This window comes from Vibrio sp. TRT 21S02, assembly GCF_050113675.1.
Taxonomy (GTDB): domain Bacteria; phylum Pseudomonadota; class Gammaproteobacteria; order Enterobacterales; family Vibrionaceae; genus Vibrio.
The window spans coordinates 1-115,343 of sequence record NZ_JBNJOI010000002.1 but is presented as its reverse complement, the minus strand read 5'-3'; the positions used below and the strand labels follow the sequence as shown (position 1 = coordinate 115,343).

Here is a 115,343-nt window from a genome sequence, read left to right as displayed (position 1 = left end):
GTCCTTTCCGTACTCGTCCCTCTTCTCCCAGTTGAACTAAACGAGTCTCAAGCTTCTCGCCATTCAACACTTTCACATAATCCAACTGCCCAACTTGATAAACAGCGTTGAGTGGAACGTAAAGTTCACGTTGTTCATCTAAAGGAATACTCACTTGGGCATAGGTTCCCGGATATAACGCGTCTTCACTCTGAAATGATAACTTGACCATGTAACTTCTGGAACCAGCATCGGCCGCAGGCGTAATCTCAATCACTTGCCCTTCTTTTTTATACTCATACGTGGGAAAGCCAATCATTACCCTCATTTCTAACTCCAGGTATGGCATAACAGATTCCGAGACGTTTACTTCAACTTGAAGTGATTGAGGATTATAAAGGCTGAGTAATTTGCTCCCGGGTGTTGCGGTATCACCTTCATTCACAGATTTATACGTGATGACACCGTCAAATGGTGCCGTAATAATGCTGTAGCCAAAAGTGGTTTCCGCCTCAGTTACCGCTGCTTGGGCTTTGTTAAAATTTGCCTGTGCGGTTTGTAGATCGCTTATCGCTTGATCAAATTGAGATTGAGGAACAAGCTTTTTCGCCACCAACTCTTTAACTCTTACAAACTCTTTACGAGCATTATTTAGCTGAGCCTGTACTGAAGCGACCGCTTGTTCTGTTTGGGTTACGCGTGCATCTAAATCACCACTATCAAGCCTAAGTAGCACACCACCTTTAGTGACACTGTCACCAATATTAACTAACACATCCGCTATATTCGCCGTTAATCTCGCAGAAATATTGGCTTGTTGATTGGCAACCACCACGCCAGGAAATGTTCGCTCTTGTTTTGTTAGCTGCTCTTTAAGGGTAATGATTTCATATTTTGAGTGATCATGACGAGTCACCTGGCGTTCCGTCGGCAGCTTTTCACTAAACCCATCCGCCATGTAGTAAAACAGCACCACTAACACCGCAAACAGCCCGACGCCTAGCCAGCGATTATTCAGTTTCATAATGCTTCCTCCTTGGTAGGCAATCCGTGCCCAAGCTGATTCTGGTATGCGAGGTTATACACCACAGGTACAACGAGTAAGGTAAAAACAGTTGATGCTGCGATTCCAAAGATGATCGCCCATGCAAGCCCGTTAAAGATTGGATCCAACGTAATGACAATGTTACCTAGCAAAGTGGTTCCCGCAGTCAAGAGAATTGGTCTCATACGTACTGCGCCAGATTGAACAAGTGCATCATGTAGACGTAGCCCTGCACGTAAAGATTGTTGAATAAACTCAATTAATACCAGCGAGTTACGCACCACAATACCAGCTAATGCGATCATCCCGATCATCGCTGTAGCCGTAAAAAATGCAGGATTAGGATACTGGTTGATATCGCTGCTTATTGCGTTCAACAACCAAAAACCGGGCATAATACCAATCACTGTCAAAGGTATTGCGAGCATGATGATGCCAGACACGGCAGGCAGGCCTGTTTGAATTAACATAACAATAAACACACCAAGTAGTGCTGCGGCGTAAGCAATACCTAAATCACGGAATACATCAACGGTAATTTTCCATTCCCCTTCACCACTCCATATCACTTCTACGTCCGGAGCAACCTGCCATTCATCCCCACCGCCATTATTCAGATAGGTACGGCTTTCCCAAGGTGTTGATGATTTGCTTTCTCCTTGATCAGCCAATACATCAGCGACGATCTCTCCCGGGACCCGCCCCACTGATTCGGCATACACGTAAACAACTGGCTTAAGGTTTTTGTGATAAATCGGCTTATCTACCGAACGCTTTATAAATTGGCCAACTTCACTGAGTTGAACCAAGGGCTGAGGCGCATCTATCACAGCGCCATTTATAAACTGTTTTACAACACCGGCTTGACCACGCACATACAGCTGTAACAATGCATCGAGTTTGTCTCTTTGCTCTGCAGGTAAGCGAACCTCAATTGGCAATGGCTCAACTTCTCGCTTCGTTTCTAAATATCCCAGCACCACACCATCATTCGCCGCCTTAATTGTGGCATTGATGTCCTGTATTGAGACACCAGAAAGCGCTGCTTTTTCTTGGTCTACAACAAATTGCCACAGCTCTAATGCCCCCGGAGAACTGGTATCTACTTCGGTCACGAATGGTTCTTTCTTTAATCGATTTGCGACAATATGCGCTTGCTGTTGTAGCGCTTCATAACTCATCGGTGGCGGTCCATAGACTTCAGCCGTAATAGTTGCAATCACCGGCGGTCCCGGTGGCACTTCGACAATTTGAATCTCAGCATCATAGCGCTTAGCGATCGTTTCTAAATCATTACGTAAGCGGGTAACAATCTCATGTGATTGCATTTGTCGATATGCCTTTTCAGCAAGTACGACTCTAAGCTCCCCTTGGTGTGGCTGGTTACGCATAAAGTAATGTCGAACCATACCGTTAAAGTCCATTGGGGATGCCACGCCCGAGAAACCTGATACCGATATAACCTCCGGCACATCAACTAAATAGTCAGAAAAGCCTCGAAGTGCATTTGAGGTATCAACAAAACTGCTGGATTCGGGCATATTGACTACGATCTGAAATTCATTTTTGTTGTCGTAAGGTAACAGTTTTAACGGCACCAAGCGCAGCGCAGGAAGCGATGCAGCAAGAACAAATAACAGCGCAACAACGCCAAGAAAAGACCACGCTTTGGCTCGGCTTTGTAATAATGGGAGCAATAGCTTGCGATAGAGTTTAAACAAAAGCGTCGATTCAATTTGATGATCACCACGCGCTTTAGCAGCAACCAAGATCTTGCTCGCGAGCCACGGTGTGATTAAAAATGCCACCAAGGTACTGAATATGACGCTCACAGGCACGTTGAATGCTAGCGGCCCCATATACGGTCCCATCATCCCGGTTATGAAGAACATGGGTAAGAACACAATGACAATCGCCACAGTCGACATAAGCAGTGCGCTACGAATTTCGACCATGGCATAGACAATTGCTTTTGTCCGAGAGAGATCTTTACGTTTTAGATAGCGTTCAATGTTGTCGATACTTGCGATGGGATCATCAACGATCAAACCCAAAGCCAGAATTAATGCAAATAATGTGACACGGTTAATTGAGTAGCCAAAGAGCAAGTCCATACCTAGCGCCGCGCCATAGCTAATAGGGATCGCAATCGCTACCACAAGTGCGCTACGCCAATTTAGGAACAACCCCACGAACACCACAACTGTGAGTATCGAGATACCAAGGCTCGAAATTAGGTTCGATACTTTGTCGTTAGCAGTTTGCCCATAATTTCGAATAATTTCGATGTCCACCACATCCGGAAATTGAGTGTTTTTTAGATGCGCCAGTTGCTTAAGGACATTGTCAGCAACATCAACAGCATTGGAACCTTTTTGTTTAGCGACAGAGATAAAAACCGCAGGATATTCCTGCCCGCTCTCAGCCTCGCGAAACCACGTGTCACTCGTCGCTTCTCTCGCCGTATCATTCACTGTTGCAACATCACGTAGATAGACAGGCTTCCCATTAATTACACTCACCACGAGGTTATTTAATTGAGTCACATTAGACAGCAACCCGCCTGATTCGATCTGGTAGTGCCTACCCTCGACTTGAATATGTCCTGCATTTTGTTTGGCGTGAGATAAGGTAAGAGCATGTTTTAAGTCGTCGATTGAGACATTGAAATTTGCCATCGCAACGGGATCAAGTTCGACATTGATAACGCGAGCTTCACCTCCAACAACCTGAACAGAATTGGTTTCTTTAAGGGATTTAATGCCAAGTGTCGCTTGGTCTGCAATTCGCTTTAACTGATGACGATCTACTTGATCACTGTTTGTGCTGTATAAAGCGGCAACAACGATCGGAACATCATCAATCTCGATGGGTTTTACCAACCAATTTGTCACCGCCGGCGGGATTTTATCTTGATTTGAATAGAGTTTGTTATACAGCTTGACCAGTGCCTGTTCTCGCTGCTCACCAACATAAAAGCGCACAATAACCTGAGCGGCACCTTCCATTGAAGACGAATACACATACTCAACGCCATCAATCTGGCTCAATAATTTCTCTAGGGGCTCGGTAACTTGCTTTTCCACTTGCGCCGCTCTTAATCCCGGAGCTGAAACTAAAACATCCGCCATGGGTACGACAATTTGTGGGTCTTCTTCTTTTGGTGTTAACCAAAGCGCTGCAACACCAATTACGACCATTAATACAATAAGTATCGGCGGAAAATAACTCACCATCACGCTATGAATAAAACGTCCCTGCTGTTGATGTAACTCCATGTTACCTCCATAAGGAATCGGCAAATATACTAAGTTGGTTTACTCATGCAACATTGAATCTCTTGTCCGTTTTTCCGAAAATAAGCCTTGCCATCAGTGACCCTGTAACCATAGAAATAACAAACAACACAATATTCGTGTTGCCTAATGCTAAACTGGTCACGGCTGGGCCCGGACAAATACCAACAAGTCCCCACCCAAGTCCAAAGAGTGCTGCACCTGAAATTAGTTTATTGTCAATGTTTGTCTTGGTTGGTATGCACAACTCATTGCCCAATAAACTGTGCTTTCTCGGTTTAATTACCATGAAATAACATGGTAGAAACACCGCTAATGCACCGCCCATAACAAATGCCAAACTTGGGTCCCAGCTGCCCATAACATCAAGGAAACCAATGACCCTCTCAGGGTCTATCATCCCTGATACCACCATTCCAGAGCCAAACAATACGCCTGACAATAGTGCAGAAAAACGGAAAATATTCTTATTCATTTCAAAATCTTCTCTTTTCATAACACTGGAAGTAGATGCAAACGAACGTAAACAGTCAGTCCAGCTACCAACATAAAAATGCATGTTGAAACAATGGAGCGCTTCGACAACCTGCCGATACCACAAATACCATGACCGCTTGTACAACCATTACCAATACGGGTTCCAAAGCCAACTAACATACCTGCAATGATGATCAAAGGCAGTGGGGTTTCTGACAATGTCGGCACTGTCGTTCCAAGCAACAACGCGCTAAACACACCGCCAACCATCATTCCACCGACAAACAGTAGCCGCCATGAGTAATCCCCCTTTTTAGAGATAAATAACCCGTTCACAATGCCGCTTATGCCGGCGATCTTTCCATTAACGAGTAACAAAATTGACGCTGAAATTCCCAGTAAAACTCCACCCAGCAGTGATTCCCAAGGAATGATTAATTCCATTTTCTACCTCTACTAATTACACTTCATGACCACAAAAAATTGAATGTAGGCTTTGAATTAGGGCCTCAACTCTTGGGTCAGCAAGTGAATAAAAGACTTGTTGTGATTCTTTGCGCGCACAGATCAAATTGTGCTTACGAAGTACCGTTAAATGCTGCGAAAACGCGGATTGGCTTAAATTGGAACCAGACTGCAATGCACCGACCCCAACCTCACCTTGTGTAAGCTGACACAACACCATAAGGCGATCAGGGTGTGCCATGATCCTTAGAAGATCGGCCGCTTCAGTAGCGTTACTTTGCATTTCTGCTATATCCATGACTTCTTACCATTATAAATTTCTAAAAGTTATTAATTTAGAGCTTACTAAATAACATTATTTAGTCAAGACTAATTTAGCCTAAGTGAAATTAGATAATTTAACATTAGACTTTTCTAATTTAAGAAATTATAGTTCTTATAGATTTTGAAATGAATGGTAAGGAGCAGAGTCATGTCACTAGAAAATGTCGTACGCGTGTTCGCAGGATTAATGGTTTTGATCTCGGTGTTATTGACACTCACCGTGCATAGTGGATTTATTTGGTTCACAGTGTTCATCGGCGTTAACCTGATACAAAGCGCCTTTACTGGTTTTTGCCCTGCTGCTCTTTTCTTCAAGAAATTAGGCTTTAAATAATTGGAGTTATCAATGACTAAAATCGTAATCGTAGGTGGTGTCGCCGGTGGTGCATCAGCGGCAGCACGCGCTCGACGCTTGAGTGAAGATGCTCAAATCATCATGTTTGAACGTGGCGAATTTGTTTCATTTGCTAACTGTGGTTTGCCTTACCACATTGGTGGCGATATTCAGGATCGTAGTAAGTTACTTCTACAAACCCCAGAAAGCTTCTTATCTCGCTTTAATGTCGACGTGCGTGTGATGAACGAAGTCCTTAGCATTGATCGCCAAAATAAAACCGTTCGTGTGAAAAACTTATTGGACGGTACAGAGTACCAAGAGTCTTATGATTTCTTGCTGCTAAGCCCCGGCGCTGGCCCAGTTATTCCGCCAATCGCTGGCATTAATAACCCACTCACCCATTCACTTCGTAATATTCCGGATATGGATCGTATCCTCCACACAATACAGATGAATAAACCCGAACATGCGACCATTGTCGGGGGTGGTTTTATCGGACTTGAAATGATGGAAGCATTCCACCAACTTGGCATCAAAACAACGCTGATTGAAATGGCTGACCAAGTTATGACTCCGGTTGATCGTGAAATGGCAGGCTTTGTTCACGCTGAAATACGCGAAAAAGGTATCCAACTCCAGCTTGGAGTCGCATTAGAGGCTGTAGAGTTCCTTCCTAACAAACATATTACGAGTATCGATTCTGGTGAGAACGAAGAACACCAGCACATAGAAGGCAAACTCAATTTAACTTTGAATAATGGCGAAACTCTGACCACCGATATTCTCATTATGGCGATAGGCGTGCGCCCAGAAACCAAGTTAGCTCAAGAAGCTGGCCTTAAAATTGGCTCGCTTGGTGGTATTTATACCAATGAGTTAATGCAGACAAGCGACCCATCCATTTATGCCGTAGGTGATGCTGTTGAAGACAAAGACTTTGTAACCCAGCGTCAAACCCTTGTTCCTCTTGCAGGACCAGCTAATCGTCAAGGCCGTATCGCCGCTGACAATATGCTCGGCAGACAAGAAACCTACCAAGGTACACAAGGCACTGCGATTTGTAAGATCTTCGATCTCGCCATCGCATCTACAGGGAAAAATGAAAAGCAATTAAAGGCCGAAGGTATCGACTACGAAAAAGTCTATGTCCATACCGCGAGCCACGCCAGCTATTACCCAGGTGCCGAAATTGTCTCATTCAAAATGCTGTTTGACCCAAAAACAGGCAAAATCTTAGGTGCTCAGGCTACAGGTAAAGGCGGTGTGGATAAGCGTATTGATGTGATGGCCGTTGCTCAGCGAGCAGGAATGACGGTAGAACAGTTACAGCACATAGAATTAACCTACGCTCCCCCATATGGCAGTGCAAAAGACGTAATTAACCAAGCCGCCTTTGTTGCAAGTAACATTATTAAGGGTGATTCAACCCCTATTCATTTTGACGAAATTGAGACCTTAAATGACAGCCAAGTTTTGCTTGATGTACGCAATCCTAGTGAACTAGAAAATGTCGGCTTTATAAAGGGTGCCATCAATATTCCTGTAGATCAGCTTCGTCATCGCATGAACGAGCTTCCGAAGGACAAGGAAATTGTGATTTATTGCCAAGTTGGGTTACGTGGTAACGTTGCGTACCGCCAGTTAATCAACAACGGCTTTAAAGCCAAGAATCTATTGGGTGGATATCGAACTTACAAGTTTGCACAAGAATAATTTCATTCTGAGTACGCCACTGCTCAACAATTTTGGGAGCCATATAGGCTCCCATTTTTTATTTGATTACACCACAGACAAGACGAGCTCCGCCACCACCAAGAGGTTTGGGATGATCGGAGTGGTTATCCCCACCAGCGTGAATCATTAAAGCGCGCCCTTTCAAATCGGCAAGTTTAACCCTGGGAGCTAAAACTGGTTGGTTAACGTCACCTTTTTCATCAGCAAACAGTGGCGGTAAATCCCCTAAATGGTTTGAGTCAGTCCAAGGGTGACCATGTTTACCCGTATTCTCTGGATCATAGTGACCACCAGCTGCGCCACCTAGCACAGTTGTGCCATTTTTTTCTGCACTATCACAGGAAGGGTTTTGATGTATATGAAAGCCATGTAGACCTGTAGATACATTCTTAAGCGACGGTGTAAACGTCGTGCCATATTCAGTTTGTCCAACCACAATATGGCCAACTGGCGTACCTGAGGCAAGGTCTATCATTTCTACGTTGAGCGCTGACGCTGAAACCGCAACTGAAGGAAGCATCAGTCCGGCGAGCAAGATTATCTTTTTCATTGTTATATCCTTGTTGGTTTAATCAACAATGAAGGGTATAGCACCTCACGTAATGATTACCAAGATCAATGAATGCGAAAGCGATAAAATAACCAACATAAAACGACATCCGTTCAAATTAAAATAGCCTCACAGTTTAAGGATCATTTTAAAATAAGGAATTTCGCCTTTGTAAAAACGCTCTCCTTCAACCGTTAACCCAAAGCGCTGGTAAAAGCCAATCGCACTTTCTCGAGCATCGCACCAAAACAACGCCACTCCACGTTGTTTAAATTGTGCTAATGCATGCTCTAAAACGACACTACCAAGCCCTTGTCCTCGAAACGTATCAAGGGTCGCGAATTTTCTTAACCTAACTTCATGATCAGAGAAATAAAATGATGCGACGCAAGACAATTGGCCATCAGAAAAACCACCGAGGTGCCAAGCGGTATCATCACCTGCTACCTTTAGCTCTGATAATGCTTTACTTGGCCAAAGGACTTGCTGACGAATAGCTAAGGTTTGCTCTGCTTGAATCTCTGCAACCGAAAGTTTCTTCATGACAGCGCCAACGCAATCGCTGCATCAGTATGAATTTTCGTTGTATCAAAAACGGGGATAGATGAATCTTGATCTGAAATAAGCATTCCAATTTCAGTACAACCTAAAATCACCCCTTGTGCGCCATCAGCGGACAGATCGTCGATGATCGTTTGGAAATCATGCTTAGAGCGACGAGTAACTGTTCCACGACAAAGTTCATTATAAATGACGTTGTGAACTAATTTACGCTGCACTCCATTTGGCACAAAAACTTCAATACCAAACTTATCAACCAACCTTTGCTTATAGAAATCCTGCTCCATCGTGAATGCAGTACCGAGTAATCCGACTTTGGTGATCCCTTGGCGTATCAGTGCTTCACCTGTTGCATCTGCAATGTGAAGTAAAGGGATAGAGACATTCGCTTCAATTTGAGGGGCAACTTTATGCATTGTATTTGTGCAAATCATTAAGAACTCAGCGCCAGCTTGCGCTACGGATTGAGCGGCCGCCGTTAGAATCGTGGCCGTTTCTTCCCAATGGCCTTGGTGCTGAAGTGCTTCAATCTCATGAAAATCAACACTATTTAGCAGGATCTTTGCAGAATGTAGGCCACCTAGCTGTTGATTGATCCCTTCATTGAGCAGCTTATAGTACGTTAAGGTGGACTCCCAGCTCATTCCCCCAAGTAAACCTATTGACTTCATTCGCACTCCCATATTTGCGTAAAGAAAGAGAGTCCCAGATTAAACAGTTCCAATAACAAAGTGCAAACACTCAACCGTTAGGAAGCCGTCAAAACTCTTAGTTAAGACACTTCCACACAATTTGAATCTTACACCTTGCATTGCATAGGCCTTATTTATGTATTGTCACTGACAAACATAGAAACACGTTAAGTTCCTAGTATTTGCAATGGTAACTGCAACAAAGTATCGCCTGTTCCTGCAAAGAACCAGATAATGCTAATCAAACCGCCCACTAACGAAACGTACCAAAGCGCAGCGACAATTTGTCCGTAGCGATCAAGCGGCAACAAATGACTTTGATGTCTCGAACGCCATTCAAGTACGATCTCTAATGTTCCCATCACAAGCAACAAACCAAACAGGGTTAACCCAAGCGAGTAGCTAAGAACAACACCACCCAACGCCGCTAATGTACATAATGTAATGCCGGTAACACTGTTCATTGAGAAACTGATGCTCTTGAGGATATGTCCCCCGTCTAGCGGTAATATCGGAAGCAAATTAAATAGGTTAAGAAAGGCATTGAAGGCAGCAAGCCCGGCAAAAAACATGTTTCCTGTGGCGAGATAAATACACAGTAAAAGTAGCGATAAGATGAAACCAAAACACGGCCCCATAATTGAAATCACCACATCTTGCCAACGAGTGTTTATCTTCTCGTCACTAAGAGCAAGGCCACCGAGGAAAGGAACTAAATAGATGCCTTTTGTTTTCATGCCAAAATACTTCATGGCTCTCACATGACCATATTCGTGAATAACCAAACAGGCAATTAACGATATCGCGAATTGGAATGAAAACAGCCACGAATAAGCGGCCAGACTGGCAGAAGCCAGCGCGACTTTAATTAGCTTAGCGCTTTTAAATGCCTTTAAGGCAAGTGATGCTAAACCGATGACGCTAAACTTTCTTTCCGCCTTAGGTGGATTGTAAGGCTTCTGACGTTCAATATCTTGAGTATCTCTATTTCCTTCAGTTACCACTTGGTCATTAAGCAACACTTGGTACGAAAAAGAAAAAGGTTGCCAACTAACCGTAGACTCTAACCGGCAATGTAGCTGTTGTTCTCCATCTGACAACGTAAATTCATGGACATCCTCATCCCCTCTGTCTGCATCTGCATCGAGCTGAGAAACCAACTGGTTGTTCCAAAAAAGCTGTTGCCATCCAGCCATCGAACCTTCTAACCGAAGGGGCTTACCCAAAAAATCAATTGAAAGCAGTTCCAAATCTTGTTCCTTACCTATTTAGAATCGGATGGGATTATGACCTCTATGAGAATGAGCGTAAAGTGAGTTGTGTTATGTGACAGTGTCATGTTTAACCTTTTTGGTACGCAGCTGTTTACAAGCTGCTGAACTTTAGTCAATTTAAAGTAAAAACCACTCGGTTAAACGCTTGCGTTCGGTAATAGCCCTTTCATTTAGGAGGATAAAGTGCATAATAGCCGCGTTATTAACACCTAATATATGTGAGTCCATTATGTCTTCTGAATCTACTATGCTAGAACGCTGCCAATCGAAATGTGAATTATGCGCTGCTGATGCGCCATTAACGGCATACGCTGTTCCTCCGCACAGCCACGTGACAGTAGATTACGGCATCATGGTCTGCGACAAATGTCTGGGTGAAATCGACGAACCTAAAGACATTAACCACTGGCGTTGTCTAAACGACAGCATGTGGAGCCAAGTACCGGCAGTACAAGTTACTGCTTGGCGCCAACTTACTCGCCTAAATACTGAAAGCTGGGCACAAGATGCGCTAGACATGATGTACATGGAAGAAGAGCAAATGAACTGGGCAATGCAAGGAATGTCTGCTGACGACAAACCATTCGATTGCAACGGCGTTGAACTTAAAAAAGGTGACGACGTAACGGTAATCAAAGACCTACCAGTGAAAGGCACTAACCAAGTGATCAAGCAAGGTACAGTTATCCGTGGCATCAGCATCGGTGACGACCCTAAACTTGTTTCTGGTAAAGCGAACGGCGGCCAATCTATGTACGTTATCGCAGAATACTGCCGTAAGAAGTAATTTTAATTCCATAGGTAGCAGCCCAGCACGATAACGTGTCATGCTCGTTACTTATCGAAAAGTGATATTTTAAAAGCTCTCAATATTTTTATTATTGAGAGCTTTTTATTTATCTCTATCAAATTTACTCACCCTATTCCCTATCCACTATAGATCTAAAGAATTTCCCTACCTTGTTTGAGTAATTGGCTCACAAAATGTGACGCCGTCACATAATATTTATTTGTTACTCATTAATCCCTTATTTAAGGCATAAAAAAACGCCGGCATGTGCGCCAGCGTTTTTCAATCGATTTATCAGAACTTAACGACTTAAGCCGATGTCTTTTTGCATGTGAACCGACAGATCATTCGCGTAGTGAGCACGCGGAGAGCTGTTGTCTGTAAACAAAATATCTAATAAATGTGCAATCAATCCTTTGAAGTTAACCGAGTAGGTTTTCTTATCCATAGAGGTTGGAGCAGCGATAGTATCAATGTGCATTGCTTGTGCCATGGTTGCCTCTCTATATAATCCGGTAACTTGTTTTGTTGTGCTAATATTAATCAAATATTCATTGAGCAAAAAATGACAAAAATTAGATTTTAGAATTAGATTTTCTAATGGAACAATACCTTAACATTTACCCTTTCACTTTATGCACAAAACCGCGATGAAAGTGCATTAAAAACCATTTGATTTATCTTTTAATTCAATAAAGAAAGAATAAGCCGCTTATCATTTACATTATTACTACATTTTAAAATAAAAAAATGCGGCTTACTTCTTGATTAATATTAGATTATCTATTCAAAGTTTCGATAGCTAATGCACGCTCTTTACGCTGCTTCATAATCGATGCAACAACTGCGATGGTCATCACAGACAACAAGACAGTAAGTGACCATAACGTTGGGATTTCCCACTTTGAACCCACTAACATCATTTTCACACCGATGAATACCATAATGAATGACAAGGCTGGTTTAAGATAAATAAACTTATCCATCATCCCCTGCAATACAAAGTAAAGAGAACGTAGTCCAAGCAATGCGAATACGTTTGCCGCTAACACTAAAAATGGCTCTCGCGTTACAGCAAAGATTGCTGGGATGGAGTCAAGTGCAAACATCACATCCATAAATGCAATGACACCAATAACAACCATCATTGGGGTCACCATGCGTTTTCCATTCTCCCTTACTACTAATGCGTTACCTCGATACCCATCAGTCACACTCGCAAAACGGCGAATGATCTTCTCTGGTAGCGGATTAATTTCTTCATCACCTTTATCACGAGCAAGTTGGATCCCTGTCCAAATCAAAAACAGTGCAAATAGATACAGTAGCCAGTGATACTGAGCCAGTAATTGAGCTCCGACACCGATCATGATGCCTCTTAAGACAAGTGCACCTATAACCCCCCACAGCAAGGCTCTTGGACGCAGATGTTCAGGGACAAGGTATTGATGAAAAATAATCGCGAAAACAAACAGGTTGTCGACACTAAGAGATTTCTCGAGCAAATAACCCGTTAGAAAAGAGATTGTCGCTTTTTCTGGCGTATAAACACTGTCTGGTGCATAGACATCCCAGAATAAATAGATACTGGCTGCAAATAAGAAAGCTAAAACAAACCAAAATACGCTCCATAGCGCGGCTTTTTTAACGGTAATTTTTCCGCCACGGGTTTGCCAAATATCGAGAACAACTAAAGATAGCGTTAATAGGCCAAAAGCCAGATAAGTCATTGGGGTCATGATTCCTCCAAACGCGGAGGGATCGGTTTTCTATATCGACGACCCCTACCGCAAACAAACGAAAACCTTCAGAAAAACCCTGAAAGTTGATTTGATTACGTTGGTCTCGTCGAAGTGATAACTCTGTTTCCAACAGTATTAGCACTTATACTTACCGGATAGGTCTGAGCCTAACGAGATGACGATAAGTAAACCAGAGGCGACTACTCCCCAAACAGCGCGATTCTACTCCTGAGGTTCCAATTTTGTCTATAGGAAAAATCAGATTAATTGCACCTTATAAGTAGCAAAAAGGCACATTCAAATGTGCCTTTTTATCTATGATGATTTAAACACCACCCATTGGTACAAAATAAACAAGTGCGGACCATATACCGATCCAACTTATGACGACAGCAATATCAACCCAGTCTTTACCCCACATGGTTCCCCCTAAATTGTCTGCTTTATTTATTCACAAACCTTATAGGTGTAGCCTGCAACGTTTATACCAATTATTTACCGAGTAATGCGGTACCCGTTGTTTCTAACGTCAGTTTTTCTGGATCTGAGCACAGCAAGGCAATAAAGCAATCTGCCATCGACTCATTGCTGATATAAGACTCTCCACTTAATTGCAGCAGTGCTTCATACCCTTCTTTCCCCTTCATTGTGTAGGCCGAAGAAGCGCCTGTGTAGACTTTATCCGCTATGACTTTCTGCCAACCTAACTCAGATGAATAGATTTCAAGATTGGCTATCCGTTGACCTTTCGGTGACGCTTTTAAATATCGAAAACGTAAGTTATGAGTATATGGATAGGAGCCTGATCCTGTGCCTTCAACGCCGTTATTTGTGGCATTGTTAATTGCCCCTTCTAGCGCAGCGGCAATCACCTGCCCTTTAACCTTATATACACCAATAGGAACGGCAAATGGCAACAGCTTACCTGCAATATCAGCTACGGTTATTTTGCCGGCATTGAGCGATGTTCTAACACCACCAGCGTTATGAATGGCAAAATCCACATTGTGACCAAGTGTATTCATCTGATAACAAAAAGATTCCGCCACTAAAGGGGCAACCTGGCTTGGCCCCTGCTCATCAGGGATCCTTACATGCCTTAATGGTTGCGAAGCATTAGCAATCACCTGCTTTTGCAATTTTCGAACTTCTGGAATGTACTTATCCACCAAAATACTCTGTACTTGCGGGTCTTTTTGACAAACCACCACATTTGGGTGTTGGTTTAGATAGTCACACGCTTGTTGATGAGGTTGATCAGTCGCGGCTTCATTCATACTTGCATCAATAAACAATCGGCGACCAAGCAACAATTCGTTTCTGCCATTAAAACGAATCACTTCACCATTGGCCGCAAAATCGACCTCACAATGACCAACACTTAATGCGTGATACCCCGCTTGGACAACATACGTTTGATTCACTTTTACGCCATAAGGATCGGACTTAGCCATTCCAATATCGCTAAAATCACCTTGTAACACATGACTATGGCCACCCACAATTAAGCTAATCCCAGAAACACTTTCTGCTAACTCCAGATCCGCTTCGTAGCCGAGGTGGCTCAACAGAATAATTTTATTGATGCCCTGACTATGCAGTGCCATCACGGTATTCTTTGCTGTTTCTAGTGCGTTTACAAACGGCGTATCCGCGTCTGGGTTTGCAATGTCGTCCATCTTATCGAGCGACAACCCAAACACAGCAACTGGTTCTCCATCAATTTGTTTGATGATCCAATTCGCTTTTTGTCCTTCAACATCGTAACTATGTACTTTGGTGTTTTCTGAAAGCTTTACGGCCTTTTCTTGGCATTCGTTTGATAAATCCCAGTTTCCTGCGAGCAAGGGAAACTCGATTCTCTGTGCAAAGCACGCTACAGGCTCGTTACCCATATCCAGTTCATGGTTACCAAGTGCCATTGCATCAATATTTAACGCATTCAACATATCTGCGTTTGCGACGCCTTTAAACAATGAAAAGTATAAGGTGCCTTGAAAGCAATCACCAGCGTGTAAGAAGAGGAAGCCTCGCTTCATCCGTGTTGCATCATCACGCAGTTGATGCACACGAGTTGCAATACGAGCGAAACCACCTGCACTGACGAAAGGCGTCAATTCACGTTCACCGTTTTTGATATACAGAGGCAGCGATGTGGGTTCGAAGTAAGAATGAGTGTCATTAATGTGTGCCAGCGTTAGAGAGACTGGCTTGTTGTTTTTATCTTGCATATTTTGTCTTCTCTATTTTTCATCTCCATCCTAGCGCAATGATCATGACAGAATCGTGACTTTTATGAAATAACTTTGAAAAGAAATCATAAAAGCGTTAGTGCGGTCATATAGTTATCGACATTGACCTAACAATATGTGAGCTAACATTCTGCTTATATTAGTTTTTTCTATTAAGCTTAAAGTATGCTTGGCCATATACCTAAACATCAATACTCTAGAAATACTGTTAAAAATCAGAGAGAAACAGCAATTGTATAAAACGGTGTGGTATGACGTTGTTGGCAGCTTACGGGAGTTAACTTATGCAGTTAGAAAGAATTGAGATTTCCGGCTTTCGAGGTATTAAAAGAATGTCGCTCGCATTCGATGAGTTGACAACATTAATTGGGGAAAACACATGGGGTAAGTCATCTTTACTTGATGCCCTATCCGTTGCGCTGCCTCCGGAAGGCGTCCCCTACGAATTCGAAATGACCGATTTTCATGTCGACTATTCCATTGCTCATCCTCAATCACAGCACCTGCAAATCGTGCTTAGCCTGATATCTAATGATAAGAATGAAATCAATGCCGGCCGCTATCGACGTATTAAACCCATCTGGGTGCAAGATGAGCAAGGCAAGTACCGTATTTTTTATCGATTAAGCGCAACTCGTGAACAATATGACATAAAAACCAAATACGCATTTCTTGACATCGAAGGCAACCCGCTGCCTCTTCACCATTCCGAGAAACTAGCGGCTGAATTAATGACATTACACCCTGTTATTCGCCTTAAAGACTCACGCCGATTCGAACGACCTTTTGATGCATCCAATGGATTCAACACCCGCGTCGAAAAACGGATCAATAACACTTGTCGCCGATTAATGGCGCTACCTGGTCATGTCAATAAAGGGGAAATGAAAAGTAGTTTAAATTCAATGAATACCTTGGTTGAGCACTACTTTAGCTTTAAAAGTAGTTCACGTAAGAATCCAAGAAAGCAACGAGATGGTTTGTTCTACAGTGCAACAACTAACGAAAAAAGCATCTCCCAAGTTGTCGAAGAAACCAAGAATAAACAAACTCGCTTACTTTTTATGGGCTTACTAAATGCTTATTTGCAAGCAAAAGGACCAACAGAGTTAAGGCGTTGTGCTCGACCTTTGTTGATCATTGAAGATCCCGAAGGACGCTTGCATCCTACACACCTAGCAAGAGCTTGGAGCTTGTTGCAACTACTCCCCATGCAAAAGATCTTAACCACCAACAGTGGTGATTTACTCGCACAAGTGCCAATCCACAGTATCCGACGTCTCGTGCGTCAATCAGACCGCACTGTGACTCGCTATCTATCTCAGCAAAGTTTGGGGAAAGATGATTTAAGGCGGATTGGCTTTCATATCCGGTTTCATCGGCCCGGTGCTTTATTCGCTCGCTGTTGGCTTCTTGTGGAAGGCGAAACCGAAGTATGGTTATTTAACGAACTCGCCAATCAATGTGGCTATAACTTAGCTGCAGAAGGCGTTCAGATCATCGAATTTGCCCAATCTGGGCTTCGCTCCTTGATTAAGATTGCCAAAGCATTTGGTATCGATTGGCATGTGGTTACAGATGGGGACGCAGCTGGGAAAAAGTATGCGACAGCGGTTCGCGCTCAGCTCGAGCACGATCAAGAACGGCACAGATTAACCGAATTACCTGATAGAGACATTGAGCATTTCTTGTATAACAACGGCTTTGAGTTCTTTTTCAAAGACATGATCAAAATCCCTCACGATCACCCTATTCCTGCCAAAAAAGTAGTTACCCGGGTATTGAAGAAGTTTGCTAAGCCCGATCTGGCTTTAGCTATCGTGTCACACTGTGAAGATAAAGGAATGGAATGTATCCCACTCTTATTGAGGTGGACATTGAAACGGTGTGTCACAATGGCGAATGGCAATACCTAGTTGATAGACAAATACGCAGAAAGAAAAAAGGCACCTGACCAGGTGCCTGTATTAAAAGGAAGACAAAACTTCGTAATACTAATCAATCGGGGGTAACCTAAAAGTAAGCATTAAGCTCGTGTAGAAAGCTTAGCGTCATTACTTGTTTTAGGTTGATTTGATTTCTGATGCAGCCACAAACCGCTTGCTTTCATTAAGTAGCCAAATATGCCACCTAAAATAAGAGACGGAACCACTAAGCTCCAATTCCCATCAGCGGCAAAGGTCGCACAAGAGCCTATAAAGGTGCCCGGTATATAACTCAGCCATTGTTGCTTCGCTTGAATACACATGAAAAATGCTACTACAGCAGTAATGACATAACCCATTATTTCAAGAGAAACAAAATTGGACAGATGGATAATAACCAGTGCCCAAAAAACGCCTGCCATATTCGTCAACAAACTTTGTAAAAGACCGACAACACCGCTCTTTGGGGATGCAAAATAACTGGTACAGCCTAAAAAGCCCGCCCAAGATAACAAACCCAAAGATACTGCCACCCATCCCCATACTCCGGACAAGATACCAGTAGTGAGTGAAATGGCGAATAAAGTGCTCATATGCCCTCGCTGTCGCTGCAGCTTGTCTACAGCATCATGAATCAAGAGGACATTCTACGTTCTACTGCATAGAAATTAAGGATACCGATCACATTTACAAGTAACGATGCGACAGTTAGTTTCCTTTAATTGTGACGCAAACGGTAAATCAACAGAATTGGAAAATATAGATTATAGAACTGATGGTTTTCCTTTCATCATTCGTAACCCTTCACGCTTGATGCACTCTGCTAAAGGGTTTTCAACCATATCTGCTCGCCATATGAAAGACAGTGTACGTTCCATGTTCAACTCAGGAACATTTAGTGCAACTAATTGCCCGCTCTCAATAAACTTTTCTACATCGAGGTACGGTAGACACGTTAGATATTGTCCGTGAGCAACCATACTTCTTAATACAGGCACATGTTCGTACTCACGCCAAACATCTAAATCTTCAATAAGATGGTGAATGGAGCTATCAAAAATCTTTCGAGTACCAGAACCATGCTCTCGTAAAACCCACTTTGCTTGTTCTAATTGCGCTAGACTCACACGCTCGGAACGCGCATAGGGATGGTGTGCAGCGGCAACGACAGTTAAATGATCTCGACACCATACTTCTTGGTGAATCCGATTATCATCACAACGCCCTTCTATAACGCCTAAGTCATATTTATAATCCAGCACCCCTTCAATTACGCTGTTGGTACTCTTCACTTTCAGTGATATACGCATTTCAGGGAAGTCATTATCAATAATGCTGATAAGATCTGGAACCAAATGTTCTGCTGGTGTTTGACTCGCACCGAGCCTTAATTCTCCGCTGAGTAAATGTTGTTCATAGAACCCCATTTGTATTTGCTTCGCATCTTGCAGTAAGCGTTTTGCTTTTGGCCTTAACCACATACCCCAATGGGTTAATGCCATTTGCTTGCCTTGCCTTTCAAACAAAGGACGACCTAGCATCTTCTCTAGTTGTGCGAGCGACATACTCGTCGCTGACTGTGTTAATGCAAGCTTTTCAGCCGCTAGGCTTACGCTGCCTGAATCTGCGACGGCATCAAATACCGCAAGTTGCTTTAATGAATAGCGCACTGAAGCTCCTGATCTCATTCCTTAATTTGTAATCCATGCCCGTTCATTGACCTCTCAGAATAGGCAAGCTGTTTCATTTTACTGGTGCATTTGTACATATCAATCTTTTTGATAAAGATTTTAAAAATTATCAATTTTACCTCTATACCCTACTTCTCTAATCTGAATTGGCAGTCAGGCAACAGGCCTTATAAACACCTTTAATTTTTCACGGAGGTCAACATGAACAACAGATTAGGGAGCAGAAATGTCAGCTGAAACTAATCATCAATACTTTTCTCCTGCAGAGATGATGGCAGAAGCCGAAAAGTTCGCTTTGAGCAAAGCAAAGAAAAGTGACGGGATGATCTTAAGCTTGTCAGTTATGGCGGGTGCTTTTATCGGATTAGCCTTTCTTTTCTACATCACAGTGACCACAGGCAGTGCTGATGCAGGATGGGGGTTAAGTCGACTCGCTGGCGGTCTAGCATTCAGTATGGGGTTAATACTGATTGTAATATGCGGCGGAGAACTGTTTACCAGCTCAGTGTTATCGAGCATTTCTTGGGCAAATAAACAGATCAGCTTCGGAAAAATGCTCTCAATTTGGGGCAAGGTGTATGTCGGTAACTTTATCGGCGCAATGTTTTTGCTCCTTTTAGTATCTGCAGCTGGTCTGTATCAATTGGATCACGGTCAATGGGGCTTAAACGCTCTAAATATTGCGCAGCACAAGCTTCACCATTCACCAATTCAAGCATTTTCTCTTGGTGTGTTGTGTAACTTACTCGTGTGCTTAGCAATTTGGCTAACGTTCAGTAGCGCAAATGCCATGACAAAAGCAGCGATGACCATTATGCCTGTCGCCATGTTTGTCTCTACTGGTTTTGAACACTGTGTTGCCAACATGTTCATGGTGCCACTAGGCATCGTCATTCAAAATTTTGCACCAAATAGTTTTTGGCTAGAAGCCGGCGTCAATGCCAGTCAATACGCTGATCTTAATATTTACCAATTTGTTACTGCCAACCTAATCCCAGTCACACTGGGCAACATTGTCGGTGGCGCCGTATTAGTTGGACTTGCCAACTGGTGTATCTACCGTCGTCCGCAACTTAAAGCGGCGAACGTATCAACCATTACAAATACAACTCAAATTACGACAGTTAAGGACATCATTATGAACAGCAACATCACCGTTAAAGAAATTATGAACACTCGCCCACTGACTCTTTCTGTAGAAATGCCAACAGCAGTCGCGATTGACACTCTACTCGCTAACCACCTTGATGGCGCGCCAGTGTGTGATGTTGAAGGTCGTTTGGTTGGTTTTTTCTCTGCTCACGATGTCATGGTTGATTTGTGGTGTCAGGATTACATTCCAAGTACGGAACAGAAAGTCGTGGATTTGATGTCACGTGATGTGATCGCAATAGATGCAGCAGATAAGCTGGTAGATGTTACTGAATTTCTATGTATTGACAAAGAGCAGCTATACCCAACAAGCGGAATGGGCATCGCAACACGTATGACGTCATTGTCTCTAGAAGAGCGCGCAAAGAGCATGAAGGTAAATAAACCACACATGTTACCTGTGCTTGAAAATGGACAACTCATTGGCGTTCTTTGCCGCGAACATGTTTTGAAAGCATTACGAGATGTTTACGGAGAACGTTTAACCGTGGTTAATCAACAAGAGCTTGAAACCGCGTAACAGTTTTGGTCAGGAAATAAGTCGCCTACAGACCAAAAAAAAGCCCCCTTTTGGGGGCTTTCTCTTTGAATCAAGGGTATTTATTTCTTAATACCTTCGACAAATAGTTCCATATCAACATAGCTTGATGCGCCCATGACCGCGATATTGAAATCTGCGAGTTCAAGTCGTGTCGTACCTTCAAAGCCAGCACGCTCGCCACCCCATGGGTCTTGGCCAGCTCCAATAAACTCGGCATCAATCGTGATTGTTTTCGTGACACCATGTAAATTCAGTTCACCAATCACATCTAACTTACCATCACCTTTGTCGACCACTTTTGTACTAGTAAATGTCGCCGTTGAAAACTTACCCGCATCGATAAAATCTGAGCTACGGATGTGTTTGTCACGTTCAGCATGATTAGAATCCAAGCTACGTGTATCAACATTTACAGTTACTTTTGATGCTTCAATGTTTTTTGGATCGTAAGAGAATTCACCATCAAATTTATTGAATCGACCTTTCGTGAAACTGTAACCCAGATGGCTTACTTTGAAGTTAATGGATGCGTGAGCACCCTTTGTATCGATAACGTAATCCGCTGCGCTGGCACCAAAAGGCAGTACCATGGCCATAGCTAGTCCTGTAGCAAATAACGTTTTTTTCATTTTGAAGCTCCTATCATTTTGCGTAGCGTGTTGTCTTTATTAATCACATGATGTTTTAGTGCAGCGATAGCGTGAAAACCAGCAAGTATCATCAAAGCCCAAGCTGCATAAAAGTGAATGGTTCCAGATAGGTCGGATTGCCCTTCAAAAAGTGCACCTAATCCCGGAACAGTAAACCAACCGAAAACATCGATACCTCGTCCGTCTTCCGTTGAAATGAGATAGCCCGATATAAACAAAGTTGCTAATAAACCATACATAGCGATATGAACCAGTTTGGCACCTAAGATCTCATAGGCATGACCTTCCACACTAGGTGACACCGTCACAAACTTCCAAATCAATCGAAAGAGCGTGACTGCCGCAAGAATGATACCTATAGATTTATGCCAATGAGGCGCAGTTTGATACCATTCGCTGTAATAGCTTAGATCTACCATCCACAAACCAACACCAAACATGCCTATTACTATGATTGCAGATAACCAATGAATGGTACGGGCTGTCAGGTTGTAGCTTTGTACATCAGAACTCATAACTAACTTTCTCTATCTTGCTTTTAAATGTAAATGAGAATACCTATCAGGCATAGTACATATACCTCACTCTTCGCAACATAGTATTTACCATTCTTTACATTCGTGAAATAGAGCACACCTGTTCAACTACATCAAAAATTTTGAATAAGAGTTTTTTGCTAATACTTGCTTATCTGTTCTATTTCATACAGCTCATCATCAATGTCTTGAAGCTTCCTGTGAATAACGGTCTGTGCATCGACAATCCCTTTGTTATAGAAAGCAGGCCCAAATGTGTCTACGATAAAATCAAACATAAACTCTGCATCAAACTGCCCGATTTCAACTTGAAGTTCGTCCATTAAGTACTTTTGCAAAGCTTCCGCCATATCGTGCTTTTGTTGTGATGTAAATTCAATCTTGGCCATATTTGTTTAAACCTTTTCGTATTCTTACCGTTAACGATTATACCCTAATGACCTTGGGGTTCTGGATATGGAGTGTATTACCTTAAGTTAAAAATCAAGTGATTCACACCAACCACACGACCTTGGCATGGCTTGACCATGTTTTATGAAAAGCCCATGATCTCAAAGAAAAAATCGTGTTCATGATCATGGTGTCAGTATTTTTGAGCAAGCGCTGTAACGAATTATGTTAATCTGAGCTTTTGCTCTGGTGCTCGTTTTCTAGGAGAGATGATTTGTTATTGGATGTGCTGATTCAAAGTGTTAACGAGTTTCAAACGGACTGCATGAAACTATGTGAAAAACACTATCCTACGATTCACAATCAGGGCATGAGCGAACACCATTTAGGTCTTGCGTTTGCTCGCCGCTTAGCTCGGACGCTGAATGAGTTCGGACATACTTGCGATTTTGCGCCAATGGAGTCTTTGAAGTCGACAGATTATCCCCATCACTTTCGTGTGAGCTCAGATGCAGGGACCGTCTGGGTTATTACCTCCCATTTAGTCAGTGCAGGACCGACTTGTCGCAAAAAATTATTCCGAGCTGTGGGGCAATGGCAACAGGAGTATGCGTATGCTATCCAACCAAATGATTTATTACTCCTTTTAACTGATCATTGGATTTCGCGAAGTAAGCAAAGCCGAGAGCTACTCCACTGGTGGACAGGACAGATCCCAGATGAAATTGACGAATATAATGCTCAAGGCATCAGCCTATACGAAAGTGACTCTCAGCTTGCTTATGACCTTGAGAAACACTTTAATGTTAGCCCCTATTACGTCAAATTTACACATCCATTAAAACGCTCGACGAACCAAAGTTTAGTTAGAAAGTATATTCAGCTCTATTCAGTTATCCAATTAAGTTGATGCTTTAGCAACATCTTTAATCCACCGTGTATTAGTCTTGTTTACAAGCCACACGAATAACAGATACAAACCTCAACAATTGGTCACCTTCCTCAACGCCATTACATACCGATCCCTGCATCAGAATCTTTCCCAGAGATGGTGTCAGCCACAACAAACGATTAGACAGAGCGATAGGTTCGTAAGAAACATTTTTCAATAAGATAGAATATTGAGAGATATATCTAGAATTTGGCGAATAATATCTGGTATCGCTTTATTAGCGGCTAAAACAAACTTAATGTCTAATACGTACAATTGACAAGGATAAACGACCAGACCAACACCAACAAACATCAAGTCAATCGAATTAACTATTTTATCTATTAACAATCACATAAACCATAAAGCACCGTTGTTTATGCGTTGACATATTAATGACATTATCAATAATGTGACGCGATATTTCATGATTTTTCACAAAATATGCGACAGATTTCATTCTTTATAGTGAGCTTGGTAACAACATGATTCTCTCCCTCCAGCAACAATTCCAAGCGTGTATAGAACTAAATAGCGCGTATCAGTTTGTTGCTAACTATAAAGAACTTACCCTTTCGAGCGTGTTTCAACCGATTTTCAATCGACAAGATGGCATTATTGGCGTTGAAGCTTTAGTCAGAATAAAAACGGCTCAAGGAATACAAATTAGACCGGATGCATACTTTCAATCGAATGCAATAAATTTAGAAGACAAGATCAACGTTGAACGGTTAAGTCGTGCAATACATATTCGTAACTTTTCACGTTCTAAATACGCACATCTAAAATTGTTTTTGAATGTCCTCCCTTCTGCTACTGAATACCTTACATACAACGGTCTTGATAATAGCTTATTAATTAAACGATTAAATGACTTAAACATCCAACACTCACAACTGGTTATGGAGCTCGTTGAATTAAAGTTTCATGACGATGATACACTGCGTGAAACAATGATGAAGTTAAGCGATCAAGGCTTTCATGTTGCTGTCGACGACTACGGAACAAAGGCGTCAACAAAAGAACGAGTTGAACTCATACAACCTGCTATCGTAAAGCTTGATCGCTCTATCATGTTAGACTTTTTAGATGCTAAACCAGAGAAATTATACGAAGGGTTACGTGTTGCGAAGTCGATCGGTGCTAAGGTTGTTGTTGAAGGTATAGAAACAAAACATCAATACGATACCATGAAGCAGCTCGATATCGACATGTTTCAAGGTTACTACCTCGCAATGCCAGAAGCCTTAAGTCCTTACGAGTCCATAACCTGCTTAAACTAAAAACAGCCTCACGTTCTAAGCCTAGTTCTTCAATTGTTCGTTAGCGCAGGCCGACTTAACATCTCCCAAACAACTCAATGACCTTACTGAACAACTAGCCCGATACATATCAAAAATTCTTCAGCGTTATAACCTTCGATTACACCCACTTTAAATTTGATCAATATTGATCAAGACCTTTCGAATTTGATCATAAAGCTCAAATTTAAACATTTTGTTGGTGAGTAATTACTGTTTCTGTAAAGCAAGTTTATTCGCAGCATTTTATGCTAGAACAAAAACAGCCTAACATCTTTTATGTAATTAAATTACACAATAAAACCAAACAAGATCAGCAGCAGTCGATCATTCCACTATAACCTATTGATTTAATTAAACAAAGGAGTAACACGAAGAGAAAATTAAAGATTTGCAAGGAAAGTTACTTTGACAGAAGAATATTCTACTGCTTAATTAAAGATAAAAGAAAAGGCAGATTACTCTGCCTTTTCTTTTGCTGCTTGGTCACGAATTTCTTGAGCGACTATTTTGATGGCTTGTGCAGTACTGATCCCTGATGCCATGAGTTGCTGTATTTTCTCAACGGCAACTTGTTGTTCTGAGTGGCTCAGAGGAGGAAGATCATCCAACATAAAAACTCCTAGCAATAAATAAGAGCCGATAGTAAACAGATTTTTGATTGGATGCCAGCATTACTCCATTCACTAGTAACTTGTCAGAAAGTTCACGTAAGCTCCCATCGAATTTTCATTAGTATAACTTGCACCTAAATCAAGCTGGAACAAATTCAAAGGTGAAAGTCCAATACCTGCTGTGAAGGTATCGTCAGTATCATCATAGGCGATATTCTTGTTCCAGCCAGCACGCAATTTTAGTTGGCGTAATATATCCAACTCCCCTCCTACCCTAACCATTTGAGTATTGTCGTTGAAATTGGTGTAGCGTTCATTTTCGTTCAATTCGTAATCAGCACTTAATGTAAAGTAATCTGAGACAATACCTGCTCCAACGGTATATTGAGGCCTGATTTGATAAGCATATGTTTGTGTGAGATCGCGACTTTGGCTCGGGTCAATGCTTGAAGTGACCGTTTGGTTCAGCGTCAATGTTTGAATATCTCGGCTAACAAGGTTAGTCGCCGAAAAACCGATTCTCAACGGGCCATAAAACCATAAGAATCCAGCATCCATGTTAAACATGGTTTCTCCTGTACCATTATCACGTACATCTTTAATATCGTAGCTATTCAAGTTTGCTGAATATACATAGGTATAAATTCTTTGTAATTTTGGCGTAATACCAAATGCAATGTGTTGTCCTAAGAAGGTTTGATATTTCGCCAGTGAGATGCCAACTTCCGTCACCCCAATAGAAACGGCGTTGACAGCACTTAACTCTGCATTCACCGCGGTGTCTATGGTTGAAATTCCGGTATTTGAGCCAGCATAGATATCAGTTTCGGCGAATGATTCGGTATATGCTTTACCAAACACATTTGCAGCAACATACTGATTTGGAATAGCGAATGCCACCACCCCACCCAGCTCTAGTTTTGCTTTGTCACCCTGTAACGAATCGAGTGTGGTTTGTAGTTCGGATACTTGGCTGAAATCACCATTTGCCGCTTTATCAATGATGCCAGCGGCCGTCTCTAGTTCATCGACCATCATGTATTCGTCGTTATAGGCTAATCCAAAGCTTGGCGTGATCATGCCAACATCATCATTACGACGATATATTGCTGTTAATGCTGGATTATAAAAAGGTGCAGTGAGAAAGTTTGCTGAGACAACACCGACACCACCCATGGCATCGCCTCGAGCCTCGATGGCATAGCTTGCGGCTTGTACAGAACCGGCTGCACAAGCAATTGAAAGAGTGAGAAGCTTTATTGGTTTTTGCATAACGATATAAACTCTTTAATTCCCTTACGTTTATATCGTCACACTGTTATGAAACTTTAGCTATTCCTCTTGGGAAACATCATAAGTTTTACTAATTATTTGTGATTGCTCTACAATTATTGGACCTTGCCAGCGCTGGTGTATCATCGAGACTGCGAGGATATACCGTCCTGCAGGAATACCCGTAGAATCCAAGCTTGTCGGGTAATCAGAATCTGAAACGTCTTTCCATACCTGATTATATGTGCCATCCACATAATCATAAACGGTCACGTTTTGTTTAGGCAACGGACAATGAGGATTCAAAAGCGCATTTTTTTCGATCGACCATTGATCTTTAGATTGCCAGCGAACGCTGATTTTTGCTCTTGGATCACCGATGACAAGCCAAGAGCTCCAAGATGTTTGATCTTTCGCTGTAATATCAATTCTATATAACCCCATAGGCACTCGACTATTTAAGTTATAACGTTTGATATAGTTTTTGACACCGTTTCCGTCAGGCTCAAAACCTGTTAATGAGTCATCGTTTGATAACGATTTCTGTACCCACTTCGACAATGTGATGTCGGCAATTTCTTTATAAGTAGAAACGCGAACTTCAGCACGATACGCATCCCTACCCGGGCTTTGAATTTCTGCTCTTTGAACCGTGACAGACTTTAGCCAATTCGGTAGTGATTTTGTATCTAGGCTTTTACCACAATCCACTTCTAGTGATTGGAGAAAAAGATCATTTAAGTGGGGAGCGTTAGTCTGCTTTTTTTCTTGTTGCCAAACTTCAACCAAAGACGAAAACATCGATGGCAGATCATCATTTAACAAGTGTTTATGCGCTTGTGTTAACGGCGTATTGTCTTCAAACCAGTCAACATTCGCAGCATATAAAGGCACGCTAATAAGCGTGCCAATCAAAAAAGCTGTAATCCGCATTAGGCTTTCATCTTATAACCAACACCACGCAAAGTTTCGATCTCTAAACCAGGCAACTTTTGGCGTAGCTGAAGAACGTGAGTATCTACCGTTCGTGTTGTTGGGAAATGATTATAACCCCATACATGATCAAGCAATTCATCACGCGTAAATACACGGCCTAAATTGCTCGCAAGGAAAAGCAACAAGTCAAATTCAGTTCGAGTTAAAGTGATCGATTCATCTTTGAAGAAGACTTCACGAGTCGCTTTATCGATCAACAAATGCTCAGTTTTCACTTTAGTATCATCGAGCGCATCCGCATCAGGAGCACGCAACTGTGCACGAATACGAGCAAATAATTCGGCTTCTGCAAATGGTTTTGTCAGGTAATCATTTGCACCTGCATCCAGCCCAGTTACTTTGTCTTTTACAGTAACTAAAGCAGTTAAAAGAATAACGGGAACATCTTTTATTTTCTTCCAATCGACTAAGTGCTCAACTGAGTCACCATCCGGTAACTGGCGATCCAGTATCACTAGATCCGCTTTGTCCCAGTATTGTTCTACATCAGCAATAGTCTCTGCATGGAAGCACTCGTATCCCGCTTGTTCCAAACTGACTAAAAGGCCGTCTGCTAGGTTTTTATCATCTTCAACGAGAAGCAGTGTCTGTTTCACAAGGTATCTCCAGAATAAATGTAGAAGGTGGGCCAATGAGGGACATCTTTCCTCCCATTCTCCCAACCATAGATTCAACAATGGTAAGGCCGAGGCCAAGGCCACTTTTGCTAACAAATGGCTTTCTTAATTGTCGCCAGTCTTTTTGTGTTAGCGATCCTTGGTCTATAACCTTAACTACTATTTTTGAACTCGACGTTTCCACATCAAGCATTACGGGCGCAACACCATATTTGACGGCATTGCGTATTAAATTATCGATACATGTACCAAGCCAATATACGTTTAACTTGGCAGCAACATCGTTGTTAATTCGAAACTCAATATCTCCAACAAACTCTTCTTCTACTTTATATTCAAGCCACTCTTGAACCGAAGGTACCCACTCCGTAGCAAGTGGTTTGTTGTCTGATTGAAGATAGTCTTTACTTGCTTCCGCTAGCTGCCTAAGTCGTCTTGAATCTTCACATAAACGTCTAAATTCGTCGTACACCGACTCTGGTAATTTTTCAAATTCTCGTCTAAAACCTTCAACCGTCAATGACAAGCTGGCTATCGGTGTTCTCAATTCATGAGTTAGAATTTGAAGGATCAACATACGACTCTTCATTTCTTGTCGCTTAGTATTCCAGCGATATACCGACCAGCCTAATACTAACAAGATGTTAGCAATCACCAGAACGACCATACTGATGCGTAATACATCAGAATGATCTTCTACATCCCAACACAGGTTACCACGTTGTACGAAACATGTACTTGTTTCATTCGACAACTTAAAACTAAGCCCCGCGATATCGATGTTCTTCTTCCATACATTTTGCGGGAAAATAAGGTAATTGTCGTTTTGTCGAAGCCAAAGGTTATCTTGCTCAAGGAACATACTTGAACCAGATATCAGTGCGAGAATGGTTTCTTCATTCATACGTTGCAGCCGTCCAAGCAATGTATCGTTTTCTGCTAGCGGACGTTCTTTAATGTGCATGTATTGTTGAAGTTTTTCCTGTTTGTCAGGGTGTAACGTTGCGTATCGGTTAGCATAGGTACCACCACCTGGATGGATTAGTGCACTTCTTGCAAACCATTTTGTGTTTAATTTGGTTCCTTTACACACCGCTCTAGTAAAAACTAACGGCTCAGTCACTAAAGGGCTTAGTGGAAGCTTCCCCGTACAAGTTTGAGCTAATTGATAGAGACGCTGTATGTCTTTAAGTGGATATGTCCATGTTTGAGGCAGCATGGATTCAGGTGTCAACAAGCGCGTTGGATAATCCGCTTGTAATACACGAATGTCGTACGTAACTGTTGCTTCTGACGGATCAAATAGGTCAACAAACTTGTCGATTCGCTCAGGTAAGGAATCAGCAAAAGCTTGTGTTGACGCTAATAAGAAGCATAAGGATAAAGACTTTAAAGTAGTTTTAATCAATGCAAAAATTCGTTAAATCAGTAAGTTACGTCTAAAGTAAAATATTATCGCAAAAATATAATTTTACAATGTGATATTGGTGTCAATAATGTTCTAACAAAAAACAAAGAAGCCAGCAAATTGCTGGCTTCTTTCTTAAGTATCCTTAGCTTACAAAGCTTTAGAAATCGCGTCCACACTTTCTTTAGCATCACCAAATAGCATTTGAGTGTTATCTTTAAAGAACAGTGGGTTTTGTACACCCGCATAACCCGTATTCATTGAACGCTTGAATACGATGACATTTTGCGCATTCCATACTTCTAGAACTGGCATACCTGCAATCGGGCTATTTGGATCTTCAAGTGCTGCTGGGTTTACTGTGTCATTTGCACCGATTACTAGGACAGTATCAGTGTCAGATAGATCATCATTGATCTCATCCATCTCCAATACGATGTCATAAGGTACTTTAGCTTCCGCTAGCAAGACATTCATGTGACCAGGTAAGCGACCTGCTACAGGGTGAATACCAAAACGGACTTCTACGCCTTGTGAACGAAGTTTTTCTGTAATTTCATGCACTGGGTACTGAGCTTGAGCAACCGCCATGCCGTATCCTGGAGTAATCACAACAGACTTTGAGTTTTTCAGCATTTCAGCAACTTCTTCAGCCGTTGTTTCACGGTGCTCACCGTGGTCAACATCGCCTGAGATAACAACTTCCTGACCAAAGCCACCAGCGATTACACTGATGAAAGAACGGTTCATTGCTTTACACATGATGTAAGACAGAATTGCACCAGAAGAACCCACTAGTGCACCAGTTACGATCAATAGATCATTTGCTAGCATGAAACCTGCTGCTGCTGCTGCCCAACCAGAGTACGAGTTAAGCATCGATACAACAACTGGCATATCTGCACCACCAATTGACGCAACCAAGTGGTAACCAAATGCAAAAGCAATCAGCGTCATCACAATCAATGCAAACATGCTGCCATCGGCTTTAACGAAGTAAAGCATCAACAAAGTAGAAACAACTATCGCTGCCAAGTTCATTTTGTGCTTGTGTGGAAGATTCAATGGCGATGAAGAAATAACACCACGAAGTTTGCCAAACGCAACAATTGAACCAGTAAATGTCACCGCACCAATGAAGACACCTAAGAATACTTCAACAAGGTGAATAACATGCTCCGCTTGAATTCCAGCTAAGTCAGTTGAAACAGGTGCTGGTGGCTCGATATAGCTGTTAAAGCCAACAAGAACTGCAGCCATACCAACAAAGCTATGTAAAATAGCTACCAACTCTGGCATTTCTGTCATTTCAACTTTCTTTGCGTAGTGGATACCAATACCACCACCAATAACCATGGCAATAATCACCCAAGCAAAACCTTGAGCATCTGGGCTGAATATCGTCGCCAACAGCGCAATAGTCATACCAGCGATGCCATAGTAGTTACCATTTCTAGCGGATTCTTGTTTAGACAAACCAGCTAAACTAAGAATAAAAAATAGCGCAGCAACAATATATGCCGCTTGTACTAATCCTGCAGACATTTGTTACTCCCTACTATTGATCTTTACGGAACATTTCAAGCATACGTTTGGTGACAGTAAAACCACCAAAGATGTTAATGCTTGCAATGAGCACGGCTATAAACGACAAGAAGGTAACCACTCCGCTACCCTGCCCAATCTGTAACAACGCTCCGACAACGATGATGCCCGAAATTGCGTTTGTTACCGACATAAGTGGCGTGTGTAAAGCATGTGTCACATTCCATACAACGTAATAACCCACCACACAGGCCAAAACGAATACGGTGAAGTGAGACAAAAATGCAGCAGGTGCAACAGATGCAACCCATGCAAACGCACCTACACCAATTGCTAGTGCAGCAAACTTCTTAACAGGTGATTTAGGTTCTTCAACCTTAACCTGAGCTTGCACTGGCTCTTCTACTTTTGCTTGAGGTTGTGCAGAAACTTGAATTGGCGGTGCAGGCCACGTTACTTCACCCTCTTTAACAACCGTTACACCACGAAGTACAACGTCTTCAAAATCGATGTCGATGTTGCCGTCTTTCTCTTTGCACAAAAGTTTTAGCAAGTTAACAAGGTTAGTTGCGTACAATTGAGAAGATTGTGTCGGTAGGCGTCCAACCATGTCGGTATAACCAACAATTTTTACGCCATTTTCTGTGGTGATGACTTGATCCGCAACGGTGTATTCGCAGTTACCACCATTTGCAGCCGCAAGGTCGACAATCACGCTTCCCGGCTTCATGCTATCAACCATTTCTTTGGTGATTAGCTTAGGAGCAGGACGGCCTGGTATCAGAGCTGTAGTTACAATAATGTCGACATCTTTTGCTTGTTCAGCATAAAGCTCTTCAGCTTTTTTGTTGAACTCTTCAGACATCTCTTTTGCGTAACCATCGCCTGAGCCTGAGTCTTCTTTGAAGTCTACTTCAAGAAACTCTGCGCCCATCGATTGCACTTGCTCTTTTACTTCAGGACGAACATCAAATGCTCTAACAATAGCGCCAAGGCTCCCTGCAGCACCGATCGCTGCTAAACCCGCTACGCCAGCACCTGCTACAAGTACTTTCGCTGGTGGAACTTTACCTGCAGCTGTGATTTGTCCTGTAAAGAAACGTCCGAACTCATGAGCAGCTTCAACAACTGCACGGTAACCTGCGATGTTTGCCATCGAAGAAAGTGCATCAAGTGCCTGAGCTCGTGAAATACGAGGAACAGAATCCATTGCTAATACATTAATGTTCTTGCTTGAAAGCTTTTCCATTAACTCAGGGTTTTGGGCTGGCCAGATAAAACTGATCAGAGTAGCGCCTTCTTTTAATAAGGCAATCTCGTCATGGGCTTCGTCGACTAGAGGGGCATTTACTTTGAGAATAAGGTCTGAGTTCCAAACTTCATCTTTACTTACAATCGCAGCACCTGCTGTTATGAAAGCATTGTCATCGAAGCTTGCGAGTTCACCCGCTTGAGACTCAACTGAGACTTCAAATCCCAGTTTTATTAGCTGCTCTACCGATTTAGGCGAAGCCGCTACTCGCCTTTCTCCAGCGAGTATTTCTTTTGGTACACCAATTTGCATAGCTATTCCTTGACTATTGGCACAATGATTATTCTTTTTTTATCTAACGGCTGTACGAGTTTCAAGTGTTTTGTAATTAAAATACAAAAAATCATTACATATAACGTTAAGTAATGGACTATTTTGCTTTATATGAAGGTAATCAAACAACACTTTTGAAGCTGAACAGAGGTCAAACCAGTATTTGTAATTACTTGTAAAAGTTAAAGATTAATCATCAATCCTAAAAAAAAGAGTCATCAGCATAACGGCTAATGACTCTCAAATTTATGACTCGTGTCAAGTTGGTGCATTTCTAATCAAAAATTTTACCGTTCATTTGATCAATGAACATTTGGGCTTTCTTTAGCATAAATTCATTGGCATCATTTTCGTTCGACAGCACATCAGACCGTATAAATCGATGAGTTTTTGTTTCATCATTGATTTGTTGTGTAATTCTACCAGCAATACGAAACTGACCATTTTCAGCCATTGCCTCGGCATAAATCAAAAAACCTTTATATTCTACAGGTTCTACTTCTTTTATTGTTTGTGGTTTTGAACCACCAAATAGACGAGAAAACAACCCCACGTCTTACTCCTTCTTGCCGTGTTTGGTTTGAATAAGTGGTTTCTCAAACCACTCCAATTCCGCATTATCATCATACCCAGGACGATAAAACACAACGGGAACTTCATCATTTCTCTTTAGGCGCCTATCATCAATAACCATCGACTTTGCAGACTCTATTGCATCAACTGCTGCCTGCTTTAAGGTTACCAAGCGTTTTTCAGGCAACGCAGATAAGAAGTCAATATCGTGACGTATGTATACAGGCCTTAACTGGTTGAGAGCCAAACACGCTAGGTCTGCCAACTGTTCATTATTAAATTGATCAACATATTCTTTCTTGGCGAGAACTTGCCCAACGAGAGTTTCCATATAGTTATGTACATCGACACTGATTTGCATACACCTAACTCCTACCTTTAATTCAAAATCCACACTATCAAGCATCTAGTATATGAATAAACTTGTTCAAGAAAGCAAAAATTCAAATACTTATTGTTCATTTATTCATTGTAGCTCATACTTGAAGCCGATTTTCCACTTTTAGTTTAGTAAAAAGCTTGGAAAATCATTAAATAGAAGTATGCTAAGTAATTTGTCATTATCTCATTCGGTTAGGCTCACTAGATGTCTTTTTCGTTAGTCACGTCGAACTGGTTTCGTTTGTCGTTTCCATTATTATTACTAACTTTGATCAGTTTAGGAATGAGTAACGTCATTTCAGTAACGAAAGCAAATATCGATTTTGCTTCAAACTTACCATTTGTATTGTTCGTTTCAGTTATTTTGTTAGGACACGCATTCAAACAAAGCCGTATTGCGATGGTGTCTACAGCAATGCTTACCGCGTACTGGATAATTATAAATTGGCTTCAAGTCCCTCTTTCTAGCGGCACAACACTGCTTGAGTTGTCTTTGTTGGCTTTTCTTTTACCTGTCGCCTGCCTACTTGTGTATCCACTTAGTGATTCTGGCGTCTTAAGCAAAACCTACCTAGGTTACACTGTAACCATTTCCTTATTTATTTCATGGTGCTACCTGATTTTGACCCACTATTATGATGGTGGATTTGAAAATATAGACGACACTTTTCTCTTCATTATCCCCGAGATCTCGCGCTTACCATTCATTTTGGTTCTTTATTTAGTGGGGTTAGTTTTATGTTGTGCCATTTTAGTTTTGCGTCAAAATCGAATTACAGACGCTGTAGTTTACAGCTCAATCATGTTTGCTAGTGTGACGTTCATTTTTTTCCATGTGCCCTACATCTCAAGCACCATGTTCACAATTGCTGGGCTACTGCTCCTTGTGTATGTCATTTCGGCCAGTTACGAGCTCGCCTTTAACGACAGATTAACCAGCATTCCTGGACGGCTTGCCCTAGAATCTGATCTTAAACTTCTGGGTCGCAAATACACAATTGCTATGTTAGATATCGACCACTTCAAATCTTTTAACGATACTTATGGTCATGACACAGGTGACGATGTGTTAAGGCTAGTAGCGAGTAAATTGCGAGACATTAGTGGTAAAGCGAAAGTTTATCGTTATGGCGGCGAGGAGTTCACGGTCCTATTTCGTGGAAAACATGTTGACGACACAGTACAACACCTAGAGTTATTAAGAGAATCCGTAGAGAGTTACGATATGGTGTTACGTAATTCTGACTCTCGACCTAAAAGTGACAAAAAGGGAAGCCAGAAACGGGGAGCTGCGGAAAAAGAGAATGAAGTGGTTAATGTAACCATCAGTATTGGTGTCTCGGATAACAGCGAACATCACTACGTTTCGCAAGTTATGAAAGCGGCAGATGAAGCATTATATAAGGCAAAAAAAGCAGGCCGAAATAAAGTAGTCACCAGCCGCAAGCTAGATTTAGACTCATTCTTGGTTAAAAAATAAAACGATACTGCCACCCATCAGGGCACTACCGTAGTTAAAATTTAAACCTATTCCGACATTATCAATCCAATCAAATTTAAACGGAGGAGTCATTAACCAACCAAATGACGTTTCGTAATAATGATTGGTTCCCATTGGTGTTTCAGTGTCTCCTCCTACATCAATACGGCGAAAGCTGGCATAAACAGACTGAACGCTTTCTTTCCAATGAGTGATATCGTAAAACGCTTCAACACCTGAAGCTAAATACCATCCCTCTGGGTTACCAACATCTCCGTAGTTTGCTTCACCCCAGCCATAACCGTAGAAATAGTGCGCAGCAGACGTTGCATTCCAACTTCCCCACTTTTCAGGAGAATCATATTTTAGTTCGATATGAGGTTCTGCTGATACAGCCCAAGCATCGGTATTAAAAACTACCCCATCTAGTTTAGGTTTTAATGCTTGAGAGTATTGGCTTTTATAATCGTGGTTATTCTTAAAGTATTGTAAATGTACGCCTAACCCAGGGGTCACAGTCCAGCTATCACCAAGTTTGTATTGATAGCGATATGCACTAAATGCACCCAAGATAAATTGCTCTTGATAATCTTGCTCATCACCTTGTCTTACTTCAACATCTTGAGCAGATGCTAAAACGGAGAGTCGGGTAACAACTCGGTGCTTATTGATAGCCTCACTGTCACTTAGCTCAAAAGTAAAAGGGAGAGTTGATACTGCAATTTGCTGTCTGAGCCGAATAGACTCCTCTGAACCAATTTTATCGTTTGAAAGATTAAACCAATCATTTGGATCAAAGTCATGCACTCCGAAAGTCAGAACTTCACTGTCGGTCATTACAATCGCAGCTGAGAAAGACTGCTCTAGATATCTTTGAATTGAGTCATTGCCTTTAGCAATGCAAAGTGCAGGAAAAGTGGCTACTAAAGTAACCAATATAGGACGTGTAGATTGAATTAACATCTTCTAAAAACAAGCATTCATCGGCATAAACGCACATTCGGTGTGGCGGTAAAGTACTCGGAAACCGCCGTTTAATCAATAAAAATCATCTTAAAGGTGAATTGCCATCAATGAACATATAATTGTTTTTCCCCTGTTTCTTCGCCTCATACAACGCGTTATCAGCAAGTTTATAAAGCTCATCAATAGACTCGAAACCTTTTGGTGTTAAACTCAACACCCCCTGTGACACCGTCACTACCTGCGCAGCGGCACTATATTCATGTTTTAGTTTTAAAGCATCCAAAGCTTTATGTATCCGTTTCGCTTCGATTAACGCTTGCTCCGCATCGGTATGGCCTAACAAAACAACAAATTCCTCGCCACCATAACGCCCAACAGTTTCATCACTGCGAGTAAATAGCTCTTGCAGCATGTCCGCTAGCGCGATTAAACACTTATCACCTTCAATATGACCGTAGTTATCGTTATAAAGCTTGAAGTTATCGACATCTAACAATATGAGACTCATTGGAAGTTGATGACGTCCATGAATCGAAATCAATTCACTGATCTTGTTATCTATAAATCTTCGATTCTTAATTTTAGTCAGTCCATCTTCACTGGCTAATAGTTCAAGCTCTTGATTTAGCTTTGCCAACTGAGCTGTTTTTGCGTCTAACTCTCTTCTCATAAACGCAATACGTTGCATCGCAATCAATTTAGAGTTCAGTACGAGCTTATCTACTGGTTTTGTTAGATAGTCGTCGCCACCGGCTTCTATCGCTTTCGCGATCATGGTGGGCTCGTCATGGCTACTCAGAAATATAATGGGTACCCAATCTGGGTATTGTGATCTAATCTCCCTAGATACTTGGAATCCATCCATTTCAGGCATCGAAATATCAAGTAAAACGAGTTCGGGTTGAAAGTTTGGGTATATCTTTAATGCTTCGCTCCCAGAGGCCGCCATTTCAACGCTATGACCTAATTGTTTAAGGCGTATTGCCAGTTGCATGCGCTCCATTTGCACGTCATCAACAAGCAATATCCGCATGGAAGAACCTGTTATCTCCACGATCACCCCTCATAAACATTGTATATTTGCTGACAATATCAGATAAATCAGCTGTTTAATCTTAAGGATACGCCAGAGTTCGGCAATCATCCAGCAAGGTTGACTTTTATCAGATTTTTTTTAGCATAGCGTTTTTAAGTAATGAGATTGAGACTATGTCTGACGTTAATCAAACTGAGCAAGAGAAAGTGGACTTAGAAGCCATTTCCCCAGAACTTCGTCAAGTAATTGAATTTGATGGTGTTCATGAATCTATGTACCCAATGGTGACCTCTATTCACCAAGTATCTGAAGAAGCGGTACGAGAATCTTGGGAGGAGTTACCAAAGAGCGCTCAAAATATTCTAGACAATTTTGAGCAATTCCACGCCTTGGTTTCTGTCAGTCAGGCATTTGCGGGCTTAAATGTAATGGAAGAGTTCCCTACTCTTAACTTACCAGAAGGCATGACAGAAGAAGAGAAAGAAGAATACCGTGCGACATTGCTCGATCAGGTTCTACACAATTGTGTGAAAGACATGGTCAAACAAATTAAAAAAGCACGTCGTGACCCAATTTTAAAACGTGACTTTACTGACGTTTTCGAAAAATAATTAAAAAAGCCGCGCACAGCGGCTTTTTTAATGTGATAAAGCAATATCTCGCTGCGTTACACTCACCCCTTTAACCTGAGCATAGACGCGTTGCCCTTTCTTCAAGCCCAGCTCTTCTAGCGCCCATGTGGTGATGGTGGCAGCAAGATAGCAGTTTGGCCCAAGCTCCAGCCCGATAGAGACACTTTGTTTGTTTCCTGTATGACTTAAGATCTCAATACTGTGAATCGAACATTCCAAAACATTTCGTATTGATGTTTGCTCGGGCTCGACTAGTGTAATAGACACGTCACTGGCTTTAACTTGCAACCGAACTTTAGTTCCAGGCGCATTATTAATTCTTTGAACCCAAAGAGCCGCATCGGTCGTTAACTCAATCAGTGATAAGCCATACTGCTCACTATGTTTGAGCACTTTGCCTTCAAATAAAGAGCTTTGATCTGAAAAAGATTGCCACGGTCTCATTGCGTGTGACGACCAGACTTTTTCTATTGGTCCGCTCTGGATTACCTCGCCTTTTTCCACCACAACAAGATGATTGGCCAAACGTAAAATCTCGTTCATGCTGTGAGTGACGTATAAAATGGGAACATTCACGGTATTCGCCAACTCTTCAAGAAAAGGCAGTACTTCTCTTTTCCTTGGTAGGTCCAAAGACGCTAATGGCTCATCCATCAGCAGTACTTCAGGCTTAGTTAATAACGCTCTACCTATTGCAACACGCTGCTTTTCCCCACCAGACAATTCAATCGGATACCGATCTAATAACTTATCAAGCGCAAGTAAGGCTGTAATTTGCGAAAAATGGACATCATCTTTGCCTGTTGCGCCATAAAGCAAGTTGCTCTTTACCTTCATATGGGGAAACAAGCGAGATTCCTGAAAAACGTATCCAATTTTTCTTTTGTGGACAGGCACATTGATGCCATCTGTCGAGCAAAATAAGGTTTTGTCTGAAATAGTCACTTTGCCAGATGCTGGTGTAGATAAGCCAGCAATCACATTGATTAGCGATGTTTTACCTGCACCTGAGCGACCAAATATTGCGGTAATGCCAGTTGGTGGAAGCGTAAGATCAACAGAAAAATCCGTATCTCCTAATGTTTGGGTAAATTGGACCAATATGTTTGACATAATTACTTCGTCCCCAAACGTTGCATGGTTCGTTTTGCTAGCAAATCGGAAATCAACAATGATGCCAATGCGATCAAAATTGAAATGATGCATAACCGCATCGTCGCTTCTTCAGCTCCCGGAGTTTCAATGAAACTGTACATCGCAAGTGGTATGGTTTGTGTCTCACCTGGAATATTAGAAACAAAGCTGATGGTTGCCCCAAATTCGCCCAAGCTGCGAGCGAAAGAAAGCATCGTACCCGAAATGATTCCCGGAATTGTGAGTGGTAAGGTAATGGTAAAGAATATTTTTAAAGGTGACGCACCCAATGTCGCAGCCGCTTGTTCAAGTTTAGGGTCAACATTTTCCAAACTCAGGCGTATTGCACGGACCATTAAAGGTAATGCAACGACCACACATGCGAGCACAGCCCCTTTCCAACTGAAACTAAAACTGATGCCAAAAAGATCGTTTATCAACTGCCCTAAATAACCCTGTCGTCCCATTGAGATAAGCAGCAAATACCCAACAACAACTGGCGGAAGAACCAAGGGAAGATGAATAACGCTATCTAGCAAGCTTTTTCCAAAAAAATTCTTTCTAGCCAGAAGCCACGCAAACGCAACTCCGAGTGGAATAAGCCAAATAATCGCATACAAAGCGACTTTTAAGCTAAGTACGATCGCTTCGTATTCATAATCCGTTAGCAAGTCCATGACTAGTTAAATCCATATTGAATAAAAATATCTTTCGCTTCTTCACTAAGTAAATAGTTGGCAAACTCCGTTGTCGTCTTTGTTGGCTTGAGTGTCAGCATTGGATAAGTGATAGGATCGTGAGATCCATCTTGGAACTCATATAGGATTTGTACTTTATCAGAAACGTTAGCATCGGTTTTATAAACAATACCTAACGGCGTTTCATTTCGTTCGACTAAAGTCAGTGTGCTTCGAACATTATTTGTGGGTGCTAATTTATTCGATAATGCGTCCCACATTCCGATACTCTGGAGAGCTTGTTTCGCATAGATACCTGCGGGTACTGAGTCTGGCTGCCCGATGGCAAGTCGATTATCTGCCAGTAACGTTAACCACTCGGTGTAGTTATCTTTTTTGATGTCAATTTTAAGTTCGTTTGACGCGATCATCACAAGTGAGTTTGAAACCAAATTCGCGACATTGGCTTGAGAGATGTCCATCTTTTTAATCAGATACTCTGCCCACTTTTGGTTTGCTGAAATGTACACATCGGCTGGCGCTCCATGTTCAATTTGGCGAGCAAGTGCTGAAGAACCGGCATAAACAGGAACAATATCCACATCATGCCTTTCTTCATAATGTTCTACTAATTCATTGATCACGTTGGTTAAGGACGACGCAGCGTAGAGCGTGATCTGCTCTTTTGCCGCAACATTCGATACCAAACATAATGACAGCATGCCAAAAATGGCTTTTGCTTTATTGTTCAAACCCTAACTCCGGCCATAATCTATTTAACTTCATGTGTGACTCTATCGCGTCCGCAATTTGATTTATTGCATTCTCTTGCCTTTCCAATGGGTCAACGTGTGTGATCGTCTTACCTACTGTCCATTGAGCGATTAAATCAAGTGCTTCTGGAGAGTCGAGGATACCATGTAGATAAGTACCCATGACTTGATTGCAATCACTAATTGCCCCCTCATCGGTACCACAAGTTAGGGTTATCGGTGATGTTTCGGAAACTTGGGTTTCCCCAACATGAATTTCATACCCTCTGACTGGAACAACTTGCTCACAAAGATTCATTTTTCCACTTACATTCGTCAGTGCTTTCTTCTGCGTGAGTATAGTGCTGACATCGAGTAAACCGAGCCCGGCGCTTTGCCCTTGCTCACCTTCGACACCTTTAGGATCGTCAATAATGTTGCCCAACATTTGATAACCACCACAGATCCCAAGCACTTTCCCCCCAAATCGCAAGTGTTTCAAAATATCGCGCTGCCAACCTTGCTCTTTAAGGTATTGTAAGTCGGCTCGCACAGATTTAGTCCCCGGCAAGATGATTAAGTCTGCCTTATCGAGCTTTTCACCTTTACCAGCGTAACGGACATCAATATCAGGATTACGTCTTAGTGCATCAAAGTCGGTATGATTGCTAATGCGAGGAAAAACAGGAATAACGACATTCAGCTTTATATCTTTACTGGTTGTTTGCTCCGCATTGATTGCATCTTCGGCTTCCAAATCAAAACCATGCAAATACGGTAATACACCAAGAACTGGTTTCTTGGTTTTATCCTCAAGCCAATCCAGCCCTGGTTTAAGCAAAGAAAGATCGCCCCTAAAGCGATTAATCACAAAGCCAATAACTCGGTCTTGTTCGGAAGGAGAAAGAAGCTCAAGAGTCCCTACTAAATGCGCAAAGACACCGCCACGATCAATATCAGCAACGATAATGACTGGCACATCGGTTTTTTCGGCAAAACCCATGTTGGCAATGTCATTTTGCCTCAAGTTAATTTCAGCGGGGCTACCCGCTCCCTCAATCATCACACAGTCATACTGGCTCTGTAACAGCTCAAATGACTCAACGACCTTTGGCAAAACCAGCTCTTTATAGTGTTGATATCCTATCGCGGCCATATCTGCGATAGCTTGACCCTGAACGATAACCTGACACCCAGTATCCGTACTTGGTTTGAGTAATACCGGATTCATATGAACCGTACTGGGAATATTTGCTGCTTGTGCTTGAACGGCTTGTGCGCGGCCAATTTCACCGCCTGAAGGCGTTACAGCACTATTTAGAGCCATGTTCTGAGGCTTGAATGGAGCAACGCGAACGCCTTTACGTGCTAATACGCGGCACAAACCTGCCACTAGAACACTTTTTCCGGCATCTGATGTCGTTCCTTGCACCATTAAAGCGCGAGTTGGTGACTGCATAGCTAATTGATTGTCTTATTAAATAATGACCAATGATATCGTTATTAATGGCCTAGACTCAACCAAATGAATCGAATATGAATGCACCAATCAGGCTTGGTTCAATTGCGATGTTGTTTAATGCGTTTCGTAGACAAACAAACATGATTAAAGGATAGAAAATGAAAAAGACAACAATCGCATTAGCAGCAACAACTCTTGCACTTTCAACTGCAGCATTTGCTCACAATGATAAGAACAACCAAGGAATCCAATTCAATGGACCTGTTGAGGTGACCTCTATCGACAAATTACTTCAAGACACCGGCATGTTTACCGAGAAGAACGTGGTTGTCGAAGGTCACGTAATTCGTCAAATTAGTGCGGATAAATTTATTTTTACTGATGGTAAAGGTGAGGTACAAATTGAAATTGATGACGATATCAGTTTAAACACAGCCATCGACAACACAACAAAACTTAGACTTTATGGCGAATATGAAGGTGGAAACACACCCGAAATCGAAGTAGATCGCCTACAAGTTTTATAATTCATAAACTTACATTCCGGCTACTAACATTTATGGCTTAAATATTGCTTCATATTACGAAGAGTCAAAATAATGTTATTAGTCGGAGTACTACTTTTGAAAAAACGTCATCTATTGAGCTTGTTAGCTGCGTGTACAATGGCTGGTCATGCGCAAGCAAATAATTTTAATTACAACTACTTTGAAGTCCGTACTGCAGTAAACCCGCAAATGAGCGGCGTTGAAGGAAGCATGTTTCTGACCGAAAACTCCCATGTAGTCGCTCGCTTTGATACCCAATTTGATAAAGACTATGATTTGGCTGCCGGAATTGGTTTTAACGGCCCAATTAATCAATTTGCTGACGTCTATGGTCAACTTCTCATTCACAATGTGAAATACACGAAAGAATCTGGCGGTGGTTCAGATACTCAAGCTGAATTTAATATTGGGCTGCGCGTTTGGATTGCGGAGCAAATTGAAGCTACAGGTCGCATTGGCCGAAATGATGATGCATCAGTATTCCACGCAGGTGTGCGCTTCCACTCTACAGACCAACTGTCACTCTCTGCTGAAACCCGAAATAATGGTTTGTATGGCCCCCAAGCGACCATGTCCGTTCGCTTTCAATATTAACAAATGCCCGGTTTAATCGGGCATTTTTTCTCTTACTACCAGCCGCCTTGGTACCAACTCAACCCCAGATTTATATCGCTTAGCCGATGCGTTAAGCCCTAGTTCTAACGCACTGTCTGCAATAATTTCGAATTGCTGTGGTAACGAATTGATCCGTATAGGAAGGAAGTCCAATAATCGGTTATCACCAAATGTTGCGAGTTTTAAACTGTGCATAAGTTCTGGTTTTTCAAGCAAAACATCCAATACCCCTTCTAATAAGGTGTACGACGTGGTGATTATTGCATCAGGAAGATTCTCATTTATAACCCATTCTCTGATTAACTTTGCCCCATCATCTCTATTGAAGTGTTCTCCATAGGCCAACTGATAAGCAACTCGCCTCCCCTTAGCCGCAGACACAAAGCCCATCTCACGTTCTCTGGATACATTAAGTTCAGGTAAAGCACCGATCAAACCAATAGATGTGACATTGTCACTTAAAATTGAGCACGTGAGATCATGAGCAGCAGAAAAATCCTCACTAATCACGCAAGCAAAGTGTTCATCATCCAAAGGTCGGTCAATTGCGATCACCGGAGTGCCACTCTCTTGCAATTTTAAGTAAAATTCACTTGCTTCAACAATGCAGCTTGCGACAAACAATGCATCAACTTTTCTGCTCACTAATGCTTGTACAACCGATTTTTCTATTTCTGGATTATCGTCAGAACAACCGATTAAAATTTGATAACCTGCTGCGCGAGAACTATGCTCCAGCAACTTTGCTAGCTTGGCATAACTCGTATTTTCTAAATCGGGAATAATTAGACCAAAAGATCGGCTATTCCCTGCTCTTAATGTGCTTGCTGCAAGATCCGGACGATAATTGTGAGCATTAACCACATCCATCACTTTCGCTTGGGTTTTAGCACTAATACGATACTTTTGCGCTTTGCCATTGATTACGTAACTAGCGGTTGTTTTAGATACACCGGCTAATTTCGCAACTTCATCTAGTGTCATATTTCCTGCCTTGAACTGTGCTTCGGATCAAAAATCCATCACAAGGATCTTGTGAATATTTGCATTATAAGCTGAAACGTTTCAGCATAAAAGCTGAAAGGATTCAGCAAAATGTATTTTGTGAGATAGATAGAGTTTACTTATCAGTTATCATTTCACTTCGGTGTAAAAACAAACAACACACCACAATGCTGAATCGATTAAGCAAATTAAAATATGCAATAGATAACGAATGATTTAGAGGCACTTATGCTCAAACTTTCCCAAAACGATATCACTCTAAACTTAAATTATAACGACAAGTTTAAAGCCATCGACGCCCTTGCCGAGCAACTTCAGAGTCGTGGATTTGTTGCATCAGGTTATGTCGAAGGTATGCAAGAACGTGAAAGTCAAAATTCAACCTATTTAGGTAATGGCATTGCAATTCCTCACGGTACAACTCAAACACGAGATCTTGTTATTCAAACTGGGGTAACTATCCAGCAGTTTCCCCAAGGTATTGATTGGGGAGATGGTAATACGGTTTATTTGGCAATTGGTATTGCTGCAAAATCAGATGAACACTTAGAAATTTTAAAACAATTAACCAAAGTGTTATCGGCAGATGGCGTAGAGCACGCTCTCAAACATGCAAAAGATGAACAAACCATTCTCAACTTGCTCAACGGAGATTCATCAACTACTGGTGAAATCATGGATGGTGACTTAATCCAACTTGGTTTCCCTGCTACACAGTGGATTCAAATTGTTGCAACTGCTGGTGGTTTGCTGAAAAACAAAGGCGCGGTAGAAAATTCATTTATTAGCAACATTATGGATAAACGCCCTACTCACTTAGGTAAAGGACTTTGGTTAGTCACCTCAAATGAAGGTGTGATTCAGACAAAATGTGCGTTGGTCACCACTTCCGAGCCTTGTACTTTTGATAGTAAACATGTAACTGGATTACTTGCTATTGCAGCTTGTGACCATTCTCATACCCAACTACTTTCCGCTCTTACCGACTTGGTTCAAAGCAACCGTCAAGAAGAGTTTATGTTAGGAGATAAAGAAAAGATCCTCTCTTTTGTTAGTTCTAATGAGACACCGTCTAATGCTCAAGAAATAAATGTGTTAGACACAATTAAAGCCACATTTAAAATCAAAAATGCACACGGATTACATGCACGCCCAGGCGCGATGCTCGTGGCCGAAGCTAAAAAGTTTGATTCTGCAATTACCGTTAGCAATATCACATCAGATGGTAATCACTTTGTAAACGCAAAGAGCCTAATGAAAGTAATCGCACTTGGTGTTAAGCAAGGCCATGAACTTGAGTTCATCGCGAGTGGTAATGATGCCGAACAAGCCATCAGCGCAATTGGGCAAGCCATCAATTCTGGCTTAGGTGAAGGTTGAGGTGAATGCAATGACAAATAAAGTAGTCACCATCACATTAAACCCTGCCTTAGATTTGACAGGTTCACTTGATGTTTTAAATCAAGGCTCGGTCAGTCTTGTAAACAGCAGTAACCTCCACGCTGCTGGCAAAGGGGTCAATGTTGCAAAGGTATTATCCGATTTGGGCGCACAAGTCACAGTGACTGGCTTTTTAGGCGCTGACAACCCTGAAATGTTCCAATATCTTTTCGGTACTATCGGTGCGACTGATCGTTTTGTTCAAGTCAAAGGCGCCACTCGAATTAACGTTAAATTGGTTGAGTCCAATGGCACTGTTAGTGACATCAATTTCCCCGGCATCACAGTTAATGAATCAGACATCGCTGTATTTGAATCAGTGTTAGAAGAACTCAGCCAAAACCACGATTATTTTGTCTTTGCGGGAAGCTTACCCAACGGCCTCTCCCCTGAGCGCTGTGCAAAATGGATTAAGACACTAAACACTAAAGGCAAAAAGGTGCTCTTTGACTCCAGCCGTGATGCTTTAAAAGTGGGATTAGACGCTTCTCCTTGGTTGATCAAGCCAAACGATGAAGAGCTATCTCAGCTCTTAAATACTCCTGTAAATAATGAAGCTGACTGTCAATCTGCGGCAAAGCAACTCGCAGATAAGGACATAGATAACATTGTAATTTCAATGGGAGCAAAAGGTGTTATGTGGCTCCATGATAACGAATGGTACACAGCAACGCCTCCAAAGATGGATGTTGTTAGTACTGTCGGTGCAGGAGATACCCTTGTTGCCGGACTGTGTTGGGGACATATGCAAGCAATGGAAAAATCAAACCTACTCTCTTTTGCTACGGCGTTATCCGCTCTAGCCGTAACTCAAGTTGGAGTGGGAGTAAACAATATAAATCAAGTAGAAAACCTACAAAATAAGATAAACATCAGAAGGCTTTCTTAATCACAAGTACATGGACAAAAGGTCGAGTTATATGAATATTGCGATTATCACAGCGTGCCCTAGCGGTGTGGCGAATAGCATCATCACTGCGGGGTTAATGGAAAAAGCAGCAAAGGAGCTTAACTGGCAAGCACATATAGAATGTCAGTCAAGTGTCGTTGACAATCAGATCTTAACGAATGAACAGATAGAACAATCGGACATTGTGCTTATTGTTGCTAGCACAGATGTTGACGAGACTCGTTTTATTGGTAAGCAAGTCTATCGTGCAACAATACAACAGTGCATCGACGATCCTAAAGGACTGCTTAAAACCGCCGTATCTAAAGCTGAAGTACTTGAACAAGTGCATGCAACAGAAACGGACAAGTTGACGAGTGATAAAAAAAATATCGTCGCTATTACTGCTTGTCCGACTGGTGTTGCACACACATTTATGGCTGCAGAAGCGTTGCTGGAAGAAGGTCAACGTCGTGGCCACAACATCAAAGTAGAAACACGTGGCTCTGTCGGTGCCAAAAACCAGTTGACTGAGCAAGATATCGAGCAAGCCGATATCGTCATTGTAGCCGCAGATATTGACGTACCGCTGGAGCGTTTTTCAGGTAAAAAACTGTATAGAACCCAAACCGGTCCTGCTCTTAAGAAAACGGCTGAGGAAATGGATAAGGCCTTCGAAATGGCGACAGTTTATCAATCCAACAATTCCGCGACTGAATCATCCGTAGAAGAAAAGAAAGGCGTTTATAAACACTTAATGACTGGTGTTTCTCATATGTTGCCAGTGGTTGTTGCAGGTGGTTTGATCATTGCCCTGTCTTTCGTATTTGGCATTGAAGCGTTTAAAGAAGAAGGTACATTAGCGGCAGCACTGATGACAATTGGTGGCGGTTCAGCCTTTGCACTCATGATCCCTGTCCTTGCAGGATTTATTGCCTTTTCTATCGCTGACCGTCCTGGTTTAGCACCAGGTTTGATTGGTGGTATGCTGGCAAGCTCTACTGGCGCCGGCTTCCTGGGCGGTATTGCTGCTGGTTTTATTGCAGGTTACTCAGCTAAGTTTATTGCAGACAAAGTCAGCTTGCCACAATCAATGGAAGCATTAAAACCGATCCTAATTATCCCATTTGTTGCCAGTTTGTTTACCGGTTTGGTGATGATTTATATTGTTGGTGGCCCAGTTTCAAGCATCATGAGTGCGATGACTGAGTTTTTGAACAATATGGGTTCCGCTAATGCAGTACTACTCGGTGTTATCTTAGGCGCGATGATGTGCTTCGACTTAGGTGGCCCAGTGAATAAAGCTGCCTATACGTTTGGCGTAGGTTTACTCGCATCACAAACCTATGCTCCAATGGCTGCAATTATGGCTGCGGGTATGGTTCCAGCATTAGGGATGGGGCTTGCTACATTCTTAGCGAAGAGCAAATTTGATGCTGGTGAGCGTGAAGCTGGAAAAGCATCGTTTGTCCTTGGGTTGTGCTTTATCTCTGAAGGTGCGATTCCTTTTGCGGCAAAAGATCCAATGCGTGTCATTCCCGCTTGTATGCTAGGTGGTGCGATCACCGGTGCGTTATCCATGCTTATTGGCGCTAAACTCATGGCTCCTCATGGTGGATTATTTGTGTTACTTATTCCAAACGCGATCACGCCTGTGTTTATGTACCTAGTCGCTATCGCAGTCGGTACCGCCGTAACAGGGTTTGGTTACGCATTTATCAAAGCACGTGATGGGCAAAAGACTTCAGTTGCCACACAATAGCAAGACTAAACTTTTGATTGATGGGTATCACAATTTGTGATGCCCATTTTTTTATGGCACGTTATTCTATGCGGCTCACGGTATCTATCTCGTAATTGTGTAAAACTGTTACTTGGTTTCCAAATTTTTGTCGTGATGCAACTTCGAATTACACGTACTTTATCTCAGTTTATTTTTGTCTTTATTGGGCTAAGCTTTGTTCCCACCCTTTATTTCATTAACGAATTACAGAAAATCAAACAAGATGCCTATCAAAAGGTTGAACAAAGTGAACGCACAAAGCTTGAATTTGCAAAAACTGAACTTACTACTCTCTTCTCTCAGGCTGCAATAACAGCGAGAGAGCTTGCCACTGCCGGGGCATTAAACCGTACGATTCTCTCTCCAACACCCGAAAACATCGATACTGTCGAAGAGTTCTGGCTGCTCGTTGCTCGAACAAAAAAGCTTTACGCCACACTACGTTATATTGATGAGCAAGGTAATGAAGTTATCAGAATCAACAAAAATGACAACATCACCGAAATTGTCGCTAAAGACAGATTACAAGATCAGTCTGCTTACGATTATTTTCGATTTGCACAAGCTCAAACTGCGAATCAACTGAGCCTCAACGGCATTCATTTAAAGAGCGAAAACCAAAAACTATTGGGCAAGAATAAACCCTCACTACAATTTATTTTTCCTATTGAAATTGCTGGCAAGCGGCGTGGCTATTTTGTTGCTAATCTGAACTTTGATTATCTTTATCGGATGCTAGCGTACAACGAAGACCTTAATGAAAGGCCTGATGTTTTCGGAGGCTCAGGTAACCTTGTTCTATCTCGATCAAATCAATACGTGTCCTTGCCACATTACCTTCCAAGCTTATGGCAATCAATCAACACTTCAAATCAAGGAACCATCCATGAAGAAGATGTCTGGTATTCTTACACTAAAGCTTTATTGCAAACCGAGAATGACTCTCTTGAAATAATTTTAATTAACAGTGCTGATCAGAGCGAAATTACTGGCCTTTACTATGCCAGTTTATCTGACTTGTTCTTGCTTGCGGGAAGCATCTATCTAACCACTCTTTTTATTACGTTTAGCTTTATAACTTGGAATTATCACCATCAAAAAAATAGCTTAGAAAGTCAAATCGCTCGGGCGGCAATGAATGGTATGTCTGCCATGGTGATCACAGATAGAAACAACAGAATAATCAGAGTGAATGAAGAGTTCATTCGAGTGAGCGGCTTTAAAGAAGGTGAAGTTATTGGGAAGCAACCTTCTATATTTTCATCAGGAAAACACAATCAAGAGTTTTACATTACGTTGTGGAAAGAACTTGAACTAAAAGGGTTATGGGAAGGTGAAGTTGTCAACCGACGTAAAGACGGCTCCCTAATTACCGAAATCTTACGTATACAAACGGTTAAAGACACGTTCGGGACAATACAGTTTTATGTTGCGTCTTTTGTTGATATTTCACATCGAAAAGAACTCGAAATACGGCTAAAAGAACTGAGTGAGAAAGACTCGCTAACATCATTATGGAACAGAAGAAAATTCGATAATACGCTAGTTAACGACTGTGCTAAGGTGAAACGCTATCATTCAGAAGTCCAAATGTGCCTCAGCGTAATTGATATTGATTTGTTTAAGCGAATCAATGATGAATTAGGACATGATGAAGGCGATCGAGTGATTCAGTTTGTTGCGAATACACTGCAAAAATCATTTCGAGAAACAGATTTTGTGTCTCGTATAGGCGGTGAAGAATTTGCGATTATCATGCCCCACACCAACATCAATGAAGCTGAATTGGTACTTAACCGCATACGTACTTCCATTTATCTTGAGAGTAATTACAAAGTATCTATAAGCGCTGGTATAACAGAGCTGTGTAGTTCACCAAAACTCAGTTACAAGCGTGCAGATGTCGCGTTGTATGAAGCAAAAAATAGCGGCAGGAACTGTGTCGAGTTAATGCGAATCAGTGAATCTGATTCCATTGCATAATTGTGGTGCAATATTGATAGTTCTCGCACCAAAATGTGACATTGATCAGCTAACCTAACGCACAACCTTTGTAACTTCAACACACTGCAAAGTGGCTCAAAACTTGTACTACTCTGAATCAATGAACCAAGGAAAGCGCTGTTTCAGGGAGAACGACATGCAAGATACATTAGCAGTAATATTAGCTGGTGGGATGGGTTCAAGACTCAGTCCATTAACTGATGATAGAGCCAAACCCGCGGTCCCCTTTGGGGGTAAGTATCGAATTATTGATTTTACATTAAGTAACTGTCTGCATTCAGGAGTCAGGCAAATACTTGTGCTAACACAATATAAATCTCACTCATTACAAAAACATCTCCGAGATGGCTGGTCACTTTTTCGACCAGAGTTGGGAGAATTCATTTCTGTCGTTCCCCCTCAAATGCGTGGAGGCGGTAAATGGTATGAAGGAACTGCTGATGCCATTTATCATAATCTGTGGCTACTTTCACGCAGTGAAGCCAAATATGTTGTCGTATTGTCAGGTGATCATATCTATCGAATGGATTATGAACCAATGTTAAAGCAACATATAGAAACCGATGCAAACCTAACAATTGCATGCATGTCAGTCCCTCGTAATGAGGCATCGTCGTTTGGTGTTATATCGACCAATGAAGAGCGACAAATCGAAACGTTCATTGAAAAGCCGATTGACCCACCTTCAATGCCCGGCTCTCCCGAATCAAGTTTAGCTTCAATGGGGATTTACATTTTCGATATGGAAGTACTTCAATCGGCATTGAGCGATGATGCTCAAAACTCAAATTCAACTCATGACTTTGGTAAGGACATCATTCCTAAACTCATTGAAACTCACAATGTATTTGCCTATCACTTTTGCTCAGATAAAGGTCGCGTCGATAAAGATTGTTACTGGCGAGATGTTGGAACCATAGATTCCTTTTATAAAGCAAATATGGATTTACTCGAACCTGTACCTCCAATGAACTTGTATCAATCAGAATGGGGAGTCAGGACTTATGAACCCCAGTATCCTCCTGCGAGAACAGTATCCTCAGCGACAGGGAATGAAGGAATTTTTATTAATTCAATCATCTCAAATGGCGTGATAAATTCAGGTGGTTCGGTACAACACTCTATCGTCTCATCAAATGTCAGAATCAACGACAGCGCAACGATCGTGGATAGTATTTTGTTCGATGACGTCGAAGTCGGTGAAGGATGCAAGTTAGTCAATTGCATTATTGATAAACATGTCCAGATCCCTCCCTATACACAGATTGGTCTCAATCGAGTTGAAGATGCACAGCGGTTCCACATTTCAGAAAATGGCATAGTCGTTGTACCTGAAAACTTTCAGTTTTAGCAAAAACAAAAAGGCCTTGGATAACCAAGGCCTTTTATCATTACTAATTAGTTTACGGACAAGTTACTTCATCCCAGAACCAGTTTGAAGTGGTAGGTGTATCCCATGTACCAGGGTTGTTTTTCGCAACAAAACACTTTCCATCATTCATAACAGTATCACCATTACTAACCTGTGTTACACCTGCTTCCCATTGAATTACCGTTCCTGTACCTGTGTCTCCACCAGTATCACCGCCTGTGTTTCCGCCATTGCCAGCAGAAAGGTCTGCGAGTGGTAGGTCTGGTTGCTCAAACTTGAATGCATAGTCAACATTGTTCACTGTCACTGTGTAGTTTGCTGGGCCAGAGATAGGTAGATAATAAACCATATCCAGCTCATACGTTCCACCAGCAGGTAAGTCTTTCCATGCAGGAAGCGTAAACGCTACGCGATGCATTGTTCCGTCCAGACCACCAATGTTGTTAGCACGTGTATGACCAGAAGCAATAACCTTCAAACCACCACCAGACTGGTCTTTCGCATTGTCCGGAGCCGATACTGGAATATCGAACTGGAATTCAGTACCACCAGGAATCGCCTGACCAGTGTTGTTTGTGAATGTGATCTTCGGATTGATTGGATAGTTCTGATCACCAACTTTGAATCCACCGATTGACACTGTGATGTCTACCGCTTCAGTTGGGATTACACCTGTAGCAACTTTATTACCATACGGTGTTGCTGACTTAAACTTATCGTAAATAGTTTGCGTCATGCTGTTACCCATATGGAATTCACCATTGCCGGAAGCACACGCCTGTTCAGTTAAGTCGATCGTCGTACGATTGCCGTTTGCATCAAGAACATAACAGTTATAGTCACCTGCTAGTTCCCAGAACATGATACCGCCGATCTCTTTATCAATAACGTAGTCTGCTTTGACGCCGATTGACGCTTTGTCTTCGGTAGAGATGAATACACTCTTCTCAGCATTCCACAACCATGGAGCTACAGCCACAGAATCGTAGTTACGAGTATATGTGCCTACAAGTTTGTCACTTGGGTCATTAACAGGGTCAAGGCCGTAAGCTTGAGCATAAGAACCAAAGACACCGTTTTCTAAGTTCTTAGCGTGCCACATTGGGTTTGAACCAGCACCCATTTCTTTACCTTGTGGGTCCAAATCATGCCACATATTATCAATGCCAGTCGCACCGTAACCACAATTGTTCTTCTCGCCTTCACCAGTACCCGGAGCACATTGTGTTTGATCAGGAAGTGCAGCACGACCCCAAAGGCCATTAGTACCACCAGTTACGCCTTGCCAGCCACGAGTATAGTAAGGAACACCAATGTTAATACGGCCTGCTGGCATAGAACCACGGAAGTAATGATATGCCCAGTCAGTATTTAGGTAACCGATACCACCGTATGCTGCTGTTCCATATACGTTCCATTGAGCCAACTCAGAATCTTCACCCGTGTCATAAAGCGCTGCATTATGGCCAACGTGATCATTCCAAGCACCGTGCAAGTCATATGACATGATGTTGACGTAATCTAGGTACTTAGTAACATCAAATGTTTCCATACCGCGCAACAAATAACCAGATGATGGCGCTGCGATGGTAAGCATGTAGTGAATGCCATCTTGAGCTGATGCCGCATCAAGTTTGTTACGAAGCACTTTCATTAGCTCTTGGTAAGATGCCCATAAGTAAGGGCGGCGTGGCTCCATAAAGTCCTTGTCGTAAGGGTTACCGGCACCTGCCATTGATGTTGGGTATTCATAGTCAATATCTAAACCATCGAACTTATACTTACGCATCATTTCGACAGCTGACGTTGCGAACTTCTCGATACCAGCGTGGTTAATCGAACCATCTGCATTCGTTGTCATGGTGTAGAAACCACCGTCAGCAACGCGGTTTCCATCAGCGCCGAAGTGGCCACCGGTTTCAGCCCAACCACCAATAGAAATCAGAGTTTTAACACCATAGCGCTCTTTGTAAGTAGCAAGTGCACCAAAGTGACCTTTAAATCCAAGTGCTGGATCGACATCTACACCAGGCCATTCTTTACCCGTTGCCGCGTTGTTTGGATCAGTGACATCACCGACATTGACTTTGCCATCAGAACCGATGCTAACAAACGCGTAGTTGATATGAGTTAGTTGTTCCCAAGGAATATCTTTTACCAAGTATGCAGCTTGTGGATCATCACCTGCTCGCCAGCTCGTAAAGTAACCGATGACACGACGAGGGTGGTCTGCACCCATTTTCTCACGACCTTCTTCGTCATAAATAGAACAGTAAGGAACGTTCACACCTTCAGTTTGATACAAACCGTCTGGACGACAATTAGCAACAGGTGCAACACCGTTCACTTTAAGCGTAACTAGCGCCGAATCTCCAGTTCCACCAAGGTTATCAGTTGCTTTTGCATAAACGGCAAGATCACCCGCTTGGGTTGTTGTGTAATCAAGCGTATATGGTGCTGTCGCTGCAGTTCCAACAAGCTGTCCTGCAACATAGAAATCAACTTTCTCAACAGTACCATCAGTATCGTCTGCAACAGCAGAAAGGGTGACAACGCTACCAACGTCAACCGCTGCAGCTGAAAGTGATACACTTACTGTTGGTAGCTCATTACCAGGTTGAGTTGACTCAACGGTCAAAGAAACTGAACTTACTAAGCTCGCTGCATTTTGGTCATCATATGCAATCGCACTAAACTCATGTTGACCAGCGGTCGCAGTCCAGTTAGTTGTATGTGGCGCAGCCGTTGATTCACCGACGACGACACCGTCAACTAAGAACTCAACTTTTGCAACAGTACCATCTGTGTCTGCAGCTGTTGCAGCAAGAACAACAACGTCAGCTTCTTTAATTACATCCGTAGCACTTGGTGAAGTTAGATTTGCAGTTGGTGCTTCGTTGCCCCCACCTGTCGCACACACGTCGACAACTAACCATTCATCCCAAGTTCCCGTGTTCTGCTCAGGATTATTTCCTTGAGTCCAGTAGTTTGCTTTATAAGCGGTATTGTTGTGCTGAACTTGATCGCCACCGTTGTATACAGTCGTCGAATCCCACACAGGTAGTGTGCTGCAATCAACAGCAGCATAGCTGTTGAAAGCCATCAAACAAGATGCTGTCAAAGTGCTAAGTGTAAACACACTTTTACCAGCTTTTCCCTTATTAAGATGCATAGTCGCCCCTATTTAACTTATTGTTTTAAAAGAATGTATTTGGTTTTTATATATCTTTCGATACTTATGTTCTTGCGTAAAACAACTGTAGGACACTTGGTTGAATACACACGTGAATTTTGTGAGATCTATACAATCACTCGCAATTTCTTGCTGGTCAGATGTAATGAAATGCCACTTAATTTGCACCAATAACTAAAATTTGATTAATTTCGAAAGTTAAAAAAAAGGCCGTTTTTTCGTAATGAAAAAACGGCCTTTTAGAGATTGACTAGATCTCTATAGGGGATCTCAGTATGCAAAATATTATATTGGCAAAAAACAGTAATTCGCGACAAATTGCTTTCCTCTTTTATAGAAAAGAGCTATCCATCCATAACATTCAATTCAAGCTGTAAATCAAATGCATTTAATTTGCTTGAATACAAGCATGTCCATAAACTAGGACTCGCATTTAATTTGAATAAATATAGAATGGCGTTCGAATGATGAACCTTGAATTATCCGGAGCAAGTATGTGGTTAGCTATAGGGATTACAGCGTTACTTCACATCGTATCCGTCGATAAAGGCCCGCGATGGTTGTTTTACACCACCAAAACTGTCCCCATTGTTTTGATGATGGTTGTCGCTTTTCAAGCAGAGTCATTAAAACCAACCTATGGCCTATTCATACTTGTCGCTTTAGCATTTTCTTTAATTGGCGATATATTTCTCATGCATCCCAAAGACAAATTCCTTCCCGGGTTGGTCAGTTTTCTATTTGCGCATTTGGTGTATACCGCATGTTTTTGGAATGAGACAAGTGGCATCCTAAATCACTGGGTTCCAATTTTAACTTTCAGTGTTGGAGTCATCGTGTATTTGCTACTGTTGCCTTCTTTAGGAGAAATGAAGTTACCAGTGGCTATTTATTGCATCGTGATTTTAAACATGGCTTGGGCAGCAATTGAGTACTGGCTACAAACGAACAATTTGTCGGCTCGTTTTGCTGTAGCGGGAGCGCTGATTTTTATTACGTCAGATCTAGTCCTTGCCATCGATAGGTTTCGTGCAAGTTCTGGCTTTTCAAGACATGTTGTGATGGTTACCTACTATACTGCGCAAGCCCTATTAACGTTATCGGCGACAAACTTTATTTACACCGCGTAGCGATAAATTAGGTCGTCGTATAATTTATTCCCTATCTGATAAGCATCGGACTCACGCTCAACCAAAACAAACCCTGCCTTTTCGAGTAACTTACATGATGGTAAGTTACCGTCTGTCACAATGGCGTTTATTTCAGATACTGGATAGTTTTCCTGCGTATGTTCAATTAAACCAACTAGTGACTCGGTCCCATATCCTTGGCCATGGAATGTTTTTTTAATAGGTAGCCAACCTCAACAGTATGGCCAGACTTTTCCGATATAACTAATCCCGTTATACCAATACATTCTTTAGATTTTTTATCTTTAATTACTAAACACAACCAATGTGTTGAACCCCATTTCCACTCAGGTAATCTTGATTCAAATCGTTCCCTAATTTCTTGAACGCTTGGCTTGTCAAAAGCATAGCGAATAACATCTTCATCTTGATGAAGGTTCTGAAACAGAGGCCATTCGTTTTCACTGATTTGCTGCATGATAAGCCGCGATGTTTCAATTCGTATCATATTATGATCTCTTTCCCCTTTAATTGATGATGTTGACTAACGCTTCATATGACTCAGTGCAACATGTAGCCAACTCTTCGGCGCTCTGCTTGTAGCTATCAACTGGGTGACCGCTTTTCTCTATATTCTCACAGATCTCAAATAAACGGTTGAGCCCAAGGCTACCTGAGGAACCTTTCAATTTATGTGCTAACTGCTTAACCTCAGAAGCATCCTGAGTTTGAAAGGCTAGCTCAAGCTTTTCTTGAATATCATCTGCACCTTGTTTAAACAGTTCAATAATTTCAAGCATCTTAGCCTTGCCTAATACCGCGGTGTCATTAATCACAATTTCTGGCTTAATAAGGCTAGATAGAGACATAGAAACACTCTCCTTTGGTTCGTGATGGTTATTTGGCGTTATACCCATACCCACCCCTTTAACATGGCTACTTATAAGCGCGGCTAGATCGTCTTTGTCCAATGGTTTAGGTAAATAGCCATCGAACCCAGAAGCTAGATAACCTTCAACCTCTTCATTAAAGACATGAGCAGACACGGCAATCATGGGCACATCGGAATTTCCAGACTGTTCCCCTATTTCTCTTAATTGCTCCCTTAATTCCATTCCATTGCAATCCGGCAAATTGATATCTAATAGTGCAATGTCATATTGATTTGCTTGGAATAACTCCTTCGCTTGCGCCCCATTCAAGGCAGTATCAACCTGATGCCCCATATGCACTAGAAAACCTTCCGCAACCATGCAGTTTACGGGGTTGTCTTCAACTAAAAGAACGGCTGCTTTATTGTCGCTCTGTAGCTGTGTTTCCATGAGAGTTGCGACTTCTTTCCCCTTTTCCAGTGGTACACTAAACCAGAAACGGCTGCCTTCCCCACATTCAGATTCCACCGCCAGAGTTCCATTCATTGCATCGACAATTCTCTTACTTATTGCCAAGCCTAAACCAGTACCACCTTTACTGTTAATTCCTGCAGAAGCTTGTGTGAAAGCATCAAAAAGGGTTTGTTGTTCTTCAGTGCAGATCCCAACGCCTGAGTCAGATACTTCAAACAGCACATTTTTCTCATGGGTAGGATCTGGACTAACATATATATCGACATGACCATGATCGGTGAATTTAATCGCGTTACCCACTAAGTTGGTCAGCACTTGGCTAATGCGCGTAACATCACCTTGCCAATAAAGATCTAAATCCGAGTCAACATAACAGGTAAAATCAATTTGCTTTTCTTCTGCTCGTCCTTTCAATAGTTGATATACATCGTCCACCATGGCTTTTAGATCAAAGTCTACTGTTCGAATTTCTAGATGGCCGGCTTCAATCTTTGAGTAATCGAGAACATCATTCAAAATAGCAAGCAATGTCTTGCCACTTCGGTTAATGACGTCCACATAGTGTTTTTGCGTCTCGTTAAGAGAGCTTTCTTTAAGCAATCGAGTCGTTCCGAGAACACCATTCATTGGGGTACGAATCTCATGACTCATGGTTGCTAAAAATGCCGATTTTGCTCTACTCGCTTGCTCCGCTTGATGCCGCGCTTTGGCATGGTTTAACACTTCTTGATTGAGTCGATTATTGGTTTCTTGCAGCTGACACGTTCGCTCAGTAACAACTTCTTCAAGGTGGACTTTATGCTCTTCAAGTTCACGTTTCGCCTTGGCTTCGCTTTCTGCTACTACTTTTAAAGCTTGCGCTGTGTTTCTCGCCGTAATAATGGCCTGTCCCATACGAGCCAGTTCATCTTTACCTTGTACGGTGACATCGACTTTTAATTGCCCCTGCGCAATAGAGCTCAATGCGGATGAGTACTCGGCTAACCGTTTAAGAACTGACTTGTAAACCACTTTCCAAACAATGAGGACAACGATAACTAAACCAATAATAGTGATAATTGTCAGTGATAATTGAGCGTACTGCAGTGTCGTTTTTAATTCCGATACAGCATTTGTAGTCGCTGCATTGGAATCATCAACCAGACGGTTAACCGTCGTATTAAGCTTGGTAAACTGGGTCAATGTGTTTTGTAAGAGTTGCTGTGAGGCTTGTTCATTTTGATAACGATTTATCAAAACTTGAAAGACGACTTCGCGCTTCGCCAGCTTATTTAATAAATCAGCCATTTGCATTGAACGCGTAGGGTCCTCAACCGACTGAACTCGACGTTTCATAATGGCTAGATTCTGACTGTACTCATTACGAATTTGATTAATTCGGTCGAGGTTCGAAATGGTGGACATTTCTTCAATATGATTCAGCATTTTAAATGCGAGGAGATGCAATTCGTGTAAACGCTCTGAAAGATCTAAATCAACCTCAACGAGTGTATCTAGTGCATTGTATGCTGACTCTTTTTTTCCATTTTTCAATAAATCATAAATGTGAGTGACGTTAGCCACAGCGATCGTACTGGTATTAGAAACCTGAGTGCGTGTAAGCTGTTCAAGCTCTTGAGCAAATTTACGCATTTCCTTCACTCTGACATCCAAGTCATTTGCAAGAAAGAGCTTTTTCTCAACAAGTATGCCTAATTGCGCCAATGTATCGATGACTTGCTGGACATCGCTTTCAAGCGTATTCAGTAACTCAGAATCAAACGAATCCGATCCAAGTTGTTTGATATGTGATAACAGCGTTTCTAATTGCGAGAAAAGTAATTGCCCTGATTCTTTTCGTTGCTTTTCTGACTTTGCATTGGAGAGCGATTGAACTGAAGTAATGATACGAGAGCTCAACTCTGAGACTTGTCGCGCTTCTATCATAGAAGGTATCGCAGAATTCACGACATTTCTTTCTGTTCGAGCAACAGATGAGAAGCCAAACACACCGATTAATGAAGACAATATGACTAACAAAGCCATCGCAGTGAAAGCAAACAAAAGCTTACGGCCAATACTGGCTTTAGCAAATAACATTCAGAATCATCACTTCTTAACATCTGTAGAATGCGCTATATTTTGCAGTGTTTGTCCCATTATTACCAACAAATTGCCGAATGTTTAAATCTATTAAGTTCAAGTTTTTCATACAAAGCCTTCTCATTGCATCATGCAGCAATCTGGCACACGCAGGACAAAATAACGAGCCATATAGAATATGCTCCATTTACCCGCACCTGAAAGATTCATATTGGCTCTCCGTCAACTATGGCATGGTGAATGAGGCAGAACAGCAAGGTATTGACCTAAGGGTTTTAGAGTCGGGCGGTTACCCAAATCACATCAAGCAGAAAGAACAGTTATACCTTTGTACTCGCTGGGACGCAGATGCAATCATTTTAGGGACTGTCGCTCCGGATTTATATACAAGCGATCTCAAATCGATTGTCGGCTCCACACCTGTATTTGCGACTGTTAATCGCCTATTAGTAGACGATAAAAACAAACCGTTATTGAAAGGTGAAGTGGGCGTAGACTGGTATTGGATGGGATACGCTGCAGGTAAGTACTTGAGTGAGAAACACCCCAAAGGCAGTGGAAAAATAAAAGCGGCATTACTCCCCGGCCCGAATTCAAGTGGCGGTACAAAACCTGTCGTTAAAGGGTTGTATGATGCATTGAAAAACAGCGATGTCATCATTGCCAAAACACTTTGGGCAGACAATGACAAGGAGTTACAGCGTAACTTAATTCAACAAGCCATAGACACTGATGGTATTCGCTACATTATTGGCAGTGCCGTTGCGATAGAAGCCGGAATTAGCGAGTTGCGTGCCTCAAACAAAGCCAGTGAAATTGGCCTAATTTCTACTTATTTAAGTCATGGTGTGTATCGTGGTTTGCTGCGACATAAAGTTGAATTTGCACCCACGGACAAAATGGTTGAGCAAGGTCGCTTGTCATTAAATCAGGCTATTGATTATTTACGTGGTAAGACATACAAATTCTCACAGTCACCTTCGATATCACCATTGACTCCTGATACACTGAGCGAAAAAGTGATTGCAGATTCGCTGTCACCTTCTGAATATAGGCCAACTTTTTATATAAACCAGGCTAAGTAAAACAACCTGAACGTAGTAGCACCTTAGGAATAACGAATGCAAAAGACAACCCGTACTATGCCCGCACATAAGCATGTTGCGCTGGTAGCACATGACAACTACAAACCAGAACTATTACGATGGGTTACTGACAACAAAGAAAAGCTACAGCGTCACTTTCTTTATGCAACAGGAACAACTGGTAATATGCTGAGTAAAGAAACGGGGCTTGCAATTAAAAGTATGATCAGCGGCCCTATGGGCGGGGATCAACAAATTGGCGCTCTGATCTCTGAAGGAAAGATTGATGTGTTGGTTTTCTTTTGGGATCCACTTAATGCCGTCCCCCACGACCCTGATGTAAAAGCACTTTTGCGTATTGCTAGTGTATGGAATATTCCCGTCGCGACCAACCGAGCTACGGCCAAGTTCCTATTTGAGTCTGAATTAATGGAACAAGAAGTGGATATTGAAGTCCCTGATTATGATGCTTACCTTGCAGACCGAACCTAATCTAGTTTCCTAAAAAAGCCCGCAAGTGCGGGCTTTTTTACTTTTGGTGAATCACCGGATAATCATTCTCAAGCAGCTCTTTTACAAAGGTTGAACCACCTCCGGTAAAGGTAACCCATACTTTCTCCTTTGCACGAGTTAGTGCCACATAGAACAAACGCCGTTCTTCAGCATAAGCAAACGTATCGGTGTTTTGGGTTAACGCTGCATCGATATGTAACGCCTTCACACGTGCGGGAAACTGCCCTTCATCCACAGATAAGATGATGACATAGTCCGCTTCCTTACCTTTACTTGCGTGACATGTCATAAACTCAAGCTTTAATAAGCCGTACTGTTTCTTCCACTCATCAAGCAGCTCGGGTTTGTGATAATGATTTCTGCCCAATAACAACACTGACTTGGTCTTTTTTGCCTGTCGATTCAGTTGGTCTAATATTTTCTCGACATTAGCGGTTGCTGTTAATGTTACGGCTTTGCTCTTTCTTTCTTTATGACTATTCAATGTCTTAGGAAGCTGAGCAGGGTTTTGTTGAATAAATCGATTAGCCACCTCACCGATACGATTATTGAACCGATAGGTTGTATCAAGATAGTGTACGGTTGAGTGTGGGAACCTCTCACCAAAGCCAGTCGTCAAATCGACATCCGAGCCAGCAAAAGCGTAAATGGACTGCCAATCATCACCTACGGCAAACAACACGCATTCTTTGTTTGCGTCACTACGGCATAGTGACTCAATAAGGTTCAGTCTCTCAGGAGAAATATCTTGATATTCGTCGATCATGATGTATTTCCAACCTGACTTAAACTTACCCTTGTCGATATAGTTGGTTGCACGCGTGATCATCAGATTGAAATCAATTTCGCCCTGCTCTTTTAAAGCCTGTTGCCACGCTTGGTAACACGGCCAAACTAAATTGAGCTCACTGTTCAACCGTGTGTAGTCAGGGTGATCAACCAATTTTTTCTGGATCGCAGTTTTTGTCACCCCCATAGCGCTAAGTTGAGAAAGCTGCTTTTCCAACCAAGCGATCAATTTAGGGTTTTCCACATGGCTACCAAGCTCGTCATCACCAGCTAAGTAGGCAATTGGCCATTTTGATAAGTGCTTTTGCCAACGCTTAAAGTTGGTTGGCGTCATCCAATGTTTCTTTAGCCAATCAATACACCAAGCTTGTTTTAAGTTGTCGTCGGTAGCCAAAGGTGAAATGACCACCTTTTCTGTCTCGACTTGGTTTAAGATTTGTAAGCCTAGCTGATGGAATGTACAAACTTTAACGTGATCAGCAGCCATGCCGACTTTGTCTTTTAGCCTTTGTTTCATTTCATCGGCAGCATCGCGCCCAAAAGCAACCATAAGAATTTCGTCAGCCTGAGCGAGATGACTTTGAAGCAAATAAGCTACTCTGGCAGTCAAAACACTTGTCTTACCCGAGCCGGCTCCAGCAAGAACTAAATTGTGATCATCATTGAGTAACACCGCATATTGCTGACTGAGGTTGAGCGGAGAAGACTCCACTTGGTTGAAAAGCACTTCCCAGTTCTGACGTTCGGTCTCTAACCATTCATTATTGCGCTCAAGAATTTTCTCATCAGTATCAATAATCCATGGCATCAATTCTGCCATCTTTATCGGCGCACGTTGCTCGGCTTCTTCTAACGACATGTCCATCGTTTTAAAATCTGAGTCCAGTTGCTCTAACCAATGCGAAACTCTTGAGTGTGACAAGAAAGAAGGTAAACGTTTAAAACCTTTTAAGTCAGATTCCCACTGAGGCAAATAGGTACTCAGTTGTTCACACTGCTTATTGTGCCACTGTTGATAGTATCCAACGGCAGTTCGGGCAAAGTCGCGGCAATCTAACCACGGTAATCCCTGAACTAACCAAGAGCGCTGTTTATTGTTTTCTGTATGAGCGAAAAACTGCAGTCCGCCCCAAAAGACCCCTCTTTTTACCTCAACCTTTCCGTTCCAGGCATGAAATGGGATACGCTCTTCACTAAAATCAGAGCTTAAAACGATATAATCAGACTCAAGTTTAACGTTGTAATATTCGTTTTGAATTAAAAACTGTGCAGTCTTAGTTGCTGATAGCTGCATTCTTACTTTAACCAGTGACTTCCCTTGGCTACATCATATATTAACCATTACTGAATATGAAAAATTAATGTCAAGATTGCCACCGAACAAATCTCATGCACTTGGCATTTTTTATTCATTTCTATCAAAATGTTATTGTGAGTTTTTGCTACAATACGCTCTAACTTCATCTGACATTAGTATTGAATTCAGTGTACAGCTTTGCCCAATTCCGTCTCTTGTGGACGAACAAAACATTTAACTACAGCGTCCTCATTCTCATTACGTTGTTAGGTGTTGCATTGCCAGCTTGGTATCTCCAACTAGGTTCGAACATTATTCCTTTAATTCTCGGGATTATTGCGGCAGCACTAGCTGAGAGTGACGACAATTTTACTGGTCGTTTGAAGTCGATAACGCTCACGTTAATCTGTTTTGCAATTGCCGCATTCTCCATTGAAATTTTGTTTGATAAACCACTGCTATTCGCACTCGGTCTGTTTATCTCTACCTTTGGCTTTATCATGCTTGGTGCAATTGGTCACCGCTATGCGAGCATCGCTTTTGGCTCTTTATTGATAGCGATTTACACCATGCTCGGCGCACACCAAAGCGTTAATCTATGGTTTCAACCTTTGATGTTGTTAATTGGTGCTGGTTGGTACTACTTCATCTCCGTGCTTTGGCATGCAATTTGGCCAATGCAACCCGTACAACAGAGCCTTGCAAATGTCTTCCTTCAGCTTTCCAATTATCTGGATTCCAAGAGCCAAGTTTTTCAACCCGTTACGAACTTAGTTCCTCAACCCCACCGTATTCGAGATGCTAACCTAAACGCTGCAACAGTGACGGCATTAAACCAATGTAAGGCAACATTGCTGACACGCTCAAAACGGGGCCATGTTGATGGGGCGAGTGACCGTTTCTTGAACATTTATTTCTTAGCGCAAGACATTCATGAACGTGTCAGTTCAAGTCATTACCGCTATCAAGAACTTGCGGAGCAATTTGAACGTTCAGACGTTTTATTCCGATTTAAGTATCTATTAGAAACACAGGCCCAAGCATGCCGAGATATTGCTCGCTCAATCCAACTCGGTAAAGAGTACACGCATGCGGGAACATCCGTTTTAGCTTTAGATGAACTTCAATCTTCTCTGGCCTATCTAAACCAGCTGCAAAACCCCAAATGGCGTTTGTTACTGGCGCAACTAGGCTATTTGTTTAATAACCTTACGACCGTTGAAAAGCAGCTCAGCAATGTCAACAACCCCGATGCTGCAAAGCTTGAAGAAGATGTATTGGACGATACTGAAGCCCATTCACTAAGGACGATGTGGCAACGCATCCGTTCTAATCTCAATAAAGATTCCATGTTATTTCGCCACGCAGTCAGGATGTCGATTGCACTGACGGCAGGTTACGGGATCATTCAATTACTAAGCATTGAACGAGGTTACTGGATACTGTTAACCACCTTATTCGTATGCCAACCCAACTACAGTGCGACACGACAAAAGATTGTTGCGCGTGTCATAGGCACGTTGGCAGGGCTATTAATTGGCGTCCCGTTACTAACATTTTTCCCTTCCCTTGAAAGTCAGCTTGTCTTCATCGTTCTATCAGGCGTGGCATTTTTTGCTTTTAGACTTGCAAACTATGGCTACGCGACAGGCTTTATAACTGTATTGGTTCTATTCTGTTTTAATCAATTAGGTGAAGGCTATGCGGTTGTATTACCAAGGCTTGCAGATACGTTAATCGGTTGCGCCTTGGCAGTTGCTGCTGTTGCGCTGATTCTTCCTGACTGGCAATCGAAACGACTTCATAAGGTGATGGCAGACGCTGTCGATGCAAATAAAACGTATCTTGCCCAAATTATTGGTCAATACCGGATAGGTAAGAAAGACTCTTTGAGCTATCGAATTGCGCGCCGTAGTGCGCACAATCAGGATGCCAATTTAGCCAATGCGATCAGCACAATGTTATCTGAGCCTGGTAAATACCGAACAGCGACTGACGAGAGTTTTCGTTTTCTGACATTAAGCCATGCCCTATTGAGTTACATTTCCGCACTCGGTGCACACAGGACTCGAATTGCAGATGAGCACACGCACCAGCTTGTGTTAGACGCTCATAGAGCCATCCATCGTCATCTTGAAGTTTTATATCAACAACTCAACACACACACTGATGAATGTGATACCAGTGAGTTTGAAAGCCCAGAGATTGAAAACCGCCTATCAGAGTGGCGCGACGAAGATGAACACTCCGCACGTATGGTTTTACAACAATTGCACTTGATTTATCGCATGCTACCTGAGCTCCATTCCTTAGCGAACAAGTTTGCTGTCCGAGTAAACTAAAGCTTACTTTATTCAGAACTTCGTGGCATTTATTCACGGAGTTCTGATTCTAAATTTGCACATTTCGGACATTTTCTGCGCTTTCGCTTTGTAGTCTATCCCTTACATGAGTTATTGGGGAAATAGTTATGAAAGGAGGCAGCTATCACCCGGAACTCAGTACTAGAATAATGGTATATGGAAGCTCCGATATGAGTAAGAAACAATTTGAAGACTTAAAAGAGCAACTTCAATTAATGACTCCACAACAACTAAGAGCCCTTCAAGGTGAAATAAGTAACAAGCTCGACCACAAAGCGAGTAATCTACTTACCGAAGAAGAGTTAGCAGCACTCTCTGAACTATTCAGCTAGCACAACTTGCTGAAATTACAAACTCAACTTAAGCTTAAGTTAGCAGGAGAAGAGTTATGTCAGTATCAGCTGTTCAAACCGCTTACCCAATTATCGAGCAATCATCCAAGATGGCTGAGGAAGCTGCGCTCGAAATAAACACCCACCCACCTCTAGAGTCAGCTAAAAACAATAGCTATGAATTCAATAAGGTTGAATTCAAACCGCCAAAAACCGATGAAGACTACACTGAAGCATTGACCAAGCTTACCCAAGCTTCTCAGTACTCGCGTATCGGAACAAATGTTTTGCAACGCGAGCAAGACATGATTGGTACTTTACTCGATATACATGTTTAATTTGTACCAAACCGTAAAACAAGCATTGTGTTACGCCGCCTACTCAGTAGAATGCCCTACAAACTTATATAACTATTTCGCTATGCCAAAATTACATCTGACTCGCCGTGACTCGCACTTTCTCAACACCAGTCACGAAAACACCGAGCAGTTAGAGCAATCCCTCAAATCCCGCTTTGAAAGACCCGAATTAAGAATGACACCGAGCCCTTATATTAGTGATAAAAATTTATCCAAACGCTGGGCTAAGCTTTCTCCTTTAACCAATAAATCATTGCTCTTGGATGACCAAACAGCAACTTTAAGTGACGCTTATAATAAAAACATTGAGCATTTTATTGGAACAGTAAAAGTACCTGTAGGTATCGCAGGCCCATTACGTGTTAACGGATTACACGCACAAGGTGACTACCTTATTCCACTGGCAACCACAGAAGCAGCACTGGTAGCGTCTTATAATCGCGGTTCTCAATTAATCACGGCTGCAGGTGGCGCAAGTGCCATGCTGTTAAATGAGGGGGTCACTCGAACACCTGCGTTTGCCTTTCATAGCTTATCCGAGGCCGGACAGTTTGTTTCATGGGTGACAACACAATACGACGTTTTCAAACATTTAGCGGAATCTACAACTGCGCACGGTAAGCTCCACGATATCAATGTCACCATTGAAGGCAATCGCGTTTACTTGGTTTTTGAATTTCACACCGGCGATGCATCTGGTCAGAATATGGTCACGATTGCCACTAACGCAGTATTTGAATACATCGTAGCTAACTCGCCAATTGAGCCGACTCAAGCCTTTCTTGATGGAAACTTATCTGGTGATAAGAAACCGAATAGCCATACCCTACGCGCTGTAAGGGGTAAAAAAGTCTCCGTTGATATCAACATCCCTCATGAGCTCATTGCAAAATATCTACACACTACACCACAAAAAATGGTGGAGTTTGGCAATATGACAACAACTGGTGCGGCATTGAGTGGCAGTATTGGGGTCAACGCACACTACGCAAATGCACTGGCGGCCATTTATATTGCATGTGGTCAGGACGCCGCTTGCGTCGCAGAATCAGCAGTTGGTATTACGCGCATGGAAGTAAACCAGCAAGGTGGTTTATATGCCAGCGTCACGTTACCTAACTTAATGGTTGGCACTGTAGGTGGAGGGACGGCGCTACCAAGCCAAAAAGCGTGTCTGGATATCCTCGATCTTTACGGTGCCGGCAAAGCCAAGGCGCTTGCAGAAGTCGTTGCGACAGTTTGTCTCGCCGGTGAACTTTCTATTGTTGGTGCCTTTTGTGCCGGGCATTTTTCTCGGGCACACCATAAACTAGCCAGATAGAGAAATATGTCAGCACCTTGAACTCTGTGAATTCTGTTTGGTTATTATCGTGTTGAAAACGTTATATTGCTGCTAACTGAAAGCAAACAATAATAATACGATGTCAGCAGTAAACAACTCAATTTCAGATTTGCTCAAGGTGCTGGAGCCCGGAATGAAGCTATCAGCCTCACTTGAGTTTGGGCTGGATGAGCGCTTTGACTTCACCACTCAATTTGTTGGTGCGAAGCCTAGCCAGTTCCTTATTCTCGATCTACCTCAAAAAGCTCAAGAAACTTTGATATTAAAGAAGATTGCTCATCGCGCGATCATTATCCGAGCACTGACCAAAACTCGTTTGGGCGATATCATCGCATTCAAAACAACGGTTATATCTCAGACAACTCGCCCAAGTGGCTTACTGTTTGTGAAATTGCCTCACTACTATTCTAAAAAGCCTATTCGAAGCGACGAGCGTTTTCAGGTTAACTTACCAGCTATGGTCCAATCAGAAACGCTTACCTGCAAAGCCAAGATTAAAGACATATCGGTTTCAGGCCTTGCACTTATCATTAAAAGTGAACAAGCGCTGGAAAAGGGCCAATTGATTGAAATCGACAGTGAACTGAATGACCATCTCCCTGAGTCACTTACCTTTGAAATTGTCAGTACTCAAAAACTCCGACACGGTTACAAGTATGGTGTTAGGTACAGTGAGAAAATCAAAGTATCGGAAGAGTTGAGAATCTCCCTGCTCGAAAACTCATACCGCCAGATCAGTCAGTAACCTCTCGCATAAAAGTATCTTTAAAGTGTACAAAGGCTTGATTCAGCAGTTGCTCCTTTAAAGGCTTGACTAGAACGTAGTCAGCTCCAACAGACAAAAATGAACGCTTGGTGTCTTGCATTCCATCCGCTGTACATGCGTAAATCGGCACTTTGGAGCCTAGGTCCTCTCGAATGATTTTGGTTGTTTCAATACCACCTAAATTTGGTAATTGATTATCCATTAATACTAAGTCTACATCAGAATGTTCACTTAAATACGAAATTGCTTGATGGCCATCTTGTACCCAAATAACTGTCATGGCGTACTTTTCACAAAACGCTTTGGCGATGAAAGCATTGGTATGATTGTCTTCAACCAAGAGCACTTTTAAAGAACGTTTAAATAATGTCGAGGGGTTGATTGGCTCAACAGGCGCTTTTGCAACCGCGCATTCTGTTTTAATCTCGACAGGCAAACTGACGGTAAAACGCGTTCCTTTCCCTACTTCGCTTTGCAATTCAAACTCACCATCGAGTAAATCAATCAAACTTCTTACAATAGCCAACCCAAGCCCGCTCCCCCCATATTCTCTGGTGGTAGTCGCTTCAGCTTGCACAAACGGATCAAAGATATGTTCTATTCGCTGGGCATCAATTCCAATACCAGAGTCCTCTACCGTTATGAACAGCCGGGAGCTATCATTAGCCTCTTCTGAACGAATATTAATGTTAACTTGCCCTTGATGAGTAAACTTCACCGCATTACTCACCAAGTTAAAAATTATTTGATTTAGCCGGACTTGGTCACTATTCACGATCGTATTCTGATCAATGTTTGTATTTACCGCAAAATTGACTTTTTTCTCTACACATAACGGTCTGAAAATGCGTTCAACTGCGTTGACCAATTCCATCAATTTAAAGTCAGAACGTTGTATTAAAAACTTGCCTTGTTCAATTTTGGAAAAGTCTAAAATATCGTTAAGTACTGCGAGTAAGTGTTCTCCACTATTACAAAGCACTTGAATATTTTCCAAGTCTTCCTTATCCGTCATTTTCCCTTTCAATAGCTGTGAAACACCAAGGATCCCATTCAGGGGCGTTCTTAACTCATGACTCATTCTTGCTAAAAAGTCTGCACGAACTCTCGCTGACTCTTCCGCCTCTTCTTTTGCAGCTGCACTCTGTTGTTCAGCACGTACAAAACTGGTTACATCTTGGCCTTGTACCATCACATGCTTGATTTTGTTATCGATGAAAATCGGAGAAAGATTCCATCGATATGTTTTGTCTTCAATCTCGACATTCACTCCTGTTAATGTCGCACCTTTTGCGCACATGGTAATTTGAGGAACTAATTTGCATGCAAGCAAGTTGTAGACACTTTTGTCTGTGGATGATAATTGAAAACTTCTCTCTGCTGCTGGATTAACACGAATTAAATTACCTTCGGTGTCCCATAGTGTTATCGGCGAGAGTGAAAAATTAAACAGATCGGCAAATTGCTTTTCTTGCTCATTCAATCGCTTAAAAGATTTTTCAAACGATAAGCCTATCTGATTAAATTCATCGATTTCTGAACCCGGAAAACGGTCTATATTCTGTGTTTCAAAGGCAAGTTTTGTATAACGGGTTAAACTGAATAGTTCTTCAGAAACGCGATGACCTAACCAGTAGCGACTGGCTATTGCAATGATAAAAACGATCGCTAGCGCAACGGCAGCCCATAAATAATGGCTCTTCATTAATTCTGCAATGTGCGTATTATCTTGAACCGAATAGACATTTAAGAAAGTAGCAACACCATTAATCTCTAAATCCGTCTTTGAGACCATGTATTCTTTAGCGCTAAACACAGATGAATATTGTTCAAGCCAATCAATATGATTTTGCAGATTCTCTCTGTTAGTAGAAGCGATAACTTCTGAACCAACCGATAAAAATATTTCGTCACCATTGCTTCCTTTTAGAAGGGAATCAAGTAAAGCAAAGTTATTGTTGAGCACAATACCAACATAAAGAAAGCCAATCACTTCACCGCTGTTATTTTGCACGATAGGTGCCCTACGAACCATCAAATAACGCATACCTAGTACGGACGGTGCTTGGGTTAGGTGCCAGCTGCTAACGAACGACATGTTGTCCACGATATGCTGCAGTTCTTCTACTTCAATTCCATAGAACTCATGATTTGAGTCAGACCACCCCACATGGTCTCCATAGGAAATAAACCGAAAATCTGGTGCTAGAGATGGGTTAATTTGATCTAAGCTGCGAAAGAAATGATTCAGCTCTTGCTCATTGTTGGAACGAAGAGCGTCAATTAAGGATTCGTTACGACTGTAACTATTTTGAGTAATTTCAATAGATTGTAAACGGAAATTAAAAATTTGCTGCACGAGGCTGGAAGTCTGCTGCTTTGAGCGAGCAACCTCTTGTTCAACAACCTTCTTGTTAATTTGATAGTTTTGTAACAAGACAACTAACATTAACATACCGATCGTCAGGAACACCGAACGTGCTATTAGCGTGGCCAGTCTTCTTGGCTTGCCACGCTGTCCAAATTTAATTTTCAAAGATCTGAGTACCTAAACGCTCTTTGCTTTAAGAGTTCAATACGCTCTGGAGAGTCATTTGAAGTCACTAACTCAAAGTCACCAGAAAATACTTTGGGAACCTGTTTACCCTCGATATCCCATTTAATGGCATCCGCCATGGCAATACCAGTATCATCATTCATTCTCATTACAGTCACATCAAGCTTTCCTTGTCTAATGGCTTCAAGCTCAGCTGTGCCACCGCCCCATCCATTTAACAAAATGTCTTCCCGATTAAGTTTTTTTAAAGCATCGGCCGCACCCAGAGCTACATCTGTCGAACAAGCATAGATAAATGAAATATCCGGAGAATTCTTAACCAACTGAAGCGTCGTTTCGTAGCCTGACTCTCTCGTTGCCTTGGTATAAAAAGACGAAGACAGTTTGTAACCACTATGATTGGTCATTTCATCAATGAAAGTGTCTCCTCTGGCATCACTAACATAACCTTCGGAGAAATATAAAACAGAATACTCACTGCCCGTCGTTGTCACAGACTTGTAGTAATCTTCAAGAACCCCAGCGCCTTCCATATGATCAAAACCAACGTACATAAAAGGCTGATGCTTATCCCATGCTCTTACTGGTGTTGTGATGTTTTGAAGGATCAATTTCGTATCAGTAGAGCTTAAAACATGTTCAATAAACTTACGGTGACGAGTCGTATCAAGCGTAAAAATAAGGTAGTCCGTTTTATTCTGAAGAGCTTCTAATAACGATAAGCTTTGTTGTCTGACATCAACATTTGGACGCGTGAAAACCTGATTAATATTATAGCTAATGCCAAGTTTCTCTAACCGCGTTTCAAATGCTTTGATGTTCCTAACCCAATAGTCAGAGACTTGCTGTCCCGGATAAACAACAGAAATAGTTATTGGTTTTTTCTGATTTTTCAACATCGCCTTGGGGGCTGAGCGAACTGACTCGTTGAGCGCAGAAGTTAGCTGACGTTGCACTGGATGAGCGTTTAAAAACTCATCGTACGACCAGTAACCATTTAGGACTTGCGCACCATGACCAAATGCGTGAGACGATATAAGTGCTAGCAGAGACAAGAGTTTTATTTTTCTCATTTAAACTCCCTTGGAGAGGTTCCTTACTGACGGACAGTTAGTATGTCTTTTCTTCCCTATTGATGAAAGATAATTCTTTTAAATTTTAATAAGTTGAGCATAAATCAACCAGTAATTATTCATACAGTTGCTTTATGCTCAACGTGACAAAAAAATTAGTTAATTACTCTAAAAAGTGAAAGCCAAATTGCCTGACAAACCAAATTGATTGTCACCCGCATAGCTACCCGCTAGATCCAAACTAACCAGATCTCCAGGGCTAATGCCTACACCAGCAGTCAATGAGTTATCTAACGTACTCTTAAGGTCCACCTCATAACCAGCACGAACTTGGGCCCAACCCCATGCATTGGCTTCCACGCCAAATCTCAAAAACTGTGTATCATCATCGAGATCAGTAAAACGGCTTTGTTTGGTTAAGTCCATATCTACTGTTGCGGTAAGCAACTCCGTGACATAAGCACCGGATGCCGTTACTTGCGTGTTGAGCTTATATTGGCTAACCCCGCCAAAATTCTGGGTATCAAGTGTTTTAGAGAAAAGATCTTTGATGGCAACCCCTGCTCTAAATTGTTCATAAAACCAAATCGCACCAAGGTCTAAGTTAAACGCATTTTTCTTAGTCTCACTTTGGTCATAATCACTTAGATCAAAGTCTTCGACAGACAGGGCTTGTTTGTAGGTACGCAATTGTTGGTATTTAGGAGTCACACCCAAAGAGACATCCTGCCCCATTAGCGTCAGGCGTTTAGCCATTGCGACACCATACTCCGTATAGCCAAAAGCGATCATATCGACTTCAGAATTCTCATATCGACTTCGTACTTCCGTTATCGTATTACCCGTATTCGCGGCAATTTCAGTACTCGCCACAATTTCAGCGTACCCGCGTCCGTAGAGGTTAATTGATAAGTTTTGAATTGGTAATGCAACCGCAAACCCCGCGCCTGCACTTATCCCTAGAGGGGCGTCATCTGCTAACTGATCCAAATAACCATTGAGTGTCGCAATGGTCGCAGGATCAGTGTTGCCATTTTCAAAAGAAGAGATGGTATCTTGAAGGCTATCAATTGTGTCAAGGGATTCATCGGTATCTCGGGCTCGCGCACCTATTGCAGGAAACAAGATACCAACCGTGTCTTTTTCACGATAAACAGCGGTTAATGCTGGGTTATAAAAGGGAGCAAGCACGTAGTCTGCCGTGGTGACGCCAGTATTTCCCATACCGTTCCCTCGCCCATCAGCAACGGTTGTCGCACCAAGTGTTGACGTTGAAACTATCGCTGCAACCACTGCAATTGATAATTTTCTTTTTAGTATCATATCCATACCAACCTTTTTTGTTTGTTACATTCAAAGATTAATACAGATTTGGTAACTTGCCTGAATTTCTAAGAAATTAGTTTATAATAATTAAGTCGTTGAGCTTATGCCTGCCACTAACCAGTTGTTCTTTCTGAGTTTTAGAAAGGCGCTTTATTCGGTACTCTATCTTGCTAGCAACACTTCTTGTACTACCAGCATGTGAATGCCATACCAAACTTAAAGGGCCTTTGCCCTTCAAAGCCTTAGCCCCTATTCCTTTTACATGCTGTTCAAAACGGCGCTCTACATCTGTCGTGATCCCACAGTAGAGCGCACCTTTGTTATTTCTTACCAGATAAACGTGCCAATCCGTTGATGGAAGGCTATTACCATCCGACATTAGACGAGCTGTTCAACCAGCGTTCTTAATTCAGCAAGCTCTGCCTTTAGCTCAGCGACTTCACTCTCTAACGCCTCAATACGCGTTGAATTACCAGAAGCTGGCACTGAGTGTGCTTGCGTCTCGTAAGCAGCCAGATCAATCTCACCACTAAAAAGATGCTGGTAACGAGACTCACGTTTACCTGCCTCGCGTGGCAGCTTTACAACTAAGGTCCCACAGTCATGCTCAGCCATTTGTTCAAGAACCGTCTCAACTTCTTTAGTATCAGCAAAGTTTGCTAACCGGTTTGTTCGTGTTCTCAATTCTCCAGGCGTCTGAGCACCTCGCAACAATAAACAGCAAGTGATCGCTTTCTCTTGCGAAGTAAGTTTTAGATCACCAAACTCCGTATTGCAAAAACGATGTTGAAACTTGTTTGCTCGGCTATTAAACCCACTTTCATCACTCACTAGACGACGAGAAATGAGCGAGTCGACTGCATCTTGAACTTCGGCCTCGGAAAGCGACATCACAGGCTCACGATTGCTTTTTTGATTACATGCAGTAGTCAGGCTATTGAGAGTCAGTGGATAATAGTCTGGTGTTGTGACTTCCTTTTCGATCAAACAACCAATGATGCGCGCTTCAACATGAGATAATTCGATATTCATGATGGACTCCCTTGAATTAATGTTCTGCTAGAATTGGAACTCGTTTTATATTGCCATCTTCGTCAATCATAACGATTTTAGCTCTGTTGAGTTCAACTTCTGTCACTTCTTGAATGGTACGTTCTGTACGATATGCATCTCGTAATTTTATGCAACGTACATCGTCACTCTTTTCCTCTGTTTTTCTGACCAGAATCTGAGAGTTTCGCATAATATTCACAAAATTGTACTTGATAATGCCTGCATCATAGCTCGCTAAATTCCATAGCTCAATTGCTTCTCGGACGAGTTGAACACAAAAGCGTCAAGATGTCGTGATGATTGATCTTAAGACTGTAATCACAAGGGGAGTTATGTTTTAATCATTGACAGTTAACGTTAAAACAGGAAAGGGACCTATGAGTGGTGTATTTGAAATCGTCGTTCAGGCACGTCGTAAAAACAAACTAAAACGTGAGCTTCTTGATAACGAGAAGAAAGTACGTGATAACCGTAAACGTGTCGATCTGCTTGAAAACCTGATGGATTACATCAAGCCAGATATGAACACCGATGAAATTGTAGGCATTATCAAAAATATGAAAGCGGACTATGAAGACCGCGTTGATGATCACATCATCAAAAGTGCAGAGATTTCAAAAGAGCGTCGTGAAATCAGCCGTCGTATTCGCGAGCTGACTGAAGAAGACAAGCAAACTCTTGGCAAAAAGAAGTAAGCTAAATTAGTGCTTTGAAGCCCGTTTTAACGGGCTTTTTTTATTTTTAGCAACCATAGTTTAACCTTCAACATATTTAGTAATAGTATTTTTACTAATAGCATTAAACGTTTGCGTAATCGCTAACCTTCACCATAGCCAAATTTGGGGCTTCCGTCACACTAATCCCCCTGCTATATTTCTTCACAGTTAATCATTTAGACCATTCGAGGCACGGAGCTTCCTCGTTTTTCTCAAGAAGAGAAGATTGGTACCGACGCTGACGCGATCGGCAAAAATTTTAGAGGATCAATTTATGGATATGAATGTGGTTGAAATTTTGGGTTACGCGGCATCTATTATGGTGGCTATTTCTCTTACAATGAAAGACATTGTAAAACTTCGCGTACTTAACTTTATTGGGTGTGCGCTTTTTACAGCATATGGTCTGATGATTGATGCGTGGCCGGTCGTTGTCACAAACGGTTTTATTGCATGTGTTAACGTTTATTTCCTTGCTAAAATGCAACAGGAAAAAAAAAGCGATAAAGTAGAAACTACCGCTTAACAACAGCATGTAAGCTAAATAGCCCCGTCTGGGGCTATTTTTGTATGTACGGTATCATTATCTTTAAGCCACTCAGTTGGTATCAAGATTGATAAAGTATCCAAGTCGGATAATCTATCCAAAAAACACATCATGTAAATTAACTTCAATATACCCCAACCACAAAATTAAACACTATTGAAACACTTTCAACATCATATATTCACCTGAAATTAGCAGTCCAATTGATTTATTGTTTCAGATCATAAGAAGTGAATCTTGCGCTCGTGCCTTAAATCAGAATTCTGTAAGTTATTTGTCACAAATTAAAACAGATTCTTATATTTTGAAACGTTCTCAGGGAGATTTCTATGCTGGAGCTCTTTATCGGATTAGTTGTCACTATTGCGGTAGGCTACTTTATTGTAAAAGGATATAAGCCTGCTGGGGTACTTCTAACCGCCGGTGTCTTATTGTTAATTTTAACGGGTATTATTGGCCATACTGTTTTGCCTTCTAAGGTTGCTTCTACAGGTAACCTATTTACCGATGCACTCGAATACGTGAAGTACATGCTGCAATATCGTGGTGGCGGTCTAGGTATGCAAATCATGCTGTTATGTGGTTTCGCATCATACATGACTCACATCGGCGCAAACAACGTCGTAGTAAAACAGTTCTCTAAGCCTCTCTCTGTCATAAAATCCCCTTACATCTTATTGGTTGCTGCATATATCGTTGCTTGTTTGATGTCTTTGGCTGTGAGCTCAGCGACTGGGCTTGGTGTTCTCTTGATGGCAACGCTCTTCCCAATGATGACGGCGATGGGTATTTCTCGCCCTGCTGCTGTAGCGGTTTGTGCCTCACCTGCTGCAATCATTCTTTCTCCAACGTCTGGTGATGTGGTGATTGCCGCTGAAAAAGCGGGTTTGCCTCTTCACGTGTTTGCGGTGGAAACCGTTCTCCCAGTATCCATATGCGCAATTATTGTTATGGCAATCGCGGCTTTCTTTTGGAACATGTATCTAGATAAGAAAGATAACTCACCGATGGAACGCGTGGATGTTTCTGCAATCGAAGTTAAATCACCAGCTTATTATGCTGTACTTCCGTTCTTGCCAATTATCGGGGTTTTTGTATTTAACGGCGAAACAATCGAAGGGTTAAAGCTCGATATCTATACCATCGTTGTACTAGCGATATTCATCGGTGCCGTTGTTGACTTCATCACAAAGCGCTTTAACGGTAAGAAAACGCTTGAAGACTTAGAATCTTGTTACCAAGGTATGGCTGACGCATTTAAAGGTGTCGTTATGCTGTTAGTTGCCGCTGGCGTATTCGCACAAGGTTTGATGTCTATCGGTGCTATCGATAACTTACTTCACCTAGCCGAAACAGCAGGTGCTGGTGGCATCGCATTAATGCTAATCCTAACCGCATTGACTGTTGCAGCGGCAATTGCAACAGGTTCAGGCAATGCACCTTTCTATGCCTTCGTCGAGCTGGCTCCGTCACTGGCAGCTAAAATGGGACTTAACCCAGCATTCCTAATCATTCCAATGTTGCAAGCATCTAACTTAGGTCGAACTATTTCACCAGTATCAGGGGTTGTTGTGGCAACGTCAGGCATGGCAAAAATCAGTCCATTTGAAGTAGTAAAACGGACTTCTGTACCTGTTATTTGTGGCTTGGCCACTGTTATTTTCGGTACCTTGGTGCTTGTTCCAATGTACGCATAAGAAAATGTGAGTTCACGACTTTAAGTCATGTTCAAAACAAAAAGCCAGCTATCAATAGCTGGCTTTTTTTATTTTTTCTTTCCACGTCCGGCATGAATTTTCAACTTCGCTTTCATCTTCCTTTTGTCCGATGAGCGGCCTTTTCTTCGCGGAGCTTTATCCGGTTCAATGTCTTCAATCAAACTTGGTTCGAACCCTTGTAACCACTCTTGAGGCAGTCGGTTATCTAACAAGCGCTCAATCGCCTCTAATAGATATTCTTCATCATGGCTCATCAAAGAAACGGCCATGCCCTCTTTTCCAGCCCGGCCCGTACGCCCAATCCGGTGTACGTAATCTTCGGCTTTAAATGGCATGTCAAAGTTCACGACTTGTTCAAGCTGATGGATATCTAGCCCTCTTGCGGCAACATCAGTTGCGATTAATGCGCGAATTTTTCCTGCTTTAAAATCATCTAATGCTTTCTGGCGTGCACCTTGGCTTTTATCACCGTTAATTGAAGCAGCCTTAATTCCGTCTAGCTTCAACTCTTTAGCCAACGCATCACTGCCTTGTTTGGTTTTGGTAAATACCAATACCTGCTGCCAGTTGCGAGAACCTATCAGATACGCGAGTAGTTCAGCTTTTCGTTTTTTATCCACTGGATAGATAATTTGCTTAACAGTTTCAGCTGTACTATTCGATGGCGTCACCTGAACTTCAACTGGTTCATTTAACAGTTTATAAGCAATACTTTTTATACGTTTATCAAAGGTTGCGGAGAAAAACAGCGTTTGGTAGCTTTCGCCCATTCGCTTAAGAATTCTTTGGATATCTGGCATAAAGCCCATATCGAGCATACGGTCGGCTTCATCAAATACTAAAAATTCAGTTTTAGATAAAAAGATGTTCTTACAGAATAGATGATCTAAAAGACGACCTGGGGTCGCAATAAGAATATCCGCCCCACCTCGCAAGTTTTTGGTTTGCACATTCATACTGGTGCCACCGTAAGCAGTCACAATTTTAATCTCTGTGGCTTTGGCATAGCTTGTCAGGTTATCAAACACCTGTTGTGCCAGCTCGCGTGTTGGTACTAAAACCAATGCACGAACGTCTGCACTTTGTTCATCCCGAACACTTTTTGATGCCAATAGTTTTTGAAGAATCGGCAAGCCAAACGCTGCCGTTTTCCCTGTTCCTGTTTGAGCTCCAGCTAAGATATCTTTCCCATCAAGTACAAAAGGAATTGCTTGTTGCTGTATTTCCGTTGGCTGTTGAAAACCAAGCTCTGATAACGTACTAAGCAGAGAATCGGCAAGACCTAGTTGAGCGAATTGTTGGGACATACGTAAGGACCATTAATGACAACTTTTGATAAGGTTGCGGATTCTATCAGAACGACTGACTTTTTGCCGCAGATAATATTTGTGGATAGAATTCCGAAAATAACTGACTCAACTCAACATAATGCGCGTCTAATGATTGATAACAATCTGCCAACCGTCCCATTCGAGGGGAACGCATCGACATTCTTTCTAATGCGTATTCAATATTGTCCATTGCTACGTAAGACTCAAGCCAACGGCCTTTCCACATGTGCTGTGAAACATCTAGGTAACGTTTTGGAAGCCCTAATGTTGGTTCTTTTTCTATGGTAGTGCGTGCATCAGCACAAAATTGTTGCAAAGAGTTTTCATGATAGCCTTCCCAGTGACGAGCAAGGCAGTGGTCCCAAAACACATCCAATGCAATACCTGCAAACCGTCGCGTATCCAACGTAAAATAGTCTTTTGCACAAGACATAATTGAATGGCTATCTGTGTAACTATCGACAAAGCGGTGCAATCGAATTCCCGCAACAATATCTGGTGAGAATTGTCTCGATGGATCACCTTTAACAAAATCACCCAACAGGTTACCAATTAGGCTCGAATCACAATATTCAGCAATGTGTAAATGGGCTAAAAAGTTCATAAGCGATAGTTGTACCAGTGATAAAAAGGTAAGCCAGATAAGCGAAAGGAAAAAATGCTGTGCTTAAAAACACAAAGCCAGTGCAAACGCACTGGCCAACATGGACTGTAGACATTTCATCTACTGTTTTATTCTGCCTTTTCTTCCGCAGATTTGTCATATTCAGACAAGTTAAAGCCAATCTCCATTGCATCTAGCAACTCTAGGCTTTCATCATTCAATATTTGGTCGCACATACAGACCTCCTTTTCTTCTTCTAAAAACAAGTTATATCGCGTTTTACCTCTCTTTTTAAACCCTTTATATGACAGTTTTGTGAAAAAGGACCGTTAAATTGAACAATTTCATCAATATAGACCAAGAATACTTCGATGAACTGCCGCTGCGACACAATACACTGTAAACTAATAATTACACCACTGGAATCCATAGTGAACATTTTGCTTGATTTACCATCTTATATTTTACAGAATGTGCGTAAAACTAGGGCATCAAACTAGATTTACTTGTATTTTTTGGTGCTAAAGCCTACAACAACCGATAATCGTAAAATATTGTATACAGATGTCTGATTCTAAAGTCTTCGGTAGTACCCTCATTATTGCCGGCACAACAATTGGTGCTGGTATGTTAGCCCTGCCCCTTGCCTCTGCGGGCATAGGCTTCGCCACATCACTACTCATTATGTTTGGCCTTTGGGCTCTGATGGCTTATACCGCCCTATTAATGATTGAACTCCATCAACATGCTCCAGCGGGCGCAACGTTGCATACATTAGCCAAACAATTTCTTGGAAAGCGAGGCAAATGGTTAGCAAGTTTTGCTATGTTGTTTCTTTTTTACGCGCTGTGCGCGGCATATATTGCTGGGGGCGGCTCTCAGTTCTCTGAACGCGTTCACCAACTTTTAGACATCCGACTTGAACCCACTACAGCAACAATCCTATTTACGGTGGTTGTTGCTGCCGTCGTCGCCATTGGTACGGCTATGGTAGACAAAGTTAATCGCGTGTTGTTTTTGACTAAACTTATTGCAATGGCAATGGTACTTTTTTTCCTAGCGCCAAACGTGACAGAGTCTTACCTCCTCAGCATGCCGATAAAGCAAGGGCTCGTTATTGCTTCAATCCCTGTTATTTTTACCTCATTTGGGTTTCACGGAAGTATTCCAGCAATCGTAAACTACCTTGATGGTAATACCCGTGCTCTTCGAATTGCTGTGATCATTGGCTCCGCAATACCATTGATCATTTATGTATTTTGGCAAACCGTCACTCTTGGCGTGGTGAGTCAAAATGAAATTATGCAAAATGCCGGGCTAACAGGATTAATCAACACCTTGTCTCACACAGTCCATGAACGCGGCTTAAGTACTGTGATTGGCGTATTTGCAGATCTCGCATTACTGACTTCGTTCTTAGGTGTAAGTCTTGGGCTATTTGAGTTCTTAGGAGATAGTCTTAAAAAGAAAAGCACTAATAAAGATCGTGTGTTCATCGCAGCAATCACGTTCACGCCACCGATGGTATTCGCATTGTTTTACCCCCAAGGTTTTATTATGGCGCTTGGATATGCCGCTATTGCACTGGCCATACTCGCAATCTTTTTACCTACATTAATGGTGATGAAATTGCGCAAAAGCAGCGACTACACCTCAGGCTATCAAGTCATGGGTGGAAACATGACCCTATTTGCTACCGCTGTAATTGGTTTGATGATTGTTTCTGCTCAATTATTAGTAACGACAGGTGTACTTCCAGCCTTAGGCTAATCGAACGTATTGACTACAGGTGGGGCCTATCCCCACCTTTTTTATGCCCTTCCAAAGATCAATGTCTCATTTATTGAAATATATCTCATTCCAATTTCATTCAAATGAGACATAACACATTTTTATATTTTTCTTGTTTTTATAAAATTTTAAGCAACTTTAACCATCAGATGGATCTGCCATGAAGGAAGTTGATTTCAGAACGATAGACAAGCTTTTTATTAAGATGTCGATAAACGACAAAATGTGGGTTGTTTTCATTATATTTTTAACGGCTATTACCTTTATTTCTGGTTCTCATTACCGAGTACAACAACAGCAATTAGAACAGAGCTTAATCAATCAAGTTGAGTATAAGCTTGCCGGAATACTTACAACTTCCGACTATCAAAGCTTGGAGATTGATGGTCTAGAGCAAATCTCTAGTGTTTCAGATTCTGTTATTACCAATGGTGTCGTTACCGCAACACAGCTAGGCTCAAATGGTAAGGCCTACCAATATAAGGAAAATGTTGAACAAACCATAGTCACCTCTGAGCGTAAGCTACTGACAAGTTTTGCGTTGAGTTATCTTTGGGCGATCCCCTTTGCGATTTTTCTTTACTGGGTCGCGACTTTTATTGGGGGAGCGCTCTGGGTTCTGTACACCACAACACAAAAAATCGCTGAGGGTGATCTAACCTCTCGCTTAGGTTTCCATCCCGGACGAGATGAGTTTGGTACTATTGGCTGCGCTCTAGATAACGCCATGGACACATTGAGCGAACTGGTCGTCACTGTCAAAACCAACGCATCCACTTTAAATGAAACCTCTTCCTCTTTCGAACAGGATATGAAGCAAAGCGAACGTGAAATCACCAATCAATATGCTTCTCTTGATTCTGTCGCCACCGCAATGGAGCAAATGACGGCGTCTGCGCAAGAAGTATCATCGGTTGCGAACCAAGCAACTGAGCAAACAGAATCAGATACACGTCAAGTAGCTGAAAGCTCAGCATTGGTTCAAAGTGCAATTACTGAAATTGAAGCGCTAACTTCACTAATCAGCCAAGCTTCCCAATCTGCGTCGTTGTTAAATGACAATACCAGCCAGATCAGTGAAGTTATTACCACGATTAATGGAATATCAGAGCAGACAAACTTGTTAGCTCTAAATGCAGCAATTGAAGCGGCACGAGCTGGTGAGCAAGGGCGCGGTTTTGCTGTTGTGGCCGACGAGGTAAGAACACTTGCAAGCCGGACTCAAGAAGCAACGGTAGAAATCCAAACAATGATCGAAAAGTTACAATCAGAGAGCCAAAGCATTGCCCATATTACCCAACAAACGGTATCTCAAGCACAAACAAGCAGTGCTCTTATTTCAGATATTGGTAACGATATCAGCACTATAGCTCATTCTGCTTCTGCGATTAACAACATGAGTTTACAGATCTCAACATCAGCTAGTGAGCAAAGTGCTGTTGCCAATGACATTGCCTCTGAACTTGCAAGTATTCGCTCGCAATCGAACATTATAAAAAATGTCGCAGAGCAATCATCAAAAGGCGTTAGCCAACTTTCTAGTGCAACTGAGAATCTTGGATTAGTGCTTGAACGCTATCGAACTTAAGTTCATCTTACCCCAAATTATCCCCACACATGAAACCGATAGCGAAAGCTGTCGGTTTTTTTCTGCTCAATCTAGTTACCTTTCTCAACTCACCAACAGAGCTTGGCATGCATGTACCGCCTTTATCATGTACCATGAGTTAAATACACTTGCTGACCAAATCAAGGATTTTCATGGAAGCCGAATTATTAGAAATCAAGAACTTCCTGACACAATACCCACCTTTTGACGAATTAGAAGAAGACGTATTGGACTATGTAACGAGAAACGTCGAAATCAGTTACTTTCGTCAGGACACGCCGATTATCCACTTTGGAGACTCTATTCATGATCTCTATATGGTGAGAAGTGGCGTTGTTGAAGTATATCGCCGAAAAGGTGAGCTCTATAACCGGCTCGATCAAGGTGCGTTATTTGGTCAGATGGGTTTATTGACGAACAACAAGGTTCGATTCCCTGTAAAGGCCATCGAAGACAGTTTGATTTATTGCATTCCTGAAGCGGTATTCCAAGAACTGTACGAAAACCATGACTCATTTGCTGACTTTGTCGAAGTGGAAGACAATGCTCGCCTTCGTCAAGCCGTATCAAGTACAAAAGATCAAAACGATTTAACCACTTCTAAAGTGCGTACGTTGTTGTCACGCGATGCAGTTTTTGTCGACAAAACTGAAAGCATTCAGAACGTTGCCATTAAAATGGCCGATGAAAACATTTCATCTTTGCTCATCATTGATCCAGACATTTTAGAAGACGATGAAACTGACACGACGCCACTCGTGGGTATCATTACCGACCGTGATTTGTGTACACGAGTACTTGCTCAAGGGCTTGACCCTGATGATGAAGTCGCCAGTGTCATGACTAACGAAGTTATTTCGCTCGATCATAATGCTTATGTTTATGAAGCTATGCTCACGATGCTGCGCTACAACGTTCACCATCTACCTGTACTCAAAGACAAAAATCCAATTGGTGTTCTAGAAGCGACAGATATTGTCCGATATGAATCTCAGAACTCACTATTGCTGGTAAGTAGCATATTCCAACAACAATCGATTGAAGAACTTGTGATCATTTCCGAGCAAGTTAAAGACAGTTTTGTGCGACTGGTAAACGAAGACGCCAACTCTCATATGGTTGGCACCGCGATGTCAGTGATTGGCCGCAGCTTTAAGCAACGTATTATCGAACTTGCAGAAGAAGAACTCGGCCCTCCTCCTGTGCCATATTGCTTCCTAGCACTTGGGTCAATGGGACGAGATGAACAGTTGTTGGTGACCGATCAAGACAACGCCATCATTCTCGACAACAGTTTTGTCAAAGAGCAGCACGATGAATACTTTGCGCAACTTGCAAAACGTGTCTGCGATGGCTTAAACAAATGCGGTTATACATATTGTACAGGTGACATTATGTCAACCAACCCTATGTGGCGTATGACTCGCGAAGAATGGGAAGAATGCTTTACCGATTGGATTGATGATCCAAACCCGAAAGCACTGCTAAATGCATCCATTTTCTTCGACCTCGATGGTGTATATGGCCGTTTAAAATGGGCAGAACAGCTCAATGGCTTTATCGTTCGCAGAGCAAGGAAGAACAATCGATTCCTCGCATGCCTTGCTCGTAATGCATTAAACCGGACCCCACCTCTTGGCTTCTTTAAAGACTTTGTGATGGAAAAAGATGGGCAGCACAATAACTCGATCAACCTGAAACGTCGAGGCACCGCGCCACTGGCAGACTTAATCCGTGTTCATGCACTCGCCGTTGGCTCTCGCTCCCAAAACTCCTTTGAAAGACTTGATGATATCCACGATGCGGGGATCCTGCCAAAAGGCAAAGCACGCGATATCAAAGATGCGTTAGAGTTCATTTCGATGGTAAGGATCCGACACCAAGCGATGGATGTCGAGAACGGAACAGACCCTGATAACAATATTGAACCAGAAAACCTGTCTGACTTTGAACGCAGAAACTTGAAAGATGCATTCCAAGTATTAAGTAATGCTCAGAACTTCTTGAAGTTCCGTTATCAAGCCAGCAATAACTTTAAGTGAGAAGGCTATGTTCAATAAAACAGTTCGCCCACCAGCTATAGATTGGCTACATAAGTTTGACCAAAAAAAGAATAGCGTAAAAAATAGTGCGTTAGAGGCTTTTTATTCAACACCGATCCCAAGCGGTGATACTCCAATTTCGGATGTTGTTTTCCTGGCGATGGACTTTGAAACAACTGGCTTGGATGCGAAACAAGATGACATCATCACGATTGGAACTGTGCCTTTTACATTAAATCGTGTTTTCTTAAATAAGGCGAGACATTGGACAGTGAGACCAAGAAAGAAGCTTGCTGAAGAGTCCATTATCATTCACGGGATCACACACAACGATATTCTTGATGCGCCTGACTTAAGTGAGATCTACGAAGATGTAATAGGACAGATGGCCGGGCACATTACCGTCGTTCATTATTACCGAATCGAAAGAGAGTTTTTTGATAGCGCCCTACGCTCTAGGATTAATGAAGGTATTGAGTTTCCTGTCGTGGACACCATGTTCAATGAGTCTTTAGTGCAAAACAAGTTAGCAGGTGGACTCTGGAACATGTTAAAAGGAAAGAAACCTAAATCAGTAAGACTTGGGGCAAGTCGTTCGCGTTATGGCTTACCGCCCTATACACCTCATCATGCTCTTACTGATGCTATTGCAACTGCGGAGCTTTTACAGGCTCAGATCGCACACCATTACACACCTGATACTCCACTCAATGCGATATGGTTATAAACCCAATTCATAGGTAGCAGCAACTTACAGCACTTCAACTTTCACCTCATCAAGTTGAAGTGCTCATTACTCCCCGTAATTGAGTGCTAAAGCTTCCGGGTATTGCCTTGTTTTAGCAAGTTCAACGGCTTTATCTTCTATCGCTTGATAGGTTAGCGCCATTGTTACAGGGTGTGTTTCTTCGATTGTTTTTCCTATCTTAGGTCCGAAACCCCATGTACTGGCTATTTTGCTTGCGGCTTCAAGTGCAGAAGACCCCTTCACCACTTCCAAACGCGCATAGTGCCCTTCCTCAAAACTAACATCGGCTGAGCGCAATGTTTCATCTTCACCTGGGATTTGTTGAGCTCCGAATAAAGGCTTTCCAAAGGCTTTGGCGTTTGAAAACTCTGGAATCCATTGGCTCATGTGTTGTATTGAGTTTCCTGTTCTACTTTCAATATCTTTCACATCCCAACCAGTCGCAATTTTTTTCAAAAACTTCTGAGGAAGAACAGGCTGAGCTGAGTGGTCACCAGACTTCGCTAAACCATCATTAAACAAGGTGATATTATTTGTCATACCATGAAGCTGGAACACGCCATCAGCATAAGGGGTCAGTTGTCCCATGCCTTCATCGGTGCCTCTAGGTCCATGGAAGATTACTTCAGGCCAAAGCGAAAGATTGCTATCCCATTTGGTGACATACGCCGCTTTAAACTCCACAAGACGCTGGCGAGGCTTACGTACCAGATCATCAACCCTACCCGTCTCAAAACCACAAGCATTAACAACATAATCAGCGGTTAAGTCATGACGCTGTCCATTCGCATCTTCGTACGCTAGAAGCCATTGATGACCATTGAAGGATAATTCCTTTAACGTGCTGTTCAAACACAACTCTGCATTTTCAATGTTCTCTAATGCCAATGTCGCTGTCGCCGCCAAACGGAAAACACTCCATCCGAATTCTTGAACAACAACAACTGGGAACTTTAACGTTGATAGGTCGGTGTTTTTTGCAAATGGAATAACCCAATCGTCAGCCGACGCCGGAGACGCAGGTTGTTCACATGTGGATAGAACTTCAAGATCTTCACGTGAATAGAGCTTGTAGTAGTCATCTGGTTGCCCTAGCAACTGATTTGAAGGGTCTTTTTTTACCAACTCTTTATAAGAGGAACGAATCGATTCAAGCCGAGGCAACAAGTCTTCAGGCTGACCTTTATCGGTTTTAGGAACAACAATAACGGTTGGACGCCGATTTAGCGTATGAGGATAAAGTCTTACCGTATCAATGGACTGTTGAAGAAGCTCTTGACACTGCTGAAGAGAAATTTCGCGATAAAGATTTCCCCCCGCATGGAGGTGGCATATTGGTGGTCCGCTCACCAAACTGTCTTTTTTCTCGATAAGTGTCACCGACACACCAAGCTCTGCTAAATGCAATGCGGTCGTTGCACCAGCGACACCGCCACCAATCACTGCGACCTGAATATCTGATTGTATTGAAGGATGATTGTCCATTCGTTCTTTTATTTCGTTAAATTCCAACGCATTTTACTCAGATTTTGCTGTTAAGAAAATCACAAAAAAAGTATTGATAATATGAAAAACAACACCTTTTTTTCGCAATAAAAAAAACAAAAAAATACTTGACGCGCTTCTGTTGAGAATACAAAAAATCAGATTTGTGAATAACAAACTTAGCCCAATCATTGTCCCTATTGGGCTAAGGGAATATTAAAGTTATCTACAGGCAAAGTTATCCCAAACTTTATCCACTGTTTTTGTGGATAAGTGAATAAACCGATCGGTTACTCACTGGCTAAAGTCTTTATTTATAGGGACTAGCAAACGTTTTAATAAACTCCCGACAACTAAAATTAGTGTGCAAAAAGTCACCACAGGCAGTGCTATCCATAGTGAGAAATGCAACGTTGGCGTAAGTTCAAAACCAAAATGCATTAACCCTGCAACAACTAATTCAGCCCCTACCGTCGCAATCGTTCCAGCGACAACCGCCATAATGCCGTATTCAGCGAAAATGGTTCTTATCACCCTTTTATTGCTCGCACCCAATGTACGATAAAGTTGAATCTCCTGCTGACGTTGTGACAAGCTCAAACGCAATAAGGTAAAGACCAACAAGATCCCCGCAATCACGCCAATACCCGCCAATATCGTGACCGCCCAGATGATCTGACTTAGTAGTTGTTGAATTTTTGCTGCCATTCCACGGATATCCATAAGGCTCACGGTAGGATAGCTGCGTGACAATTGGTTGATGAGGTTATTTTGATCGCTCGTGATCCTAAAACTCACTAAATATGTGCTTGGCAAGGACTCTAAAACATCAGGAGAGAAAATGAAGTAGAAATTCGGCTTCATATCTCGCCATTCCACTTGCCTGATGCTGTTTACAACCGCTTGAACCTCAACACTATTAATGACAAAGCTCAATGTATCACCAATGTTAAGCCCTAAATCATTAGCAATATCGGCTTCAATGGAAACGCCCCCAGTGCTTGTCCACTCCCCATCAAGCAATACATTGTGTGAAGGAATACCATCTGACCATGTAAAGTTCAGCTCACGACGTAACGCATCGGCACCTTCCCCTTCGGTATCAACCACGGTTGGTTCTTGACCATTAACACCAGTAAGTCGCCCTCGAATAATTGGATAAGCTGGTGAGCGTTCTAGTGCTTGCTCATCGAGCGCTTGTAGGTAGTTTTCAAGCTCAAAAGGCGCAATATTCAACGCAAAAGCATTATGCGCATCAGCAGGCAATGTTCGCTGCCAATCTGTCAGTAAATCACTTCTTACTAACCAAATAACGGCAAGCAGCATTAAAGACAGAGCCAAAGCTCCGAATTGAATACCGGTCGAAATAGGAGAACGATTGATACGACTAAGTGCAAGTTTGTAAGACGGAGAAAGCGGCATTTTCGCGACATTTTTCGTCACAATAAGGCTAAAGCCAGCCAACACTAAAAAGAGAACCGCTACACCCGCTAGAACAATCCAAACAAGTAAGTTGTCGTAATAAGCAAACAACATTGGAATTACAGGAACTAAAATCAACCATAGATAAGTTTTCGCTTGATTTGCCGTCCATTGTGACTGCATCACATTCATTGCACTTGTGTTGACTAGATTCAGTAGTGGGATCCCTAAAGCAGGAATGGCAATTAATAATGCCGTACTAAGCGCCAGAATGTAGGGTTCAATCCCGTAGCTAGGAAGTGGGTTTGGTAACAATTCTGCAAGTGGAATACGCAATAAAAATTCCAAGCCAATACCGCTTGCCACACCTATTACCGCAGCAATAGCTAACAGCAACAGCACTTGCGTTGACAACCATCGCACCACCCAGCGCTTACTTCCACCTAAACTTTTAAGCATGGCAATGGTTCTTTGTCGTGTGGAAACGTAATGTTGGCATGTCAACACCAGCGTTGTCGCGGCCATAATGATGACAATGGCAACAGATAGCGACAAGTATTGAGTTGTACGTTTAAATACTTCATTGGTTCGACTGGCTGTATTTTGATCTCGCCATTCATCGCTAGGCGTTAATACCACTGCATCTTTTAATTGGCTGATTTGGTCATCATTGCCATTGACGTAGAGGTTATACCTCACTCGACTACCTAACTGAACAGCCCCCGTCTTAGGCACATCAGAGATATGAATATAGACCGAAGGCATTTGCTGAAATGGGTTAAAGCTTAACCCCGGCTCCTCTTCTACTTTCCCAGTAACAACAAAATCCGCATCACCTAACGTAATGGTGTCACCAACCACTACGTCCAATTGAGCGAATAATCTTTCATCTAACCATAATTGTGAGGGGAGAATATGCTTAGAAATGGTGCCATTTTGGTTAAGCCGAAACTCCCCTTGCAATGGGAAGGCCGTATCGACAGCTTTTACCGTAACCAACTTCATTTCGTTATCGCTAAACGCCATCGTGCCAAACCGAACGCGTTTAGAAACTTGAAGATTCTGTTGCTCAGCCAAGCCCACTAGTTTTTCAGGTAAAGGATTTGAAGAAACAAAAACACTGTCCGCCGTTAATGCTTCTTTACCTTGCTTAACGATCACCTGCTCCATACGAGTCGCCAACGCGGTCAACGCAAAAATACTGGCAATGATGAGCGTTAATGCAATAGAAACAGGCCAAAGCTGACCATGGCGTATTTCCTTCCAGCTCCAGCTTAATAATCGTGTATCTAATAGAGTCTGTGTTGAAGCCATTACACTTCCTCCACTCTGCCTGCCTGCATTCGAATCGTGCGATCACATTTCTTGGCTAACGTAGAATCATGCGTAACTAAAACCAGCGTGGTGCCGTGCTCGCGATTCAATTCAAATAGCAAGTCTATGACTTTTTCAGCTGTCGCTTGGTCAAGATTACCCGTAGGCTCATCAGCAAACAGTACTTGAGGCTCAATCATAAATGCGCGCGCTAACGCGACCCGTTGCTGCTCACCGCCCGATAACTGAGCAGGACTATGCTCCATACGATGTTCAAGACCAACCATTATCAATAATGACTTGGCACGCTCAATATTTTCGGGTTCTCCTTTTAATAAGCACGGTAGAGTCACATTTTCCAAAGCAGTCAAACTTGGTATCAAAAGAAAGCTTTGAAACACAAAGCCCACCGAGTGGCTACGTATCTCCGCACGTTGCTCATCCGTTAATGACGCCAGTGATTTACCCAGTAATTCTACACTGCCACTGGTGGGGACATCTAAACCGGCAAGCAGTGTCATCAATGTCGATTTTCCGGCCCCGGACGTGCCGACAATTGCAACACTTTCACCACTTTCTATACACAAATTGACGTCTTGAAGGATTGTCAAATGTTCTTGTTTAGTAGAGACTATTTTCGATAATGATTGCGCTTTAATGACGGATGATTCCATGTTTCGACTACTTCCCTTTTTATTTATTGTTTTATACGTAGCTCCAGCCAGTAGTACCACTTTGTTAATACTTGGTGACAGCTTAAGTGCAGGCTATCAAATGCCAGTGGAAAAAGCATGGCCAAATTTATTGCCAAATGTATTGTCCACCAAAGGAAAATCTGTCGATGTTATCAACGGAAGTATTTCAGGTGATACCACCGGAAATGGCCTTGCCCGTTTGCCTGCATTACTCAAACAACACTCACCAGATTACGTATTAATCGAGCTCGGAGCGAATGATGGTTTACGAGGCTTTCCTCCTAAACTCATTGAAAATAACCTGATGTCACTGATAAAACTTTCAATCGATCATCAAGCAAAACCGTTATTGATGCAGATCCACGTATTACCCAATTACGGAAAGCGTTATACAAAGGCATTTTCTAACATTTATCCAAAAGTCTCACAGCAAACCGATGTGCCACTTTTACCTTTCTTCCTCGAAGGAGTTATTGCCAAGCCTGAGTGGATGATGAAAGATGGCCTCCATCCAACGAAAGATGCCCAGCCTTGGATTGCGGAATTTGTTGCTCAAGAGTTAATTAATTTTCTTTAATTGGGCTAGCTCAAAAACCCGCACCATTAATTGGGTTATTCTGTTGCTACCTTGGTTGCCGGAAAAACAAAAATGATTATTGAACCAATTATCGATGGCGTGGTTGCCAGAAGTGCTCACCCTTTTGGCTGTGAACAAGCTGTCCTTGAACAAATTAACTATGCAAAATCAGCCAAGCCTATAAAACATGGACCCAAACGCGTTCTTATTATTGGGGCTTCATCAGGTTTTGGACTTGCTGCACGAATTGCGCTTACTTTTGGTGGCAGTGATGCAGATACTATTGGCGTATCTTTCGAACGTGGGCCATCTAATCTTGGTGGCGGTTCTGCTGGCTGGTACAACAACTACTTTTTTCAAGAATATGCAGAGCAAGAAGGTCGTATTGCCGTCAATATCCAAGGTGATGCCTTTTCAAAAGAGATTAAACAAGAAGTTGTAGAAGCGATTGAAACGTACTTCGAAGGTGAAGTGGACCTTATCATCTATAGTGTCGCCAGTGGTGTCAGACCGAACCCTGACACTGGTGAGCTATGGCGCTCAGCGATAAAGCCCATCGACCAAGATGTCACTGGCGCTAGCATTATATTAGAGAACGATAGCTGGGTAGAAACAACGCTAACCTCTGCGAGTGAGCGTGAAACTGAAGAAACGCTCAAAGTAATGGGCGGTGAAGACTGGGAAAGCTGGATCGATACGCTCATTAACTCAGAATCCGTTTCGGAAGGTTGTAAGACCATCGCGTTTTCTTACATTGGACCTGAAGTGACCCACCCTATTTATCTCGATGGCACACTTGGACGAGCAAAGATCGATCTTCACCAAACCAGTCATGCGCTCAATTTAAAATTATCTAACTTTGATGGCGGCGCCTACGCTACTGTCTGTAAGGCGCTCGTAACGAAGGCAAGCGTATTTATCCCGGGTTTAAGCCCCTATATTCTTGCACTCTATAAAGTGATGAAAGAGAAAGGGACGCATGAAGGCTGTATTGAACAAATGCAGCGATTATTTAGTGACAAGCTATACGGAAACACAACCATCCCCCTCGATCCGGAGCGCCTCATTAGAATGGATGATTGGGAGTTAAACCCAGATACCCAAGAAAAAGTTGCTCAGCTTATGGCACAGCTAGGGCCAGACAACTTTAAACAGCTTGGTGATTACCAAGCCTTCAAAGCAGATTTTCTAAAACTCAACGGCTTTGGCTTAGATACCGTTGACTATCTTGAAAACGTTGATCTCGACCACTTCATTCAATCAACAGACTGATTTCTTTTTCTTATAATTAAGAACCTCATCAATAAAACAGCCCCTACATTAGTTAGGGGCTTTTCTTTACTTTAGTCACGAACTAGTCTTATTTTTGAAACTAACTATTTGGCATTCTGTTTACAGATACGAAATCAAAACGTCGAACACCACTTGGTGACACCGTAACCAAATGGGCATATCGCGCCCCTAAATAGGATCTCAAGCCTGAAAAGCAATGTTGTATGTCAAAAATTAATCTTAATACCATCACCATTCCAGAAGATATATGTAACGGCTGGCAAGCCATCGTTAATTTACTGGCTGACATTGTCAATGTTCCTTCAGCATTAGTCATGCGCATCCATCAGGATTATATTGAGGTCTTCTCCAGCAATAATAACAATAAGCATCCATATGCTATTGGTGATTGTGAGCGGCTTGGGCAAGGCCTCTATTGCGAATATGTCATTAATAACCAGACGGCCTTGATTGTTCCCGATGCAACTGAAGATCCTGAATGGAAAAATAACCCTGATATGAAATTTGGCATGCGTGCTTATATGGGTGTTCCAATCAACTGGCCATCAGGTGAACCCTTCGGCACCATTTGTGTACTAGACAACAAAAAAAACGAGTTTTCCCTAACATACAAACAGTTGTTATGTAGTTTTCGTGACTCTATTGAAGCGCAGCTTACAACCATTATTCAAAATGAAGAACTGCGCTTGCTAAATGATGAGTTAAAGTCGAAAGTTGACACTCGAACGCAAGATCTCGTGCACCTTAACTACTCTCTAAATCAAGAAATCGATAAACGTAGAGCGGTAGAGAAAAAACTTCACTATCAGAAGTTTCACGATAGTGGAACTCAGTTCCTTAATCAGTTGGGTTTACAAAAACAGCTACGACAATATTCCTCTGAGCTTGATGGCAACGACTACATATCCGTTATCCATATCGGATTCGCTAACGGGGCAAGTATTCAGTCAAAGTATGGATTTCATACGTGGGAAAAAACCCTCGTTCAGTATCGAAAACGACTTGGTGATTTAGCGCGTTTTAATGCATTTACCGCAAGACCCAGTGCAACTGATTTGGTGCTTTGTTTGCGTACCGGACACATTGAAGAAGATTTAAATACCCTATGTAACCAACTGGTAGATATCGGACACTCTGAGTTTCTGGTGAACCATGAAAAGCTTCATCTTCACACCTATATTGGCATCAGTTCAACACAAAACCCTGCTGAAGTGACGCACCTGTATAAGCAAGCTTCAGAAGCGATGCAATCTTGCAAAGATTCTGGCCACAAGTTTAGCTTCTATTCACAGGCAACTGCTGACTTACAAAAGCACATTAGCCAATTAGAAAGCTACCTTCTTCAAGCCGTCAGAAATGACGATTTGCTGCTGTATTTCCAGCCTAAAGTATCTCCAGCGTCTCATCGTTGGACAGGTGCTGAAGCTTTGTTACGTTGGCGACATCCTATTCTTGGTGACGTATCAAACCAAACATTAATCCACTTAGCCGAACAAAATGGGCTTATATTCGAAGTCGGCAACTTTGTCCTTCGCTCAGCCATTAAAAAAGCCTCTGAATGGATGCAACACGTTGAGAAGTTTCGAATTGCAGTTAACGTTTCAGCAATTCAATTACAAAATCCTCAATTTGTGGACCAAGTTCATGATCTCTTACATGCCTATAATTTACCCCCTCAGTTTTTAGAGCTTGAGATCACCGAAAGTAGCCTCATCGCCGATGAAGTGGTTGCGCACCAGACCCTTGATGGCCTGAATAAGCTTGGAATCATGTTATCTCTGGATGATTTTGGGACTGGGTATGCTTCATTTAATTACCTAAAGAAGTTTCCTTTCCACGCGATTAAAATCGACAAAAGTTTCATCCATCAAATTGATCAGTGTGATGAAGACAAAGAAATCGTGCGCTCCATCATTCATGTTGCTAAAAAGCTTAACCTGTCTATCACAGTAGAAGGCATCGAGTCAGAGCAGCATGAGGCGTTTATTATTGAAGAAGGGTGTGAATATGGCCAAGGCTACTACTATGGTAAACCCATGCCCTGTGATGAGTTTGAACACTCTTTCTTTAATCAAAATTACACCAGTGAAGCAAATTTCAGTAGCTTACCGAAATAACGCTACATGCTCTCCAAACGAAACGCCTTTAAGCTAAGCAAGTTTTACCTTTACTCCAAAGCGTGGGATTTCTATAATCCCCGCCTTTCTCTTACCTAAGTTAAGTGACTCCCATGGATCAACTCATTGCCCTTTTAAAAAAAATAGAAAAACAAAATTATCGTGCATACCAACAAATTAAAGGTCAGTATGATTTTGGTGATTTCACACTACATGCAGATTATATCCAAGGTGACCCTTACGCATCGGCATCACGTTTTCGCGTTATTCGCCCGTGGGCACCGACTGGTTTGCAATGGTTAAGAGAAAAATCACCGTCTTACCAAATCGCCGCGAGAGATTTTATCGCTCGCAGCTTTGCGACATTTGCTAAACAAGAAAATTCCGTCAGCATCGCCTTAACAGGCCAAACTGTGATGGACAGTACAGCCGTTCTATTTACTGAACAAGGCATCGAAATTCGATTCAGAGTCGATCTACCTGCTGAGGGTCGTTCAGTATTAGGGAAGCGCGCGATCAATGCACTAACATTCCATCTACCAAAGTTTGTACGCCGAGCAACACTCGAACGAGAATTAGATCTCACCGCACTCAAGCATCACTGTGAATCGATTGAAGACCAAGTCGCAATGCGCGAGCAGCTCAAAGAAAAGGGCCTTATCGCCTTTGTTGGCAATGGTTCCATTCTCCCTCGCATTGCGGGTAATTGCGACCTTCCAATGAAACAAGCCGTTGCTTTCCAGTCCCCTGAAAATCTAACAGTGGAGTTAAACACGCCAAACCAAGGTCCAGTGAAGGGCATGGGGATTCCACAAGGTATCACCGTAATTGTTGGTGGTGGTTTCCATGGTAAATCTACCTTACTCAATGCGATTGAGCGCTCTATCTATAACCATCTACCGGGTGATGGACGAGAGCTCGTTGTCACAAATGAAGAAGCGATGAAGATTCGTGCTGAAGATGGTCGTTGCGTTCATAACCTAAATTTATCCAACTACATTAACCATTTACCTATGGGTAAAGATACTGGCGACTTTTCGACACAAGATGCGTCAGGTTCCACATCACAGGCTGCTTGGTTACAAGAATCAATTGAAGCGGGTGCACAATGCATGTTGATCGATGAGGATACGTCAGCCACGAACTTTATGATCCGTGACGAACGCATGCAGGCATTGGTAGCAAAAGGTGACGAGCCAATCACACCACTGGTTGACCGAATTGGGCAGCTACGTGATGAGTTGGAGATTTCTACCATTGTTGTAATGGGAGGCTCTGGTGACTACCTAGATGTTGCCGATACCGTCATTCAAATGCACGACTACCAAGCACTTGATGTGACAGAAAAAGCGCGTCAGGTTATTCAACAGCACCCTACCCAACGAGAAAACGAAAGTGAAAAAGCGTTAGAGACGTTCAGACCACGTTCAGTCAACCGAGCAGTATTGCAAGCCGTGCTTGCAGACGGAAAGTTCCGAGTATCTGCAAAAGGCATTGACTCATTGCGCTTCGGTAAAGAGTTTATCGACCTAGCAGCACTTGAGCAATTGGAGTCCAGTGCTGAAATCAATGCAATTGGATGGCTTTGGTTCCAGTTGGCGCAATTACCGGGCTGGTCTAATAACCCAGCTAAAGAGTTCAATGACATGCTCAAAGGTGAATGGCACCAACACATGCCAAATCAAGGGGATTTAGCTAAACCACGCGTCCTCGACACCATGGCGGCATTAAACCGTATGCGTAAATCACAATTCCGCGCTTCGAAGTAGCAGCCAAACACCAAAATCGTTATAAAGCGTCTTTTAGAAAGGCGCTTTTTTTATGTCATTTCAAATCCATACACCCAGATTCGTTCTCCGTGATTTCGAATTGAGCGATATTGCGCATTACACAGCTCAATGCCAAGACAAGAAATATCAACGCTTTTACAGTGACGAAGATTGTTCAATAGAGAAGTGCGATGAACTTGTTAAAATGTTTATTGCACAAGCTAAGATTTCACAGAGAAACGCTTACCATTTAGCGATAACGGATCGTGTTACCGAGGAATACCTAGGCATCGCAGGACTCAGGCTTGAAAACGAAAACCAAGCATCCGTGGGGTGTAGTTTAGTCCGAAATAAGCAACATAAACATGTCGCTCACGAAGCGATGAAAGCCCTTTTAGAATTTGGCTTTCAGCACTTACAAGTTCACCGAGCCTATGCAGAAACCATTTCGGACAACATCGCAGCAGTTAAGCTTTGTAAGAGTATCGGAATGAGGCAGGAAGCGGAGCTGATACAGAACCGCTATTTTAAAAACCAATGGTGGAATACAACTATTTTGGCCATTCTATCGAGTGAGTTTCCCCGTTAATGACGTAAAACATGCCACGCTTCGCAAAGCACTTTAAATTGTTCACTGTCACCATTGTCACGATCAGGGTGCCATTTTAATGCAAGTTTTCGCCATGTTTTTCTGATGTCCGTCGGCGTTGCATCTTGTGGCAGTTTAAACAAACTCAACGCTTTGGCTCTGTCCATGTCTTTGCCGTTAGTGCTTCCGACAAATTCACGATATCGCGTCCAGAATTCATTCAACAAACGCTTAACCTCGCCCTCTTCAGCCTCATAGTTCTGCCATTGGATATAGTAATCCCGCAGGGGATCATGATGATCCACTTCGTGTCCTGCAACCTGATGCGCGGGCATCAAAATAATGTTCATTGCCTCAACTTGGAGCCAATTATCCGGGTACAGCGTTTCCTGAAGCTGATACAACGCGTTCATGATAAGAAAATTACGCTTAAACAGATCCTTTTCAGGCGAAGCATCAAGAGCAGGTATAAACCCTAGCTCTCCTAAATGCGAAGCTAGTGTATGAACTTTCCATCCAGATGGTGTCTTCTTCAATACTTCAAGAATTGGCCATAGTAGCGGATTTTCCATATAGCTTTGAAAGCAAGCTGTCAGTTCATTTGAGGTGGTCATATATGGTGGATCTCTAGTACATAATTATTAATTGAAAATCACACAGCGTTATTTGTCGAGTTATTGAAGTCTTAGCGGCTCAAAAATGAGATTCTCATCCATCGCAATATGGCTTCATTGGGTATGACTAGCAACTGATAAAATTGAAAAAAGTCTATTTTTCTCCTAAACCTTAGTTGTAGTCCATTTAATAGATCGAAGTGACATGTATTTCACTCGTCAAACAAGAATTCGGTTATATCCAGAGACAAAGATATGGAAGAAAGCTATTGCTTTGCAGAAGAGAGCTCGACGTTAGAACCAATCACGGAAAAGTTCTGGGAAATCCTAGTTGTCGACGATGAGCAAGACGTACACGACGTCACTAACATTGTATTGGGCGACTGTGAGTTTCTTGGTAGAAAGCTACATTTCACACACGCTTATTCAGCCAAAGAAGCTAGAGAGCAAATCGAAAACGCTCCTCACGATTTCGCCGTTATCCTTTTAGATGTAGTGATGGAAACCCGCCAAGCTGGTCTCGATTTAGTAAAGTGGATTCGAGACACTAAAAATAACAAAAGTAGCAGAATCATCTTACGTACCGGACAACCTGGCGACGCTCCAGAAGAGCAAGTTATTCTTACTTACGATATTAATGACTATAAGAATAAAACCGAGCTAACTTCTACGCGCTTGATTACCACAACGTTTGCTGCAATCCGTTCTTACAGCGACATCATTACCATTGAGCAAACCCGCGCAGGGCTAAAAACTATCATCAATTCCACCTCAGATATATTAGTGGAAAACACAAGCGCAACTTGGCTTCAAGGCATATTGCGTCAAATCGTCGCTCTGTTAAAACTCGACGATCTCCATGCCATACATTACGGCGCCTCTCCTGTGGACGGACAATGGCGGATTGTTGCTACAACAAATGGTGATAAATGTCCTTTAGGTGATGAGCTCTCTTCATATTGTGACGTTGCTCCTGCTCAGTTCGATTTTTTCCGGCCTCGACTACACCATGTAGATAACAACACCTTCGTCCTTCCTATCTCTGTTCATGACTCAAACGGCATCATCGTTGTGAAAAGCAATGAAGAAACTTTAGAACAACACAGAGAGTTGATTGAGCTTTTTATCAAAAGTGCCACCATTGCCTACGACAAAATGTTTCTGATTAATGAAGTGGTTGAAACACAAAAAGAGATCGCCTATCGGTTAGGTGAAGTAGTAGAAACCCGGTCGAAAGAATCTGGTAGCCATGTTAAGCGCTTATCTCTGCTATCCCATTTATTAGCCAAAAATGCCGGATTAAGTGATGACTACGCCGAAAAATAAAACTCGCCTCTCCTTTGCACGATATAGGAAAGATTGCGATCCCAGACAATATTCTTCACAAACCCGGAAAGCTATCCGCTGAAGAGTGGGAAATAATGAAAACTCATGCCGCAGTTGGCGCTGAAATATTAGCCGGTTCAAACCTCGAGATCTTGCGAATAGCCGCCATCATTGCTTCAAGCCACCATGAAAAATGGGACGGAAGCGGCTATCCCTCAGGCCTAACAGGTGAAGACATACCCATCGAAGGTCGCATTACAGCAATTATTGATGTTTTCGATGCGCTGGCTTCTAAGCGTTGCTACAAAGAGCCTTGGGCAATCGACGATATCAAACAGCATTTCTTAGAGCAAAAAGGCCAACACTTCGATCCTAAGTTGTGTGATGTCTTTTTGAGTATTTTCGACGAGTGCATTGAGTTAAGAGATGCCTATCCAGATTAACGGGAATTGATATGTCTTCATTAAAAATCACATGGTTACTCGCCTCATTTATTTTATTGCTATCCCCTAACCTTTCTTCTGCTAAACAAACTTTTAGGGCGGATTCGAGTTCTGATAGCGTCACCGATAAATTTCGTTCCGGCTCCCATGTAAAAGTCTATTTACCCAACTTGCCATACATTGCAAGCTCTCACTCAATTAATGCCGGATTGTTAAGACCCGCCAATAATACGCAAGGCTGGGAGTATGACCTTGCAACAAGCCACAAAATCATCTCGCCCAGACTGTATGAGTTTACCTTAAGAAAAGGGGTTAGATTTCAAGATGGCACCCCTTTCAATGCTGATTCTGTCCTTATGAATATTGAATACTTTATGAAGGAGCCCTATACCTTTACCAAGTTATATAAGGTTTTGGATCGAGTAGAAAAAATATCGCCATACGTCATTCGCTTCCATTTAACCGAAGACTATGGGTTATTGTTGTATGACGCAATCTGGCTTCATTTTTATACCAAACCCTATCTAGATAAATTTGGTTGGAACGGTAAGCCTTTTTGCCCAAATCTCGCTGAAGCGGGTCCATATGGCCTAGGACCCTACATTTTAAAAGAAGGTTACATAGAAGGTGATCGGAGAAGTGATAAAGCCGTATTAGAAGCAAACCCATATTACTGGGATAAGAACTCACCGAAGGTCGAAAAAATCACCCTCTATATGAGTCTCAGTCAAGAAGAAGCTAAAAACCTTACGCTATATGAAGAAGGAAAGCTGGACATTGCACCACTCATATTCTCAGATGAACTAGAGACAATATACGCCCCCTATTCTAAGCTCAGTCGGCTTCAATCAACGAACACCTATATCGCTCGTTTTAACCTGTTTAATGGTCACCCAATATATAAAGAGGCAGATATTAGAAAGGCCGTCAATCTCGCGATTGATCAAAATGCTTTAGTATCACTATCTATGAATGGCGAAGGAAGAAGTACTTTTATTTCTGTCCCTGAACAATTGCTTGGCGTAGACAAAGCCATCCGCTCTCTTCCCGAACACGCGCAAAGCCAAGAACCGCCTAATAAAGCGCAAATTGAATCTCTTCTTGCGACCCATAAGCAAAATTACGGATACAAAGCAGAAGAAAAAATCACGCTACGCCTATACGCACAAGAAAGTATGCGTTATATGCTGAATGACATTAAGTTCTTTCTTGAAAAGTACGATTTTGATGTGGAAATCATCATTGCTAAATCAGAGTCGGAAATGTTCATTAATGCCATTGCCGCACATGTAAATCAAAATACGACAGATTTCGATGTCGTCCTTTGGCCTAATTTCGACTGGTTTAGAAATCCTTGGGTATCGTTCTTTATTTATGATACGGCCTCTTCATGGACCACGACGCCTCCTAATGCCGAATTAGATGCTCTTGTGAACAACTTCATTGCTACGCCTTATTCAGCAACCAGTTATCAAAAAGTATTAACTCGTCTGATACAGCATTTATATAACTCAAACTACCAACTCTTCTTACCCAGTCCATACAACATTATCGCGTTGAACAAAGAGATAGTTTTTACGCCACGAACTTCCGCCATTTATCCTTTATGGGAAATCCAGGTCAGTGACTACCATTGGTCAGTGAGAGGAGAGCAACCTTACCCAGAGCAACTCAAACTTCCTATTAAGATTCTTGAATCACAAGGACAATAATATGTCGCGATTCGCAGAAGACAGTCTCTCAAAAAAAATCTTAACCCTTTTTATCATTACGACCAGCGTTTTGATTCTTCAGGGTATATACAACATTTACAGCCTTGGCGATGTGAACGATTCCATTAAAAAAGTTTACGATTCTGTCGAACAGGTCAATGAGAATAATATTGAATTGACAGGCCCCGTGTCAGAACTTAGGCAGCTCACGATGTTTTTGGTGATGGCTCCAGATGCCGACACAAAAGAGACGATCAAAAAAGACATTCAGATAGACATTGAAAAAATTGAACGCACGTTATCAAACTACCGGACTCAAGCAGGTACGGATACAAAAGCGAACACGCTAGCGAGGAACATTGAAAATGCGTGGGAAAGTTATTATGAAACCGTTTTGAAAACCATTTATTACTCCGAGAAAAATATCCGTATTGCCGAATTTATGCACGTTGCAACAGACGCAAAAGAGTCTTATGAAGAAATACTAGAAGAGATTGCTCATTTCAACCAACATCTCGTTGAGCGCAGTAATTTGATTTACGCACATGCAGAGTCAAGTTCAAAAGTAGCATTTTGGGCGGTGATCATCACCACCGTAACAGAGGCCCTCATCCTTAAACTCATCTTATTTTACGTCTTAAGCATCGTTAAGAAACGCCTTGATGAGCGCAAAGCTTACTCAATGGAGTTGATGGAGAAAAACAGTCAATTGGAAAACAATATTCATCAATTGCAAACCATTCAAGGCCAATTGATTGAAGCAGAAAAACAAGCCTCATTAAGCAAGCTTGTCGCTGGTGTTGCCCATGAGATTAATACTCCGATTGGTATCGGGATCACCACCTCAACCCATTTGGTCAAGCTAACCAATACTGTGGAAAACAAAGTGGCAACAAACAAGCTTACTAAGCAAGATCTCACCGACTTTTTTTCGTCATCAAAAGACATTACCTCAATTTTAATTAGCAACTTATCGCGTGCTGCTGACATTATCCAAAGGTTTAAACGCCTCTCTTCCGACAACATTCAATCACTTGAAGAAAAACTTAACATTGGCAGCAAGATTAAAGACACCATCATGGCGTTAAGCCCTAACATGAAAGATATCGATATCCAAATGGACAACATTCAAGATATCGAGGTAAAAACAGACTCTGGTGCGATTTACCATACGATTTCAAATCTTGTCTTGAATGCCAAAAACCACGCTTTTGAAGATATAGAAAAACCTAAAGTTGTGATTCGAATGGAAGAGTTTGAACACGATAAAGTAGTCATTACCGTGAGCGATAACGGAAAAGGAATGAACCAAGACATACTTGGTAAAATATTTGACCCCTTCTTCAGTACTGCAAAAGAAAACGGGGGAACCGGGCTTGGCTTGTCGATTGTCTACAATGTACTAGCAAGAATAAATGGCAGTATAAAATGTGACAGTCAACCGGGGAAAGGCACAATGTTTACCATTGAAATCCCCGGCCCAGCCAAGCTTATAGAAGATGCTTAAATGACACCTAACTCGCGAAGGCGTTCCATCAAGTAGCTATCAGCAGTGTAACGCTCAGACAGAACGACTTCTGGCTTGGGATGAAGAAAAAGTGGCAATGAAATTCGAGAGCTTTCCTGCTTCTCACCTGTCGGGTTAATAACGCGATGAGTTGTAGACGGAAAGTACCCTCCAGAGGCTTCTTGTAACATGTCGCCAATGTTGATGATAAGGTTGCCAAAGTCACATGGTACATCTAACCAATCGCCATCTTTACCCAACACTTGGAGCCCAGGCTCATTCGCTGCCGGAAGAATGGTCAGCAAATTGATATCTTCATGGGCCGCAGCACGAATTGCACCTGGCTCTTCATCCCCGGTCATTGGTGGATAATGTAAGACACGAAGCAATGTTTTGTTGCTGCCCTCAACCATTTCAGAAAGAGCAACTGAGAATTTATCTTGAATCTCTTGTGGAGCATGCGCTTCTACCCAGCCTAATAGTTCCTGAGCAAACAAGTTTGCTCGTTCATAATATTCAAGAATTTGTTCTTTTAGCTCAACTGGAATTTGTCCCCATGGGTAGATATGAAAATACTCTTTGATATCTTTGACCGAATGCCCTTTCGCTACTTCAGATACTGTCGGTGGAAAATACCCATCTTGAGTTTCTACGTTAAAGTGAAACTCGTTTTTCCTCTCTGACATAAAAAACTGATACCAGTTTTCATAGATGGACTCGACCAATTCTTTTGGAATTGGATGATTTTTTAAAACCCCAAACCCTGTTTCACGTAATGAGGTAACAAATTGCTTCGCTGCATCTTCAGCAAGATAATCAACAGTTTCCAATTTCATAGCTTTACTTCTAAGTTTTATTGTTTGAATTTCAAGTCGCAGAGTCTATTTGTTGCAGCTATGTAAATCAAACTTTAATGAATCGTACTCTCACTAAAATAACTTGATTGTGTGGTTTCTATACTTTTCAACACCAATCGTTAATTCTTTAAATTACAACCACAATTGAACAGTGTTTTATTGTGTGTCATGATGACCTCAACTTTTAGAATGGCATAATGGATAGTTATGACAACAAACTCACCAGCCCCCTTAAAATGGCTAACGCTACTTTACAGTTTCGTTTTGGCTTTCTCAGCAATAGCACCTCATTCAAGAGCAGTATGGATCGCGGAGGTCATACCTGCCCTTTTGATACTAGGATGCATTTGGTTAATTACCTACAAATCTGAACCTTTGACGAAAACTGCCTATTTGCTCATGTTTGTATGGCTAATACTTCACACCATCGGTGCCAAGTATACATTTGCAGAAGTACCATTTGATTGGTTCAACCAACTCATAGGTTCTGAAAGAAATAATTTTGATCGAGTTGCTCACTTTTCGATAGGTTTGTATGCATACCCAATCGCAGAGCACTTGCTGAAAAGCAACAAAATGTCCCCTGCTTACGCAGTTTTGTTTGCTATCTTCGCTATCATGTCACTTGCTGCTGGCTATGAAATTATAGAATGGTGGTATGCGGCTTTGGCTGGCGGTGATGAGGGTATCGCCTTTTTAGGTTCTCAGGGCGACATCTGGGACGCTCAAAAAGACATGCTTATGGATACCCTTGGTGCAATTACTGCGCTTGCTATATTTCTGCTTCAACGACGGGTGTTCTCTTCTAACCACGTTAGGTAAGGATTAAAACCTTGGGTAAACGGAACTTGGACGATTTGCGGGACATCATAATCATGTGACTCGACAATACATCGCTCAAGTTCCATATAACACCCATTTGTGGTTTTCATAATGATTAGAAATTCTTCATCAACACAAAGCTTGCCCTCCCAAACATAGTGACTTTGAATCGACATAGTTTGAACGCATGCCGCTAGTTTTTCAGTCAATACATTTGAAATGATTTTCTCTTTATTTGATGCACAATTCGTTGTCGTTAACACCATGCAGAACCCAGTATCCATATTTCCTCCAAACCTACGTGTATTCACATACGACCAAAGAACAATAACCCCAACAAATACCAATACAGCATTAACATAAATTAAACTTATTAATGATATTTAACTCATCAACTAGTGAATTAATCCTTATAATTGGCGTTAGGAAACCACATTTTATGAGTTGACTCTCATACTTCACTGAAACGTCCTAAGTTAGCCCAGTGTACTAGCATCTTAGACTAAAATTGAATTGTAACGAAAGAGTCGAGCTATTAAGCTGAGAACCAATAAAAATATTAAACTAATTCGACTAACATTCTTCTATTGCTGCTGGAGAATCTATGAAAATCAAGCAACTAAAAAGTATAAAGACGTTGTGCTGCCCGCTCTGCGGTAGTGAGGACTATTTGCTTTCAGAAAGTGACGATATGTTGTGTGCTGAATGCGGATCTTTTTTTAATGATGTTACCCATATTAGCCAGATATACAGCAACACCATTAAACCCATTTCAAATATGTACAATACAACACCAGCCGCTTGTCATTGACATATTTTACTAGCCTATAAATTAGAGAAGACTTTCTAGCTCTTGCAGGTTTTTAATCTGAACAACCTCTTCTGGAGGTTGTTTAGAGCTAAAGCCAAGTAACTGAACTGTTTTAACCCCGGCTTTAATCCCTGCCTCCAGCCCCTTCGGGGTATCATCAACGTATATACATTCTTCTAATCGAAATCCCATGGCCATCGCCGTATAAAGTACCAAGTCTGGATCTGGCTTCCAGCTATTTGTGTCAAAGGCAGAGAAAATTCGATCGCCAAAATAGGACCTTAACCCTGTAAGTTCGAGTGCATTTTCAATCTTAGTTTTCGGACCATTTGATGCAACACAAAACTCGATTCCTCTACGCTTTAGAACCTCTAACAGCTCAATCGCTCCAGTCATCGGTTTTAAGTGCTCAGCAAACAAACGATCAAGATGTTCTCTATATACAGGCTCTAACTCATCCACTGAAACTGCCATGTTCAGGCGTTCCCGCGTGGTAGATAAGATATCAGCAAGTTTCCCACCTTCGAAATGTTCCATTGCATCGGCAATGGTCATTTCAGCGCCATATTGATTAAACGTATCCCTGATCGCTTCACAACAAAGGCGTTCGCTATCAACAAGGGTGCCATCACAATCAAATATTACACAGTGTGTTTTGTTCTCAGTCATGTTAATACCCTCGTTCGTATCTTTTTCTGAAATACTATTCTGTATTTTTCCGATGGAAACGATGGAGTTAACAGTTTGCAAAACTATTTATCGGCAAAGATGAAAAGTACCGTATATGTCACTAGTTTTAGTTGAGAATTGAATGAGATATCGCCAAGAGTTAGCTATAACCTAACACTCTACGTAGACATGTTCTGGGGTTTCACCTTCGGCTTTGAAATATGAAATTAGATTTGATGCAAACGCGCTAGTATCAGAACAAGGTGATACTAAGTCAGATATCAGCATATCGTTGCCACTTCGCGTTACAATCGCCGCCGCAACAGGTTCGTTGCTATGGAAACCCATATATAGGCTACATGGCTCGCTGAAGATGATTTGAGTAAGAAATTCGACAATCAAGGCTTGATCATTTTCGCTCTTCCAGCGTTTCGCTTGGAGTAATGCAAACATGACAGTTAGCCGATGGAAATCGACAAGATGGATTTCTTCTACGTCCGCTTTCAATGTACTTTGGTTGTATACCTCATAGCTTCTCGATTCTACCCATCGTTTGTATAGCTCTTTACCTTTTAAACTCTCTTTCGTTGGGAACGCCACATCAATATGATGATATAACCAATCATTTTTTATATGCACGATAGAAGGAACTGATTTGGACATATGAGACCCATTGAATTATTACGTTCAATGGAGGTTAAACGTCGGCTTGGTAAGACTCAAGTAAATTATTCGTCTTATATTTTAATTGAACCAATAATAAGCACTTAAAACTGATATGCTTAGCAATGTGATAATCCAACCGGAATACAACAATGATAAAAAAAATCGCTCTAATTTCAGTTATTGCTTTCGGATTAGCTGGCTGTGACAGTGGTGAAGTGGGTGACGTAAGTCTTGGCTTATTTACCATGAAAGACATTAAACTTAATCATATGCAAGACCCTATTGTTAAAGGGGTAACTTGCCATGTTGCTTCAATTGAAGCCGACTTCAGCCTTGCTGACCCAAGTGACAGCTCTATCTCCTGCCGTCAAACAGGGGACATTACACCAGAGATGATTGCAGAAATCGACAAATCAAAAAATGGCGAAGTTGTTTTCAAAAAATCGAAAAGTGTATTTTTCAAAGCCATGAAAATTCGCCGCATTTTTGATGTTGAAAACCAAACACTGATGTATCTGTCATACTCGACTAAAGAAACTTCAGGTAGTTTCAAACATAGCTTGTCGACTGTACCTCTATGGGGAACAAAAGCATACGGTGCTTTCAAAGAGCAAAAATAAGCCTCTTTACTCACTCATAGTGCCAGATGTTTGATCTGGCACTTTTGTGTAAATAAAATGAAAGCAATCTTTTCTGGGTGTGATATCATGCGGCAAAATTTCCAACTCCACTCTCTAAAATGAAGTTTCCTGGACAGCGTAAATCCAAGCACTATTTTCCTACTCACGCTCGTGACCCTTTAGTCAACCAAATCAAACAAACACCAAAGCTACATCGCCCTATTATTGTCGGCGTAGGTCAAACGATTGTTGATATCGAGGCTCGTGTCGATGATAAGTTCCTTGAAAAATATGAGTTAAGTAAAGGTCATTCTCTGGTACTTGAAGAGAGTAAAGCAGATGCACTGTATGATGAGCTTGTTGAAAAAGGATTGATCACGCATCAATACCCTGGCGACACTATTGGCAATACGTTGCATAACTACTCTGTATTGGCTGACAGCAAGTCGGTCTTGCTTGGTGTCATGTCTAGGAATATTGAAGTTGGCTCTTTCGCGTATCGTTACCTTTGTCGCACTTCTTCACGCATGAACCTAAACCACTTACAGATGGTTGAAGGCCCTATTGGACGTTGTTATACATTAATCTCTCAAGATGGTGAACGCACATTTGCGATTAACGAAGGACACATGAACAAGCTTCACCCTGATAGCGTGCCAGAAGATGTGTTTGATAAAGCATCCGCATTAGTTGTCTCATCATATCTGATGCGTGGGAAACCTGAAGACCCAATGCCACAAGCCGTTGCACGTGCCATTGAAATTGCAAAAAGTAAAAACGTACCTGTTGTACTAACGTTAGGTACTAAGTGGGTCATAGAAGGCAATGCAAAGTGGTGGCAAGACTACATAAAAGAGAACATCACGATTGTTGCAATGAATGAAGAGGAAGGTGAAGCGTTAACTGGCGAAAAAGATCCTCTTCTAGCTGCAGACAAGGCATTGGAATGGGTAGACCTTGTATTATGTACAGCTGGCCCTGTTGGTTTGTACATGGCAGGCTATACCGAAGATTCTGTTAAACGTGATACTGAGTTACCGCTATTACCGGGTAACATTCCTGAGTTCAACAAATATGAATTTAGCCGCGCGATGCGTAAACAAGATTGCCAATCACCAATCAAAGTTTACTCACATATTGGACCATACCTTGGTGGACCGTTAGAAATCAAAAACACGAATGGTGCTGGAGATGGTGCTTTATCAGCATTGCTTCACGACATGGCTGCAAACAGCTACCACGTGACCAATGTTCCTAACTCTTCAAAACACGACGCGCCGTATCTTACTTATTCCTCTTTGTCACAAATTTGTAAGTATGCAAACCGTGTAAGCTATGAAGTACTCACTCAGCATTCTCCTCGTCTATCGAGAGCACTGCCTGAAAGAGAAGATAGCCTAGAAGAAGCCTACTGGGACAGATAACAAAAAGAGCCGCTAAAGCGGCTCTTTTTCGTTTAGTGGCCAGAATTCAAGCTGCCCATCTATTACCATAATACAATCCATTCCTGCGGCATGCGCTGCTTTTTTTCCCAATTCTGTATCTTCAAATACTACACACTGCTTATTAGTCAAACCCATTATTGCTGCGGCTTGTGTAAATGTGTCTGGATGAGGTTTATGATTATTTACATCACTCGCTGTGACTAAAGCATCTAACTTCTCAAGGAAATTGAATCTATCAAGCAAACGCTCGGCATTGACTCGTTGGCTTCCTGTCCCTACTGCGATTTTTTTCTTTCCGTAAAACTCTGAAAAAATATCGGACGTACAGCCAATTATGCCACCATGATCTTCTAAACTTGAAAATGCATCAATTTTATATCTTGAAACCATTGCAACATCTAACGCTAAATCATATTTAGCATTCACCTCCATGACAATTTTATTACTCGGCATTCCCCCTAACCCATGTATCCAAGAAGAGTTATAAGGAAAGTTAAAGTGACTTGCGGTCTGTTCCCAAGCCGACAAATGAGCAGGCATGGTATCAATCAAGGTACCATCCATATCGAATATCAAGCCTTCATATTTTTTTAACTTATTTTTCACTTACGGTATCCTGTCAAGCAATTCATTTCATCAATCAATTACACCAAACTCTTAATAATCAATAATAATATTGATAAACTAGTGATTAATAACTAACATTTTAGTGAAGTATTTCTACTCACAGATCGAATGAAATTATTAGGTAATCTCATGAATATTAAACAAAAGCTGTATTCATTGGGTGCGATTGCCGTTTTAGGTGTTGTATCTCTTTTGGCAACTACCACGCATTTTGCACAATCGACATCAGAACTTAAACAAGCTAACCAACTGGTTACTGAGCTAGAAGTTCGACTTCTGAATCTCCGGAGAAACGAAAAAGACTTTTTATTACGTAAAGACGCTAAGTATTTAGATAAGTTTGACAAGAATGTCGATATCTTTTTGGGACTTGAGGCACAACTCGCTGATATTCTTCAAAACCAATCACTACCATCTAGCCAGCAGCTAAAAAGCGATATTCTTTCTTATCAAAAAGGATTCCAAGATTTAGTCGCTGCATTCACAGCTCACGGCCTTAAAAGTGAAGATAAGTTGCTTGGGGCATATAATGACGCTCTAAGTTCTGCTAAATCAAACCTTAACAGTGATCAATTGCTGTCATTGATTTCATTTGATGAAAAAGTTCATCAAGGAGAGCTAGACAAGTCTCTCATTCCTTTCGCCCAGGACAATCTAGTGAATACGGCGGCTCTGTTAGTTGATCAGAAGATTAGAATTGGCCTTAAGTATAATGTTGGTCTTTTGGGTGATACTAGAGCCCTATCCCATACCGTAGAAACCCAGTTCAAAGAATTTAACAAAGCATTAAAAACTCAAAGTGAGCAAGCAGAAGAGCAAGCCTTCTTTATTAGACAAATTGTTACTGCAATTGTTGTTCTATTTATTGTTGGTTTTATTCTTCAAATAGCTCGCTCAATAAACCTTCAAGTCGCCGCATTACTAAGAATAATTCAAGAAATTGCTCAATCAAATAATGTTTCCTTAAGATCAGATTTGAAAGGTAATAATGAACTCGTATCAATAGGCAATTACTTTAATAAATTACTTGATAAGCTTGAGCAACTTATTTCTGGTACACAAGAAAAGTCTGCAGGATTATCCCAAAGCACTAGTAATATGCATGAAGAGCTGCAATCAGTAATTGAGCAATTTCATGCACAGGCTAATCATACTTCTACCATGGCGACATCAGTACAAGAGATGGTTTCAACCATCAACGAGATTTCAGAAAGTACGTCGATTGCCGTTGAAGGTGTTCAGCAAGCAGCAGTCAATGCTAAGCATGGTCGTGATGTTGTAGAAACAACCGTTAAAAATATTGACGAGCTTTCAACAACATTAGGTGAAAGCCAGCACTCTATTAGCTCATTGAACGAGCATGTTGATAAAATTGGGGATGCAGTTAACATCATCCAAGAAATTGCAGAGCAAACTAACTTACTTGCGTTAAATGCAGCGATTGAGGCTGCTCGTGCGGGTGAGCAAGGCCGAGGCTTTGCTGTTGTTGCAGATGAGGTTCGAGCATTAGCAAGCCGAACTCATCAATCAACTGAAGAAATAACCAAAGTTGTCACCGCAATTCAGTCCCAAATGTCGACAGTAGTAACGAACATCGATCAATGTAACGAACAAGGACAATCCACGCTGTCAGCATCACAAACACTGGATGATAGTTTGAGTCAAATCATTAGCGATATGACGAATATTCAAGCAAATTCTGAAAGAATCGCCTCTGCAATTGAAGAGCAAGGGATTGTAATGAATCAAGTCAGTGACTCGATTACAGAACTAAATACGATTTCTGAAAACAATATGAATTCTGCACAACAATGTTTAAGTGAAGTCGATATTGTATCTGACCAAGCAAAACAAATGGATCATGCAGTCGCTGAGTTTAGGACTTCGTAAGACCGATTAGAAAAAACGCCTAGCATATGCTAGGCGTTTTTGTTGGCTCTTAAAAATCTAGGGCTTTGTGACACTGACTTATGTAGATCCATTTTAGAATAGTGATTTCCATCAAAATAGTATGTAAATATCAGAATATTCATATAGCGATATACTACTTACATTGAGTGAGTATATTCCAACCAGAACTTAAAGCTGGCCCCCCTTTTCCCTCTACAGTCCAACTATATTCATTATTTATTTCATGCCAAAAACCGAACCACTTTAGCGCAACACTATTTTCATCCAGTTGCACTAATGTAAATACTCTTTGGGAATTCGAGAAATTATCCCAATCTAATCTCACGCCTCCTGGGCCTAGGTCTGCTGGTTTAGTAAGTAAGAATGTAGTCGTCGTTTTCTCGTCTGAGCGGACATTTATGTATATTTGATTGGCATTTACCATCACCTCTCCAGTACCATCGCTCGATTCTAACGTAACTGAAAAGTCATTATCTATCCCACACGAAGCATAATAGGTATTTGCCTCTGCGTTTATAGAGCAACCCATAAATAAGGTTAAAGTTATTAAGTTCAACGTTTTAATCACAAAAAGACCTCCAAGAAACCATGCTCTAATTTAAGATCACTATCACCATTTCTTTCTTGCTCTAAATACTCCTCAAAAATTGATAATGCATCTTCCATCGTTTTTTGTGGCTGGCCATATGGTGATGTGGGTAAACTCGCCCATTCATATGCATACCCTCTTTTTTCTCCACCTTCATCTAAAGATATTGATTCTTCGATATTTCCAGATATTAATAACGGCCACGCATACCTACGTTTGTACTTTAGTAATATAACACCAAATAAGTCTTGATTCCGTGGACTAAAATCGTCAACCTTATACTTACGCCGCCGTGCAACCATATTGTCATCATCCCATGTTTTTTCCATGACCTGATACGCACCAGCTGCAGTTGACGTTGTGTTTCCAAATGGCCGATGAATTCTAGGGTGGTCATCCCATGATTTGTCATAATCTTTTATAAACGACTTTCCGCCAAATAAAGTTTCATATCCTTTATTTCCGACAGTTCCTTCGCCAACCCTTATCATTCTCATAAAGGCACGTACATATAATTCTGCCTCAGAAACTTGATGTACAGCTCGATCAGGTATTGGCCACCAGTTCCAGACTTCCTTTGCTTGGCCAAGATCTGACTCAACATCTGGCATCCAAATTAAGTTATCAATTCTTGATTTTTCATGCTCAATCAAGCTCTTAAACTCTGGATTACCATACTGTTCAACTAACTTATCTAAAAATGGTTTTTCATCTGATTTGGCTGCCCACTCACTTTCATGCTTGGCAACAACGTATTTGCAACTATCCCATGGCGTTAGATTTTCGATGATATCAGAACCAGGAATATCTTCTTCTCCCAAGTTCAGTTTTTGAACCAATTCCTTAAAAAAGCTCGAGGGTTCATCTTGATCTAAGAAACCGTCGCATGACTCAACATCTTCAATAAACTTTAGTTCTTTCAGAGTGTTGCAGTCCTCATTTTCGCCGAGGAAAGCGTCCGTGAAATACGCTGGTGGCTTATCAACAGAAAACATCTCAAAATGCACTTGATGCCGAGTATCAAACAGTTGAGGTGTGTTCAATGCCGCTGCATCAAACCTTCCTAAATACCCTATCTCATCGCCAGCCTTAACAAATAGTTTCGAGTTTTTTCCAAAGCTATTTACTTTATTAAACTCTACAGGTTCAGCTTTTATCACTTTTACAAACTGCTCTTCAACACATAACCAAGCAGCTCTAACAACTTGGCCATCTTTGATTACATCATTATTAGGAAAAGAGCAGCGCGCCATTAAATATGTCGAGTTACCTATATTTTGTAAGCTACAATCTTTAGCACGGCTGTATTTGATCAAGGTTCCTTTGGGGATGTCATATTGGTGTTCCCCTGCTTCTATTACGCCATTATTAACAGCTGGATCTGTTCTTCCTCTCAGCGAATCGGTTATTGTTTCTGCTAAGACTTCTGTATAGATCCATTTTGGAAGTTGATATGGCCTTGTAAACCCGTTGAATAAATTGTCAGGGGCAGGAATTTTTGAATCAGCAATCCATACAGTGGCCTCAGGGGAGACATTAACACTTGTCGAGATTGAATCTTTGTTATCAATGATCTTATACGCAGACATCATATAGTTACCACTACGTTTTTCTCCGATGTCTCTTTGCTTAACTACTTTGGCACCAATCGGTAGTGTGAATGAAATCGAATTGATGTCTGCAACTGATCTAACGTTACGCCTCTCAATTAGTTCCATACACGAAACTTTAACATCAACACACTGTGAATCTTGGTATTGTCGAATCGTATAGTGACTGTTTTTCAAAAATGTACTTGTTATATCTTGAGGTTGCTTTTCTTTATAAGTTGCAATCCAAAGTTTATTCCCTTCAACCGCTAGTTCATCTTTATTGTCTTTATTATTAATGATGGTAAAGGGTTTAAAAATATATCCGTCGGCAGCAACTTCATTGTCATTTGTTGCTTCTATAATACAGCCAGATTCTAATGTTGTTTTTTCATCAGCGAGTCCAGCTGATGGTCGAGCATTCCTGTTCTCAGTCATTAAAAAACGTTGATTATCACTCTGCTCACGGTGAGGTATGCAAGCTGGAGCTAAATGCATATATAGCGAGTAAAAGGTAAACTTTTCGCTGGAATCACTAGGATTTGTATATGAGTGCTGAAGTAAACAAAAATCATTGCTGTAAGAAAGCTCAGCCCCTTTAAAGTTTGAGATTTGATACTGATTGTTAACTCGACAAGCGACGACACAACCATCTGCAATCGCTCGAACAGGTTTCTGATCTTTAATCCAAGCTGCATTTTTCTCTGTGAAATGTAACCCGCCGTGCCATGAGTTATTATTCGGATTGTAGCCAAACTGGCCGATAGATTCTTTTTTTACCTGATGTTCAAATTCCTGTTGATCTTTAAACTCAGTACCATCTTCTTTTGCAATCGGATATAGAAATTTCATTTTAATCACCCTGAAAAGTTAAATGGTACGAACCCTTTTGAGCTCTTCTCTTTTTCTGCATCCTCTACCACATCATTTTTTGAGGACGTTGATGTCGTGTCTACTATTGCAGATGTATCATTTGTAGGCATCGATTGAATAGGGTCTTTCTTTTTCAAATCAACATCTGTTATTACATCAGCTTCCGCCCCCTGTTTAGATGCCAAAATAGTGGCTTGTGTTAATTCTTCCGGAGTCGCTAACTCTTTAAGTACATTGGGTAATTCAGCTTGTTGACCCGCATATCCACTGCCACTACCTGCACTGCCACCAGAATTTAAATTAATTCCTGCACCCACCATATGTACGCCTGCAGGATCTATTTTTACAAAGCTACCTGCTGCTTTTACCGTAATTTCTGAGCTAGCCTCTATAACTACTTTTTGACCTGCCTTAACATGGATCTGATTTGCGGCCTCATTAACCCAAACTTTGCCGGTTTTTACGTGCAGAGAACCGTCCACAATAAGTGTTTTGTTAGACATTACCTTTTCACGAGACTCACCACCCACCGTCACATGTTGGTTGTTTTTTACCTGCGTAAAGCTGTCATTCTCCACCGTCAGGTGTTTATCATGCTTAATGTGTGTGGTGTGGTCGTTCTTGATTTCTGCATCAAAGTCTTTCTGAGCATGCAGGTAAACCTGCTCTACCCCCGCTTGGTCTTCAAAACTGATTTCGTTAAAACCGCTACCTTGGTGGGTTTCACTGCGTATCACGGTTTTGGTTTTATTGTCCGGCAGTGTGTAAAGCGAGGTGTTGGTCGCGTGATAGGTGCGCCCTGTGATGATTGGCTGGTCCGGGTCACCGTTTAGGAATGAGACAATGACTTCATGACCAATGCGAGGAATGGCCATCATACCGTATTGACTGCCCGCCCAGCCTTGTGAAACACGAACCCAGCACGAGCTCTTGTCATCCCCATTCGAGTAGCGGTCCCAAGGGAAGTGGATTTTAACTCGGCCATGTTCATCACAGAAGATTTCTTCCCCTTCAGGGCCAACGACAGTGGCTATCATCGGGCCATCCACCTGAGGTTTACTTTGGGGCGTAGCCTGCCAAGTGATGTTCGCGGGCACCAACTTGAACTGGTTGGTGTAAGTGGTGGTGCCGTTGCCCCCTTCTTCTTCCAAAGCTTGATGTTGGGTGCCTTGATGGTGAACCAAAACCACTAACCAGTCTCGGTTTAATGCCGTATCAAGGTGCTCTTGCAGGTCAAACTTGTAACCAGACTGAAGCTGTGGGTGGTTACTCTTTCCGGTTGCAGTATGGGCATCGCGTCTGAGGTAGTCTAAGCGGATTTGGTTAAACGCTTTGCCATTGTCATCGTCTTTAAAACGTCCCGGTGCATCAAAGTGTTCATACACATCAGTGCGTTGGTAAGCCATCTCAGTGCCAAGGGCTTGTTGCTCAAACCCATAAGCGGGCTTTTTAAAACTGTAGTCTTTTAATGCGGTATGACTGACTTCCGTTTGAGTGTGGGTTTCTAATTGAGAGATGTAAGGCGTATCACTAGCGCCGCCACTTAATACGTTGTAAGGGACAGGCAAACCAAGTTGAGGGAGGCTTTCACTGGAATCAGTAAACAACAGGGTGTGTTTACCTTCTTCATGGATAAAGCTGTACACCAAACCTTCTTCAGCTGCTAAGCGATGGAGAAAGTCTAAATCGGTCTCTCGGTACTGAACGCAGAACTCACGCTGAGCACAGTCACGCTTTAGGGAAAAGGCATAGTCGTTAATCCCCATTTCCTGAAGCAGGACAGAGAGAATGTCAGGGACGGTTTTTAACTGGAAGATACGGCTGTTATGGCGCAGGGATAAACGTTCAAGAGCAGGAACTAAGGTTAA

Annotated in this window: 100 protein-coding genes and 1 pseudogene (1 of these 101 running past the window's edge); 44 read left to right on the top strand and 57 right to left on the bottom strand. The window is 41.9% G+C overall.

Annotation, left to right across the window (positions count from 1 at the left end; all coding sequences use genetic code 11):
* The 5 genes in view from ACQEXU_RS02660 to ACQEXU_RS02640 are tightly spaced (at most 43 nt apart) and all read right to left on the bottom strand, a layout consistent with a single transcriptional unit that may run on beyond the window.
* Positions 1 to 1,003 carry the 5' portion of an efflux RND transporter periplasmic adaptor subunit gene (locus tag ACQEXU_RS02660; protein ID WP_427009564.1) on the bottom strand. 35 nt of this gene lie to the left of the window's left edge, so the window shows 1,003 of its 1,038 coding nt (coding positions 1-1,003); its start codon is at positions 1,001 to 1,003; the stop codon falls past the left edge of the window.
* Positions 1,000 to 4,302, bottom strand: coding sequence for an efflux RND transporter permease subunit (locus ACQEXU_RS02655; protein WP_427009563.1), 3,303 nt, complete (start codon positions 4,300 to 4,302; stop codon positions 1,000 to 1,002). Before ACQEXU_RS02655 ends, ACQEXU_RS02660 begins: the two co-directional genes overlap by 4 nt.
* A gap of 43 nt (positions 4,303 to 4,345) precedes the next feature.
* Complete coding sequence (locus tag ACQEXU_RS02650) at positions 4,346 to 4,795, bottom strand: DUF6691 family protein (RefSeq protein WP_427009562.1); 450 nt, start codon at positions 4,793 to 4,795, stop codon at positions 4,346 to 4,348.
* A gap of 17 nt (positions 4,796 to 4,812) precedes the next feature.
* Positions 4,813 to 5,241 (bottom strand): YeeE/YedE family protein, encoded by a 429-nt coding sequence (locus ACQEXU_RS02645; protein WP_427009561.1) that lies wholly within the window; start codon positions 5,239 to 5,241, stop codon positions 4,813 to 4,815.
* A gap of 16 nt (positions 5,242 to 5,257) precedes the next feature.
* Complete coding sequence (locus ACQEXU_RS02640) at positions 5,258 to 5,560, bottom strand: metalloregulator ArsR/SmtB family transcription factor (protein ID WP_427009560.1); 303 nt, start codon at positions 5,558 to 5,560, stop codon at positions 5,258 to 5,260.
* Positions 5,561 to 5,734: 174 nt separating this feature from the next.
* Here ACQEXU_RS02640 and ACQEXU_RS02635 point away from each other — a divergent pair, with 174 nt between their 5' ends.
* Positions 5,735 to 5,920, top strand: coding sequence for a YgaP family membrane protein (locus tag ACQEXU_RS02635; RefSeq protein WP_427009559.1), 186 nt, complete (start codon positions 5,735 to 5,737; stop codon positions 5,918 to 5,920).
* A 12-nt stretch (positions 5,921 to 5,932) separates the two neighbouring features.
* Positions 5,933 to 7,636, top strand: coding sequence for an FAD-dependent oxidoreductase (locus tag ACQEXU_RS02630; RefSeq protein WP_427009558.1), 1,704 nt, complete (start codon positions 5,933 to 5,935; stop codon positions 7,634 to 7,636).
* Between the two features lie 58 nt (positions 7,637 to 7,694).
* Here the strand turns inward: ACQEXU_RS02630 and ACQEXU_RS02625 are convergent, their stop codons facing one another.
* The 4 genes from ACQEXU_RS02625 to ACQEXU_RS02610 all read right to left on the bottom strand — a co-directional run bounded on the left by ACQEXU_RS02625 (position 7,695) and on the right by ACQEXU_RS02610 (position 10,710).
* Positions 7,695 to 8,207 (bottom strand): superoxide dismutase family protein, encoded by a 513-nt coding sequence (locus tag ACQEXU_RS02625; protein WP_427009557.1) that lies wholly within the window; start codon positions 8,205 to 8,207, stop codon positions 7,695 to 7,697.
* A gap of 129 nt (positions 8,208 to 8,336) precedes the next feature.
* Entirely contained in the window at positions 8,337 to 8,750 is a 414-nt protein-coding gene (locus ACQEXU_RS02620) for a GNAT family N-acetyltransferase (RefSeq protein ID WP_427009556.1), read from the bottom strand.
* Positions 8,747 to 9,439 (bottom strand): aspartate/glutamate racemase family protein, encoded by a 693-nt coding sequence (locus tag ACQEXU_RS02615; protein WP_427009555.1) that lies wholly within the window; start codon positions 9,437 to 9,439, stop codon positions 8,747 to 8,749. The genes ACQEXU_RS02620 and ACQEXU_RS02615 overlap by 4 nt, the downstream gene beginning before the upstream one ends.
* A gap of 188 nt (positions 9,440 to 9,627) precedes the next feature.
* A complete protein-coding gene (locus ACQEXU_RS02610; protein WP_427009554.1) occupies positions 9,628 to 10,710 on the bottom strand; it encodes a site-2 protease family protein in 1,083 nt (360 codons plus the stop codon).
* Positions 10,711 to 10,963: 253 nt separating this feature from the next.
* On the opposite strand from ACQEXU_RS02610, the gene ACQEXU_RS02605 reads away from it, so the two are divergent.
* Positions 10,964 to 11,521 (top strand): PhnA domain-containing protein, encoded by a 558-nt coding sequence (locus ACQEXU_RS02605; RefSeq protein WP_367989880.1) that lies wholly within the window; start codon positions 10,964 to 10,966, stop codon positions 11,519 to 11,521.
* A 304-nt stretch (positions 11,522 to 11,825) separates the two neighbouring features.
* On the opposite strand, the gene ACQEXU_RS02600 is transcribed toward ACQEXU_RS02605, so the two are convergent.
* The 3 genes from ACQEXU_RS02600 to ACQEXU_RS02590 all read right to left on the bottom strand — a co-directional run bounded on the left by ACQEXU_RS02600 (position 11,826) and on the right by ACQEXU_RS02590 (position 15,497).
* Positions 11,826 to 12,017, bottom strand: coding sequence for a hypothetical protein (locus ACQEXU_RS02600; RefSeq protein WP_367989881.1), 192 nt, complete (start codon positions 12,015 to 12,017; stop codon positions 11,826 to 11,828).
* Positions 12,018 to 12,303: 286 nt separating this feature from the next.
* Positions 12,304 to 13,263, bottom strand: a complete 960-nt coding sequence (locus ACQEXU_RS02595) for a TerC/Alx family metal homeostasis membrane protein (protein WP_427009553.1) — start codon at positions 13,261 to 13,263, stop codon at positions 12,304 to 12,306.
* A gap of 494 nt (positions 13,264 to 13,757) precedes the next feature.
* Positions 13,758 to 15,497: a bifunctional metallophosphatase/5'-nucleotidase gene (locus tag ACQEXU_RS02590; RefSeq protein WP_427009552.1), complete on the bottom strand. Its 1,740-nt coding sequence runs from the start codon at positions 15,495 to 15,497 to the stop codon at positions 13,758 to 13,760.
* A 305-nt stretch (positions 15,498 to 15,802) separates the two neighbouring features.
* Between ACQEXU_RS02590 and ACQEXU_RS02585 the strand changes: the two genes are divergently transcribed.
* On the top strand, positions 15,803 to 17,434 hold the full coding sequence (locus ACQEXU_RS02585) for a DUF2813 domain-containing protein (protein ID WP_367989884.1): 1,632 nt from the start codon (positions 15,803 to 15,805) through the stop codon (positions 17,432 to 17,434).
* A gap of 110 nt (positions 17,435 to 17,544) precedes the next feature.
* Here the strand turns inward: ACQEXU_RS02585 and ACQEXU_RS02580 are convergent, their stop codons facing one another.
* Together ACQEXU_RS02580 and ACQEXU_RS02575 are read right to left on the bottom strand one after the other, a co-directional pair.
* A complete protein-coding gene (locus ACQEXU_RS02580) occupies positions 17,545 to 18,036 on the bottom strand; it encodes a DUF1097 domain-containing protein (RefSeq protein ID WP_367989885.1) in 492 nt (163 codons plus the stop codon).
* Between the two features lie 171 nt (positions 18,037 to 18,207).
* The gene (locus ACQEXU_RS02575; RefSeq protein WP_367989886.1) at positions 18,208 to 19,113 is read right to left on the bottom strand and encodes a LysR substrate-binding domain-containing protein; all 906 of its coding nucleotides are present in this window, start codon (positions 19,111 to 19,113) and stop codon (positions 18,208 to 18,210) included.
* A 247-nt stretch (positions 19,114 to 19,360) separates the two neighbouring features.
* Between ACQEXU_RS02575 and focA the strand changes: the two genes are divergently transcribed.
* Positions 19,361 to 20,806: a formate transporter FocA gene (gene focA / locus ACQEXU_RS02570; protein WP_427009551.1), complete on the top strand. Its 1,446-nt coding sequence runs from the start codon at positions 19,361 to 19,363 to the stop codon at positions 20,804 to 20,806.
* Positions 20,807 to 20,886: 80 nt separating this feature from the next.
* Here focA and ACQEXU_RS02565 read toward each other — a convergent pair whose 3' ends face one another.
* The 3 genes from ACQEXU_RS02565 to ACQEXU_RS02555 all read right to left on the bottom strand — a co-directional run bounded on the left by ACQEXU_RS02565 (position 20,887) and on the right by ACQEXU_RS02555 (position 22,402).
* Positions 20,887 to 21,456 carry a YceI family protein gene (locus ACQEXU_RS02565; protein WP_367989888.1) on the bottom strand — a complete coding sequence of 190 codons (570 nt, stop codon included), beginning with the start codon at positions 21,454 to 21,456 and terminating at the stop codon, positions 20,887 to 20,889.
* On the bottom strand, positions 21,453 to 21,992 hold the full coding sequence (locus tag ACQEXU_RS02560; protein WP_427009550.1) for a cytochrome b: 540 nt from the start codon (positions 21,990 to 21,992) through the stop codon (positions 21,453 to 21,455). Before ACQEXU_RS02560 ends, ACQEXU_RS02565 begins: the two co-directional genes overlap by 4 nt.
* Positions 21,993 to 22,153: 161 nt before the next feature.
* Positions 22,154 to 22,402: a DUF2164 domain-containing protein gene (locus ACQEXU_RS02555; RefSeq protein WP_427009549.1), complete on the bottom strand. Its 249-nt coding sequence runs from the start codon at positions 22,400 to 22,402 to the stop codon at positions 22,154 to 22,156.
* Positions 22,403 to 22,677: 275 nt separating this feature from the next.
* Between ACQEXU_RS02555 and ACQEXU_RS02550 the strand changes: the two genes are divergently transcribed.
* A complete protein-coding gene (locus ACQEXU_RS02550) occupies positions 22,678 to 23,313 on the top strand; it encodes a hypothetical protein (protein ID WP_427009548.1) in 636 nt (211 codons plus the stop codon).
* A 506-nt stretch (positions 23,314 to 23,819) separates the two neighbouring features.
* Positions 23,820 to 24,617, top strand: a complete 798-nt coding sequence (locus ACQEXU_RS02545) for an EAL domain-containing protein (RefSeq protein ID WP_427009547.1) — start codon at positions 23,820 to 23,822, stop codon at positions 24,615 to 24,617.
* 476 nt (positions 24,618 to 25,093) lie between these two features.
* Here the strand turns inward: ACQEXU_RS02545 and ACQEXU_RS02540 are convergent, their stop codons facing one another.
* The 9 genes from ACQEXU_RS02540 to ACQEXU_RS02500 all read right to left on the bottom strand — a co-directional run bounded on the left by ACQEXU_RS02540 (position 25,094) and on the right by ACQEXU_RS02500 (position 33,606).
* The gene (locus ACQEXU_RS02540; RefSeq protein WP_367989893.1) at positions 25,094 to 25,249 is read right to left on the bottom strand and encodes a YoaH family protein; all 156 of its coding nucleotides are present in this window, start codon (positions 25,247 to 25,249) and stop codon (positions 25,094 to 25,096) included.
* A 72-nt stretch (positions 25,250 to 25,321) separates the two neighbouring features.
* Positions 25,322 to 26,521, bottom strand: coding sequence for a conjugal transfer protein TraF (locus ACQEXU_RS02535; protein ID WP_427009546.1), 1,200 nt, complete (start codon positions 26,519 to 26,521; stop codon positions 25,322 to 25,324).
* Between the two features lie 60 nt (positions 26,522 to 26,581).
* Complete coding sequence (locus ACQEXU_RS02530) at positions 26,582 to 27,454, bottom strand: DUF2861 family protein (RefSeq protein ID WP_367989895.1); 873 nt, start codon at positions 27,452 to 27,454, stop codon at positions 26,582 to 26,584.
* Positions 27,454 to 28,113, bottom strand: coding sequence for a response regulator transcription factor VxrB (vxrB, locus tag ACQEXU_RS02525; RefSeq protein ID WP_367989896.1), 660 nt, complete (start codon positions 28,111 to 28,113; stop codon positions 27,454 to 27,456). The genes ACQEXU_RS02530 and vxrB overlap by 1 nt, the downstream gene beginning before the upstream one ends.
* Positions 28,088 to 29,551, bottom strand: a complete 1,464-nt coding sequence (vxrA, locus tag ACQEXU_RS02520) for a sensor histidine kinase VxrA (protein WP_374144858.1) — start codon at positions 29,549 to 29,551, stop codon at positions 28,088 to 28,090. Before vxrA ends, vxrB begins: the two co-directional genes overlap by 26 nt.
* 141 nt (positions 29,552 to 29,692) lie before the next feature.
* Positions 29,693 to 31,087 carry a Re/Si-specific NAD(P)(+) transhydrogenase subunit beta gene (pntB, locus tag ACQEXU_RS02515; protein WP_427009545.1) on the bottom strand — a complete coding sequence of 465 codons (1,395 nt, stop codon included), beginning with the start codon at positions 31,085 to 31,087 and terminating at the stop codon, positions 29,693 to 29,695.
* 13 nt (positions 31,088 to 31,100) lie between these two features.
* Positions 31,101 to 32,651 (bottom strand): Re/Si-specific NAD(P)(+) transhydrogenase subunit alpha, encoded by a 1,551-nt coding sequence (gene pntA, locus ACQEXU_RS02510; protein ID WP_427009544.1) that lies wholly within the window; start codon positions 32,649 to 32,651, stop codon positions 31,101 to 31,103.
* Positions 32,652 to 32,946: 295 nt separating this feature from the next.
* Positions 32,947 to 33,225: an HlyU family transcriptional regulator gene (locus ACQEXU_RS02505; protein WP_427009543.1), complete on the bottom strand. Its 279-nt coding sequence runs from the start codon at positions 33,223 to 33,225 to the stop codon at positions 32,947 to 32,949.
* Positions 33,226 to 33,228: 3 nt separating this feature from the next.
* On the bottom strand, positions 33,229 to 33,606 hold the full coding sequence (locus ACQEXU_RS02500) for a late competence development ComFB family protein (protein ID WP_367989901.1): 378 nt from the start codon (positions 33,604 to 33,606) through the stop codon (positions 33,229 to 33,231).
* 225 nt (positions 33,607 to 33,831) lie between these two features.
* Here ACQEXU_RS02500 and ACQEXU_RS02495 point away from each other — a divergent pair, with 225 nt between their 5' ends.
* Positions 33,832 to 35,106, top strand: a complete 1,275-nt coding sequence (locus ACQEXU_RS02495; RefSeq protein ID WP_427009542.1) for a GGDEF domain-containing protein — start codon at positions 33,832 to 33,834, stop codon at positions 35,104 to 35,106.
* Here the strand turns inward: ACQEXU_RS02495 and ACQEXU_RS02490 are convergent.
* Positions 35,086 to 36,069 carry a Solitary outer membrane autotransporter beta-barrel domain gene (locus tag ACQEXU_RS02490; RefSeq protein WP_427009541.1) on the bottom strand — a complete coding sequence of 328 codons (984 nt, stop codon included), beginning with the start codon at positions 36,067 to 36,069 and terminating at the stop codon, positions 35,086 to 35,088. The genes ACQEXU_RS02495 and ACQEXU_RS02490 overlap by 21 nt on opposite strands.
* Positions 36,070 to 36,154: 85 nt before the next feature.
* Positions 36,155 to 37,105, bottom strand: a complete 951-nt coding sequence (locus ACQEXU_RS02485; RefSeq protein ID WP_427009540.1) for a GGDEF domain-containing response regulator — start codon at positions 37,103 to 37,105, stop codon at positions 36,155 to 36,157.
* 176 nt (positions 37,106 to 37,281) lie between these two features.
* Between ACQEXU_RS02485 and ACQEXU_RS02480 the strand changes: the two genes are divergently transcribed.
* Positions 37,282 to 37,719: a DUF3069 domain-containing protein gene (locus tag ACQEXU_RS02480; protein WP_367989905.1), complete on the top strand. Its 438-nt coding sequence runs from the start codon at positions 37,282 to 37,284 to the stop codon at positions 37,717 to 37,719.
* 27 nt (positions 37,720 to 37,746) lie between these two features.
* Here ACQEXU_RS02480 and modC read toward each other — a convergent pair whose 3' ends face one another.
* Genes modC through ACQEXU_RS02460 form a run of 4 tightly spaced genes read right to left on the bottom strand, consistent with a single transcriptional unit; the run spans position 37,747 to position 41,762 of the window.
* Positions 37,747 to 38,853, bottom strand: coding sequence for a molybdenum ABC transporter ATP-binding protein ModC (modC, locus tag ACQEXU_RS02475; protein ID WP_427009539.1), 1,107 nt, complete (start codon positions 38,851 to 38,853; stop codon positions 37,747 to 37,749).
* Positions 38,854 to 38,855: 2 nt separating this feature from the next.
* Entirely contained in the window at positions 38,856 to 39,545 is a 690-nt protein-coding gene (gene modB, locus ACQEXU_RS02470) for a molybdate ABC transporter permease subunit (protein WP_427009800.1), read from the bottom strand.
* An 8-nt stretch (positions 39,546 to 39,553) separates the two neighbouring features.
* Positions 39,554 to 40,303 carry a molybdate ABC transporter substrate-binding protein gene (gene modA, locus ACQEXU_RS02465; RefSeq protein WP_427009538.1) on the bottom strand — a complete coding sequence of 250 codons (750 nt, stop codon included), beginning with the start codon at positions 40,301 to 40,303 and terminating at the stop codon, positions 39,554 to 39,556.
* The gene (locus ACQEXU_RS02460) at positions 40,293 to 41,762 is read right to left on the bottom strand and encodes a cobyric acid synthase (RefSeq protein WP_427009537.1); all 1,470 of its coding nucleotides are present in this window, start codon (positions 41,760 to 41,762) and stop codon (positions 40,293 to 40,295) included. The genes modA and ACQEXU_RS02460 overlap by 11 nt, the downstream gene beginning before the upstream one ends.
* A 161-nt stretch (positions 41,763 to 41,923) precedes the next feature.
* Between ACQEXU_RS02460 and ACQEXU_RS02455 the strand changes: the two genes are divergently transcribed.
* Both ACQEXU_RS02455 and ACQEXU_RS02450 read left to right on the top strand, forming a co-directional pair.
* Complete coding sequence (locus ACQEXU_RS02455; RefSeq protein ID WP_427009536.1) at positions 41,924 to 42,292, top strand: YgiW/YdeI family stress tolerance OB fold protein; 369 nt, start codon at positions 41,924 to 41,926, stop codon at positions 42,290 to 42,292.
* 72 nt (positions 42,293 to 42,364) lie between these two features.
* Positions 42,365 to 42,907, top strand: coding sequence for a hypothetical protein (locus tag ACQEXU_RS02450; protein ID WP_427009535.1), 543 nt, complete (start codon positions 42,365 to 42,367; stop codon positions 42,905 to 42,907).
* A gap of 12 nt (positions 42,908 to 42,919) precedes the next feature.
* On the opposite strand, the gene cra is transcribed toward ACQEXU_RS02450, so the two are convergent.
* Positions 42,920 to 43,912 (bottom strand): catabolite repressor/activator, encoded by a 993-nt coding sequence (cra, locus tag ACQEXU_RS02445; protein ID WP_427009534.1) that lies wholly within the window; start codon positions 43,910 to 43,912, stop codon positions 42,920 to 42,922.
* Positions 43,913 to 44,161: 249 nt separating this feature from the next.
* On the opposite strand from cra, the gene fruB reads away from it, so the two are divergent.
* From fruB to glgC, 5 genes are all read left to right on the top strand, one after another.
* Positions 44,162 to 45,313 carry a fused PTS fructose transporter subunit IIA/HPr protein gene (fruB, locus tag ACQEXU_RS02440; RefSeq protein WP_427009533.1) on the top strand — a complete coding sequence of 384 codons (1,152 nt, stop codon included), beginning with the start codon at positions 44,162 to 44,164 and terminating at the stop codon, positions 45,311 to 45,313.
* 10 nt (positions 45,314 to 45,323) lie between these two features.
* Positions 45,324 to 46,262 carry a 1-phosphofructokinase gene (gene pfkB / locus ACQEXU_RS02435; protein WP_427009532.1) on the top strand — a complete coding sequence of 313 codons (939 nt, stop codon included), beginning with the start codon at positions 45,324 to 45,326 and terminating at the stop codon, positions 46,260 to 46,262.
* 31 nt (positions 46,263 to 46,293) lie between these two features.
* Positions 46,294 to 48,024 (top strand): PTS fructose transporter subunit IIBC, encoded by a 1,731-nt coding sequence (gene fruA, locus ACQEXU_RS02430; protein ID WP_427009531.1) that lies wholly within the window; start codon positions 46,294 to 46,296, stop codon positions 48,022 to 48,024.
* 39 nt (positions 48,025 to 48,063) lie between these two features.
* Positions 48,064 to 50,028, top strand: a complete 1,965-nt coding sequence (locus ACQEXU_RS02425) for a GGDEF domain-containing protein (protein ID WP_427009799.1) — start codon at positions 48,064 to 48,066, stop codon at positions 50,026 to 50,028.
* Positions 50,029 to 50,149: 121 nt separating this feature from the next.
* Positions 50,150 to 51,400, top strand: coding sequence for a glucose-1-phosphate adenylyltransferase (gene glgC, locus ACQEXU_RS02420; RefSeq protein WP_374144859.1), 1,251 nt, complete (start codon positions 50,150 to 50,152; stop codon positions 51,398 to 51,400).
* Positions 51,401 to 51,452: 52 nt separating this feature from the next.
* Here glgC and ACQEXU_RS02415 read toward each other — a convergent pair whose 3' ends face one another.
* Positions 51,453 to 54,593 carry a chitinase C-terminal domain-containing protein gene (locus tag ACQEXU_RS02415; RefSeq protein ID WP_427009530.1) on the bottom strand — a complete coding sequence of 1,047 codons (3,141 nt, stop codon included), beginning with the start codon at positions 54,591 to 54,593 and terminating at the stop codon, positions 51,453 to 51,455.
* A 515-nt stretch (positions 54,594 to 55,108) separates the two neighbouring features.
* Here ACQEXU_RS02415 and ACQEXU_RS02410 point away from each other — a divergent pair.
* Positions 55,109 to 55,744, top strand: a complete 636-nt coding sequence (locus ACQEXU_RS02410) for a lysoplasmalogenase (RefSeq protein WP_427009529.1) — start codon at positions 55,109 to 55,111, stop codon at positions 55,742 to 55,744.
* On the opposite strand, the pseudogene ACQEXU_RS02405 reads toward ACQEXU_RS02410, so the two are convergent.
* Positions 55,732 to 56,222 (bottom strand): annotated as a pseudogene (locus ACQEXU_RS02405) (GNAT family N-acetyltransferase). The gene ACQEXU_RS02410 and the pseudogene ACQEXU_RS02405 sit on opposite strands and share 13 nt — an antisense overlap.
* Before the next feature lie 49 nt (positions 56,223 to 56,271).
* The gene (gene torS, locus ACQEXU_RS02400; RefSeq protein WP_427009528.1) at positions 56,272 to 59,169 is read right to left on the bottom strand and encodes a TMAO reductase system sensor histidine kinase/response regulator TorS; all 2,898 of its coding nucleotides are present in this window, start codon (positions 59,167 to 59,169) and stop codon (positions 56,272 to 56,274) included.
* Between the two features lie 80 nt (positions 59,170 to 59,249).
* Between torS and torT the strand changes: the two genes are divergently transcribed.
* Together torT and ACQEXU_RS02390 are read left to right on the top strand one after the other, a co-directional pair.
* On the top strand, positions 59,250 to 60,257 hold the full coding sequence (torT, locus tag ACQEXU_RS02395; protein WP_367989920.1) for a TMAO reductase system periplasmic protein TorT: 1,008 nt from the start codon (positions 59,250 to 59,252) through the stop codon (positions 60,255 to 60,257).
* Between the two features lie 36 nt (positions 60,258 to 60,293).
* On the top strand, positions 60,294 to 60,749 hold the full coding sequence (locus ACQEXU_RS02390; protein ID WP_367989921.1) for a methylglyoxal synthase: 456 nt from the start codon (positions 60,294 to 60,296) through the stop codon (positions 60,747 to 60,749).
* Positions 60,750 to 60,786: 37 nt separating this feature from the next.
* On the opposite strand, the gene helD is transcribed toward ACQEXU_RS02390, so the two are convergent.
* Entirely contained in the window at positions 60,787 to 62,853 is a 2,067-nt protein-coding gene (gene helD / locus ACQEXU_RS02385) for a DNA helicase IV (protein WP_427009527.1), read from the bottom strand.
* A gap of 191 nt (positions 62,854 to 63,044) precedes the next feature.
* On the opposite strand from helD, the gene yccS reads away from it, so the two are divergent.
* The 5 genes from yccS to ACQEXU_RS02360 all read left to right on the top strand — a co-directional run bounded on the left by yccS (position 63,045) and on the right by ACQEXU_RS02360 (position 67,997).
* Positions 63,045 to 65,198, top strand: a complete 2,154-nt coding sequence (yccS, locus tag ACQEXU_RS02380; protein ID WP_427009798.1) for a YccS family putative transporter — start codon at positions 63,045 to 63,047, stop codon at positions 65,196 to 65,198.
* A gap of 191 nt (positions 65,199 to 65,389) precedes the next feature.
* A complete protein-coding gene (locus ACQEXU_RS02375; RefSeq protein ID WP_427009526.1) occupies positions 65,390 to 65,551 on the top strand; it encodes a hypothetical protein in 162 nt (53 codons plus the stop codon).
* A gap of 56 nt (positions 65,552 to 65,607) precedes the next feature.
* Positions 65,608 to 65,889: a hypothetical protein gene (locus tag ACQEXU_RS02370; RefSeq protein WP_367989925.1), complete on the top strand. Its 282-nt coding sequence runs from the start codon at positions 65,608 to 65,610 to the stop codon at positions 65,887 to 65,889.
* An 82-nt stretch (positions 65,890 to 65,971) separates the two neighbouring features.
* Positions 65,972 to 67,231, top strand: coding sequence for a hydroxymethylglutaryl-CoA reductase (locus tag ACQEXU_RS02365; RefSeq protein WP_427009525.1), 1,260 nt, complete (start codon positions 65,972 to 65,974; stop codon positions 67,229 to 67,231).
* Between the two features lie 154 nt (positions 67,232 to 67,385).
* Positions 67,386 to 67,997, top strand: coding sequence for a PilZ domain-containing protein (locus tag ACQEXU_RS02360; RefSeq protein ID WP_427009524.1), 612 nt, complete (start codon positions 67,386 to 67,388; stop codon positions 67,995 to 67,997).
* Here ACQEXU_RS02360 and luxQ read toward each other — a convergent pair.
* The 6 genes from luxQ to ACQEXU_RS02330 all read right to left on the bottom strand — a co-directional run bounded on the left by luxQ (position 67,987) and on the right by ACQEXU_RS02330 (position 74,217).
* Complete coding sequence (gene luxQ, locus ACQEXU_RS02355) at positions 67,987 to 70,554, bottom strand: quorum-sensing autoinducer 2 sensor kinase/phosphatase LuxQ (protein WP_427009523.1); 2,568 nt, start codon at positions 70,552 to 70,554, stop codon at positions 67,987 to 67,989. The genes ACQEXU_RS02360 and luxQ overlap by 11 nt on opposite strands.
* On the bottom strand, positions 70,551 to 71,648 hold the full coding sequence (locus tag ACQEXU_RS02350) for an autoinducer 2-binding periplasmic protein LuxP (RefSeq protein WP_427009522.1): 1,098 nt from the start codon (positions 71,646 to 71,648) through the stop codon (positions 70,551 to 70,553). Before ACQEXU_RS02350 ends, luxQ begins: the two co-directional genes overlap by 4 nt.
* A 168-nt stretch (positions 71,649 to 71,816) precedes the next feature.
* Positions 71,817 to 72,971 carry a conjugal transfer protein TraF gene (locus ACQEXU_RS02345; protein ID WP_427009521.1) on the bottom strand — a complete coding sequence of 385 codons (1,155 nt, stop codon included), beginning with the start codon at positions 72,969 to 72,971 and terminating at the stop codon, positions 71,817 to 71,819.
* A 76-nt stretch (positions 72,972 to 73,047) separates the two neighbouring features.
* Positions 73,048 to 73,353, bottom strand: a complete 306-nt coding sequence (locus tag ACQEXU_RS02340; protein WP_367989931.1) for a GIY-YIG nuclease family protein — start codon at positions 73,351 to 73,353, stop codon at positions 73,048 to 73,050.
* On the bottom strand, positions 73,353 to 74,006 hold the full coding sequence (locus ACQEXU_RS02335) for a YceH family protein (RefSeq protein ID WP_367989932.1): 654 nt from the start codon (positions 74,004 to 74,006) through the stop codon (positions 73,353 to 73,355). The genes ACQEXU_RS02340 and ACQEXU_RS02335 overlap by 1 nt, the downstream gene beginning before the upstream one ends.
* A 16-nt stretch (positions 74,007 to 74,022) precedes the next feature.
* Positions 74,023 to 74,217 carry a hypothetical protein gene (locus ACQEXU_RS02330; RefSeq protein ID WP_367989933.1) on the bottom strand — a complete coding sequence of 65 codons (195 nt, stop codon included), beginning with the start codon at positions 74,215 to 74,217 and terminating at the stop codon, positions 74,023 to 74,025.
* A 187-nt stretch (positions 74,218 to 74,404) separates the two neighbouring features.
* On the opposite strand from ACQEXU_RS02330, the gene ACQEXU_RS02325 reads away from it, so the two are divergent.
* The 3 genes from ACQEXU_RS02325 (at position 74,405) to dcuC (ending at position 76,987) form a co-directional block, all read left to right on the top strand.
* Positions 74,405 to 74,722, top strand: a complete 318-nt coding sequence (locus ACQEXU_RS02325) for a DUF496 family protein (protein WP_367989934.1) — start codon at positions 74,405 to 74,407, stop codon at positions 74,720 to 74,722.
* Positions 74,723 to 74,999: 277 nt separating this feature from the next.
* Positions 75,000 to 75,269 carry a YgjV family protein gene (locus ACQEXU_RS02320; RefSeq protein WP_367990745.1) on the top strand — a complete coding sequence of 90 codons (270 nt, stop codon included), beginning with the start codon at positions 75,000 to 75,002 and terminating at the stop codon, positions 75,267 to 75,269.
* Between the two features lie 350 nt (positions 75,270 to 75,619).
* Complete coding sequence (gene dcuC / locus ACQEXU_RS02315) at positions 75,620 to 76,987, top strand: anaerobic C4-dicarboxylate transporter DcuC (RefSeq protein WP_427009520.1); 1,368 nt, start codon at positions 75,620 to 75,622, stop codon at positions 76,985 to 76,987.
* A gap of 68 nt (positions 76,988 to 77,055) precedes the next feature.
* Here the strand turns inward: dcuC and ACQEXU_RS02310 are convergent, their stop codons facing one another.
* Both ACQEXU_RS02310 and ACQEXU_RS02305 read right to left on the bottom strand, forming a co-directional pair.
* Positions 77,056 to 78,315 carry a DEAD/DEAH box helicase gene (locus ACQEXU_RS02310; protein WP_427009519.1) on the bottom strand — a complete coding sequence of 420 codons (1,260 nt, stop codon included), beginning with the start codon at positions 78,313 to 78,315 and terminating at the stop codon, positions 77,056 to 77,058.
* A 46-nt stretch (positions 78,316 to 78,361) separates the two neighbouring features.
* Entirely contained in the window at positions 78,362 to 78,943 is a 582-nt protein-coding gene (locus ACQEXU_RS02305) for an ACP phosphodiesterase (protein WP_427009518.1), read from the bottom strand.
* A 564-nt stretch (positions 78,944 to 79,507) separates the two neighbouring features.
* Between ACQEXU_RS02305 and ACQEXU_RS02300 the strand changes: the two genes are divergently transcribed.
* From ACQEXU_RS02300 to ACQEXU_RS02285, 4 genes are all read left to right on the top strand, one after another.
* A complete protein-coding gene (locus ACQEXU_RS02300; protein WP_427009517.1) occupies positions 79,508 to 80,713 on the top strand; it encodes an aromatic amino acid transport family protein in 1,206 nt (401 codons plus the stop codon).
* A 181-nt stretch (positions 80,714 to 80,894) separates the two neighbouring features.
* The gene (locus ACQEXU_RS02295) at positions 80,895 to 82,322 is read left to right on the top strand and encodes a methyl-accepting chemotaxis protein (protein WP_427009516.1); all 1,428 of its coding nucleotides are present in this window, start codon (positions 80,895 to 80,897) and stop codon (positions 82,320 to 82,322) included.
* A 173-nt stretch (positions 82,323 to 82,495) separates the two neighbouring features.
* Complete coding sequence (locus tag ACQEXU_RS02290; protein WP_427009515.1) at positions 82,496 to 84,385, top strand: putative nucleotidyltransferase substrate binding domain-containing protein; 1,890 nt, start codon at positions 82,496 to 82,498, stop codon at positions 84,383 to 84,385.
* Between the two features lie 7 nt (positions 84,386 to 84,392).
* On the top strand, positions 84,393 to 85,112 hold the full coding sequence (locus ACQEXU_RS02285) for a 3'-5' exonuclease (RefSeq protein WP_427009514.1): 720 nt from the start codon (positions 84,393 to 84,395) through the stop codon (positions 85,110 to 85,112).
* A 66-nt stretch (positions 85,113 to 85,178) separates the two neighbouring features.
* On the opposite strand, the gene ACQEXU_RS02280 is transcribed toward ACQEXU_RS02285, so the two are convergent.
* From ACQEXU_RS02280 to ACQEXU_RS02270, 3 genes are all read right to left on the bottom strand, one after another.
* Positions 85,179 to 86,618: an FAD-dependent oxidoreductase gene (locus ACQEXU_RS02280; protein WP_427009513.1), complete on the bottom strand. Its 1,440-nt coding sequence runs from the start codon at positions 86,616 to 86,618 to the stop codon at positions 85,179 to 85,181.
* 294 nt (positions 86,619 to 86,912) lie between these two features.
* Positions 86,913 to 89,354, bottom strand: a complete 2,442-nt coding sequence (locus tag ACQEXU_RS02275; protein ID WP_427009512.1) for an ABC transporter permease — start codon at positions 89,352 to 89,354, stop codon at positions 86,913 to 86,915.
* On the bottom strand, positions 89,354 to 90,028 hold the full coding sequence (locus ACQEXU_RS02270) for an ABC transporter ATP-binding protein (protein WP_427009511.1): 675 nt from the start codon (positions 90,026 to 90,028) through the stop codon (positions 89,354 to 89,356). Before ACQEXU_RS02270 ends, ACQEXU_RS02275 begins: the two co-directional genes overlap by 1 nt.
* Here ACQEXU_RS02270 and tesA point away from each other — a divergent pair.
* The 5 genes from tesA to ACQEXU_RS02245 all read left to right on the top strand — a co-directional run bounded on the left by tesA (position 90,027) and on the right by ACQEXU_RS02245 (position 96,394).
* Positions 90,027 to 90,626: a multifunctional acyl-CoA thioesterase I/protease I/lysophospholipase L1 gene (gene tesA, locus ACQEXU_RS02265; RefSeq protein ID WP_367989945.1), complete on the top strand. Its 600-nt coding sequence runs from the start codon at positions 90,027 to 90,029 to the stop codon at positions 90,624 to 90,626. The genes ACQEXU_RS02270 and tesA overlap by 2 nt on opposite strands.
* Positions 90,627 to 90,698: 72 nt before the next feature.
* Positions 90,699 to 91,898: an enoyl-ACP reductase FabV gene (gene fabV, locus ACQEXU_RS02260; protein ID WP_427009510.1), complete on the top strand. Its 1,200-nt coding sequence runs from the start codon at positions 90,699 to 90,701 to the stop codon at positions 91,896 to 91,898.
* Between the two features lie 224 nt (positions 91,899 to 92,122).
* On the top strand, positions 92,123 to 94,036 hold the full coding sequence (locus ACQEXU_RS02255) for a sensor domain-containing phosphodiesterase (RefSeq protein ID WP_427009509.1): 1,914 nt from the start codon (positions 92,123 to 92,125) through the stop codon (positions 94,034 to 94,036).
* Between the two features lie 113 nt (positions 94,037 to 94,149).
* Positions 94,150 to 95,805, top strand: a complete 1,656-nt coding sequence (locus ACQEXU_RS02250) for a P-loop domain-containing protein (RefSeq protein WP_427009508.1) — start codon at positions 94,150 to 94,152, stop codon at positions 95,803 to 95,805.
* A 52-nt stretch (positions 95,806 to 95,857) separates the two neighbouring features.
* Positions 95,858 to 96,394, top strand: a complete 537-nt coding sequence (locus ACQEXU_RS02245) for a GNAT family N-acetyltransferase (protein ID WP_427009507.1) — start codon at positions 95,858 to 95,860, stop codon at positions 96,392 to 96,394.
* Here the strand turns inward: ACQEXU_RS02245 and ACQEXU_RS02240 are convergent.
* Entirely contained in the window at positions 96,391 to 97,008 is a 618-nt protein-coding gene (locus tag ACQEXU_RS02240; RefSeq protein ID WP_427009506.1) for a DNA-J related domain-containing protein, read from the bottom strand. The two genes, ACQEXU_RS02245 and ACQEXU_RS02240, sit on opposite strands and share 4 nt — an antisense overlap.
* Positions 97,009 to 97,263: 255 nt before the next feature.
* On the opposite strand from ACQEXU_RS02240, the gene ACQEXU_RS02235 reads away from it, so the two are divergent.
* Genes ACQEXU_RS02235 through ACQEXU_RS02220 form a run of 4 tightly spaced genes read left to right on the top strand, consistent with a single transcriptional unit; the run spans position 97,264 to position 101,996 of the window.
* Entirely contained in the window at positions 97,264 to 98,334 is a 1,071-nt protein-coding gene (locus ACQEXU_RS02235; RefSeq protein ID WP_427009505.1) for a DUF3369 domain-containing protein, read from the top strand.
* 14 nt (positions 98,335 to 98,348) lie between these two features.
* Complete coding sequence (locus tag ACQEXU_RS02230) at positions 98,349 to 98,777, top strand: HD-GYP domain-containing protein (protein WP_427009504.1); 429 nt, start codon at positions 98,349 to 98,351, stop codon at positions 98,775 to 98,777.
* A gap of 11 nt (positions 98,778 to 98,788) precedes the next feature.
* A complete protein-coding gene (locus ACQEXU_RS02225) occupies positions 98,789 to 100,489 on the top strand; it encodes an ABC transporter substrate-binding protein (protein ID WP_427009503.1) in 1,701 nt (566 codons plus the stop codon).
* A gap of 1 nt (position 100,490) precedes the next feature.
* Positions 100,491 to 101,996, top strand: coding sequence for an ATP-binding protein (locus ACQEXU_RS02220; protein WP_367989953.1), 1,506 nt, complete (start codon positions 100,491 to 100,493; stop codon positions 101,994 to 101,996).
* On the opposite strand, the gene ACQEXU_RS02215 is transcribed toward ACQEXU_RS02220, so the two are convergent.
* Entirely contained in the window at positions 101,993 to 102,832 is an 840-nt protein-coding gene (locus ACQEXU_RS02215; RefSeq protein WP_427009502.1) for an isopenicillin N synthase family dioxygenase, read from the bottom strand. The two genes, ACQEXU_RS02220 and ACQEXU_RS02215, sit on opposite strands and share 4 nt — an antisense overlap.
* Before the next feature lie 228 nt (positions 102,833 to 103,060).
* Here ACQEXU_RS02215 and ACQEXU_RS02210 point away from each other — a divergent pair, with 228 nt between their 5' ends.
* A complete protein-coding gene (locus ACQEXU_RS02210) occupies positions 103,061 to 103,675 on the top strand; it encodes a DUF2238 domain-containing protein (protein WP_427009501.1) in 615 nt (204 codons plus the stop codon).
* On the opposite strand, the gene cutA is transcribed toward ACQEXU_RS02210, so the two are convergent.
* The 3 genes from cutA to ACQEXU_RS02195 all read right to left on the bottom strand — a co-directional run bounded on the left by cutA (position 103,639) and on the right by ACQEXU_RS02195 (position 105,818).
* The gene (gene cutA, locus ACQEXU_RS02205) at positions 103,639 to 103,959 is read right to left on the bottom strand and encodes a divalent-cation tolerance protein CutA (RefSeq protein ID WP_367989956.1); all 321 of its coding nucleotides are present in this window, start codon (positions 103,957 to 103,959) and stop codon (positions 103,639 to 103,641) included. The two genes, ACQEXU_RS02210 and cutA, sit on opposite strands and share 37 nt — an antisense overlap.
* A gap of 548 nt (positions 103,960 to 104,507) precedes the next feature.
* On the bottom strand, positions 104,508 to 105,155 hold the full coding sequence (locus ACQEXU_RS02200; protein ID WP_367989957.1) for an HAD-IA family hydrolase: 648 nt from the start codon (positions 105,153 to 105,155) through the stop codon (positions 104,508 to 104,510).
* A 171-nt stretch (positions 105,156 to 105,326) separates the two neighbouring features.
* Positions 105,327 to 105,818, bottom strand: a complete 492-nt coding sequence (locus tag ACQEXU_RS02195) for a flavodoxin (protein ID WP_367989958.1) — start codon at positions 105,816 to 105,818, stop codon at positions 105,327 to 105,329.
* Positions 105,819 to 105,970: 152 nt separating this feature from the next.
* On the opposite strand from ACQEXU_RS02195, the gene ACQEXU_RS02190 reads away from it, so the two are divergent.
* Both ACQEXU_RS02190 and ACQEXU_RS02185 read left to right on the top strand, forming a co-directional pair.
* Positions 105,971 to 106,441, top strand: coding sequence for a CreA family protein (locus ACQEXU_RS02190; protein WP_427009500.1), 471 nt, complete (start codon positions 105,971 to 105,973; stop codon positions 106,439 to 106,441).
* A 119-nt stretch (positions 106,442 to 106,560) separates the two neighbouring features.
* Complete coding sequence (locus ACQEXU_RS02185) at positions 106,561 to 107,865, top strand: inosine/guanosine kinase (RefSeq protein ID WP_427009499.1); 1,305 nt, start codon at positions 106,561 to 106,563, stop codon at positions 107,863 to 107,865.
* A 12-nt stretch (positions 107,866 to 107,877) separates the two neighbouring features.
* On the opposite strand, the gene ACQEXU_RS02180 is transcribed toward ACQEXU_RS02185, so the two are convergent.
* Complete coding sequence (locus ACQEXU_RS02180; RefSeq protein WP_427009498.1) at positions 107,878 to 108,492, bottom strand: beta-phosphoglucomutase family hydrolase; 615 nt, start codon at positions 108,490 to 108,492, stop codon at positions 107,878 to 107,880.
* A gap of 150 nt (positions 108,493 to 108,642) precedes the next feature.
* Here ACQEXU_RS02180 and ACQEXU_RS02175 point away from each other — a divergent pair, with 150 nt between their 5' ends.
* The gene (locus ACQEXU_RS02175) at positions 108,643 to 110,403 is read left to right on the top strand and encodes a methyl-accepting chemotaxis protein (protein ID WP_427009797.1); all 1,761 of its coding nucleotides are present in this window, start codon (positions 108,643 to 108,645) and stop codon (positions 110,401 to 110,403) included.
* A gap of 154 nt (positions 110,404 to 110,557) precedes the next feature.
* On the opposite strand, the gene ACQEXU_RS02170 is transcribed toward ACQEXU_RS02175, so the two are convergent.
* From ACQEXU_RS02170 to ACQEXU_RS02160, 3 genes are all read right to left on the bottom strand, one after another.
* The gene (locus ACQEXU_RS02170; RefSeq protein ID WP_367989962.1) at positions 110,558 to 110,992 is read right to left on the bottom strand and encodes a hypothetical protein; all 435 of its coding nucleotides are present in this window, start codon (positions 110,990 to 110,992) and stop codon (positions 110,558 to 110,560) included.
* Positions 110,989 to 113,454, bottom strand: a complete 2,466-nt coding sequence (locus ACQEXU_RS02165) for a glycoside hydrolase family 24 protein (RefSeq protein WP_427009497.1) — start codon at positions 113,452 to 113,454, stop codon at positions 110,989 to 110,991. The genes ACQEXU_RS02170 and ACQEXU_RS02165 overlap by 4 nt, the downstream gene beginning before the upstream one ends.
* A gap of 5 nt (positions 113,455 to 113,459) precedes the next feature.
* Positions 113,460 to 115,343: type VI secretion system Vgr family protein (locus tag ACQEXU_RS02160; protein ID WP_427009496.1), on the bottom strand; the 1,884-nt coding region annotated here is incomplete at its 5' end.

Coding starts and splice junctions, on each gene's coding strand:
- ACQEXU_RS02655 (WP_427009563.1), bottom strand. CDS start 4,302: ATGGAGTTACATCAACAGCAGGGACGTTTTATTCATAGCGTGATGGTG.
- ACQEXU_RS02650 (WP_427009562.1), bottom strand. CDS start 4,795: ATGAATAAGAATATTTTCCGTTTTTCTGCACTATTGTCAGGCGTATTG.
- ACQEXU_RS02645 (WP_427009561.1), bottom strand. CDS start 5,241: ATGGAATTAATCATTCCTTGGGAATCACTGCTGGGTGGAGTTTTACTG.
- ACQEXU_RS02640 (WP_427009560.1), bottom strand. CDS start 5,560: ATGGATATAGCAGAAATGCAAAGTAACGCTACTGAAGCGGCCGATCTT.
- ACQEXU_RS02635 (WP_427009559.1), top strand. CDS start 5,735: ATGTCACTAGAAAATGTCGTACGCGTGTTCGCAGGATTAATGGTTTTG.
- ACQEXU_RS02630 (WP_427009558.1), top strand. CDS start 5,933: ATGACTAAAATCGTAATCGTAGGTGGTGTCGCCGGTGGTGCATCAGCG.
- ACQEXU_RS02625 (WP_427009557.1), bottom strand. CDS start 8,207: ATGAAAAAGATAATCTTGCTCGCCGGACTGATGCTTCCTTCAGTTGCG.
- ACQEXU_RS02620 (WP_427009556.1), bottom strand. CDS start 8,750: ATGAAGAAACTTTCGGTTGCAGAGATTCAAGCAGAGCAAACCTTAGCT.
- ACQEXU_RS02615 (WP_427009555.1), bottom strand. CDS start 9,439: ATGAAGTCAATAGGTTTACTTGGGGGAATGAGCTGGGAGTCCACCTTA.
- ACQEXU_RS02605 (WP_367989880.1), top strand. CDS start 10,964: ATGTCTTCTGAATCTACTATGCTAGAACGCTGCCAATCGAAATGTGAA.
- ACQEXU_RS02600 (WP_367989881.1), bottom strand. CDS start 12,017: ATGGCACAAGCAATGCACATTGATACTATCGCTGCTCCAACCTCTATG.
- ACQEXU_RS02595 (WP_427009553.1), bottom strand. CDS start 13,263: ATGACCCCAATGACTTATCTGGCTTTTGGCCTATTAACGCTATCTTTA.
- ACQEXU_RS02590 (WP_427009552.1), bottom strand. CDS start 15,497: ATGCAAGATAAAAACAACAAGCCAGTCTCTCTAACGCTGGCACACATT.
- ACQEXU_RS02585 (WP_367989884.1), top strand. CDS start 15,803: ATGCAGTTAGAAAGAATTGAGATTTCCGGCTTTCGAGGTATTAAAAGA.
- ACQEXU_RS02580 (WP_367989885.1), bottom strand. CDS start 18,036: ATGAGCACTTTATTCGCCATTTCACTCACTACTGGTATCTTGTCCGGA.
- focA (WP_427009551.1), top strand. CDS start 19,361: ATGTCAGCTGAAACTAATCATCAATACTTTTCTCCTGCAGAGATGATG.
- ACQEXU_RS02565 (WP_367989888.1), bottom strand. CDS start 21,456: ATGAAAAAAACGTTATTTGCTACAGGACTAGCTATGGCCATGGTACTG.
- ACQEXU_RS02560 (WP_427009550.1), bottom strand. CDS start 21,992: ATGAGTTCTGATGTACAAAGCTACAACCTGACAGCCCGTACCATTCAT.
- ACQEXU_RS02555 (WP_427009549.1), bottom strand. CDS start 22,402: ATGGCCAAGATTGAATTTACATCACAACAAAAGCACGATATGGCGGAA.
- ACQEXU_RS02545 (WP_427009547.1), top strand. CDS start 23,820: ATGATTCTCTCCCTCCAGCAACAATTCCAAGCGTGTATAGAACTAAAT.
- ACQEXU_RS02540 (WP_367989893.1), bottom strand. CDS start 25,249: ATGTTGGATGATCTTCCTCCTCTGAGCCACTCAGAACAACAAGTTGCC.
- ACQEXU_RS02535 (WP_427009546.1), bottom strand. CDS start 26,521: ATGCAAAAACCAATAAAGCTTCTCACTCTTTCAATTGCTTGTGCAGCC.
- ACQEXU_RS02530 (WP_367989895.1), bottom strand. CDS start 27,454: ATGCGGATTACAGCTTTTTTGATTGGCACGCTTATTAGCGTGCCTTTA.
- pntB (WP_427009545.1), bottom strand. CDS start 31,087: ATGTCTGCAGGATTAGTACAAGCGGCATATATTGTTGCTGCGCTATTT.
- pntA (WP_427009544.1), bottom strand. CDS start 32,651: ATGCAAATTGGTGTACCAAAAGAAATACTCGCTGGAGAAAGGCGAGTA.
- ACQEXU_RS02500 (WP_367989901.1), bottom strand. CDS start 33,606: ATGCAAATCAGTGTCGATGTACATAACTATATGGAAACTCTCGTTGGG.
- ACQEXU_RS02495 (WP_427009542.1), top strand. CDS start 33,832: ATGTCTTTTTCGTTAGTCACGTCGAACTGGTTTCGTTTGTCGTTTCCA.
- ACQEXU_RS02490 (WP_427009541.1), bottom strand. CDS start 36,069: ATGTTAATTCAATCTACACGTCCTATATTGGTTACTTTAGTAGCCACT.
- ACQEXU_RS02485 (WP_427009540.1), bottom strand. CDS start 37,105: ATGCGGATATTGCTTGTTGATGACGTGCAAATGGAGCGCATGCAACTG.
- ACQEXU_RS02480 (WP_367989905.1), top strand. CDS start 37,282: ATGTCTGACGTTAATCAAACTGAGCAAGAGAAAGTGGACTTAGAAGCC.
- modC (WP_427009539.1), bottom strand. CDS start 38,853: ATGTCAAACATATTGGTCCAATTTACCCAAACATTAGGAGATACGGAT.
- ACQEXU_RS02460 (WP_427009537.1), bottom strand. CDS start 41,762: ATGCAGTCACCAACTCGCGCTTTAATGGTGCAAGGAACGACATCAGAT.
- ACQEXU_RS02455 (WP_427009536.1), top strand. CDS start 41,924: ATGAAAAAGACAACAATCGCATTAGCAGCAACAACTCTTGCACTTTCA.
- ACQEXU_RS02450 (WP_427009535.1), top strand. CDS start 42,365: ATGTTATTAGTCGGAGTACTACTTTTGAAAAAACGTCATCTATTGAGC.
- cra (WP_427009534.1), bottom strand. CDS start 43,912: ATGACACTAGATGAAGTTGCGAAATTAGCCGGTGTATCTAAAACAACC.
- fruB (WP_427009533.1), top strand. CDS start 44,162: ATGCTCAAACTTTCCCAAAACGATATCACTCTAAACTTAAATTATAAC.
- pfkB (WP_427009532.1), top strand. CDS start 45,324: ATGACAAATAAAGTAGTCACCATCACATTAAACCCTGCCTTAGATTTG.
- fruA (WP_427009531.1), top strand. CDS start 46,294: ATGAATATTGCGATTATCACAGCGTGCCCTAGCGGTGTGGCGAATAGC.
- ACQEXU_RS02425 (WP_427009799.1), top strand. CDS start 48,064: ATGCCCATTTTTTTATGGCACGTTATTCTATGCGGCTCACGGTATCTA.
- glgC (WP_374144859.1), top strand. CDS start 50,150: ATGAACCAAGGAAAGCGCTGTTTCAGGGAGAACGACATGCAAGATACA.
- ACQEXU_RS02415 (WP_427009530.1), bottom strand. CDS start 54,593: ATGCATCTTAATAAGGGAAAAGCTGGTAAAAGTGTGTTTACACTTAGC.
- ACQEXU_RS02410 (WP_427009529.1), top strand. CDS start 55,109: ATGTGGTTAGCTATAGGGATTACAGCGTTACTTCACATCGTATCCGTC.
- torS (WP_427009528.1), bottom strand. CDS start 59,169: ATGTTATTTGCTAAAGCCAGTATTGGCCGTAAGCTTTTGTTTGCTTTC.
- torT (WP_367989920.1), top strand. CDS start 59,250: ATGTTTAAATCTATTAAGTTCAAGTTTTTCATACAAAGCCTTCTCATT.
- ACQEXU_RS02390 (WP_367989921.1), top strand. CDS start 60,294: ATGCAAAAGACAACCCGTACTATGCCCGCACATAAGCATGTTGCGCTG.
- helD (WP_427009527.1), bottom strand. CDS start 62,853: ATGCAGCTATCAGCAACTAAGACTGCACAGTTTTTAATTCAAAACGAA.
- ACQEXU_RS02375 (WP_427009526.1), top strand. CDS start 65,390: ATGAGTAAGAAACAATTTGAAGACTTAAAAGAGCAACTTCAATTAATG.
- ACQEXU_RS02370 (WP_367989925.1), top strand. CDS start 65,608: ATGTCAGTATCAGCTGTTCAAACCGCTTACCCAATTATCGAGCAATCA.
- ACQEXU_RS02365 (WP_427009525.1), top strand. CDS start 65,972: ATGCCAAAATTACATCTGACTCGCCGTGACTCGCACTTTCTCAACACC.
- ACQEXU_RS02360 (WP_427009524.1), top strand. CDS start 67,386: ATGAAGCTATCAGCCTCACTTGAGTTTGGGCTGGATGAGCGCTTTGAC.
- ACQEXU_RS02350 (WP_427009522.1), bottom strand. CDS start 71,648: ATGAGAAAAATAAAACTCTTGTCTCTGCTAGCACTTATATCGTCTCAC.
- ACQEXU_RS02345 (WP_427009521.1), bottom strand. CDS start 72,971: ATGATACTAAAAAGAAAATTATCAATTGCAGTGGTTGCAGCGATAGTT.
- ACQEXU_RS02340 (WP_367989931.1), bottom strand. CDS start 73,353: ATGTCGGATGGTAATAGCCTTCCATCAACGGATTGGCACGTTTATCTG.
- ACQEXU_RS02335 (WP_367989932.1), bottom strand. CDS start 74,006: ATGAATATCGAATTATCTCATGTTGAAGCGCGCATCATTGGTTGTTTG.
- ACQEXU_RS02330 (WP_367989933.1), bottom strand. CDS start 74,217: ATGCGAAACTCTCAGATTCTGGTCAGAAAAACAGAGGAAAAGAGTGAC.
- ACQEXU_RS02325 (WP_367989934.1), top strand. CDS start 74,405: ATGAGTGGTGTATTTGAAATCGTCGTTCAGGCACGTCGTAAAAACAAA.
- dcuC (WP_427009520.1), top strand. CDS start 75,620: ATGCTGGAGCTCTTTATCGGATTAGTTGTCACTATTGCGGTAGGCTAC.
- ACQEXU_RS02310 (WP_427009519.1), bottom strand. CDS start 78,315: ATGTCCCAACAATTCGCTCAACTAGGTCTTGCCGATTCTCTGCTTAGT.
- ACQEXU_RS02305 (WP_427009518.1), bottom strand. CDS start 78,943: ATGAACTTTTTAGCCCATTTACACATTGCTGAATATTGTGATTCGAGC.
- ACQEXU_RS02300 (WP_427009517.1), top strand. CDS start 79,508: ATGTCTGATTCTAAAGTCTTCGGTAGTACCCTCATTATTGCCGGCACA.
- ACQEXU_RS02295 (WP_427009516.1), top strand. CDS start 80,895: ATGAAGGAAGTTGATTTCAGAACGATAGACAAGCTTTTTATTAAGATG.
- ACQEXU_RS02290 (WP_427009515.1), top strand. CDS start 82,496: ATGGAAGCCGAATTATTAGAAATCAAGAACTTCCTGACACAATACCCA.
- ACQEXU_RS02285 (WP_427009514.1), top strand. CDS start 84,393: ATGTTCAATAAAACAGTTCGCCCACCAGCTATAGATTGGCTACATAAG.
- ACQEXU_RS02280 (WP_427009513.1), bottom strand. CDS start 86,618: ATGGACAATCATCCTTCAATACAATCAGATATTCAGGTCGCAGTGATT.
- ACQEXU_RS02275 (WP_427009512.1), bottom strand. CDS start 89,354: ATGGCTTCAACACAGACTCTATTAGATACACGATTATTAAGCTGGAGC.
- tesA (WP_367989945.1), top strand. CDS start 90,027: ATGTTTCGACTACTTCCCTTTTTATTTATTGTTTTATACGTAGCTCCA.
- ACQEXU_RS02270 (WP_427009511.1), bottom strand. CDS start 90,028: ATGGAATCATCCGTCATTAAAGCGCAATCATTATCGAAAATAGTCTCT.
- fabV (WP_427009510.1), top strand. CDS start 90,699: ATGATTATTGAACCAATTATCGATGGCGTGGTTGCCAGAAGTGCTCAC.
- ACQEXU_RS02255 (WP_427009509.1), top strand. CDS start 92,123: ATGTCAAAAATTAATCTTAATACCATCACCATTCCAGAAGATATATGT.
- ACQEXU_RS02250 (WP_427009508.1), top strand. CDS start 94,150: ATGGATCAACTCATTGCCCTTTTAAAAAAAATAGAAAAACAAAATTAT.
- ACQEXU_RS02245 (WP_427009507.1), top strand. CDS start 95,858: ATGTCATTTCAAATCCATACACCCAGATTCGTTCTCCGTGATTTCGAA.
- ACQEXU_RS02240 (WP_427009506.1), bottom strand. CDS start 97,008: ATGACCACCTCAAATGAACTGACAGCTTGCTTTCAAAGCTATATGGAA.
- ACQEXU_RS02235 (WP_427009505.1), top strand. CDS start 97,264: ATGGAAGAAAGCTATTGCTTTGCAGAAGAGAGCTCGACGTTAGAACCA.
- ACQEXU_RS02225 (WP_427009503.1), top strand. CDS start 98,789: ATGTCTTCATTAAAAATCACATGGTTACTCGCCTCATTTATTTTATTG.
- ACQEXU_RS02220 (WP_367989953.1), top strand. CDS start 100,491: ATGTCGCGATTCGCAGAAGACAGTCTCTCAAAAAAAATCTTAACCCTT.
- ACQEXU_RS02215 (WP_427009502.1), bottom strand. CDS start 102,832: ATGAAATTGGAAACTGTTGATTATCTTGCTGAAGATGCAGCGAAGCAA.
- ACQEXU_RS02210 (WP_427009501.1), top strand. CDS start 103,061: ATGACAACAAACTCACCAGCCCCCTTAAAATGGCTAACGCTACTTTAC.
- cutA (WP_367989956.1), bottom strand. CDS start 103,959: ATGGATACTGGGTTCTGCATGGTGTTAACGACAACGAATTGTGCATCA.
- ACQEXU_RS02200 (WP_367989957.1), bottom strand. CDS start 105,155: ATGACTGAGAACAAAACACACTGTGTAATATTTGATTGTGATGGCACC.
- ACQEXU_RS02195 (WP_367989958.1), bottom strand. CDS start 105,818: ATGTCCAAATCAGTTCCTTCTATCGTGCATATAAAAAATGATTGGTTA.
- ACQEXU_RS02190 (WP_427009500.1), top strand. CDS start 105,971: ATGATAAAAAAAATCGCTCTAATTTCAGTTATTGCTTTCGGATTAGCT.
- ACQEXU_RS02185 (WP_427009499.1), top strand. CDS start 106,561: ATGAAGTTTCCTGGACAGCGTAAATCCAAGCACTATTTTCCTACTCAC.
- ACQEXU_RS02175 (WP_427009797.1), top strand. CDS start 108,643: ATGAATATTAAACAAAAGCTGTATTCATTGGGTGCGATTGCCGTTTTA.
- ACQEXU_RS02165 (WP_427009497.1), bottom strand. CDS start 113,454: ATGAAATTTCTATATCCGATTGCAAAAGAAGATGGTACTGAGTTTAAA.